Here is a 113,242-nt window from a genome sequence, read left to right as displayed (position 1 = left end):
GCGACCACGTCAAGGAGATGTACGGCAACATCCTCACGACCACCGCGAAGATGGCGGCCGAGAAGCCCGAGGTGGTGACGAGGTTCCGGGACGCCCTGCTCAAGGGGCTGGAGTATGCCGTCGACAACCCCGACGAGTCAGGAAAAATCCTGAACAAGTATCACCCGACCCAGAACCCGGTCACCGCGGCCGCGGAACTGAAGGAGATGGCCGCCTTCGTACGGCCGTCGGAGGCCGGGGTACCCGTGGGTGCGCTGGACGAGAGCCGTGTGGCCGCCGTCATCACCATCCTCGAAGACGCGAAGGTGATCCAGTCCGGTTTCAAGCCCTCCGACATCGTCACCTTCGGTCTGGCCCCCGGATCCTGACATGATCGAAATATCGGATCTGTCCTGCGTGTTCCCCGGCAGGGCCGGACCGGTGACCGCGCTGGAGGGAATCGGCCTGCGGGTGCGCGAGCACGAGTTCGTGGCGGTGATCGGGCGCTCGGGCTGCGGGAAGTCGACGCTCCTGCGGCTGATCGCCGGTCTCATCCCGGCGACCGGCGGGGAGGTGCGGGTCGCGGGAGAGCCGGTGACCGGGCCCCGTCCCGATGTCAGCCTCATGTTCCAGCGGCCCGCCCTGCTCCCGTGGCGGACGGTCCTCGGCAACGTGCTGCTGCCCGTGGAGTTCCTCGGCAGGTCGAAGGCCGCCCATCTCGGCCGCGCGCGCGAGCTGCTGCGCGTGGCCGGGCTGGAGGGGTTCGAGAAGCGGCTCCCGCACGAGCTGTCGGGTGGCATGCAGCAGCGGGTGGCCCTGTGCCGGTCGCTGATCTGCGAGCCGAAGGTGATGCTCATGGACGAGCCGTTCTCCGCGCTGGACGCGCTCACCCGCGAGGAGCTCTCCGCCGAGCTCCAGCGGATCCGGGCGGAGAGCGCCGCCACGGTCGTCCTCGTCACCCACTCCATCGAGGAGGCGGTACTGCTCGCGGACCGGGTCGTGGTGCTCAGCCCGCGGCCCGGCCGGGTCCGGGAGATCGTGGAGATCGACGTGCCCCGGCCGCGCTCCCTCGGCCGCGACGCCCACGCGGAGCGGCTGGCCGGGTACGGCGCGGAGCTGCGCTCGCTGCTCGCCGAACCGCTCGGCGAGCAAACCGGCGAACAAGACGGCGAGCGGACCGACATGCGGACCGGTGCGCGGGCCGGCGAACAAGACGGCGAGCGGACCGGCGAACAGAGCGGTGAACGGGCCGGTGAGCCGGCTCCGGGCTCGTCCGGGGAACCGACGGGGAGAACCGCCGGATGAGGGTCTGGGTGCTTCCCGCGGTCGGCGCGGCACTGACCGTGGCGGCCTGGTGGCTGGCCACGGTCGCCTTCGACATCGCGCCGTACGTCCTGCCCGCGCCTCCCGACGTGCTCGCCGTCTTCGGTGAGCACGGCGGCTACCTGATCGACCAGACCTGGGTGACGCTGGTGGAGACGCTGCAGGGGTACGCGCTCGCCGTGGTGGCGGGCGCGCTGATCGCGGTCCTGATCGCCACGTTCCGGATCGTCGAGGAGAGCGTCTACCCGCTGCTGATCGCCGTGAACGCGGTGCCCAAGGTGGCCGTCGCGCCGATCCTGGTCGTGTGGATGGGGTTCGGCCAGCTCCCCAAGGTGGTGATGGTCTTCCTCGTCTGCTTCTTCCCCATCGTGATCTCCACGGCCACCGGCCTGAGGTCCACCCCGGCGGAGTTCGTCGAGCTGAGCAGGTCGCTCCGGGCGAGCTGGTGGCGCCTGTTCCTCCAGGTGCGCTTCCCGCACGCCCTGCCGCAGATCTTCGTCGGGCTGAAGGTCGCGATCTCGCTGGCCGTCATCGGCGCGGTGATCGGTGAGTTCGTCGGCGCCCAGGCGGGGCTCGGCTACGTCATCGTCCAGTCCGGCGCGAGCGCGGACACCGCGCTCGCGTTCGCCGCGATGGTCCTGCTCGGCGCGATGAGCATCGCGCTGTTCTACGTCCTGGTCGCGATCGAGCACCTCCTGTTGCCGTGGGCGCGCGAGACCACCGCCTGAACCCGGCTCTCCCGGCAGGCACCCGCCACATCATCCGAGTCGACACGGAGGTATCCGATGAGTGATCCAGAAGCGGGCGAGACCGGGCTGGGCCCGGTGGGCCAGCACGTCGTCTTCGAGAACGAGCTGGTCAGGGTATGGCAGATCGAGCTGGAACCGGGCCAGACCCAGCCCCTGCACCGGCACGACCACCCGTACCTCGTCATCGCGGTCGAGGGGGCCCTCAACGTCATCGAGACCGCCGACGGGCAGCTGATCGACGCGCCGGAACCGCGCGGCTCGGTGATTTTCAGAGATCCGGGCGCGGTGCACAAGCTGACGAACGTGGGAGAGACGAGATACGTCTCGCGCCTGGTGGAGCTGAAGAATGGCTGACCGCCCGACCGCCGGCGAGCGGCCTGTCCCGGCCTCCGGCGAGCGGTCCCCGTCGGCCGGCGGTGAGCGGCCCGCTCCGATCGTCGTGGCCGGCGCGGGTCCCGTGGGGCTCGTCACCGCGCTCGGGCTCGCCCACCACGGCCTCCCGGTCGTGGTGCTCGAGGAGGACGAACGGCTGTCCCCGGACACCAAGGCCGGCTCGCTGCTCACCCGCAGCCTGGAGATCCTGCACCGGTACGGGGCGCTGCCCCCGGTGCTCCGCGCCGCGCTGCGCGTCGACGAGATCGGCGAGTTCGAGCGTGCCACGGGCCTGCCCAGGTTCCGGGTGCGTACGGACGCGCTGGCCGGGGACACCCGGTTCCCGTTCCTCGCCAACATCCCGCAGCACCACCTGGAGCCGGTGCTCCGCGACGAGCTGGAGCGCAGGGTGCCGGGCGCGCTGCGCATGGGACACCGCGTGACCGGTTTCCGGCAGGACCCGGACGGGGTGGAGGTGACCGCCGAGACGGCCTCGGGGCCGCGGGTGATCCGCGGGTCGTTCCTGCTGGGCTGCGACGGCGGGCGGTCGTCCATCCGGGGGGCGCTCGGGGTGACCGTCGAGGGCCGGACGCTGGAGGAGCGGTACGTGCTCGTCGACCTGGAGGTCGACCTCGACATCGACACCCCGCGCGACTATCCCTACCTGGGCTACTTCTCCGACCCGGAGGAGTGGGTGGTCGTGGTGCGCCTGCCGCACTGCTGGCGCTTCGTCTACCCGCTCAAACCGGGCACGCCGGAACCGGACGAGGCGGAGCTGCGGGACAGGGCGCTGCGCTTCCTCGGGGAGGTGGGCCCCTCGCGGCTGGTGGGCTGCAACGTCTACCGCGTCCATCACCGGATCGCGAGCCGCTGGCGTGACCACCGGGTCTTCCTGCTCGGGGACGCCGCCCACCTGATCACGCCGATGTGGGCCCTCGGCCTCAACACCGGGGCGCTGGACACCTCCAACCTGGCGTGGCGCCTGGCGTGGGTGCTGCGGGGGTGGGCGGACGACCGGCTGCTCGACGGGTACGAGAGCGAGCAGCTGCCGGTGGCCTCCCTGGGCTCGGGCAAGATGGCCGAGGCGGCCCGCGCCGTCATGGCCCATCGCGGTGCGGACGCCGCGGCCATGACGGAGGGCGGCTGGGGAACCGCCCAGACGCGCACGCTGCTGGGCGTGCGGCTCGACGTGGACGGCACCGGCGACTGGGGCATGGTCAAGACCGGTGACACCCCCGCGCCGGTGCGGCGCGGTGACCGCGCCCCGGACCTGCCGCTGTTCGGCCCCGCCGGGGAGGTCCACGTGCACGACCTGTGCGCGGACTCCTTCGTGGCGCTGTACTTCACCGACGCCCGGCGGGCTCCCCTGGTTCCGCCCCCCGACTCGCCCGCGCTACGGCAGTACGTGGTCAGCAGGTGGGACGTGCCACCGGGCTCGGAGCTGCGTGACCGGCTCCTGCTCGACCCCGGCGAGCGGGTCCGCCTGCGGTTCGGCGTCCCCGACGACACGCTGGTGCTGGTGCGGCCCGACGGGCACATCACCGCGATCAGGCCGTTCGCCCCCCGGGGAGGCGAGGGCCTGGCCGAGGACCTCTACACGGCCGTCACGGACAGGCCGCCGCCGGCCCCCTCCCCCGTCCGCTAGCCGCGTTCCCGGCCCGCACGGGGTCCCGCGTCGCGAGACCCCCGTGCGGATCGCCGTACCCGGGTGATCGGGGCCGAGGGGTGCTAGAAGACGCGCTCCCTGACGGCGTTGGCCATGCCCGGGTCGTCGGCGAAGACGCCGTCGACGCCGAGGGAGTAGAGCCTCTCCAGCCAGCCCATCACGTTGCCGGTGGCGCGCGGGTAGGCCGGGCTCGCCGGGTTGCCGAACCGGAAGTCCACCGGGAGCTGCGAGTTCTCGTTCCTGACGGTCCAGGTGTGGACCTTCAGACCGGCCCGGTGGGCGTCCCGGACGAGCGGGGTGGGCGGCAGGAGGCGTCCGTCGGGGCCGGCGGGCACGATCCGCCTGGTGTCGACGCCGACGCCGTCCGCGTAGCTCGCCACGTCGCGGAGCCCGGCGGGGGCGACCATGGTGTCGTAGGTGCGCGGGTCTCCGGCGGCGACCCAGTCGTACGGGGCGCCGGTGGCGGTGATGAGCTGGATCAGCGGCAGCTTGGTCCGCTTGCTCAGCTCGCGCAGGTTGGCGGTCTCGAAGGACTGGATGAAGACCGGGTCCCGGCTCCCGCGCCAGCCGTGCCGGCCGAGCACGTCGAGCAGCGGCTCCTCCAGGGAGAGGCCGATGGAGTCGAAGTAGGTCGGGTGCTTGGTCTCGGGGTAGACGCCGACCCCGCTGCGCTTGGCGAGCGCGACGACCTCGTCGAAGGTCGGGATCTCCGCGAGGCCGTTGAAGGCGGTGTTGTCCGGACGCAGGTCGGGAACGCGCTCCTCGGCCCTGAGCGTCTTCAGCTCCGCGAGCGTGAAGTCCTCGGTGAACCAGCCGGTGATCGGGGTGCCGTCGATGGTCTTGGTCGTCCGGCGCGCCGCGAACTCGGGGTGGTTCTCGACGTCCGTGGTGCCGCCGATCTCGTTCTCGTGCCTGGCCACCAGCACGTGGTCCTTCGTCGAGACCAGGTCGGGCTCGATGTAGTCGGCGCCGAGCGCGATCGCGGTCTCGTACGAGAGCAGGGTGTGCTCGGGCCGGTGCGCGCTGGCGCCCCGGTGGGCGATGACGAGGGGTTCGCGGCCGCGCGGCTCGGCGGTGGCGGGTTCGGGTTGTTGCAGCACAACGGCGACGGTACCGGTCGCGAGGACCGTCAGCGCCGCGGCCAGAAGCCTACGGATCATGTTCAGGAACGTAGGCCGCTTGGATGACCATTGGAACAACGACTCGCGAAGGGAACGGGACGTGCGGGCGGCCGATGGTCCGCGCCGCCCCGGAGGGCGGGTCCGGACCTCCCGGGCGCCTCCGGCCTCCGGCGGGCGGCGGGGCCACCACCACCGTCGCGGTGCGCGAGGAAGGCGCGCACCGGCCCGTCCAGGAAGCCGTGGTGTCCACGGTGTCCATGATGTCGGTGGGCTCCGTCCATCGCGCCGTCACCTCTCCCGGGAGGATGTCACTCGAACGACTCCAGGTGCAGAACCGCCCCGAGGCTCTCGTTGTCGCCGTAGTCGACCGGCACGTCGACGACGACGGGACCCGGCGTGTCGAGGGCCCGGCGGAGCACCGCGGGAAGCTCGTCCGCGCAGGTCGCCCGCATCCCGGCCGCGCCGAAGCTCTCGGCGAAACGCACCGTGTCGATCGGGCCGAAGTCGACCCCCGACGTCCGCCCGTACTTCAGCCGCTCCTGGAAGGCGACCATGTCGTAGGTGCCGTCGCGCCACACCAGATGCGTGAGGTCGGCGCCGACGCGCACGGCGGTCTCCAGTTCCATGGCGGAGAAGAGGAAGCCCCCGTCGCCGGAGACGGACACCACCTTGTGGCCCGGCCGCACCAGCGCCGTGGCGACGGCCCGGGGCAGTGCCACACCGAGCGTCTGCTGGCCGTCGGAGAACAGCAGGCCGCGTGGCCGGTAGGTCCGGAAGTGACGGGCCATCCAGATGTAGTGGGAACCGACGTCGCAGACCACGGTGGTGTCGTCGTCGACCGCCTCGCGCAGGGCGCGGACGATCCGCAGGGGATGGATTCGGCCAGGACGGGATTCGGCGGGCGCGGTGTCCAGCTCGGCGAGCCTGGCGCGCAGCCTCGCGACACGGGCCGCGGCGCCGGGTGCGAGGGCCAGCCCGTCCAGCCGGTCGGCCAGTGCCGTCACGGTGGCCGCCACGTCGCCGCGCAGCTCGACCGACGGTCGGTAGTGATTGTCGATCTCCGCCGGGCAGTCGTCCAGGTGGACGATCTCCGGTCCCACCCCGGGGCCCGGGTTCCACAGCCCGGGGTCGTACTCGACATGGTCGTACCCGACGGCGAGGACGAGGTCCGCCTGGCCCAGCGCCTCGTCTCCCGGCTGGTTGCGGAACAGGCCGACCCTGCCGAGGAAGCGTTCCTCCAGCTCCCCTCGCGGCACCACCCCGGCGGCCCGGAAGGTCTCCACCACCGGCAGCCCGGTGCGCGCCATCAGGCCGCGCACCGCCTCGGCCGTGACCCGGTCGCCGGTCCGGGCCCCGAGCAGCACGACCGGCGTCCGGGCCCGCCTGACGGCGTCCGCGGCCCGGTCGACCGCCTCCGGAGAGGCGGGCCCGAGCCGTGGCACGTCCGGAGTCCCGGCGGGGGACTCCGTGGTGGCGTCACCGAGGAGGTCCTGCGGGAGGATGACGGCCACGGCCCCGCGGGGCGAGGTGGAGGCCGCCCGGTAGGCGTTCGACACGACCTCGGGCAGGGCCGCCACGTCGTCCACCTCCCAGGTGGACTTGCAGACCGCCCGGAGCAGGCCGGCCGAGTCCATCGACCGGTGTGTCCGCTTCAGGCGGCCGGCGCGGGGCGCCGCCCCGGCGAACGCGACGACCGGGTCGCCCTCCGTGGTCGCCGTCGCCAGGCCCGTGGCCAGGTTGGAGGTGCCGGGCCCCGAGGTCACCAGCACCACGCCGGGCCGCCCGGTGAGCCGGCCGGCCGCCGCCGCCATGAAGGCGGCGTTCTGCTCGTGCCGGCACACCACCAGCCGTGGCCCGGCGTCGACCAGGGCGTCGAACACCGCGTCGATCTTGGCGCCCGGGATCCCGAAGACGTACTCGACCCCCGACCTCTCCAGGCAGTCGACCAGCAGATCCGCGCCGGTGGCGGGGACCCGCCTCACGAGCCGTCGCGCCGTCGCGACCATGTCCGCCTCCCCGTCCACATCGCGGGGAGCCCCGATGACACGGGGTTGTCGTCGCGAAGAGAGTCGCAAAGAGAATGGAATGACGGCCACCCCGGATCCGGGTGAACGCGATGCCGTACGGCGTGCCGCCGATCGCGGCTCCGCCCTTCGGTCATCCGGTGGCGGCCCCGTCCCACGCTACGCGCCCGCCCGGAAAGCCACAAGAGGCCGATTCACCCCGCTGACCAGGGCTTTCACGGCACACAGGTCAGGCCAGGGAGGGCGAGCCCTCGGCCGGACGAGGCTCTCCCGCCCCGGACGGCGCGACCGGGCGCCCGGCCAGGAACCCGGCCGCCAGCTGCAGGCCGCACGCGCCGAGCCCGGCCAGCAGCGGCAGCGTCCAGCCGCCCGAGAGCTGGTGGAGCGCGCCGATCAGGAGCGGTCCGAGCGCGGCCAGCGTGTAGCCGACGGACTGGGCGACGGCCGACAGGGCGGTGACCGAGACCGGGTCGGGCGCGCGGAGCGTGATGATGAGCAGGGCCAGCGCGATCGAGGCGCCCTGCCCCACCCCGAGGACGATCATCCAGAGCCACGGCAGGGCGGCGGGGGCGATCAGCACTCCGAGGTATCCGGCGATCGTGAGAACGGTCGCGGCGGTGACGTACGGCACCTGCGACCGGGCCCGGCCCGCGAGCACCGGGACGGTCAGCGTGGCCGCCACCTGGGCCAGGTTGGTGAGGCTGAGCATGTATCCGGCCTGGTCGGCGGGGAGTCCCGCGTCCTTGAAGATCGTCGGTATCCAGGCCAGCATGATGTAGAAGGTCAGCGACTGCAGGCCCATGTAGACGGTGACGTACCAGGTCACCCGGCTGCGGAGCAGCAGGGCGAACGGCCTGGGCGCGACCTCCGGGCGGGCGGGGCGGCGCAGCGCCTGGGGCAGCCAGAGCGCCGCCGCCGCCAGTGCCGGGATCGCGGTCATCGCCGTCACCTCGCGCCAGCCGAGCCCGGTGGCCCGCTCGATCGGGACCACCGAACCGGACGCCACCGCGGCGCCCAGCACCAGGCCGGAGACGTAGATCGCGGTGAACGGCCCGACCCGCGTGGGGAAGTGCTGCTTGACCACGCCGGGCATCGCGACGTTCATCACGGCGATGGCCGTACCGGCGACGGCCGCGCCCGCGTAGAGCGCGGGGACGCTTCCCGTGCCGCGCAGCGCCACTCCGGCCGCCAGGATCAGCAGCCCGGCCATGAGCGTGCGGTCCAGGCCGAAGCGGCGGGCGAGCAGGGGGGCGAGCGGGCCGAGGACGCCCAGGCAGACCACCATGACGGTGGTGATCGCCCCGCCCCCGGCGGCGCTCAGCCCGAGATCGTCCATGATCTCGTCCAGTACCGGGGAGATGCCCGCCAGCGCGGGCCGCAGGTTGAGCGCCGCGAGCACGAACCCCGCGACGAGCAACACCCGCGACATCCACGACACCCGCGACATACCGACTCCCCGCTCGAACATTGCCCAACTCTCCCATAAGCCTCACGGCGCACTATCAGGGGAGGTTATGCAGCCCGCCAGCAGGGAGTCAGAAGGGATACGTCGCGATATTTCCTTGCATCGTCACCCAGCGGGTCTCGGTGAAGGCCTCGATGTTGGCCCGTCCCCCGCCGAAGCGTGAGCCGGTACCCGACGCGCCGACCCCGCCGAACGGGGCCACCGCCTCGTCGTCCACCGTCTGGTCGTTGACGTGCACGATTCCGGTGGGAACGAGGTCGGCCAGCGCCAGGCCGCGCATCGCGTCGCGCGTCAGGATGCCCAGCGACAGGCCGTACTCGCTGTCGGAGGCCAGCGCGGCGGCCTCCTCGATCGTGGAGAACGGCACGACGGGCGCGACCGGGCCGAACACCTCCTGGACGTACGCGGGAGCGTGCGCGGGCAGGTCGGCCAGGACCGTGGGCCGGTAGAAGAGTCCCTCGTAGGTGCCGCCCGCGGCCAGCCGCGCCCCGGCGTCGACGCTCGCGGAGACCAGGCCGTGGACCTTGTCCCGCTGGCCGGCGTCGATCAGCGGGCCGAGCGCGACCTGCCCGCCCGCCGGATCGCCGACCGGCAGGTGGTCGGCCTTCTCCGCGAGCCGCGCCACGTACTCCTCCGCGATCGAGGAGTGCACCAGGTGGCGTCCGGTGGTCATGCAGATCTGCCCCTGGTGCAGGAAGGAGCCCCAGGCGCCCGCCGAGACGGCGAGGTCCAGGTCCGCGTCGTCCAGGACGATCAGCGCGCTGTTGCCGCCGAGCTCCAGGTGCACCCGCTTGAGCAGCCGTCCGCACGCCTCGCCGACCGCGCGCCCCGCCGCGGTCGAGCCGGTGAAGGAGATCACCCGTACCAGCGGATCGCCGACCAGCGCCTGACCGGCCGCCACCCCTCCCGGCAGCACGTGGAGCAGCCCGGGGGGCAGGCCCGCCTCCTCGAAGACGCGGGCGACGGCGACACCTCCGGAGACGGCGGTACGCGGGTCGGGCTTGAGGATCACCGCGTTCCCCAGGGCGAGCGCGGGGGCGACCGAGCGGATGGCGAGGACCAGCGGGAAGTTGAACGGGGCGATCACCCCGACCACCCCGGCGGGTACGCGGCGGGCCAGGCTGAGCCGCCGCTTGACGGTCGGCAGGATCTCCCCCAGCGGCTGGGACGCCAGCGCGGCGGCCTCGTGGCACTCCTGGGCGGCGACGTGCGTCTCCACGCCCGCCTTGGGGCGGATCGACCCGGCCTCACGGACCAGCCAGTCCTGGATCTCCTCGGCGTGCTCCTCGAACAGCCTCCCGGCCCGCCGCAGCACGGCCGCCCGCTCCTCGAACGAGGTCGCCGCCCACTCCCGCTGTGCCCGTACGGCGCGCACGGCCGCCGCCGCCACGTCCTCGGGCCCGGCCACGCCGACCCGGCCGAGCTCCGCGCCGGTGGCGGGCTCGACCACGGCCGCGTCGCCCGCGCGCGAGGTGCTCCAGCCGTCCCCGAAAACCTGCCCGGTCCACGTCTTGGCGTCCATCAGCGGCATGGCGTCTCCTTTGTCATGTTGAGTCATGGTGAGTCACGGCTGGTCATGGCCGGCCAGGGCGGCTGGGGAACGACGCACGGAACCTTCCGGAGGGAAGAGGTCGGGGATGGGTGTGCGTTATGCGAACAACCATTCCCTGAACGCACGATGCGTATCGCGGAAGCTACGCCCCGGCATCCGGCGTGTCAAGGAATGTCGGGCCGTGAAGTTGACCGTCCGAACGACACCTCAGTATGTTCATTCAGAGAACATTCGTACGCATGACGAACGTCCACCGATCCGGGTAACGAGGACGCGCGGGAAGGAACGATGGCCACGGTGGCCCCGCTCGCCGAGCCCCCGGCCGACAGGAGCCTCCGAACGTGAACGACGTCTACATCCTCGACGCGGTCCGCACGCCCATCGGCCGGTACGGCGGGGCGCTGTCGGGCGTCCGCCCCGACGACCTGGCCGCGCACGTCGTCCGCGCGCTGGCCGACCGCGCCCCCGCGCTCGACCCCGCCGCCATCGAGGACGTGTTCTTCGGCGCGGCCAACGGGGCGGGCGAGGACAACCGGGACGTCGCGCGGATGGCCGTGCTCCTGGCCGGGCTGCCGGTGACGGTGCCCGGCACGACCCTCAACCGGCTGTGCGGCTCCGGCCTGGAGGCGGCGATCGCCGCCTCCCGCGCGGTGGCCGTGGGCGACGCCTCCCTGGTGGTCGCCGGAGGTTCCGAGTCGATGAGCCGGGCGCCGTGGGTGATGCCCAAGCCCGCGCGGGGCTTCGACCGGGGAGAGCGGACCCTGCACGACACCGCCCTCGGCTGGCGCATGGTCAACCCCCGGATGCCCGCCGAGTGGACGGTCGCCCTGGGTGAGGGCGCCGAGATCCTCGCCGACCGCTACGACATCGGCCGCGAGGCCCAGGACCGGTTCGCGCTGCGCAGCCACCGGCGCGCGGCGGCGGCCTGGGAGCGCGGCGTCTTCGACCGCGAGGTGGTCCCGCTCGACGCCCTCGGCCACGACGAGTCCGTCAGGGCCGACTCGACCGAGGAGTCCCTGTCCGGCCTGAAACCGGTCTTCCGCCCCGGCGGCACCGTCACCGCGGGAAACGCCTCCCCGCTCAACGACGGCGCGGCCGCGCTGCTCGTCGGCGACGAGGCGGGGGCCGCCCGGTCCGGACGGGCCCCGCTGGCCAGGATCGTGTCCCGCGCGGTGATCGGCGTCGAGCCGCACCTGTTCGGCGTCGGACCGGTCGACGCGGCCCGTACGGCCCTCAAGCGGGCGGGCGTCGGCTGGTCCGACCTGAGCGTGGTCGAACTCAACGAGGCGTTCGCCGCCCAGTCGCTGGCGTGCCTCGCCGAGTGGCCCGACCTCGACCCCGAGATCGTCAACGTCAACGGCGGCGCCATCGCGCTCGGCCACCCCCTCGGCTCCTCGGGGGCGCGTATCCTCGGCACCCTCGCCCACGAGCTGCACCGCCGGGGCGGCGGGTACGGCCTGGCCGCCATCTGCATCGGCGTCGGCCAGGGACTCGCCGTCGTCCTCGAGGGAATCGGTTCCTGAGCGGCCATGACCGGCGTCCGAACCACCCGGAGGTGGACATGACCTCTCCCTCTCCCGCGAGCGGCGGCCCGGTCTCCGGCCTGTTCTCCGGGACGTTCGCCAGGGGCGAGGCCTCGGCGGAGGTGTCGGACGTCGCGTGGCTGGCCGCCATGCTGGACGTCGAGGCCGCGCTGGCCGGCGCGCAGGCCGGGATCGGCCTGGTCCCCGCCGAGGTGCCCGCCGCGCTGGCGCGGGCCTGCCGCCCCGAGCTCTACGACGTCGCCGAGCTGGGCGGCAGGGCCGCGCGGACCGGCAACCCCGTCATCCCCCTGGTCGCCGCCCTGCGGGAGCGGATCGAGCCCGGCCTGCGGGGGTTCGTCCACTACGGCGCCACCAGCCAGGACATCAACGACACCGCCGCCATGCTGGTCGCCCGCCGCGCGCTGACACCGATCCTGGCCGACCTGTCCGCCTGCGCGGACGCCTGCGCGCGACTGGCGTCCGGCCATCGCGGCACCGTCATGGCCGGCCGCACCGTCCTGCAGCACGCCGTGCCCGTCACGTTCGGGCTGAAGGCGGCGGGCTGGCTGAGCGCGCTGGACCGCTCGCGGTCCTGGCTGGCGGAGGTGCCGCTGCCGGTCCAGTACGGCGGGGCGGCCGGCACCCTGTCGGTCCTCGGCGAGCGGGGCCACGAGGTGCCGCCGCTCCTGGCGGCCGGGCTGGGACTGGCCGAGCCGCTCGTCCCCTGGCACACCGACCGGACCCCGGTGGCCCGGCTGGCCTGCGCGCTCGGCACCGCGGCGGGAACGCTCGGCAAGGTGGCGAACGACGTGAAGCTGCTGGCCCAGACCGAGGTGGCGGAGGTCGCCGAGCCCACCGGGCCCGGCCGGGGCACCTCGAGCGCGATGCCGCACAAGCGCAATCCGGTGGGCTCGATGTCCGTGCTCGCCTGCGTCCAGCGCGTCCCCGGGCTGGTCGCCTCGATCCTGGACGGCATGGTCCAGGAGCACGAGCGCGCCGCGGGCCCCTGGCAGGCCGAGTGGGAGACGCTGGGCGAGCTGCTCCGGCTCACCGGCAGCGCCGCCTCCTGGCTCCGCGAGGTGCTGGAGGGCCTGACCGTCGACCCCGCCCGGATGCGCGCCAACCTCGGGGCGACCCGCGGGCTGCTGATGGCCGAGCAGGTCGTCGTACGGCTCGGGGGCACCCCGCAGGCCCGGCGGCTGGTGGACGCCGCCTGCGCCCGCGCCGCCGAGGAGGGCGCGGAGCTGCGGGAGGTCCTGCTCGCCGATCCCGGCGTCTCCCTGACCGCCGGGGAGATCGACGCGGCCCTCGACCCGGCGGGCGCCCTCGGCTCCGCCACCGCCTTCGTCGACCGGGCACTCGCCGCCCACGAGAACCTCACGGGAGCCGGCGGATGAGCGAACGGGACACCGGCGAGAGACGAACGGCACGAACGGACGGGAGAGCGGGCGGATGAGCGGGGAGACCGCGGGAACGAGCGGTACGAACGGGCAGATCAGCGGGGAGACCGCGGAGACGAACGGCACGAACGGGTGGGCGGCCGGGGACGCGACACGCCGGGCCGTACTCGGCGACGAGCACGTGGACCGCGCCGTCGCGGGCACCACCCCGTTCACCGCGGACTTCCAGGAGTTCATCACCACGTACGCGTGGGGTGAGATCTGGACCCGTCCCGGCCTGGACCGGCGCACCCGCAGTTGCATCACGCTGGCCATGCTCGCCGCGCTCGGGCACGAGCACGAGCTGGCCATGCACGTACGGGCGGCGCTCCGCGTCGGCCTGACCGAGGAGGAGATCAAGGAAGTGCTGCTGCAGACCGCGATCTACGCGGGCGTGCCCGCCGCCAACCGGGCGTTCGCGGTGGCACGGACGGCACTAGAGTTCGACCGGAACGAGGAGGGCGGGGATGGTCGAACCGGTTGACCGTGGCTCGGACCACGTGCAGTCGCTGGCGCGCGGGCTCTCGGTGATCAAGGCGTTCAGCGCGACGAGCCCCGAGCTGACGCTCAGCGAGGTGGCCCGCGCGACCGGCCTGACCCGGGCCGCGGCCCGGCGGTTCCTGCTGACGCTCGTCGACCTCGGCTACGTCAGGACCGACGGGCGGCTGTTCGCGCTCTCCCCCCGCGTCCTGGACCTCGGGTACGCCTACCTGTCCAGCCTCTCGCTGCCCGAGGTGGCCGAGCCGCACCTCGAACGCCTCGTCGCCGAGGTGCACGAGTCGGCGTCGGTGGCGGTGCTCGACGGCGAGGACGTCGTCTACGTGGCCCGGGTGGCGACCAGCAGGATCATGCGGGTGACCATCAACATCGGCACCCGTTTTCCGGCGCACTGCACCTCGATGGGCCGGGTGCTGCTGGCCTGGCTGCCGCCCGACGACCTCGACGCCTACCTCGGACGGGTCGAGCTCCACAGTTTCACCCCCAAGACGATCACCTCTCCCGTCGCCCTCGGAGCCGAGCTCGACAGGGTGCGCGCCCAGGGCTGGGCCATGGTCGACCAGGAGCTGGAGGAGGGCCTGCGCTCGATCGCCGTCCCCGTCAGGGAACGCTCGGGACGGGTGACCGCCGCGATCAACATCTCCTCCCACGCGAGCCGTACGACCTCGGAGTCCGCCCGCCGCCACCTGCTCCCGCCGCTGCTCGCCACCGCCGCGCGGGTGGAGGCCGACCTGCACGCCTCGGGTGTCGGGGGCAGCGCCCTGTCCCCCCGCTGACCCCGGCCACCGCCCCCGGCACATCGCCTCAGCCTTGATCCGCCGGACAGAACCCAGCCGCCCGGCCTGATGACGGCGGCATTACCTGTCAGTCGGTTCGGATGACCACCTTTCCGAAGGGCCTGCCGTTGAGGCGGCAGGGGTGGCGCTCGTGCAGAATGAGCGCGTCGCGTCGGTCGAGCGAGACCGCGTGGACAAGGATGCCGGCCGGCGTCGGCACCGGTTCTTCACCTGGCACGATCCCGTCAAGGCGGCCAGGCCTCTCCAGACGGCAAGAACGCATGGCCGCCCCACGGTTGTTCGATTCGCCTACCGTCCACACGCTCATCCCTCGATGAACTGGTAGTCGGTCCGAATCCGGCCGTCCTCGCCGAGGACGAGAATCTCAAGACCGGCGCCTACCGGCTCACCACCGCCCGCGGGCACCATCTCCCAGTTGAACTTGACGACATCGGCGAGACGATCGGCGTTGTCCCGCCTCCTGAAGAAGAACTTTCCGGGCGCGATGAACTCCTCGTACGAGCGGGCCACCCTGACCTCGAGTGCCTCGTGTCCGCGAGCCTCGAGGACGGGGGTGAGGCCCAGTGCCGCGGCGGTCTCCCGGATCTCCTGAGGTGGCTGGAGTATCTGGACACCGTCCTCGGTCCACAGCTCGGCGACGGCCTTACGGCGCAGCTCGGCGTCCGGCTCGTTCCAGACCGCCACGTAACGGCCGACCAGATCCTCGATATCGATCACAGCTTTTCCTCCGTCGTGATGCGTTCGTGACGTTGCCGATCCTGACCGCGACGTCGTGGCCCGACAATTCCCTCGAAGGAATGGCTGTACGCCGTTCACTGCGTTAGACAAGGTCAGGTGACCGGCACTTCGGAACGCGGCGGGTTCGCCGGTGTCCTGCGCGCGTGGCGCGGACGCCGCGGCGTCAGCCAACTGGACCTCGCCCTGCGCGCTGGGACCACGCAGCGGCACGTCAGCTTCATCGAGAGCGGCCGATCGACCCCCGGCAGGTCCATGGTCGTACGGCTCTCCGAGTCGCTGGAGATACCGCTTCGGGAACGAAACGCGCTGTTGCTGGCTGCGGGCTACGCCCCCGCCTACCCGGAAACCCCGTTCGACGACCCCGAACTCGGACCGGTCCGCGTCGCGCTGGAAGGCGTCCTGCGAGGGCACCACCCGTACCCCGCGGTGATCGTCGATCGGCACGGCGATCTCGTCTCGGCCAACGACCCGTTCTGGGCGCTGACCGAGGGGGTGGCGTCCCATCTCCTCGCGTCGCCTGTCAATGTCCCCCGCTTGTTGCTGGATCCTCGAGGAATGGCGCCGCGGATCATCAATCTGGACGTATGGGCCTGGCACGTGATCGACCACATCCGGCTGGAAGCGGCTCGCAATCCCGACGACCGGCTTGAGGCGCTGGTCACCGAGCTCACGAAACTGGTACCCGATTGCCTCCGGAAACCGGGGCCGGATCATCTCGGCTTCGCGGTCCCGCTGCGACTTCGCTTCGGCGACGGCGAGCTTCGACTCCTGACCACTCTGACCCACTTCGGGACCGCGGTCGACGTCACCGTCGCCGAGCTGCGGATGGAGGCCTTCCTGCCGGCCGACGCGGCGACGGCCTCCGCCCTCGCCGAACTCGGACAGGCCCTGACCAGGTGAACACCTCAGCTTCCACCGCCGGTGGCCGTCCTGGAACCGTCGGCGATGGCGATGGCGATGACCGCGAGCGTCGTCCCGCTCACCGCGCTGCGCCCGACCGACCCGCACGAGTGGAGCGCGTCGTCACGAGTGTCCGACATCGTCCCACACCTCCCCCACGGCCTGATGGCCACGACCGCGTACGACCGCCCGACCCGGCCCACCGCGCGCACGGCCGTCGGCGCCACTCCGGGGAGGGCGCCCACCGATCGTTCGCCCGTGGCGGATCCGATCAGGGCGACGCGGCGGGGCGAGCAGCATGTGACGCATGACGATAAGACTCACTAAATTCGGACATGCGTGTGTGCGGCTGGAGAAGAACGGGCGGAGCCTCACCATCGATCCCGGCGCGATGACCCCGGAGGCCGATGCCGTCACCGGCGCCGAGGCCGTACTCGTCACGCATGAGCACTTCGACCACTTCGAACCCGAACGTCTGCGCGCGGCCGCCGCCGGGGACCCGCGTCTCGTCGTCTACACCTGCCCCGGCGTGGCCCGGCACCTGACCGGACTCGGCGACCGCGTACAGGTCGTGCGGGAGGGGGACGTGCTGTCGATCGCGGGTTTCGAGGTGACCGTCGTCGGGGAGAAGCACCACTTCAGCCACCCCGACGTGCCGCCGGTGGACAACGTGGGATTCGTCGTCGACGGGGAGGTCCTCCACCCGGGCGACGCGCTGACCGTCGTCGACGTGCCGACACTGCTGGTGCCCGGCCAGGCTCCCTGGATGACGGTTCCCGACATGATCGCCTACCTGCGGGCGATGACGCCCCGGCGCGCGTACGCGATCCACGACGGCTTGATCAACGAGTGGGGCGTCAAGGTGCTGGAGGACGTGCTCGCCGGCGAGGCCGAAAGACTCGGGGCCGACATCCGGCGGCTCAGGCCCGGCGAGAGCGTCGAGCTCTGACCCCCCGACCCGGCGGCCGAGACCTCGCCGGCGTGCCGCCTGGCGGCACCCATCACCGTTAAATCACGACATAACTCGAAAACAGGAAGGGCCTTGCCGCCCGCCCTGTTCTATACGTAGGCTTATACGTATACGGGATGAGGATGGAACGATGCCCAATAAAACGATCTACGTCTCGGACGACGACCTGCCCCTGTTCCAGCGGGCGCAGGAGCTCGCCGGGGGCAAACTGTCGACGGCGATCAGCGTGGCGCTGCGGCGCTACGTCGAGATGGAGGACGGCCGCCAGGAGGGCTACGACGAGATCATCGTGCAGGTCGGCCAGGGCGGCACGGGCCGCAAGCAGCGCTTCTCCGGGGTGCTGCTCGGCGAGTGGGGACGCACGACGGGCAGCCGGGTGGAGATGTTCCGGGTGTACCGCTCGCGTAAGGACAAATACGTCCTGCACGTCGACCGCTCGCCCGACTGGACGGACAGCCTGACGTCGGGAGCCGACAACTGGCTGGAGGGTCTCCTCTCGCGCGGCGCGTGGCGGAGCTATCTCGGCCTGGCCGACTCCAGCTGGGGCTTCGTCCAGGGCGAGTCCACGCTTGAGGTCGTGAACACCTTCCAGGAGCTGCGCGGCAGGATCCCGGACGAGTTCTACGACCTGATCGCCGACATGGCCGAGCGTCCCGCCGTGGAGGACCTCGACATCTAACTCCATCCGACGAACGCAACCGGACGGTCGACAGGCGACCGCCCGCTACCCCGTCACGCCCTCATCCCGCTCATCCCGCTCATTCCGCTGTCCCCCCGTGCCCTCATCCCGCCGCCCCCGACACGAACGAACGAAGGAGAAACCCGCATGCCCCCCGCGATAACGGCCGAAGGGCTGGTCAAGAAGTACGGCGACGTCGTCGCCCTGGACGGGATGGACCTGTCCGTCCCCGAGGGCACCGTGTTCGGCCTGCTCGGCCCCAACGGCGCAGGAAAGACCACGGCCGTACGGATCCTGACCACCCTGTTGAAACCGGACGCCGGCCGCGCCACGGTCGCCGGGTTCGACGTCGTCGCCGACGCGTACCGGCTGCGCGCCCACATCGGCGCCTCCGGCCAGTACGCCGCCGTCGACGCCCACCTCACCGGTGCCGAGAACCTGGAGATGGTCGGCCGCCTCTACCACCTGGGCGTCAAACGCAGCAGGCAGCGGGCCCGCGAGCTGCTGGAACGCTTCGACCTGAGCGAGGCGGCCGACCGCCCCGTGCAGGGTTACTCCGGCGGCATGCGACGCCGCCTCGACCTCGCCGGAGCGCTGGTCGCCGCCCCGCCGGTGCTGTTCCTCGACGAGCCCACCACCGGCCTCGACCCCCGGGCCCGCACGAGCCTGTGGGACGTCATCTCCGAACTCGTCGCCGACGGCACCACCGTGCTGCTCACCACGCAGTACCTGGAGGAGGCCGACCGGCTGGCCAGGACGATCGCGGTGGTCGACCACGGCCGGGTGATCGCGCTCGGCACCGCCGACGAGCTCAAGGACCAGGTCGGCGGTGACCGCGTCGAGCTGACCATGACCAGCACGGCCGACCTGCACACCGCGCGGCGCGTGCTCGCTCCCCTGGCCGTGGGGAACACGCGGACCGACGACGCCACGCTCCGGCTCACGATCCCGGTCGGCGACGGCACGGCCTCGCTCACCACGGCCCTGGGCCACCTGGCCGCCGAACGCGTCGCCGTACGCGACGCCGGACTGCGGCGGCCGACGCTCGACGAGGTGTTCCTCACCCTCACCGGACACCCGACCGCCGACCCCACCACGACGAAGACGAAGGAGCACACCCGATGAACGCCCTCCAGCTGGCGGTCTCCGACGGCATCACGATCACCAAACGCAACGTCCTCAAGATCAAGCGAGCGCCCGACCTGCTGGGCGGCGTGATCATCCTCCCGATCGTGTTCGTGCTGCTGTTCGCGTACGTCTTCGGCAGCATGATGAGCCTGCCGGGCATGTCGTACCAGGAGTACATGATTCCCGGGATCTTCGTCCAGACGATCGTGACGAGCGCGCAGATCACCGGCTACACGCTCACCCTGGACCTGCAGAAGGGCATCTTCGACCGGTTCCGCACGCTGCCCATGGCCCCGTCGGCGGTGCTGACCGGCCAGACCTCCAGCGACGTCCTCATGAACGCGAGCAGCGTCGTCGCGATGGCCCTCGTCGGGCTGGCCGTCGGCTGGCGCATCCACTCGGAGCCGCATCAGGCCGTGCTGGGCTTCCTGTTGCTCCTGCTGTTCTCGTACGCGTTCTCGTGGGTGACCGCGACGGTCGCGCTGGCCCTGCGCAAGCCCGAGGTCTTCAACAACATCGCCACCATCGTGTCGATGCCGCTGGTCTTCCTGTCCAACGCCTTCGTCGACAGCACCCGCCTGCCCGGGCCGCTGCGGGTCGTCGCCGAGTGGAACCCCGTCTCCGCGGTCGTCCAGGCCGCTCGCGAGCTCTTCGGCAACACCAACGCGGCCATGCCGGTGCCCGGCGCCTGGCCGCTCCAGCACGCGGTGCCGGCGACGCTACTGTGGTCGGTACTGCTCCTGGTCGTCTTCGTGCCCCTCTCCATCCGGCTGTACAAGAGGGCGGTCAGCCAGTGATCCGGCTCGACGAGACAGGGCAGGTGACGGAGCGGATGGAACCACGGATACGCGTCTCCGACGGAGAACGCGACAGGGTCGTGCGCCAGCTCCAGCAGGCGTTCGCCGACGGTCGCCTCGGCCCCGACGAGATGGAGGAACGGCTCGAACGCGCGCTCACGGCGAGGTCCCACGGCGACCTGCTGCCGTTGGTCGCCGACCTGCCGGACGCCCCGGACGGCCCGAACGCACCGGACGACGTACTCCGGCTGACGTCCACGGGCGGACGAATCAAGCGGTCGGGCGACTGGCAGGTCCCGCGCCTGCTGCGCGTCGAATCCGAGTACGGCGGGGTGCGGCTCGACCTGTCCCAGGCCCTCGTACGGTATCCGGAGATCGACATCGAGCTCCGGCTCCCCTACGGCTCCGCCACGATCGTCCTGCCGTCCGGCGCGACCGCGAACGTCGACGGGGTACGCACCGGGTGGGGCAGCGTGACCTGCGCGCTGCCCGGCCGCGCACGTCCGGGCGCGCTGCACGTCCGGATCACCGGAGAGCTCGAATACGGCCGCCTGCGCGTCCGCACCTCGCGCGAGTGGTCCGGCCCCCGCCGGTAAGACCGCAGGGCAGGGCGTCGAGAGCGCGAGCCGCCCGCGCCGGGTTCGCCGATCCGGCTTCCCCGGGGGTGCGGGCGGCTGTCACGCGGGCCGCCGCCCGCCGGCTCTCAGCGACCGGTGCAGGGCGAGCGAGGAGAGGACGGTCGCGGCTCCCACGAGGACGATCGCCGTGTGCGGGGCGGTCAGCTCGGCGGCGACACCGACCAGGGCGCCGCCCAGGGCCTGGCCGGTCATCATTCCCGCCGAGGCCAGGCCGAAGGCCTGCCCCCTGACCGCTTCGGGGACCGCGTCCACGAACCACCGCTGCAACCCCAGCTGGCAGACGGCCGACGCCGCCGTGGCGAGCAGCACGATCAGCGCGGCTCCCGCGAGTCCCGGCCGGGCGGCGAAGGCGAGCAGGGGAACGCCGGACACGATCGCGAAGGGAAACGCCAGCCGTTCCCGGCCGGCGGGCGAGACGAACCGGCCGACGACGAAGTTGCCGGCCGCCAGACCGACGGAGGCGGCGGCGAGCGCGAACCCGGCGGCGTTTCCCAGGTAGGGGACCATCATCGCCTCGGCACCCACCACGAGCGAGACCGGCAGCCACTGCGCGAGCAGCAGGCCGCGCACCCGGGGGTCCGCCAGCAGGGCCCGGTTGACCCGCAGCGTCTCCCGTACGGGGCCGTCCCCCTGCGGGTTCGCGGCGCTCGCGTTCCTGGCGGGGAAGTCGGGCAGGCCGTAGCGCAGCACCACGGCCGACAGGGCGGACAGCGCGGCGGTGGCGGCCAGCGCCCCCGCGGGTCCCGCGAGGGCGAGGACGGCGCCGCCCGCCGCCAGGCCGCCGATCTGGGCACCGGCGGACGTCACGTTCAGCACGGACCTGGCCAGGACGAACGCGTCACCCGGCAGCAGGTCGGGCAGGAGGGCGCTGCGCGCCGCCCCGAAGACGGGCGAGAACAGCCCGGTGGTCAGGACCAGGACGAGCATCGCCCAGACGGGCAGGCCCGTGAAGGCCAGGAGCAGGCAGGTCACCACCCGCACCAGCTCACCGGCGACCATCAGCGCACGCGGGCGGATCCGGTCGGCCAGCGAGAGCAGGAAGGTCCCGCCGACGATGTAGGGCAGGAACCCCACCATGTACGCCGCCGCCGACAGTCCCGGCGAGCCGGTCCGCGCGTAGACCAGCGCCGACAGGGCCAGCATCTTGACCTGGTCCCCGGCCACCAGGAGGGTGAAGCTGCCGAACAGGACACGGAACTCCCGGTTCGCGAAGACCTCCGTGTAGGTCGCGCCGCGCTCTTGTGTGGTCATGAACACGATGGTGGAAGATGTCCGGACGGCTGACTAAGCTTTCGGATATATCCGAAAGGTCACTCCGTGATCATCCGCATCGAGGTCACCCCGCAGGACATCATGGCCAGCAGGTTCGCCATCTCCCCCCTCATCGTGACCAAGCACGCGCTCTGGATCCTCTCCGGCAGGAGGGAGGCCGGGGAGTGGCGGTCGTGGGCCGGCAGGATGCGGGAGCCGTACGAGAGACTGCTGCTCGCGTACCCCGGGCTGAGGCCCATGGTGGCGCTGTTCCGCGAGCGGCACTACAACGCCGACTTCCCCGCGCCGCCGCCGACCGGGGTGAACACCCCGGTCGAGGCGGAACTCGCGGTGGTGCGCGCCACCCCGGTGGCGCGGGCGCACGCCGAGATCGCCAGGAACCTGGAGGGGATGCCGCGCCTGCCGGGGCCCGTCAGGGACGTGCTGTTCTCACCGGACGTCGTGCGGCTGTTCGCCGAGGCGCTGGGGGCGATCTGGGAGGAGATCGTGTCCCCCGCGTGGCCGCGCTTCCACGCGATCCTGGAGCGGGACGTGGTCCAGCGGGCGGGCCGCCTGGCGACCTACGGCTGGGCGGCGGCACTGGACGACCTCACCCCCCGGGTCCGCTGGCGTCCCGACGGTGTCATCGAGGTGCTCTCCAGGGACGCGGACGAGACCTGCCGGCTCGACGGGCGCGGGCTGCTCTTCGTGCCGACCGTGTTCCCCACCGGGATCGGCTTCTACCTGGAGACCGACTGGCCGTACGCCATCAGCTATCCGGCCCGGGGCACCGGCATCCCGCCCGAGGCGCCGGACGGCCTGGCCGGGCTGATCGGCAGGACCAGGAGCCGCCTCCTGCTGGAGCTGGCGACCCCGGCGACCACCACCCAGCTCGTGACCCTGCTGGAGCTGAGCCTGGGCACCGTGGGCGGCCACGTCTCCGCCCTGCGCAGGGCGGGCCTGGTCACCGGGAGCCGCACCGGCCGAGGCGTCCTGTACCACCGCACCGCGCTGGGCGACTCCCTGGTCAGCCCCTCGGGACTCCGGCCCTGAGGAACCACCCGGAAACGGACTTCCCGGCGACACGGAACACCGAGACCGGTTCAGGGGGCGCCGCGATATCCGGCGGCGCGCAACCGCGTGGCGATGCCGTCCAGGCCACAGGGATCGGCCCAGCGGGAGGCCGGATTGATCTCCTCCATGCCGCCGATCACCCGCAGGCCGCTGCCGAGGAGCGCTCCCTGCGGATGGGTCGTGTAGATCGGCGTCCCGGCCGGGAGAGCTGCCCGGTCCTTGACCACGGGCCACTCCTTCCGGGTGTCCGGGTAGACGAACAGCAGGACCCTGGTGCCCTCGGGCACCCCCCTGCGGAAGTCGGCCACCGAGTGGACCGGGGTCTGGTTCCGCCATATCCCGCCCTGGAAGAACCTCACATGGACCAGACCGGCGGACCGCCCCTTGAACCGCTCGCTCACCCGCACCGGCATCAGCACGTAGTGCGTACGGTCGCCGGGGATCCCCTCCTCGAGGATCGGTCCCGGTACGAAGCCCTCGACGGTTCCCCCGACGACCAGCGGCGTCTTCGCCGCGAGCTCCTCCGGGGAGTTGAGGGGGTCGTAGTCGAAGGCGATCTGCCGAAGCAGTTTGACGTCCAACCTCTTGGAGGAGGCTGGAGCACACGTGGATCCGGCTCCCGCCCCCGCCTCGGTCTCGGTCAACGCCGGAGCCGGAGCCGGGGCCGCCGGTGCGCCCGTGCTCCGATCCACGGTCGTGGGCGCGCCGCAGGCGGTCAACGCGACGAGAAGCGTGAGGACGGTCAATCGCATGATCATGAGACGTCCGCGGGCCTCGTCCGGTTCAACCTCCCGGAGGCCGACAGGTCGTGGAGCCGGACGAGAACCGGCCGAGGAGAGCGTGGACGGCCGTCGTGGGGACGGATGCGGGCGGGCCGGAGCACCGGGGCGCCGGCGGTTCCGCCCGCGACGACGCGTTCACGTCGCGTGCGACGGGAGCGGGACGCCGGTCAGCTTGGCACACGCGTCGAGGAGGCCGTCCTGCACCTCGGGCGACCGCGCGGCGGGGTGGGCGAAGCGCGTCTCCTGGTGGTGGAAGTAGCTACCGGTCACGGTGGCCTCGGGGTCCTGGCTCGTGGCCAGCCACACCTGCGTCACGGGGCCCAGGGAGAGGTCGTCGGGCGCACCCGGACCCCCCATCTTCGTGGCGACCCAGCCGGGTTCGAGCGCGTTGGACAGCACGTCCGGCCATCGGCGGGCGACCGCGAACGCCAGGACGACGTCCAGCAGCTTGCTGTCGGCGTACGCCCGCGAACCGTCCCAGTTGCGGGTGCTCCACTGGAGGTCGTCCAGTTTGGGGTCCCCGCCGCGATGCATGCCGGAGCTGAGATAGACCAGCCGGTCGGGTGGGGTGATGAGCGCCGTGAGCAGGTACGGGGCGAGCACGTTGACCGCGAACACGTGGGACAGGCCGTCGGCGGTCACGATCCTGCGCGGTTCCCGGTATCCGACGGCGGCGTTGTGGATGATCGCATCGTAGCGGCCCAGCTCGTTGGCCTGAGCCGCCACGGACCGCATCCCCTCGATGGTGATCAGGTCTCCGACGACGACGGCCTCCGCCTCCGGCAGCGCGTCGCGCGCGTCGTCGGCGCGGGTGTCGTTGCGGGCGTGCAGCGTGACGTCGTGACCGTCGTGAACCAGCAGCCGGGCGGCCATGAGCCCGAGGCCGTCAGTGGAGCCGGTGATCAGAATGCGCGCCATGAGAACGATCCCCTTTGCGAGAACATGCTGGTCGTTAACTACCCAGGGGAGGGGAGCACACGCCGTCGAACGCACATCAAGCCAGGTCAGGACCCGGTCAGCCGCCTCCTGATCGCCTCAGACGCGCTGGACGGCCCCGTCGGACAGCGCCACGACGGTGACGCCGAAGTCGTGGATGGTCGCCGACAGCTCGTCGGGCGAGAGGCCGGGGGCCACGACGACGAGGGAGCCGCGCATCAGCGCCAGCCCGATCAGGGTCGTCATGGCCAGGCTGCATCGCAGGGGCCAGGTCACCAGGAGGACGTCGGACTTCCCCAGCTCGGCGCCCTCGTCGAGGACGTTCATCCGTACGATCAGGTCGTGGTGGGTGAGCACGCCCCCGTCGTCGATCAGGAGGGCGGGCTGCACCGCCGGGTCGAGGAAGGGCAGCGGGACGGGCTCCAGGAGCAGCAGGTCGGCGAAGTCGACGGTGTCACGGGCCTGGCCGAACGCGATCACCTGCCGGACCCGCGAGTCCTCCACGGCCCGCAACGACGCGTCGGCCAGGCGCGGGGTGGTGATGAGCAGCCGCGCGTCCCACTCGGCGAGCAGGTCGGCCATCTCCTCGCACCCGGAGGTGATCGGCGCCGCCACCCCGCCCGCCGCGATGACCGTGTGCACCGCCAGCGTCTGGGCCACCGCGCTGTCGACGTGGATCCCGGCCACCTGGCGCCGCCGGGCACCCCGCCTCACCAGGCCGGAAGCTCCCCGCGTCACCTCCGCGGCCAGCCGGCGGTAGCCGTACACCACTCCGGCGCCGAGGTCGATCAGGGCGGGCCGGTCACCTCGACCGTGCGCGTAGCCGAACACCGCTTCGGTGAGGGTGCAGCTGGTGGACGGAGAGGTGGGTCTCATTCCGCCGACGGTAGGGCCGCTCGATCCACGCGGGCATCCGCAGATGTATGTAGATGACTGTGTATTCGGCCCCCGCCTCCGCCCGGTGCCCGGTCCCACCCCTTCGGACAGTGCCCGCTTCCCCTGGACGGCGCCCGGTTCCCGCTCGGGTAACGCCCGGTTTCCCCTCGGACGGAGCGCGCTCCGCGGGTCCCGACGCCGGGCGAAAAGGAGAAACCAGGAGAAGAGCCAGGAAAAGCTATGGGCGGGCCCGAGCCCTGCGCGACTCGAGCCCGCTGTCACGTGACCCATGGCCAGGGCCCCCACCCCTCCGAGGAGACCCCGGCCATCAACGGGGACACGCGACGTCCGTAGCGTGCTCGACCGAGACGCCCGGGATGGTGTGGACCTGCCGTCCCGGACCGGAACGGTGGCCGGCACGGTGCGGAAGGCTGGACGTCATCGGTCGAACACCAGGAAAACGTACGGTGTGCGGCGGGCACGACACATGCTCCGGACTGCGTATCCCGGGATGTATCTTCACTCCCGCGAAACCCTCGCGGATGTGTAGTCCGGAGTATGTAAAACTCACGGCCGCCGGGCGAGGCCTGTGAACGGGCGAGCCGGTCGCGCCGGTCAGGATCGGTTCTGCTCGATGACCCAGGTGGCGACCTGCGTCCGGGAGGAGAACCCGAGCTTGGCCAGGATGTTGGCGACGTGCCGGGCCGCGGTGGCGGGACTGATCACCAGTTCGTCGGCGATGGCCTTGTTGCTCATCCCCCTGGCGATCAGCTCGGCGATCTCCCATTCCCGGCAGGTGAGCGTGGTCATGGGGGCGACGACCGGATGCTTGCCGAGCAGCAGGGGCGTCTCGTAGGGCTCGTCGAACTGCAGCGCGTAGCGGACCGCCTGCTCCTGGGACATCTCCTGGCCGTGCGCCCACAGCTGCGCGACCAGCGCGTCACCGAGGCGCACCCGGGCGGGCTGGAGCAGCTCCTCCATCCGCGCCCCGAACCCGGGCGGCAGCACGGCGCCGCCCATCGCGCTCCTGATCGCGGCGGAGGCCCCGGCCAGGCGCACCGCCCGGCGGTCGTCCTCCTCGGCGAGCGCGAGCTGCGCGAGCGTCTCGATGCGGCGGGCCACGCCGAGCCGCTGGCCGGTGCCGATGCAGAGCCTCAGGCTCTCGATCAGCCTGCCCCGCGCGGTGGGGAGGTCTCCCTGGGCCAGCGCGATCCGGCCCAGCCCGGACAGGCAGGTGATGGCCTGCCAGTGGGCGGTGATGTCCTGGAGCATGTCGAGGGCGCGCTCGTAGTGGGCGCGGGCCTCCGCCAGGTCGCCGCGGAGCCAGGCGACCTGGGCCAGGCCGATGAGGGCGACCGGCGCGGCCCAGTGGTTGTCGAGCTCGTGGGCGATGGCGAGCGCGGCCTCGAAGGACCGCTGCGACTCCTTCGCCCTGCCCTCGGACAGCGCGAACGTGCCCTCCATGGACCGGATGACCGTCTCGTGCCAGGGGTCGTCGACCGTGCGTACGGCCTCCAGCGCGTCGTCCAGCAGGGACCTGGCCCTTTCGGGACGCCGCTGGTAGATGGCCACCCAGGCGAGGATGGCGAGCGCGCCGCTGAGCGGTCCGTACAGGCCGGCCTCGCGGCACAGGCCGACCGCGGCGGCGCAGGCGATCTGCGCGGTGTCGGGGTCGCCCTGCCCGAAGGCCACCTGCCCGCGCAGCGCGAGCGCGTCGCCGCGTACGGACGGCGTCAGATCCTCGGGGGCGGCGTCGAGCAGGCGGTCGAGCCACTTGTCGGCCGGGGTGAACCTCCCCCCGGCGATGATCGGCCAGCGCAGCAGGACGAGGAGGCGCAGCGCGCTCTCGGGGTCGCCCGCCGACTCCGCCGACCAGCGCACCGCCGCCCACACGTTGGTCTGGAGCTCGTCCAGCATGACGAGCATCGGGCAGATCTCGGTCCAGGCCGGGCGGGGGCGCCGGACGATCGTCCCGTGGATCCGGGCGGCGATCTCGATCATGTGGTCGCGGTGCAGCCGCCGGAACTCGGGCTCCTCGCCCGAGGCGTCGAGCTGCTCGGTGGCGTACTCGCGGATCGTCTCCAGCATGCGGTAGCGCGTCTCGCCCGCCACCTCTGCGTCGGCCAGGACCAGCGACTTGTCGACCAGGTCGCAGAGCACCCCCAGGACGTCCTCGGCCCACAGCGCGTTGCCCGCGCAGACCTGTTCGGCCATGTCGAGCGTCCACCCGCCGGTGAAGACCGCGAGCCGGCGCAGGAGGATCCGCTCGGGCTCGTTGAGCTGCTGGTAGCTCCAGTCGACGGTCGCCCTGAGCGTCTGCTGCCTGGCCGGGGCCGTCCTGTCGCCCGCCGACAGCAGCCGGAACCTGTCCCTGATCCTGGCGTTGATCTGCTCCACGGTCAGCACCCTGCACAGGGCGGCGGCGAGCTCGATGGCGAGCGGCATCCCGTCGAGCGCCTCGCAGAGCCCGGCGATGTCGGCCGCGTTCTGCTCGGTGACGGAGAAGGCCCGCGAGGCGGCGGTGGCGCGGTCGACGAAGAGGCGCACCGCCTCGCTGGTGCCGAGGTCGTGGCCGTCGCTCCTGGGCAGGGTGAGCGGCGGCACCCGCCACACGGTCTCCCCCGCCACCCGGAGCGGCTCGCGGCTGGTCGTGAGCACGCGTACGTCGGGACAGACGGTGAGCACGGCGCGGCAGAACCTCGCGGACTCCTCGATGAGCGACTCGCAGTTGTCCATGACCAGCAGCAGCCGCCGGTCGCCGAGCGCGTCGATCAGGGTGTCGGCCAGCGCGCGGGACGGCTCGGCCTTGACCCCGAGCACGGCGGCCACCCGGGGCTCGATCTGGTCGCCGCGCACCGCGTCGGCCAGCTCGACCAGCCAGACCCCGCCGGGGAACTCCCCCGCCACCTGGCCGGCGACCCGGACCGCCAGCCTGCTCTTGCCGATGCCGCCCGCCCCGCAGAGCGTCACCACCCTGGCGACGCCCAGCAGGTCGGTGAGCTCTTCCACGTCGGCTTCACGCCCCACGAAGCCGTTGGGTTCGAGGGGGAGGTTGCCTCCGGTGAAGGAGGAGTGTGCGGTGTCCTGGGTCATCGGCTCTTAGAGAGGTCGCGGATAGAACCGTCACAGAAAGTGTGACATCAATTACCGAACCATGCCCAGTCTTAGACCTTTTCCGACCTATGGATTATCCTGCCCCGCCGTGGCCGCCCACGGCCATCCAATGGCCATCGCCGGTGCGGCGACTCACACTGCTCCCATGACGAACTCCCCCGCCGACCCGGTCCCCGAGATCGGCGAGATCAGCGTCTCCGGCTGGTACGCCCACACCGACAAGATGACGAAGGTCGGCTTCCTGACCATCGCCCGCAGGCTTCCGGCGCTGGTGTCGCAGGCCGTCAGGCTGGCGTGGCTGGCCAGCCCCCGCGACACCGTCATCGCGATCGCCCTGAGCCTGCTGAGCGGGGTGTTCACCGCGTTCGGGCTGCTCGCCACGACCGGGGTGCTGTCGGCGCTGTTCGAGGCGGGGCCGACTCCCGACCGGGTGCGGGCCGCCCTGCCCAGCCTGATCCTGGTGGGGGTGGCCGCGACCCTGCGCACCCTCACGCAGGCGGGCGCGGGCTGGGCCCAGTCACGTCTGGAGCCCCAGGTAGGCCGGATCGCCGAGGAACGCCTGTACGGGCTGACCAGCCGGGTCGGCCTCGCGGCCTTCGACGACCCCGACTTCCACGACGCGCTCCAGCGGGCCAGGGCGCGCGGGGTCGGCGTCGCGGACGAGGTGGTGGGCACGGCCATCAACACGCTGACCGCGGTCATCGGCATCGTCGCCGCGGCGGGCGTGCTGGGGGTGCTCCACCCGGTCCTGCTGCCGCTGCTGGTGCTGGCGGTGCTGCCCGACGCGTGGGCGGCGGTCCGCTCGGCGCGCATGCGCTACACGACGATGTACGCCCTGATCCCGGCCAGGCGCCGTAAGTGGATCATCGCGGAGCTGCTCGCGGACCGCGATCCGGCCGCGGAGGTGCGCTCGTTCACCATGCGCGGCTTCCTGATGCGGATGTACGACGCGGTGGCGACGGCCGAGCAGGCGGTCATGCTCGGCCTGGCCCGGCGGCAGGTCCTCGCGCGGGTCGTCGGCGAGGCGCTGGGCGGCGTCGGCACGGCCGTCGTCTACGTCGCCCTGGGCGTGCTGCTGGCGGTGGGGGCGGTCCCCCTGGCGGTCGCGGGCACCGCCGTACTGGCGATCCGTTCGGGCCAGACCTATCTGGCCAACCTGATGTACGCCACGAACCGGCTCTACGAGGAGGGCCTGTACTTCACCGACTTCCTCGACTTCTGCGCCGAGGCCGAGGGCAGGCTGCCCGCCGGACGCCCGGCGAGGGCACCGGAGGGCTTCGAGCGGATCACCGCCGAGGACGTCGTCTTCACCTATCCGGGCTCCGCCGGACCGGCGCTCCAGGGGCTCACGGTGACCATCGGCAGGGGCGAGGTGATCGCCCTCGTCGGGGAGAACGGCTCGGGCAAGACCACGCTGGCCAAGATCCTGTCCGGGCTGTACGAACCGGACGGCGGCCGGGTCCGCTGGGACGACACGGACCTGGCGGACGTCGATCCCGACGAGCTGCGCGACCGCATCGCGGTCATCGCCCAGGACCACACGCGCTGGCCGCTGACCGCCCGCTACAACATCAGCATGGGCACCGACAAGGGGGAGCCCGCGCTCGTCGCGGCGGCCGAGGTCGCGGGCGCCGACCAGGTGGTGGCCGAGCTGCCGCACGGCTACAGCACCCTGCTCGACCGGCGTTTCAAGGACGGCCAGGAGTTGTCCGGCGGCCAGTGGCAGCGGATCGCGGTGGCCCGCGGCTTCCACCGGGACGCCCCGCTGCTGATCTGCGACGAGCCCACCGCGGCCCTGGACGCCCGCGCCGAGCACGCCCTGTTCGAACGCATCCGGCAGCACGCCGACGGGCGTACCGTGCTGCTGATCACCCACCGGCTGGCGAGCGTCCGCTACGCCGACCGGATCTACGTCCTCGACCACGGCAAGGTCGTCGAGCACGGCACCCACGACGAGCTCATGACTCTCGACGGCCTCTACGCCGACCTCTACAGCCTCCAGGCCAGGGCCTACTCGGCCTGACCTCCCGGGACGGCCTCGACGGCCTCCGTCACCTCAGGGCCGGGCCCTACTCGGTCTGGCCGCCCAGGAACGCCTCGATGACGGCCCTGGCGATGGGGGCCGCCACCCGCCCGCCCCGCCCGCCGCCCTCGACCAGGACCCCGACGGCGATCCGGGGAGAGACGGCCGGGGCGAAGCCGGTGAAGATCGCGTGGTCCTCACCCGAGACGGCGTTCTCCGCCGTGCCGGTCTTCCCCGCGACCTTCACACCCCGGACGGCCGCGGCGACGCCGGTCCCTCCCTTCCCGGTGACGGCGACCATCATCTCCGTGAGCCGTTCGGCCTCCTCGGCGCCGAGCGCGCGGCGGTACGCCGAGGGTTCGGTCACGTCGATCACCGTGCCGTCGGCGAGGCGGACCTCGTCCACCAGGTGGGGACGCATCAGCGAGCCGTCGTTGGCCACCGCCGCCGCGAGCATCGCGATCATGAGCGGGGTGGCCCGGACGTCGAACTGGCCCAGCGCCGACATCGCGGTCTGCGCGTCGTCCAGCGCGGAGGGATAGACGCTCCTGGCCACCGGCATGGGCACCCGCAGGTCGTCGGTGTCGAACCCGAAGGCCTCGGCCTGCTCGCGCAGCGCGTCCTGGCCGAGGTCGATCCCCATCTTCGCGAAGGGGGTGTTGCACGAGAGCCTGAACGCCTGGAACAGCGGAAGGGTGCCGCCGCCGCAGGCGGCGCCACCGGCGTTGCGCAGGTAGGTACCGGTGCCGGGGAGGCGGAAGGACTTCGGGGCGCTGACGCGGGTGCCGGGGTCGTAGCGCCCCGAGCCGAGCGCAGCCGCGCCGGTGATGATTTTGAAGGTGGATCCCGGCGGGTAGTTCCGATGGATCGCCCGGTTCAGCAGCGGGTCCTCGGGGTCGCCCTGCAGCCGCTTGTCCACCCGGTCGAGCTTGGCCGCGTCGAAGCTCGTGTAGAGGTTCGGGTCGTACGAGGGCAGGGAGACCATGGCCAGGATCGCGCCGGTGCGAGGATCGATCGCGACGACGGCGCCGGGCTTCCCGGTGGCGCGCAGCCCGTCGTAGGCGGCCCGCTGGGCGCCGCGGTCGACGGTGAGCCTGAGCGTGGCGCCGCCGCGGGTGCCGTCGACCAGCCCGCGCATCTTCACCCGGGGGTCGCTCCCGGACAGCAGGGCCTCCTCGGCCTGCTCTACGCCACCGGTGCCGTAGAGCGAGAAGTGCCCGGTGATCGCCGCGTAGAGCGGCCCACCGGGATAGACCCTGCGGTACCGGTACGTGGCGCTCCTGGCCTTGCGGCTGGTCGCGACGACCGTGCCGTCGCGGAGCAGGATCCTGCCCCGGGGACTCTCGAAGCGCGCGATCATCGTCCGCTTGTTGCGCGGGTCCTCGTTGAGCCGCTCGGAGTCCAGCGCCTGGAGGTAGGTCACGTTGGCGAGAAGGGCGAACAGCATCCCCCCGCACATCAGCGCGACGTGGCGCAGTGGAATGTTGATCCGGCGCGCGCGCGGTGCGACCATGGCCCCTCCCCGGACACCCGACCTCGATACCGGTTTAACAGCCGGACCGAAAAGGGCACCTCGACCAGGGGCAAAGCCGTCGTACGGCTTCTGAACGGCCATAAGCCCCAGGGCTTGTGGCCGGCACGAACCGCGCGGCCTCTAGTCGACCACCGAGTGGTAATACGAGATCTTGTTACGGATCGCCACCTGCTTCTCGCGCAGGTTCTCGACCTGCTCCTGCACCCGCCGGTCGTGGGCCTCGAGCAGCGCGATGCGGTCGCGGACCGTGTGGTCACCCGCCCTGGTCATCTCGGCGAAGCGGAGCATCTCCGCGATCGGCATGCCGGTGTCGCGCAGGCAGCGGATCATGCCGAGCCAGCCGACGTCCTCCTGGGTGAACCGGCGCTGCCCGGCCGCGTTGCGGCCGATCGGCTCGAGCAACCCGATCCGCTCGTAGTAACGAAGCGTGTCGAGGCTGAAGCCGGTCTCCTCCACCACTTGTCCTGGTGTGTACACACTCACATCGGGCAGCATTTCACCTGGAGCCCACTCAAGGTCAAGTTCCGAGGTTTCCCGGCGACCCACTTGCCCTGGAGTCCACTCCAGCATTCAGGGTGGCGTTCATGACACACATCCCCCTCGCCCTGGGCGCCATCCCCTTCGGCACCGTCCTCGACGACCGGGCCGGCTTCGCGATCCTCGACCGGTTCGCCGACGCCGGAGGCGCCCTGCTGGACACCGCGAACAACTACCCGTTCTGGAACGAGGGCGCCACCGGCGACGAGAGCGAGCTGGCCATCGGCCGCTGGCTGGCCGCCCGGGGCAACCGCGACCGGATGGTGCTGAGCACCAAGTGCGGCGCGCGCCCGACCGTCCCCGGTGACCGGACGCTGGACTCCGCCGAGGGCCTGTCCGCCGCGGCGATCGCCGCCGCCGCCGAGGGCAGCCTGCGGCGGCTGGGCACCGACCACGTCGACGTGTACTGGGCGCACATCGAGGACCGCTCCGTTCCCCTGGAGGAGACCCTGGGCGCCTTCGCCGAGCTGACCCAGGCGGGCAAGGTCCGCGAGATCGGCGCGAGCAACGTCCCGGCCTGGCGCCTGGAGCGCGCCCGCGCCACCTCGCGGGCGAACGGCTGGCCGCTCTACACCAACGTCCAGCTCCGCCACACCTACCTGCGGCCCCGGCCCGGGGTGCGGCTGCCGGAGGCGGGTCACGTCCTGGTGCAGGACGACATGCTCGACTACCTGCGCTCGGAGCCCGGCCTGACCCTGTGGGCGTACAACACGCTGATGTTCGGCGCCTACACGCGCGAGGACCGGCCGATCCAGGACATCTATCACCACCCGGGCACCGCGCGCGGGCTGGCCGTGCTGCGGGAGATCGCGGGCGAGCTGGGCGCGACCGTCAACCAGGTGGTGCTGGCCTGGCTGATCGGCGGTGACGTGACGACGGTCCCGATCGTCGGTGTGAGCTCCCTGGCGCAGCTGGAGGAGGCGCTGGGCGCGCTGGACCTCAAGCTCGACGGCGAGCACCGCGCCCGCCTGGACGCCGCCCGCTGACGGGACCCGCCGATGACGGCGTCCACCGACGGCGTCCACCGACCGCGTCCGCCGACGGTGGCGGGTACCGCCGGTCGGCCCCGCTGACGGCGGGCACCGGCGGCGGGCGCCGTCACTCCTGCGGCAGGTGCGCCGACAGGTAGCGGCGGACCAGGTGCTTGCATTCGGCGATCAGCTCGGGGTCCCCGTCCGGCAGGGAACGGAAGGCGAGTTTGAGCACCGCGTCGGCGGCCTCGACCGCGACGAAGAGGACCCGGTCCAGCTCGGGGCCGAGCGGGGCGCCGAGCAGCTCGACGGTGATCGTGCGGAGCCGGTCGGCCACGATGGCGTTGTTCTCCAGGGCCGTGTCGAGCATGCGACGGGTCCCCATGAGGATGGGACCGCCGGGCGAGGCGAGCACCCCCCCGAAGTCGACGACCGCGAACCCCGGGGTGGACCGTTTCATCGCGACGAACTCGTCGATCGCGAGGTCGACCATCTCCGTCCACTCGGACAGCTGCACCTCGGAGAGCCTGACCGTGACCCGGCCGAGGAACGCCTCCAGATTGCGCAGCGCCAGCGCGCGTACAAGCCCCTGCTTGTCGGGAAAGAACTGGTAGAAAGTGCCGATTGGTACCTCTGCGCGGCGCGCGACCTCCTTGGTGGTCAGTGCCTCGTAGCCGACCTCGTCCAGTAACCGCGCACACTCGTCCAGCATGCGCTCCACTCGTTCCAGGCTGCGGCGCTGAGCGGGTCGGCGGCGAAGCGTTCCCCCGGAGACGTTCGTCATCTCCCCATCATCCCCTACGACAAGCCCCAGGGGATTAACATGAGCCAGACTCACGCTAATTGGAGGCCGGGATGTTCCTCTGGGGTACGGCGACCGCGTCCTACCAGATCGAAGGCGCCGTCGCCGAAGACGGACGGGGCATCTCGATCTGGGACACCTTCACCCGCGAGCCCGGCCGCGTCCGCGGCGGTGACACCGGCGACGTGGCCTGCGACCACTACCACCGCTGGCCGGAGGACGTCGCGCTGATGTCCGGCCTCGGGGTGAACTCCTACCGCTTCTCCATCGCCTGGCCGCGCGTCCAGCCCGAGGGGAAGGGCGCGATCAACCGGGCGGGCCTCGACTTCTACGACCGGCTGGCCGACGCGCTCCGCGAGAAGGACATCGTCCCCGCCGCCACGCTCTTCCACTGGGACCTGCCCCAGCCCCTGGAGGACGAGGGCGGCTGGCTGAACCGCGACACCGCGTACCGTTTCGCCGAGTACGCCGCGGCCGTGGCCGACAGGCTCGCCGACCGGATCCCCCTGTGGATCACCCTGAACGAGCCCTTCATCCACATGGTCTTCGGCTACGCCCTGGGCACCCACGCCCCCGGCAGGACCCTGGTCCTGGACGCGCTCCCGGCCGCCCACCACCAGCTGCTCGGGCACGGCCTGGCCGTACGGGAGCTCAGGGCGCGCGGCGCGGAGAAGGTCCTGATCACCAACAACTGCACCCCGGTCCGGCCCGCCTCCTCCGACCCCGCCGACCTGGCCGCCGCCGACGCCTACGACGTCCTGCACAACCGCCTGTTCAACGACCCCGTGCTCCTCGGCGCCTACCCCGACCTGTCCGCGTACGGGGTGAGCCTCGACTGCGTCCGCGACGGCGACCTGGACCTGATCGGCACCCCCCTCGACGGCCTCGGCGTCAACTACTACAACCCCACCCGGATCGCCGCGCCCACCGGCGAGGGCCTCCCCTTCGAGGACACGGGCGTCACCGGCTACCCCACCACCGCCTTCGGCTGGCCCGTCGTCCCCGACGGCCTGCGCGAGCTGCTCTCCGGGCTCAGGGCCCGGTACGGCGACGCCCTCCCGCCGGTCTACGTCACCGAGAACGGCTGCTCCCAGCCCGACGAGCCCGGCCCCGGCGGCACGGTCGACGACCAGGACAGGATCGCCTTCCTCGACGGCCACATCGGGGCCGTCGAGCGGGCGCGGGCCGAGGGGGTGGACGTGCGCGGCTACTACGTCTGGTCCCTGCTGGACAACTTCGAGTGGGCCGAGGGCTTCAGCCAGCGCTTCGGGCTCGTGCACGTCGACTTCCCCACCGGGACGCGCACCCCGAAGGCCTCTTACCACTGGCTGCGCGATCGCATCTCGCGGGGCCTGCCCGGCACGCCCTCCCGGCCGTAGTCCGAAAGATGTACGGCGGCTTCGGTGTCACGCAGGAGGTCACCCGGGTTCCGGCATCGCATGATCGGAGGTGAGGAGAACCGGAACCCGACCGATCACCCCCCGTACCCGCTCCCACGGTCATGGCCGGAAGCACCCGCGGATACGCGGGGCCCGCGGGGCCACCGCGCCCCCGGCGTCACCGACGGAGAGCGAAGTTGACCATCGAACTGGTACTGACCCTGGGAGCCCTGGCGCTCGTCGACAGCACGAGCTTCGGGACCCTCGGCGTTCCCGCCTACCTGCTGCTCGCCTCGGACCGGTCACCGGCCGGCCGCCTGCTGGTCTACCTCGCCACGGTCGCCATCTTCTACTTCGGCGTCGGCGTCGCGCTGATGCTCGGGCTGGCCGCGGCCCTCGCCGCCTTCGAGGAGGCGCTGTACAGCCGCACCGCCTACTGGATCCAGCTGGTGATCGGCGTGGGGCTGTTCCTGCTCAGCTTCCGTTTCGACTCCAAGCGGCGCAAGGAGAAGGAGGGGCCGAGCCGCTGGGAGCCCCGCCTCGGCGGGCCGGGGGCGATGGTCCTCCTGGGGCTGACCGCCGCCCTGCTGGAGGTCGCGACGATGCTTCCCTATCTCGGCGCGATCGGTTTCATGACCGGCGCGAACCTGCCCGCCGCCCAGTGGGTACCGCTGCTCGCCGGCTACGTGCTCGTGATGATCCTGCCGCCGCTCGTGCTGCTCGGCGTCAAGACCGTCGCCGCGAGCCGGCTGGACCCGAAGCTGGAACGGCTGCGCGACTGGATGCGCAGGAACTCGGCCTCCGCGCTCGGCTGGACCCTGGGCATCGTCGGTTTCCTCGTCGCCCGCGACGCGGCGTCGCGCCTGTTCGGGGGCTGATCCCGGCACCTTCCGATCCGCCCCGGCCCCCCGGCCCCCCGGCCCCGGCCGGCCTCCCGGCCCCCGTCCGGCGCGACGGCCGGGGGCCGGACACGTCCTCTCCCCGGGCCGGCTCCCACCGGCCACCCCGCCCGATGGGAGCCGGCGGAAAACCCGTTGCGAGGCAACGAGACGGGCCGTACCGTCTAGAGCCATGTGCATGTACTTCGCCTGCCACATGGCCGGCTACGTGATCCGTCCCCGCGGCAGCCGGGCTCTGGCCCGCTAGGGACGCGTCACCCCTCCTCCGTTCCCCACGCGTCCCCGATGCGCGCCCAGGGCCTCCGAGACCTTTCCTCACCTCGGACCCGAAAGGGCGAAAGCTGTGACGCACTCCTTCGCGCACGGAAACCATTCACACACCCAGAGAAAGGTAAGGAACGGCGGTGGCCGCGGTGAACGCGACCGGACCAGGCGCGCCCTGTCGCAGAACTTCCTCGTCGACCCGCACGCCGTCCGGCAGATGGCCGGGGCGGCCGGATCGCACGAGCTGCTCCTGGAGCCGGGCGCGGGAGAGGGTGCTCTCACCCTCGCCCTCGCGGAAAGCTGCGCCAGGGTCGTGGCGTACGAGATCGACCCGCTGTACGCGGGCAGGCTCGCCGCCCGCACCCGCGACGACGACCGGATCGAGGTGGTCAGGGGTGACTTCCTGACCGCGTGGGTCCCGCGCGAGCCGTTCGCGGTCGCCGGGAACATCCCCTACTCGATCACTTCCAGGATCGTCGACTGGTGCCTGCGCGCGCCCGCGCTCACCTCGGCGACCCTGCTCACCCAGCTGGAGTACGCGCGCAAGCGTTCCGGCGACTTCGGCCGCTGGAGCAAGCTGACCGTGCTGACGTGGCCCGGCCATTCCTGGGAGCTGGCCGGACATGTCGGCCGCGGGAGCTTCCGGCCGGTGCCCGCCGTCGACTCGGCGATCCTGCGGATCGTGTCGCGCCCCGTCCCGCTGCTGGCCGGCGGCCGGGACGCGGCCTGGCGGGAGTTCGTCGAGTACGGCTTCACCGGGCTGGGCGGTTCGCTGCACGCCTCGCTGCGGATGCGGTACGCGGCCCGGCGGGTGGACGCCGCGTTCTCGGAGGCGCGGGTGGACCGTGACACCGTGGTGGCGTTCGTCCATCCCGGCCGGTGGCTGACGCTCTTCGAACTGCTCCACTGAGACACCCGCCCGATCGAACGCCCGGGTCCGGCCCGCCCCATCGGCCGGACCCGGGCTCCCACCTTCACGACGAACGGGAACCCCCGGAAACGACGGCTTCCGTCCGCTGATCCTCGTCCGTCCGCTCAGGGCTCACGGAGCCTCAGGCCCCCATGGCCGCCCGGCGGATTCTGGCCGCGCCGTACTCGCCGGGCGCGAGGCAGCAGGGACACGGACGTCTGCCGTGGGCTTTGGGCATGTATCTCCAGCCGGTCACCCGGTTCACGGCGCGGACGCGGTGGATCTCCTTCGCGGTGATCGCCCGGGGGATGAAGACCTCGTACCCCCGGGCGTCGTCGCACCCGGCGATCAGGGCGGCGGCCTCGGCGCTGGGGAGCCGCTCGTGCTCCCACCCGTAATGGCCCACGAACACCGGCTCGTCGTCGGGCACCCGGAAGTCGACGGCCGTCAGCGTACGGCGCCCACCGCGCTTCAGCTCGCGGACCCACTGGTGGGTGAGCTGGTAGGAGGGCAGGACCGGCAGGCAGAACAGCCCCGGCAGGCCGTCGCGACCGCGGCTTCGCGCGCCGATTCCGGCCCGCCGCACCGATCGGATGTTCTTCGCCGCCGTGAGATGGACGAACATTGTCATGCGGTCACCCCTCCGGGATATGACGTCCGGTCTTCCAGAAGCGCCCCACCTCCTCCGTCAAGGCCCATGAGATCCGTGAAGATCGGCCGGAGCGTGACGGCAGCCTAACCCGGCGTACGGCTGCGGCAAACGGCTTTTCCGGCGGGCCCTACCCCGCGACGGCGCGCGGGCGGTCGCGGCGGGCGTCGTGCAGGACCGAGCCCCACCAGAGAAGCTGGTCGAGCAGCGCCTTCGCGGCGCGCTCGGGGCCCTCGGGATCCTTGAGGGCGCCGTCGGGGCCGAACAGCTCGTAGTACCGGGGGAAGGTGACGTAGTCGCGGACCGTGTGGGCGTGCAACTCTCCGAAGACCTGGCGCAGCTGCTCCACCGCCAGGAGGCCGCCGCTCCCCCCGCTGTAGCCGACGAAGCCGATCGCCTTCGCCTCCCACTCGGTGTAGTGCCAGTCGATGGCGGCCTTCAGCGAGGCCGGGAAGCTTCGGTTGTACTCCGGCGTCACCACGACGATCGCGTCGGCCGCCCCGATCCGCCGGGTGAGGTCCGCCATCTCCGCCGGACGGGCCATGTCGGGTTGGAGCGCCGGCGGCAGGGGCGGCAGTTCGAGCGGCAGCGGCGTGTCCGCCAGGTCGATGAGATCCACCGTGAACCGGCCGTCGCGCTCGGCCCGCTCGGTGAACCAGTTCGCGACCACCGGGCCGAACCTGCCCTCCCTGACGCTGCCGATGATCACTGCGAGGTTGAGGGTCTCACTGGGCATGGTTGTGCTCCCTGTCGGGGATTCGAGGTCCGAGGTGACCGTGAAGGTCACGTTCCTCAACCTGCCGGGCGGCGCGGAGACCAGGAAGACCGGGCCAAGACTGGTAGTGGCAGGGCCACGACCCCGGCGGCCACGGCTGTTACGTTCGAAACGTGAGCGACAACGAGCTGGGCATGTTCCTGCGCATCCGCCGCGAAGCCGTCACCCCCGCCGAGGTGGGACTGCCCACCGGCCCCCGCCGCCGCACACCGGGCCTGCGCAGGGCAGAGCTGGCCACGCTCGCCGGAGTCAGCGTCGAGTACCTGACCCGGCTCGAACAGGGACGCGACCGCCACCCGTCCGCGCCCGTGCTCTCCGCGCTGGCCACCGCGCTACGGCTCACCACGAGCGAACGCGTCCACCTGCACCGGCTCGCCAAGTCGGCCGACGGCGGCTTCACCTGCATGGGCGCCACGACGCCGGCCCGCGCGGTCCGCCCCACCGTGCGGGCACTGCTCGACCGGCTGGAGCCCGCCCCCGCCCTGCTGCTCAACCGGCTGAGCGAGATCCTCGCCTGGACGGCGGGCTACGAACGGCTGGCGGGACCGATCGGCCTGCTGGACGGCAGCCCGCCGAACCTCGCCCGTTTCGTGTTCACCGACAGCCGGGCGCGGACCGCCTATCCCGACTGGGACCATGTCGCCGACGAGCAGGTCGCCGCTCTCAAGCAGGGGCCGTTCCGGGCGGACTGGCACGTCGCCACGTTGGCCGACGAGCTGGCCGTCACCGCCGGGGCGGCTTTCGCCGGGCGGGTGGACACCCTGCCCGGCCTCCCGAAGTCCAGCGGCGTCACGCGGCTGGTCCACCCCGACGCGGGTGAGCTGCGCCTGGCGTACGAAACCCTCGAACTGCCCGCCGACGACGACCAGCGCCTCGTCGTCCATCTCCCCGCCGACAGCGCCACCTCCACCGCGCTCGACCGCCTCACCGGCCGCCACCCGGGCGCCCTGCGCGCGGTCTCCGGCTGACACGGAGCACGCCGCCACCGGTACGGGCCGGGTGAGCACGCGAGGACGCCGCCGGACGGCCTCCTCCGGGGCGCGGCGGAACAGCCTCGACGGCCTCTCGTGTGAACGACGGCCCCGCGGGCCTTTCCGGCCACGCCGCCCGGGTCGGGGGCCCTACCAGCGTGGCTCCCTCCGTTGTGCGCCCCAACCGACATAATCGAGACGATCAGCCTGGTCAGGCCCCACATGTGACGTCCTCATCCGGGGCGTCCCCGGGCAGGCCCCCTCCACCGGCACCCATGTCACACCGCGTGACGACCGTACAGCGACCCGGGCGTCCGGCAGGAGGAACGCATGCGTCTCGCCATACGAATCGCAGTCGCGGCCGTTCTCACGGCGGGCCCGAGCAGCCCGGCCGGACCGGCCGCCCCGTCCCCTCCCCCGCCCGGTCCCGCCCCCGCGCGTGCACCCGCCGCCACGGTCCCCGGGCGTGCGCCCGCCGCCACGGGCGACGTCGACGTCGCCCCCACGCCTGCCGTCGCGCCCGGCGCCACCCCCACGCCCATGGCCACCCCGACCCCGGTGGCCAGTGCCAGTTCCAGTTCCGGTGCCACCGCGACCGCGACCCTCACCACCAGGACCGACCACAGCGTCTCGCTGCCCGGCCTGGGCGGCAGGAACACCATCCCCTCGTGGCTGAGGAGGGTCCCCTCGCTCCGCGTCCTGCCCCTGTGGCCCCGCCAGGCCAGCCACGTCCGGATATTCGTGCACTGCCCGCCGAAGTCGAACCACGCGCTCATCGGCTCCACCGCGTTCAACCTGAAGGGGTCGAGACGCCTATACCGGGAGGTGGGGCTTGGTCTCTCCGACCGGGGGCTGGGGCACCGCGCCGCGTCCATCTCCTACTTCGCCCTGCCGGGGTTCCACGAGGCGTGCCTGAAGTGCGTGAAGGTCACGATGAACCAGCAGACCCGCATCCGGCGGATCCGGGTGCTCGGCCGCGACTCCACCCCCCTCTACGTGCGAAGGTTCAGCATCTGGCAATTCTTCGACTAGCGCGCACTCCCTCCCCGCCCGTGGGGGCTCGCCGGGAACTGCCCACCGATTTCAGCCCGGGAGCCGCGCCGCTCGCCGAGACCTGGTGGGTCGAGCCGTACCCCGACGAGAGACCGGGCCCCGAGGCTCGCTACGTGGCGCGCGAGGGGATGGAACCTGGCCTTCGTCGCCGCGCTCCAGCACCTGTCGGCCCGCCAGCGGGCCGTCCTGGTCCTGCGTGAGATGCTCGGATTCTCGGCGCGCGAGGTCGCGGACCTGCTGGACACCACGGTCGCGTCGGTCAACAGCGCGCTGCAACGCGCCCGCAAGACCCTCGGTGCCCGGCGTCCCGGCACCGGCCCGCGCTCCCCGGGCGGCGAAGGGCTCCGGGAGCCGGCGGACCGGTACGCGACCGCGTGGGAGGCCGGGGACGTCGAGGCCGTCGTGGCGATGCCGACCGACGACGCCAGGTACGCGATGCCGCCAGCTGGCCGCCGAGCTCGGACCGTACGGGATCCGCGTCGTCACCCTGCGGACCGGTGGCCTGCCCGAGACGATCCCGGCGGACCTCGACCAGCGCGAGGTCATCGAGCGGGACATCGTCGGGCAGACCCTGACCGGGCGAGCCGCGTCACTGGAGGACGTCGGCAACGCGGCCGTCTTCGCCGCCTCCGACCTGGCCCGCGCCGTGACGAGCGCGGCGATCAACATCACCTGCGGCGCGGTCCCGGACTGACGGGCCGGGTCACGATCCGGCGGCCGGGCCGGTGTCCGGCCGCCAGATCCAGTTCCGCCGGTTGTACAGCGGCCGCAGCCCGGCCGCGAGCATGTTGTTCAGCGACGGATTGGCCGAGCCCTTCGCCGGCAGCCCGGCCTCGGCGACGAGCCGGCGGCAGCCCGCGTTCTCGGCCTCCTCGGCGCGGGCCGCCAGCAGGGCCGACTGCGCGCCGCGGTTGCGGTGGCTGGGCAGCGTCGAGGCGGCGTTCAGGGAGCCGATCTCCCCGTGGACGAAGAGATTGGCTCCGGCGACCATCTCGTCGCCGTCCCAGACCGCGAACGGCCGGAAGGCCGGGTGCTCGACGCTCGCCGCCAGCATCTCGGCGAGTCCCTCCTCGGGCATGCCGAACCCCCGCAGGACGACAGAAGCCCACTCCGCGGCGGCGGCGGGACCGACCGGCCCGACGCGCATCTCGGTCCGGCCCGGCCGGAAGGCGTCGATCGGGCACGCCAGCTTCACCCAGGACGAGCCCGGAATGATGCCGTGGCCGGCGCGAATGTCGTCCCAGTCCGGCGGCAGCGCGTCCGGAGCGATCTGGATGACCGCCCCCTTGCTGTCCTCCGCGCGGTAGAAGTCCACCACGCGGTCGACGAGGTCGCGAGTGATCGGCTCCTCGAAGCCGAACCCGAGCGCCTTGCTCCAGTAGCCCGTCACGTCGTGTCGCATCGACAGGGCGACACCACCGCCGATCCGCGCGGTGGTGATCCCGAGCAGGGACGCGGCGGGGGGCGGTGCGGACGATTCGTACTGGTACATGAACTCCGCCTCGACGCCTTCGGCGAGAGCGGTCAACCGGTCCTGCGACATACTGTTTCCCCTCGGATGCATCGGATGCATCGGATCCCTCGATATCCCCCATGGCCGCGTCTCGCGTTCGCGCGACTCGCGCCCCGGGGCCTCACGCCTGCAAGATGCACCGGCCACCCCGGAAGTTCGATCCGTCCGCGAATTCACGGGAACCGGCCACACACCGCCGTACCTCGCCGTGACGGATCAGCGCGACGCACCCGGGACACCGGCGTCGCGCGGGAGATGGAACAGCCGGAACCGCCGTACCCGGCCCGCCTCCAGGAACTGCACCCACACGGCCGCCGGCGGGCAGTGGAAAGGGTCGTCGGGCGGGTTTATCAGGTCGGTCTCCCAGATGACCACCTCACGACCGGCCACGACATTGGTCAGGCGCTGGTGCACGCCATCGTCGAGATCGCGGTCCATCGCCCGTACGAGGTAGTCGAAGCCCTTCGTGCGCCGGCCCCGGGACCAGGTGATGTCCACCTCCGGGGACCAGTGCGCCGCCAGGGCCTCGGCGAACGAGCCGCGGCGCGCGGCCCGCAGCGTCTCCTCGGCCTCCCTGCGGCGCGCCTCGGTCAGCACCGCCACGTCGTCGTGTGCCAGGCTCGCGGTCGCCAGCAGGGCCTCGGACAGTTTGGCGCGCGCCTGGTTGAGTCGGCTGCGCACCGTGCCGACCGGCACCGCGCACAGTTCCGCGATGTGCTCGTAGGCCGTCACGTCGGTGAAGTAGCGCAGCATCGTCACCAGCCGCAGGTTCGGGGACAGCTCCTCCATCGCGCTCCAGACCCAGTCCCGCGTGGCGTACCGGTCCAGGAGCTCCCCGGGATCGGGCTCACCACGCGGCAGCACCAGCGACTCGAGATCGTCGACCGGCACCGCCTTCCTGCTCCGAAGGTGCATCCGGCAGACATTGCGGACGATCGCCCGTAGCCACGGCGCCACCGCACGCGGATCCCGGACGTCCCCGATACGGCGCAACGCGACCAGGACGGCCTCCTGGACGGCGTCCTCGGCCTCGGGGACATGGCCCAGGACGCCCAGCGCCACCGCGCGCATGTCCGCCTGGTGTCGAGCCAGCAGCAGCCCGAGAGAGCCGACGTCACCGGCCTGCGCCTCGCGGACTAGATCAACCTCTGCCGGCGCCGCGTCTCCCATGCCCGCGAGGCTACCCAGGGCCTTCCCACCAGCGGTAAAGGGTGCCGTCGGCGCGCCCGGCGAGAGATCGAAACCGGCGTGGATCACCCCACGAGGCTTTTCGCACCTGCGGACACAGGATTTCACCTCGCCGAAACCTAACAGGACATCACGCTGGGTAGATTTCCGCCATCCTCGACAACGTTGACCCCTTCATCGGCGTAGCGGCCACCGACCTGCCTCGGGCACACGGTCTGGCCGCCACCTGGTGGTGGCCGAAACCCCAGGTGGGCAACACCCACCCGGGTGCCACCTCGCCGCTGGGCATGGTGTCGGCCTGCGCCTACTCCGGCGCGTACCCGACCGGCTACGGACGGTACACCAAGAACACCGAGGGCGTACCCGAGGAGATGTTCGGGCGACTGCAGGCGTCCGGGTTCAGTCATTTCCAGCAGTCCGGCACCGGCGCGATCCGCAAGTACTACAACTACGTCCGGGTCACCCCGATGGTGCAGCCGCTGGACGCGCTGGGGGAGGCCTGGCCGCTGCGCGACGAGGTGGCGGAGGCGGGCTACTACGCGGCCACCCTGGACACCGGGGTCCGCTGCGAGCTCACCGTGGGCACCAAGGTCGCCGTTCATCGATACACGTTTCCCGAGCACGGCAGCGCCCGCGTAGTGATCGACCTGTCCTGCGGTGGCCTGGCCATCGAGCACGGCCGTACCGTGCCGTTGCGGGCGCAGGTGGAGAGCATGGGCCACGGCCGGGCCCAGGGCACGGTGGTGATGGAGGGCGTCCCGCTGTCGGTGTACCTGGACGTCGACAGCCCGGGCTGGCGGCAGATGCTCTGGTACGACCGCCGGCTCATCGACGGCGGTACCCGCCTGGACTTCGACAGCATCCGGCACACCACGCTGCGGCCTTTCGGCATGCTCTTCATGGGCCCGGCCGAGGCGGGGCAGACGATCGAGGTGCGGCTCGGGTTCTCGCTGCGCGGATGCGACCAGGCGCGGCAGAACCTGGAGAGCGAGTGCGGGCACTCGCGGCCGGCGTTCGACGCGGTACGTTCCCGGACCAGGGCGCGCTGGGGCGACCACCTCGGCCGCGTCCAGGTCGAGGGTGGCACGCCGGCCCGGCGCACCGTGTTCGCGACGGCGCTCTACCATTCGCTGATCAAGCCGTGCTTCGCCGACGACGAGAGCCCGTTCTGGCCGACCCCCGGACCGTTCGCGTTCGACGTGTGCACCATGTGGGACATCTACAAGACGCAGTTGCCGCTGCTCGCGGCCATCGTCCCGGACCGGGCCGCGGACCTGCTGGAGTCGCTGATCCGGGTCTGCGAGGAGGAGGGCAACTTCCCCGTCGGCTACCGGATGGCCCGCGGCGCCGACCGGTTCTACCGCCAGGCCAGCGCGCTCGCGCACACCGCGCTGGCGGACGCCCACGCCCTCGGCCGGGCGGGCCTGGACTGGAACTGGGCGCTCGTGCACATGGTCGACGACCTTCGCCGCCTGTACGGCGAGGACTTCTTCGAGCACGGGGTGGTGCACCCGATCACCCACACCCTCGACCTCGCCTACGGCCACCACTGCACGGCACAGGTCGCCCGGGCGATGAACGACCGGCGCCTGGCCGACGACCTCGAAGACCGCGGCCGCCAGTGGTCCAACGCCTTCGACCCGGGCACGGGACTGCTGCGCGACTCGGAGTTCTACGAGGGCGGCAAGTGGAACTACTCGTTCCGGCTGCTGCACGACATGGCCGCGCGGATCGCCCTGGCCGGCGGCGACCGGGCCTTCGTCGGCATGCTGGACAGGTTCTTCGGCTTCGGTGCCGCACCGGTGACACAGCCCGGCCTGCGCCCCCAGGCCGCGGAGATGGCGGCCGGATACGCCCTGAACCGGTTCGAGGGGTTGAACAACGAGCCCGACATGGAAGCCCCCTGGGCCTACCACTACGCGGGGCGGCCCGACCGTACGGCCCGGGTGGTCCACGCGGCGCTGACCTGGCAGTTCGGCACCGGGCCCGGCGGGCTGCCCGGCAACGACGACTCCGGCGGCCTGAGCTCCTGGTACGTCTGGGCCTCGCTGGGGCTGTTCCCGATCGCCGGGCAGAACCTGTTCCTGGTCAACGCGCCCGCGTTCGCCAGGTCCGTGCTCCGGACCGGCGGCGGCGAGTTCGTCGTCGAGACCAGCGGGCACCGCGAGACGCCGATCGGTGTCGACGGCGTCGATCGCGACCTGCCGGCGCAGTACGTCCAGTCGGCGACCCTCGACGGCAGGCCTCTGCACGCGACGCACCTGAGCGCCGCCACCGTACACCGGGGCGGCGTGCTGCACCTGCGGCTGGGCCCGGAGCCGTCGGGGTGGGGGCGGGAGGCCCGCCCGCCGTCCCTTTCCGATCCTCCCGCCGAACCGAAGGAAGCACGATGACCAACCCTCGCCGCCGTCTCGTCATCGTTGTCAGAGCCGACCCGGTCATCTGCGGCCACTCCGGCGAGGCTCGTAACCTCGCCGAGGTGGCGCTGACCCGCGGTTTCGACGACGTACGGCTGTTGACCTGGACGATTCCGACGCTGCGGGCGGCCGGGCTGCCTCTCAAGCCGCTCGACCGGCTGCTGCCGTACAGCGCCGGGATCACCGTGGAGCGTCCGGAGGCGGTCGGGGACTACCGGGTGCCGGACGGGCGCCACCAGGCCGGCCTCACCGGCCGCCTCGTCGAGCTGCTCGCCGAACCGGTGCCCACGACCTGCCTGTCCATGTACACCGTCCCGCACGCCTCGGTGGTCGTGGACGCGGTCGCGGCCGCGCGCGCGGCCGGGTTCGCGCCCGACGTGCACACCGTCGCGAAGGCGGTCGGCTCCGACGTGACCAACGTGATCCGGTCGTGCCTGCGGGAAGGCCGGTTCGGCGCGGCGACCGTGCTGTTCACCACGTTCCTGGCCAACGACGAGGTCGTCGCGGTCTCCGAGTACACCCGGGAGGAGATCGTCGCCTCGGCCGAGCAGGTGGACGCCCACTGCGGCACCACGTTCGCCGAGCAGTGCCGGCGCCGCGTGACCGTCAGCTACCCGCCGATCGACTCCGCCGCCTTTCTCGACCTGGACCCGGCGCACGTGGACGCCGCCCTCGCGGAACGCGGGCTGGAGCGTGACGGGTACATCCTGTTCCTGTCCCGGGTGACCCCGGCCAAGGGCATCGACGACCTGCTGACCGCCTTCGGCCGGATGCGCTGCCGGTCACGCGTGAAACTGGTCGTCGCCGGCACCGGGCCCGCCCTGGAGGAGGTGCGGGCGATGGCCAAGGAGGACGACCGGGTGGTGATCCTCACCGATGTCGACGACCACGAGAAGCCGATGCTCATGCGCGGCTGCGCGGCCTACGTGCTGCCGACCAGGCCCGAGCCCGACTTCGTGGAGACGTTCGGCATCGCCCTGGCCGAGAAGATGCTCGCCGGCGGTGGACCGATCGTCACCACCATGACGGGCGGGACCCTGGAGGCGGTCGGCGACACCGCCGTCATCGTCGAGCCCAGGGACATCGGCGGCCTGGCCGCGGCCGTGGACCGGGTGGTCCTGGACATGCCCGCCGCCGAGCGGCGGGACCTGGAACTCCGCGCTCGCACCCGCGCGATGGCCTTCGACCGGACCGCGGTGTTCGACGACCTGTTCCCCCAGGAGGTGCTCGCCGCCGGGGCCCGCTGACCTCGACACGGCCCCGCCGGCCCGTGGTCCCCCGGCCGCGCCTCGGGCGCCCGTCTCGCCGGTTCGGTTCCGGCCGGGGTGCGATTCCGGTTGCGGTGCGGTTCCGGCCGGGCGGAGTGACGAGGTGGCCGTGAGCCCCCGCCATCGGCCCTCGCTACTCGTCAGGCAGAAGGTACCGCCAGGAGAGCACGAAGAGCGCCCCCGAACCGGTCTTGAAGAGTGACCGGCCGTGCTCCGGCCCGGCGGGCACCGCCTTGGTGATCGCGCTCACCGTCGCCCCCTCGACGTCCTTGCGCCAGACCGGGTCCACCGTGCCCGAAGGCTCCGGGACCCCCGCGGGCCACGGCGCCGGCGTGCCCTCCGCCGACGCGGCCCCCTCGGCGACCATCCGGACGCGGGTGGCGGCGTAGTCGGTGCCCGAGGCGGCGGCACGGGCCGCCAGGCCGTCCATCAGCTTCTTCGCGTCCGAGAGCTCCTTCGGGTAGAAGCCCGCGACCTGGTCCAGGGCCGGGACCCGGACCTCCAGCATCTTCCCGTCCTTCCCCCGTACCCCGAGGACGGTGGCCGGCACGTCCGTCACCATCGGCGCGCCCGGCCTGGGCGTCGCGGTCGGCGGCTGCCCGGTCAGGTACCTCTCCATCGACGCGACCGTCTCGTCCACCTCCGCACCGGTGAGTCTCAGCTGCCTGCGCGCGTCAACGATCACCAGGCCGTCGCCGTACAGCACCACCCTCGGCGGACGCAGCACGTTCGTGGTCGCGGTCACGAACCCGCCTTCGGAACCCCACAGGGCGACCGGCTTCGCCGGCCCGTCGTCGGCCGGGGTCGCCGACATATCCGCTTCCGCTCCTCCACAGGCCGCGGCCAGCGACAACAGTGCGACAAGTAGGGTCATTCGTAGTCTCATGCCCCATAAACGTACTTTTTCCCCAGGTGGTTCAGCCTGCGTCGTCCGAGGTCAGGCACTTCCACCGGCAGGCGGACGTCGCGCGCCGGCCTCGCCGCGACGGCCGGTCCCGTGCCCGCGGCCGGTCGAGCCCGGCGGGGGCGGAAAGGCAGGGGCGGCGGAACGGCGGGGGCGGCACAGCCCGGCGAACCGGCTCGCCCCCGCCTTCCCAGGACGTCCGATCCGAGATGTCAGCCCATGCTCTTGGCGCCGTCAAGGGATTCGCGGAGGATGTCGGCGTGGCCGGCGTGCTGGGCGGTCTCGGCGATGACGTGCATCAGCACCCTGCGGGCCGACCACCACGCGCCGGGCTCGAACCACGGGGCCTTCGGCAGCGGCTGGGCGGCGTCCAGCCCGGGCAGGGTGGCGACCAGCTCGTCGGTCCGGCGGGCCACCTCGGCGTAGTCGGCCAGCACACCGGCCAGCGTCTCGCCGGGCAACAGCCGGAACTCGTCGGCCCTTCGGGCCCAGTCGGCCTCGGTCATGGTGGCGAAGTCGCCCATCGCCGACGGGCCGTCCAGGATGAAGTCCACCCAGCTCCGTTCGACCGCCGCGACGTGCTTGATCAGTCCGCCCAGGCACAGCTCGCTGGCGGTGGTCCGCAGCCCGGCCTGCTCGTCGGTGAGGTCACGGGTGGTGAAGCGCAGGAAGTGCCGGTGCTTGGCCAGCATCGCCAGCAGGTCGGCGCGCTCACCGGTGACGACGGGCGCGGCCGTGATGTCGCGGGTGGTCAGCTCGTCAACGTTCGTGGTCTCGCTCACGGTCTTCGCCTTCCGTTGTTCCGTCGGTCAGGACCCACGTTAGGCCGGATAGAGGTCACTTTCTGACCTGAATGGCGGAAGAATCAAAACATGGCGAACATCGGCATCCGGATGCTGCGGCTGCTCTCCCCGGACGTGCGGAGTGTCGCGCGGGCGGAGCTACGGGCCGCGGGGCTCGACGTGATCGGACCGCCGGCCGTGACCGCGCCGGCCGACGGGCTCAGCGGGTGGTTGCGGTCCGCCGCCACGGTGCTCGACGGTGACGCCGTCCTCTCCACGATGACGCGGCCGGACTGGACGGTGCTGGCCGCCGAGCATCGGCGGGAGCCCTTCGGCCGCGTGCAGCGCCGTGCCCTGATCGCGCGGCCCGATTGCCCTGACGCGCTGACCGGCGCCCTGCTCACACCGTGGGACTCCCTAGTCGCCGGTCGGCTGGTGGCCCGGCGGCAACCCGTTCCGCGGTGGACGTGGCAGGCCGCCCTGACCCGCATCGGTGAGGTGCGCCCCTCGTTCCTGCGCCATGTGCTCTCGGATGGAACGGTGGAGGAAATGATCATCACCACGCCGCGTCTGGACCTGCTGGTCCGGGCCGTCGACGGCTATGACCACAACCACCACAAGGCGGCACGGACCTTCTGGGAGTGCGTGGGAGGGCTGCTGCGAGATCGACTCGGCACCGACCGGTCCGCCTGGCCGGCAGCCGCCGCGGCGTTGCCGGCCCACCCGGGAACGCTCTCGAACCTGCTCCGCCGGGTCGGGAAGACGCCGAGCCCGGTGCCGGCGGAGCAGGCGGATCTGCGGATCCTGGCTCATGCGCCCGACGCCGTGCTGGCCGATGTGATCGCAGGCCTCCCCGACCCGCTGCTGGCCCACATGGAAAGACGCGACCTCCACCCGCGGCGAACCGGGGGGCACCTCACCTCCATGGTCCTGGACCGGTTCGTCTCGGCCGGAATACCCCCTCGCGCGCTCTTCGCCCGCTGGGCCTGCAACACGCCGGCGTGCACGCCTGCGACACGGGCGTGGGCACACGGGCTGAATCCCCTGCTGGACCGGGCCAACAAGCGTTCAGCCGCGTACGACGTGACACTGCGCCGGCTGCTCGCGGTCGGCTCGTCGCCTCCGGTGGCGGCGTCAGACCTGGTCGGCGCGCTTCGGGCATGCGCCGACCCGATCGAGAGCGAAGCGTTGCTGACATCCGCGCTCGGTGAGAACGGTTCGCCCCCCTGGCGCGAACTCCTCGACGCTCACCGCGATTCGGCGTTGCCGCCGCATCTCCTGTGCGCCCTGGCCGCCCGCGAGGGCTTCCCGGAAACACTCGCCCAGGCGCTGCCCGCCGGCCTGCTCCCCATACTGGCCGGCCAGAGCCCGGCGGCTGCACGCACCGCCGTGACCGCACTGCACCACATCCACAACCCCTGGGGACTCCTCCACCGAATCCGCGCCGCGCGAGTCCTCACCGGCGAAGAGCTGCTGGCGAGGAGTCGCCCCGCCAGGCACATCCTCCAGTACGCCTCCACGTTGCCCACCCTCGCTCTCTCGTCCGAGGACAAGCACGGCGACGACCTCCTCGATCACTGCGCTCGGCTGTTCGACACGGCCGCGCGGTCGGCACCGGCGGGGTTCTGGCCGGCGCTGCTGGAACTGCTACCGGCGTTCGGGGGTACGCTCCCGGAACTGCTCGACGCCGCTGCCGCACACCCCCGCCCCTCCCGCGCGCGACGGCCGGGCGACGCCGGCAGCTGACGTACGCTGCGTGACTGGGTCGATGACGACGAACGAGCGGGCGCCGCCGCGTGCAGGGCCTACGCGTCCGCCCTCCGCGCCATCGACCACCTGCCCGCCGACGATCCGGCCACGGCGATCGCGGCCCGGCCGATCCTTCAGCCCCAATCGGCGGTTCCGCCCCGCGTCGGACGGGCCACCCGACGGCGTCTATCGCGATGACCCTCCACCGCCGCCGTTCGGCCCGTTCCGGCTCGACCGGGGGGTGTTCCTCCACGCGCCGGCACGACTGCCGAAGATTCGCCGGCCATGGCTGCCTGCGATTTACGACGACGTGGAAGCCCGCCGATCCAACCTTCCGTTCAGTTGGTAGGAAGACATCGCTGCCGGCACTGCCGGCAGCGCTCGAGACCCGCCGAGGTCGTTCCGGTCTGTAGGACCATGTCCTCATGTCAGTAACCGAGTTCGCCGGCGTGACGAAGGACGAGGATCGTGGCATCACATCTAAGGGAGGACTGTACGAGTTCTGGACCGAGGAGGGTGCTCACGTCTACCTTCACGACACCGACTTCAGTCGCCTGACCTATGAGCCCGGCAGGTCGCCGACGTTGGAGCTGGAGTTCGTCCACGACCTGCGGTGGACTCCACCTGAACTGTCGAAGACGCCCGTCGTGGTCTTCCGGTTCGAGGCCGTCCGCCTCGTCGAGTGGCACGAGGACCAAGAGGGTCAAGACCGCGTGAACGCTGATCCCGATGCTCCGCCGGGACAGGTCGGGCAGTTCGACTGGGACGGCACCGACATGTTCACACTGGACACCTTCACACTGCGCCTGGTCTTCCACGCGCCGCGAGCAGCGGTGACCGTACGCGCGAAGTAGAGCAGGGAACCCATCACGGCCTGCTTGTTCGGATCTCGAACCTCTTCGTTACGGGGTAGAACACGATCATCCATAGCTGTCTTCCGGACCCGGTGGGGCGGGTCCTCGGGATCCCTCAGTGCATGGTCGTCCAGGTCCTTCCAGCCCTGTTGCCAGCATCCCGATCTCTAGAACATCGAGATCTGATCCGTGATGATAACTGACCTGCGATGATCTCTTAGAAGGTGCTCTGAGCCGGGCTTTTGGCGTTCGCTGGTTCTCGTCGTTTCGTGCTGCTTCTCGTGCCCATGTGCCCTGGGTGTGCCCTGCGCCCTCCGGTCTGGAGGGCCGCCACCGTCGGATCCGGCTGTGCGAAAACCGCTCGATCATGAGACTGAGCGATGGCTACGCTGGCGAGTATCTCGCATCACCTGTCGCTGTCTTCGGTGCTCTTACGGAGCAGGGACGAAACAAGGCAGGAGACCGGTTCTGTGACGATCCCCAAGAAGGGCTCCAGGCTGATCAGCGTCGACGGCATCGCCTATCGCTGGCGAATTCGTCACAAGCCCACGTATTGCCAGGCAAACAGCTGGGGTCCACTGACCTACGCGGTGGAGCCGGCTGAGGGACGGGGGCGGGTTCTCCTGGTGGAGCTCCCCTGTTCTCGACCGGACGCCTGGTACGGGGAGCGAACGATGACCGTACGGCCGGCTCTCGTGGCGGCGACCATACGGAGAGCTCTTGACCGCGGCTGGGATCCATCGCAGGCGGGCAGCGCCTTCACCATCAACCTCACTGAGGGTGATCTGATCGACGCGATGAACGCTCATTCACCCTCCCCCGGGATCCTCTTTAGGCTCATATAGCCGATTCGAAAGACACCCCCTTCAGAAGAGCGATCGCCTCACGCCCCGCATGGCTATCGTGACCTGCCCAAACGATGCAGTTGCCGATCATCTTGTTCTTGATCGTTCCGTACATGCTCCGTGGCGGACGGAGTTATTCAGCGCGGTTCTCCTCATTGCAAGGACACGGCCCTTGTGGACGGCTCTTCGTCCTGATCGGACAACGGATGCAGTCCGACGGAGTGTGATCATGTAAGGCGGTGTCGCTGTACACCACTCCACTGGACATGACCCCGGCAACCTACGGACGGGGCCTTCGGAACGAGCCGGAAGCCCCGCCAGTGGTCACGAAATCGCGGCGATCATGTAATCCGATCAGTCAGCGCATTTGACGCTGTAGGGAACCGCTGGCGTTTCGTAGGTCTCATCGCCGTACTTCATCGCCAGTTTCCAGTGACCGGTCTCGGTCTGCGACGCGTGCCAAGTGTGATCTGCGGGACGTCGCTCAAATTGGGCACCGGTGAATCCGATCGCGGTCGGCGTACCCGACGGGACCCACTGACCGCCCGCCGGCCGCCTGAACCACTGGTATTCGATGTTCCCGGTGAAGCCGTGTCCTCCGATCGTGGCGCGGTTCCTGATCGGTTCACTGGCGCATTCGCCGGAGAAGTCCGACACCATCTCGATCATGGTGAAGTCATGATCGGCGTCGACACAGGCTGAGCTGTAGTTCACCGGCGGGGAGATGCTGTCGTCGTTGTGAATCTTGAGGGCCACGGAACCAAACGTTCCGTCGGTACCGTGTTGGAGCGAGAGCCTGATGACATCCCAACTCCACGGACCGGTGCTGCTGGAGCCCGCCGAGTCGGTGATGCCGACGGGGTTACCGTTGAGCACCCATTCGTAGGTGATGTCGGCAGGGCCGCGCGGGGCGCTGATGGTTCCCGACGCGAGGAGCGGCATCGGCTCGCGGCACGGCTGGTCTCGGTTCCCCGCGAAATGGAGGTCGGTCACCGTGCCGTAAGCTCCCGCGGGGTTGCCATCCCGGCAGTTCACCGTGAACCAGGTCGTGGCCGCGTCGACCGTAGGGCTCAGGATTCTGAGGGTGACCGAGCCGCTGCGCTCCACCTGGTGGTCGTAGGGGATGACGTTCCGCGAACCGGGCTTTCCGGTGAACGTCAGTGTTCCCGAGGGGCCTTTGCCTCCGCGATCATTGATCCACTCGTAGGTCACCGTGGCGGGAATCTTGTTGACTGTCACCTTCCCGACGAAGCGCAACGTCGTCGGGCATGTGCCGCTGTGGGTGATCGTGTCCGGGCTGACGCTCGGCGTCGCCACCAGTGGCCCGGTGTCACAGGTGACGGCATAAGTAGTCCGGCTTGAGACGGAGGCATCGGGGCCGAGGACACGGACGGCTTTCCACCCCCTGCCGCTCCCGGTGACGTTCAGCGTGGTCGAGAGGGTACGGCTGCGTGGCCCACCCGCACCAAAGTCCGCGTACTGGATCGTTCCTTCACCGGTGGCGCTGTCGATCCACCGATAGGCGACGCGCGCCGGTACCCGAGAGACCTGCAACGTCGTGGCGAAACCGACCACCGTCGGACACGGGCCCGAATAGCTGGAGGGTGTGGCACTCACCGAAACGGCAGCCCGGATCGACTCCGACGGTGGATTCATCGGAAGCAGACGCAGGCTGTTGTAGATGGGTTCACGGCCTGTGCATGTCACGGTGAACGGCGCTTTGCTGGAAACTCGCGGATGCGTACCAAGAAGCTGGACTGCCTGCCAACCCTTGGCGTTCCCGTCGAATACCTGCCGGTCTCGCACGGTGGCTGTTTTACCGCCCTGGACTTTGATCGTCTTGACAGCTCCCTTGGTACCGTCGGCACGTACCCAGCGGTAGCGCACCACGCCGGTCCCACGAACGCTGATGCGGGCTGAGAATCCTACGGTGGCGGGGCATTCGGCCTTCTGACGTGCAGGCGACGCCTTCACCCGGGTAACCGATGCCTTCACACCCGCCGATGCCTCCGCCGGCAGCGACACCAGCCCTGAGAACAAGACCAGAACCATGCTCAATAACCACCATGATGACCGCACGTCACATCCCTTTCTCAGGAAATTCTCACGATCATCTACTACATGGCTATACATGCGTCAGGAACAGACATCCAGTCGCACTCTTCGTTATCGGGCTGATGCGAAATTGTCTGGCCATGTTGATAGTTAACCTGGGTGATTTAGGAATCAGTTGGGTCGACCGTTTTCTTCCTCGAAGCTTCTGGGCAGCAGTAGATGCCACGCGGGGGCGGATGAGTCGACCTGTAGGCCGGGTTCTAATTCGGCCTGCCCGTGACCTGCACGCCAGCCAGCGTCCTGCCGTCTGACCTGCGGGAACACTGCTGTTCTTTGACATTGTTCTCCGCCTTCCAACGCCATGTGCCCTCGATGTGCTCTCGGAGCGTGCCGGTCAGGTGCGCGATCCGGCTCAGCCTGCTGCCACCTTCGCGTGAACCGACTGGTGCCACTCCAGAGCCTCGGGAGTATCCCGGTATTCCAGAAGGTGCTGGCCTGCGATCTTCTGCAGCAGGTCCCTGACGTCGGCGGGTGTGGCGTGGAAGAACTCCCGGCGGAGGTTGACCTTGTTGACGCGCCGGTCGCCCAACGCGGCGTGCAACCGCCCCTCAAGCCCGACCGCGTCATCACTGAAGATCAGCGCGTGGGTGTCGAACTTGAACGGCACCGAGGCATCGCCCAGCTCCCGAACGCGATCCTCGGGCTCCAGGCGGCGGGTCATGCCGATCTTGACGACGTCCTCGCCGAACGCGCCGATGTTGGAGATCACATACACGTAGCCGGCCCGGACGTTGGCCTCGCGCGCCTCGACGTCACTGACCGCCGCGCCGATCTCCTCCAGCTTCGCCCTGAGCTCTTCCGCTCCGGCCTCATCCCCCTTGGCCAGCAGCTTCGACAGCGCGGAGCGGTAGTGGGACTCTTCCTTGCGGAGCCTGGCCTTCTCCCGCTCGAACTCTCGCCGCGCGGCCTCCTCCTCGCGCTGCTGCTCCCGCTGGGCACGGGTGCGCTCCTTCTCCTCCTCCTGCTTGGCCAGGTAGTCGGCGGTCAGCTCCAATTCGTAGACCCGCAGCCGGTGGTAATCGCCGCTAACGTGGATGCTCATCGTCTTGCCGAGCTTGACGATCATCTCCACCGCCTTCTCCAGACGATCGACAGCCGACTGCAGTTTGTACGGGCGCATCGTGCGCACGCAGTTGTCGGCCTCGGCGTTGTAGGCACGCAGCATCAGCTTGGAGAAGTCACGCACCATCCGGCGCCCCTCGGCCGCCGACCCGTTGACCTGCCAGCTGGTGGAGCCCAGCACCGCCTTGCCGTCCTTGGACAACTCCTTGATACGCGCCTTGACCTGCGCTAACCGTTCCTTGTAGGCCACCGCGTCACTCAGCGGATGCCGGTACTCATAGACACCGGCCTCCTGCAACAACACGGTCTCCTCGGTCTGCACGATCAGCCGCTCGACCTCACGCAGACGTCGTGTGGCATCCGAGATGGCCGTCTGCAATCCCTGGTGCTCGGCGTGCAGTGCCTCGGTCATCGCGGAGATGCGTATGGCGTCCATGCCGCCCAGCCGCTCGACCCACGCACGCAACTCGGCGTTCTCCGCCTCCAGCTTCTTCTTGCCGCCGAACAGCCCTCCACTGCTGCGCTCCGGCATCGCGGGGATGGGAACGGGCTGCGGCTGCACTGGAGGCGCAGAAGGCGGAGGCGACGGCTGGACAGGAACCCAGAACTCCCAGCCGGGCGGCGCCGGAGGCCACGCCGGATTCGGCTGCCATGCCTCCGGAGGCCGCCAGCCCACAGGAGGAACCGGCCATCCAGGAGGCGAATTGAACCGGTACTCCATCGTCACGCCCTCCTCGACCACGTGCCCCGTCACGACACATGCCACAAGAAGACAGCCACCTTGGCTCATTGGTTTACAACAACTCAATAATTCGCAGAGATGCCCGCCAACGGCAGACACCAGACACAGGGGGCAAATAAGGATCTCTCCCACTCCTAACCGGTGGGTTGCAGAGAGTCATGAAGGTGCACAGGAAATAGGCTAATTTAGGACTTATAGTACGAATTCATCAAAGGGCGCAGTAAATTCTCATACATGGCACGATTCCCGCTCGACACGACAGAGTCGGATGGGATAAAACACCTCTGAACTTTTCCCGCGATTGGCCGGCACTCGCCGCGCTTTCCCTCCTGAACGGAGCCCGGTGAACCAGCACATGCCGGCAACCGTTGCTCTCCGACCGCTCACCGTTGAAGATCCGCCACAGATTGGTCCGTACCGCCTGGTGGGGCGTCTCGGAGCAGGCGGCATGGGAGTCGTCTTCGCGGGCATCGACACCCTCGGGGTTCGCGTAGCCGTCAAACTCATCCATGCCTCATACGCGAGCGACTCGGAGTTCCGCGCACGATTCGCTCGGGAGATCTCCGTCCTCGACCGCGTCAACGGCGCCTGCACCGCGCGAATCCTGGATTCTGACGGGAACGCGGCTCGGCCATGGCTGGCTGCCGAATACGTGCCCGGGCCAACGCTTGAGAGTCATGTCAGAACTCATGGGATGCTCCAGGGCGACGCGTTGTTTGGGCTCGCGGCCGGACTCGCCGAAGCATTGGTGGCCGTGCACGCGGCAGGCGTGGTTCATCGTGACATCAAGCCGTCGAACGTCATCCTCTCGCCGAGCGGCCCTAAGCTCGTCGACTTCGGCATCGCCCGCGCGCTTGACGCGAGTGTTATGACCCGCACCGGTACTCTCGTCGGATCGCCAGGATGGGTGAGCCCCGAAGAGTACGGCGACACATCAGCTGGGCCACCCGCCGATGTCTACGGCTGGGCGATGCTGGTCGTATACGCGGCCACGGGCGCTCCACCCTATGGGGCCGGGCGCCCAGAGGTCCTGGCACTCAAGGTGCTGAACGAAACCGTCGACACCTCTATGCTCCCCAACCTTCTACGTGGCCTGGTCGATAGAGCATTGGCCAAGCTTCCCGAGACACGCCCCTCATCGCGGGAACTGTTGGACATGGCCGCTGAAGCCTGGCAAGCACACCAAGGAAGCCAGGCGATCGACGGTTTCGAGGCGGCCGACAATGTCACGGCTCGGTTGGACCGAACATGGGTTCTTCCCGTCGAAGATCTGAGCTGGCCTGCCGTACCGGCTGCGACACGGAAAGCCCCAAAGAGTCGTCGAACAGGTGCGGTGATCGCGATCGCTGTTGGACTCGCGGCGGTCATCGCCCTGAAGGTGTTACCGGGCGATACAGATGAGCGGAAGCAGCAGCTCGACGTCGCCGCCGTTCCGACCAGCCATCCGAGTTCAACGAACGCAAACCTCACATCGACGCCCACCGCTACAGCAGCCGTGGAGACCGAGCCTTCGCCACCCCAACCAGCCCCGCCACCGAGCACGATTACAGAGTTGGCCGCCGCGATCGAGCTCGCCCTGGAGACCACCCCGGCGGGGACGTTCAGCTTCGAGGGGGGATTCACTCAGAGCAACGCCGGCGGAATAGCCACCGGGCGATTCATGAACCACCTGGCGTACGACGATCTTGACGTAAGCATCAAGTCTTACGAGGGTTTTAGCCGTCGTTATGTGGTCGTGAGCAAGACGGTCTATCCCAAGAACCAGGGTGCGGATGGATCACCCATTGAGAGCATAAATTCGGCGAACCCGGACTGGTATGGGCTTGTCGTTGCCGGTACAGCTGGGCCATCGATCATCCGGGAGGTCGTCTCCAACTCCGCCCGATTGAAACGCAAGGGGCGCAACTACTCCGGGACTCTCGCTATCGAGGACACCAACGGCTCACTTCGACAGTTGCTTAACTCATGGATGGGTAGTGACGTCACCAAGATGAATGCCGACTCGTACATCACCTTCAAACTCATCATCGACAATGAGGATCGACCGAAGAAGTTTGAAATCGCCTGGTGTGTACCAATAACCGATGTAGAGATCTACAAGTCCGTCTTCACGACAACCTACAAGAACTGGACAACTAGCCACAAGATCAAGCAATCGTAGCGGCGGCGGGTGCACTGATCATGGCCCAGACTGACGAGCAGAATGGTGCACATAAGGTGCTGCCGCCGACATGGTTGAGCCGGTGGCGAGAGGTCTTGCCGAGAGCACTTCGATCGAGTTGCCGCCGCACAGGGATCCTTCAGGTTCTGCGGCCATAATCGGCACCCACTTTAGGAGAGTGGGTCAATTTGCTTCGCCATACGCCCTGAACTGCAGAAACATAGTCATGATCTCGTGCAGCAAGATTGATCACCCCGCGTATGTCCCACGTCAGCCGCCGACTACGGCGATCACATCATCCAGTAGATGCCTGGTGATGTCGATAAGCCAGAAGTTCAGCCTGCGGCTGATTTCATGCGTGATAGCGAGCCCCATTTGTTGATCTTGGAGATCTTGATCGCGCACGCGTCTAGGTTCTGGATCAAAGATTATGGAGCGATGACACCTTTCACTGGGACTCGACACCCAGTTCGAAGGGAGTCGAGGCCTCGATCAACCTCAAGCCTGATTACCCGAGCGCGCGTGCTGGTTCGCCAATCAGACAGAAATTATTCTAGCCAGGTCGTATCATCTCGGCTTATCAAGGCGCGGCGGTCGAAGGAGGCCTATGACGCCATTTTTAGAGGAGGCGGACGAGCCAAGGAGCGGGCCCGTTGCGGCGGATGTGTCCGCCATCGGCTCCGACGGGCTTAGAGCGTGTTTGAGAGCGGGCGTTGCAACACCGTGATCTTGGTTGGTGAGACTGGTCGGTGTGCAAGAGCAGGACGGGTGGTGGGCGGCGTTGTCTCCACAGGTTCGTGGTCGGATCGACGAACAACTTCGTCGTCAGCGGCTGATTGAAGCCATCGTGCTGTTGCGGTCCGAAGGTGGGTTTGATCTTGCCCCTGACCTGTATGAGATGCAGAACATGCTGCGGGAGCGATCCGTCTGGTTGGCCGAGCAGGGCTTGGTTGACCTTGAAGAACCGCCCGTGCAGGTTCCACAGCTGATCGGGATGGTCAACGCGATCAGCGAGCCGGTGGTCGCGGTTGAGGTGCTGTGGGACGGAGATACTCAGGGCTGGTTCGTGGAGCTGGTCGCGATCGTGCAACGGCCGGGCCGGTACCATCACCGCTTCGACGAGCGGCCGCTGGCGCTGTTTCGGCGCGGGAGCGACCTGCGCTTGTTCAACGGCGAAGTTCCGCCTTGGCCGGAAGCCGTCGAAGCTGCCGAGAAAGGCCAGGCGGTAGCCCGCAGCCTCGGCGTGCCGTTCCACTTCGCCAGCCCGGACACACCCGATGACGAATCGCCACGCTGGTGGGACTCACAGGCTGCTTGACGAACGTGATCAAGGGCAGCGGAAGACACGTCGACGCTGGCGTTGAGCGGGTCGGCCGTGGGTGATACGTCGGGCCATGCCGGCGATGGCGGCCCAGCGCACGATGGCCTCGGAGACCCCAGAATGGCGTTCGTAGTCGCGGGCTAGTCGGCGGCAGGCGGTCAGCCAAGCCAGAGTCCGCTCCACCACCCAGCGGCGCGGGTGCACCGCGAAACCGCGCTGCTCGGCGGGTTTGCGCACGATCTCCACAGTCGTCTTGAGGATGTCGTGGGCCCAGTCCACCAGACGTCCGGTGAAGCCCTGGTCAGCGAAGACGTACCGGATCGGCGTGGCCAGATAAGTGCCGAGCAGCACGGTTTTGGCGCCGTCGCGGTCTTGTCGGCTCGCCGCCATCACCGCCACCGCGATCAGCAGCCCGCACATGTCGGTGACGATGAACCGTTTACGGCCGTTGACCTTCTTGCCGGCATCGTAACCACGGCTGTCACCGGCAACGGTATCGGCACCTCGTACGGACTGCGAGTCGATAATTCCGGCAGATGGCTCCGGATTGCGGCCCTGCTGGACACGGGCCTTGGTGCGCAGCGCCGCCAGCAGTTTCTCGGTCACGCCAGCGGCTTCCCATCGGGTGAAGTACCAGTACACGGTCTGCCACGGCGGCAGGTCAGCTGGCAGATAGCGCCACGGGCAACCCGAACGCACTACGTACAGAATCGCGTTGACGATCTCCCGACGCGGGTGTTTCTCCTGCCGGCCGTTGGTGTTGGGCTGCGGTAGAAGCGGCTCGATGAGCGCCCACTGGGCATCGGTCAGATCCGACGGGTAACCACGACGAGCAGACGACATCCAGCCCCTCTGCCCGCGCCAGTCATCGATGTCACACCTCTGCGACCCCTATCTCACACCCTCTCAAACACGCTCTCAGTGTGCACGAGTCCTCTTTTCCCGCACGCGTGGCGGCGTTCCTGAGGTTCAGCCCGGTGATCGAAGCCGTGCAAGCGGCTTACCGCCGGGACTGGCCGGAGGGAATCTACGACATCGTTACTCTGGCCTTGACCGCCATCGATCTGGTTGTTGCCCGACAAGGATTCGAGTTCGAAGCCACCCGGCAGGACGTAGTGGACGCACTATCGGTGCTGTCCGGGGTGGCTGCTCCGGAACGCCCGGTCGGCGAGCACACGGATGTCGCGATGTTCGTGGTGGACGCCTTGCTGAACCGGTCGAGCGGCCAGGCCCCTTTCCGATACATCACCAGCGATTACTCCGATCATGAAGCTGGTCACCGGCAGCGCGAGGTCCCCTTCTCCCTCCTAGTTGAGCACGATCATGCGTCGCGTGACGAGAATGTGCTCCGCGCCACGAAAGACGCCATCAACGCCTTGATCGGCGGCCTCGACTTCGATGTCGAAGACGAACAGGTCGCCACGGAGCTGGTGCTGGAACGGCAGCTGGCGCGCAACGCGTTCGACGCGGCGTTGAAGTCCGCAGAACGAGCCCGGCTGCTGTCGGTCAGCCTCGCGGAAGGGCTGGACCGGCTGCTGAAGCAAACGCGCCGTGATCTGCGGATCGTGGAGAAGGAATGGGCCGCGACAGTACCGGACAGCCTGGAGGCTGCTCGCAAGCACATCAGGGAGCGGCTGAATACCGAACGGCACTTGCTGGGGAAGGTCCGGGAGGCGTTGATGAACGGCGAGGCGAAGCTTCTTACGTCCGGGGTGCGGATCGCCCAGCTGCTGGAGGAATGCCAGCGCCGCCACGAGTCATTGCATCATCGAGTCATCGCGGCCCGAGGGATATTCTTGGAGGAGCAGGAACGCCAAGCCTTCCGTCCGCCCGCGTTGGTCAACTTGCCGGATCCGCAGCAGGAGATCCTTTTGCCGGTCCTGGAACTGGGCTGCGCCGAGGCCGGCACTCTGACCGAGCGGTTCCTAATCGACATGGCGGGCCCCCGTACCCCGCGACTGCCCCGCCTCTATCGGCTGATCAACGACCTGTGGACGCGCACCGGCAGCATCACCGCAGGCGAACGAGGTGATGATGAGACCGAACTCGCCGACCTGCCGAAACCACTCATCCGGACGGAGGTCGTCGATGTGGCGATCCGCGCCGTGCGGGGTGTCGGCCTGCCCGCCCGGCTATCCCGGCTGCTGCACGCCTGCCTGAACGATGCCCAAGCCCCATCCCCGCGTGTCCGCCAGCAGGGTGCCGAGGTCCTAAACCTGGCCGTGTTGTGGGCTTTCTCCCCCGAGGACGCCGACGATGAAGGCGGCCGGATGGCCGATGACCTGATGGCCCGCATCCTGGGAACGCGCACCGCCGTCGACACTGACGGCACACCGTTGCAACTGCCCGGGTGGGATGGCGACGACGTCATCGTCGCCCCCGACGCCGATGCCCTCGCCGATGCGAATCCGGTCCCGATCAGCAGGAAGTCAGCATGAGTCTCATCGCCACCGACCACACCGATATAGGCCTCCTGGTGTCGTTCGCAATCCGGCCGACTCAGCGGCCTGGTCGCAACCCCGATTACCAGCGGGTTCTCAGTCGCTACCGGACCGAGCTGGAGTTCAAGACCGCTGCGAACGCGATTTTGCACGGCTTAGGGGCGCGGGTTCTGTCTGAGGGCGACTTCGGGCTCATCCTGGGTATCGAGCCCGAGTCTCCGCTGGCCTTCCGCATCTCCGACCTGCCCTACACGGGAAAACCGGAGAACAAGTTGCTGGCTGGTCTGGTTCTTACTGGCCTGGTCGCGTTCGCCTACCCCAGTACGCAGGAGCTCGACGACGACCGCGTCCGGCGTATCTCAGCCAGGGACCTCGATGCATGGTTGCGGGAGCTGTGCGAGCGGTTGTGCTCTCACGACGCCGCCGGCGATGTTATTCCCAAGGAAGGTCTAGACGAGGCCTGGCGGACCTATCTGGCCTTGCCGTCGGTGCATTACGGGGAGGCTGGCCGCAGCTCCGGCAAGTTGACCAGCCGCTGCACCCGCTATTGGGTGCAGACGGTCCTGACCTGGCTGACAGGACAGGGTATGGCCCGCGTCGACAGTTCAGCCGAGGACACCTGGACACTGACCGAACGGTTTCGGGTGCACGCTAAGGAGGTCGCCCTCGAGCGTGCCTACGGTTTCATCGCCGAGCTACGCCGCAGAGAGGAATCCCGCGGATGACCCATCAGCTCGCCGCGTTGCGGTTTCGGACCGTGGGCGAACGTTCTGCCCGATTTACCGATCTTCCGCTTGATTTCACCGCGCCGGTCGACGGCGCCGCCGTACCTCAGGACTCGGTCGTCTGGCTGCGCAACGGCGGAGGCAAGTCGAGCATCCTGTCGCTGACGTACGCGCTCCTGTTGCCGCACGCTAACGACTTCATGGGCAGGACCGTGCAGCGCAGTCTTACCGACTACGTCGATACGGGCGACACCTCACACGTGATCGCGACATGGCAGCCTCATGACACCAGTCGGACCCTGCTGGGCGACCCGGAAGAGATCCTCGTCACCGGTGTGGTCCATGAATGGTCGGACTTGCGTAAACCTGTAAAGGCCGCCGACTCAAAGGACAAGCTGAGCAGTTACTTCTACGCTTTCCACGCCGTCTCCGGCGTTTTAGAGCCGGACACGTTGCCGTTCTGCGACGATTCCGGACGCCCCAGGCGGCTGACCGGCTTCCTGGAGGAGCTGCGCGAGCTGGCCAAACCACATGCCCGGCACGCGAACCTGGTGGTGACCGACAAGCAGCACGTCTGGACGAAAGCGCTTCTAGATCGGCACTTGGATCCGGAGATCTTCCGTACGCAGAAGCAGATGAACCACGTCGAGGGCGGCGTGGAAGACCTGTTCAAGTTCCCCTCTGCCAAGGACTTCATCAACTTCCTGCTGGATCTGGCCACCCAGCCGGCCGCCGCCATCAGCGTCGCGACCCGGCTCGCGAGCGTCACGGCCCTGCTGGCGGCCAAGCCACAGAAGATCGAAGAGCGCGACTTCTGCAGCGCCACTGCCGAAGATCTGAGCGACGTCGCCGCCAGCTATGAGCATGTGCAAGCCGCTGCCGGTGAATTGGCCGCTGTTACCACCGCCGCGGAGGTCCTGGCCGCCTCCTTCACCGCCGCAGTCACCGCCGCAGAGGAGCTCCAGGAGAGCCTGAAAACACGATTGACCGTGTTCGCAGAAGCCCGCACGGCGGCCAACAACGATCGGTCCACGGCCACTGACCTGGCCTACCTGTACCGGAAGGAAGGCGCCAGGCTGCGTCTGGCCGAGGCCGAAATCCAAGAGCAGGAAGCGGGCCAGAACGTCGACAAAGCGCGAGCTCTGGTGCAGGCCTGGGAGACCACCGTCCAACTTGCCGCGTTCGCCGAATTGGAGTCACGTCTGACCCAGGCCGAGCTGCTGGCCTCAGCCGAAGAAGCCGAGATCGCCCCACTCCGCGAAGAACACGCCCGACATGCAGCCCTGCTGCGACACCGTTTGAACGCGCTCGCCGAAGAAGCCGATTTCGCGGCCGACCTGGCTGACGAGCAGAAGGAGACCGCGGGGGAGGCCCTCACGAAACATGGAGAGCTGGAGGAGCGAGCGCGAACCGACAAGACACAGGCGACTACCGACGAATCCCAGGCCCAGACCCAGCTCGACATTCTTGATCAACGCCGCAGGGACGGCGTTGCCCGCGGTCACCTGCCCAGCCACACCATCCCACTCCAAAGCCACCTCGACATAGTGATCACCGATCGCGCCGAAGTCGATCGGCAGCTCAAGGAGCTGGCAGCACGGTGCGAGGGCCGCCGTGCCCGCCGTACCGAGATCACCAACCGGGACGCCGCCCTGGCGGGCGAGCACAGCACCGCCGACGCGACGCGCACCAAGACAGTCGAGCGGCACACCGATTTGGATGCCGAACGGGCCGAGCTGACTAGTTCTGAACGGCTGCGCGGGCTGGCTGAGACCGCCGGTGATGAGACCGTCGACCTGTGGGTCGAGGGTCCGATCTTGTTGCGCCGGTTGAGCGACGCGGTCATCGCGGCGGATGACGAGCGCATCCTGCGCAGAGCCGAACAACACGCCGACAGGAGGAGTATCGAGGCGCAGGAACGCAGCCAGGTCCTGCCGTCCAGCCTGGACGCCGAACGCATAGAACGCGAGCTCCTCGACGCCGGCGTACCCGCCCAGACCGGCTGGGCCCATCTGCGCTCGGTCATGCCCGCTTACCACCTGATGACTTCACTGAACCTGCCCGAGATCGCCCAGCTCGGTTGTGGAGTGGTGGTCCCGACCAGTCGGGTCGCCGATGCGACCCGGGTCTTGGACTCCCGTGCGGCTGTCACGACCTCGCTCATCGGGGTCTACTCCGCCGAAGCCGCGGACGTCCTGGTCCGAGGCGGGGTGGTGTCGGCGAACTCCCTAGTTGCCGCGGCTTGGACCCGGCTGCAACCGGGCTTGGTCGATCAGGCCGAGGCAGAGGCAGCGGTTCGGTTGCTCAAGGAACGCGCCCACGCCCACACTCTCAAAGATCAGGATCTGGCCCGGCAACGCGCGGCCGATGACGAACTACGCCGCCAGATCACCCAGTTCCTCGACGATTGTCCCGCCGGACACCTGGCCATCCTGAGCGACGAAATCGATCGGCTCGACCGCAAGCTGCAGGCCATCGACAACGAGCAGGAGGACAACAGAACAGAGCTTCAGGGCCTCGATGACGGCGACCGGCTGGACGATGCTCTTCGTGACATGCTCAACACTGATCTTCGCAAAGCCGATGCCACCATCAACTGGCTTGAGGAATTCGCCCTCCTCTTGGCCGATGCAGACGACTGGCGCGGGCAGCTGACAGCCGCGCAAGAGCGCGGCGCCGACGCGGACCGTCGCGCCCGCCAGCACAACACCGACGCCCAGCAAGCCCTCCTTGAGACCAAGCAGTGGGAGGTCACCGCTGAAACCGAGCGCCGCAGAGCGGCTGATTACCGGTCAGAATGCGATGGCCTCCCCGACACCGCGACCGATCCACTGGACGTGCATGGGGATCCGACCACACCTTTGGATGTTCTGCGCCGCTGTCAGCAAGACGCACTCAAGGCTTTGGAAATCCGTGCCGCCCAATCGGTGCTGGCCGACCGGGTGCAGGGCCTCGCCCGGCAAGTCGCCGACGCCAAGCGCGAAGTCATGCAACGGCCTGCCGCCGATCGCGCCACCGCCGGGCGATTGCTTGCCTCCCCCGAAGGCCAAGAGCCGCACCTTCGATCCGCCGCCCTCGCCCGCGCCCGGCAGGATTCGGAAGCGGCGACCGACGACCGCGGCGCGGCCAGGAATCAGGTGAAACAACGTGGTTCCGAATTGGAGGCGATCGAACGGGTCTATCGGCAGCCACCACGCCGCACCCTGCCCGTCGTCCCGACCAGTTCCCAGGAAGCCGATGGCCTCGCCTCCGAGCAGGAGCTCCGCAACCAGGGGGCTCAGGAACGGCTCACCCAGGCCGAAGGTCTCATCAATGACGTCGAGCAGCAGACTTCGCAAGCCGAGCACCGCAAGACGCTCCTCGGCACACTCTTGGAATCACTCCCGGATCCGGGCGAGCAGCTCGCGGAGCCGTTCACCGAAGACGAGGATACGGCGCGCACCCGATCCCGGCAGGCTAGGGATGCGGTGAGCGCCGCGGTCAAGACTTTCACTGGCACCGAGATCAGCCTCAACACGTCCGTGGACCGGCTCCGGCGCACGGCCGCTCGCTTCACGGGGATCTCCGGGCCGATGAAAGACCGGGTGGCGAACGATCCGCCCGCGATTCTCGGCCCGCACGCCGACGAGCTGAGCGGCAAACTGCGGCTGCGGGCGCAGACCCTGGTCGGCGAACTCAGTGCCATCGCCCAGGACCAGGCCATCCTCAGCGAGGCGCTCGCACACCTGGTGAAGGACAGCCTTGACATGCTTGGCAAAGCAGAACGCGCCTCCCATATGAAGACCGGCTCGGGGTCGTGGGCCGACAAGAAGGTCCTGCGGATCAGTTTTGACCGGCCCGGTGACGCCGACCTAGTCGTCTACGCCGAGAGAGTCATCGACAGGCTCGTGGAGAAGGGACTCAAGCCCGAAGGTATGCCGCTGCTGAAGGCCGCCGTTCACGAAGCCGCAGGACCTCGAGGTTTCACCGTCAAGGTCCTTAAACCCACCGACGACACCGCCGGGACCACCGAGGACATCAGCCGCCTCGCCAAGTGGAGCGGCGGCGAGAAGCTAACCGTATGCATCGCGCTTTATTGCACGCTCGCTGCGCTACGCGCCGCGCACACCGGCCGTAAGGGACGTTCCGGAGGGGTCTTGCTGCTCGACAATCCCATCGGCCGGGCTTCATCCGCCTCCTTGATACGGCTGCAGCGCAATGTCGCCGCTTCACACGGCGTCCAGCTCATCTACACCACCGGAGTGAAGGACCCGGCTGCCGTGATCCAGTTTCCCAACGTCATCCGGCTCGATAACCGGGAAGGACGCACCCACAACCGCCGCTACATCGTCCCCGAAGCCAGTTACGTCACCGGCATCCGCGTCGCGCACACCGACCACCCGTGGGACGGCGCCGAATGAACCAGCCGATGTCACCGCTCGCCACCGAGCTCGCCCGGCTTGTCATCCGGTTCCGCGGCAAACGGATCCCCGTGACCGATCTATTCGGTGAGGCCAGCAGGTTCGATCCTGGGTTGGTCGGCGATGCTGAAGGGCTGGCCAAATTCCGTAGCGCCCTCGGCGAACTCGAGAATGCTGAGAGGATCACGCTGCCGGCGCCGAGATCGGCTACCGGCTGGGATCGTCGAACTGTTCCCGCCATCCCGTTCTGGGTCATGCGCGTCGAACCGCTGACCGTCATGCGCCCGTCTCATTCTCCGCGTGTGTGGCCTCATCTGCTCGAAGCCGCCGGGGCCATCGCCACCAGAGCTGACGAACGGAAGATCCTCGATCGGGTCGCCACCTGGATCCGCGACGACCCATCCCCTGAGTTCGTCCCCGTCCAGGAACGCTCCCTGGAACTCTTCGACGACGAGAAGGCCATCGACGGCTACCTGAACAACCGACTCTTCACATCCGGCGCTCTCACCCTGGAGCTGCTGGCCTGCTTCCCGCCCGCCTTGCCGTTCGTATCCCAGCACGTACCGGGCGCCGGACCTACCGGACTGCTCGTCCTGGAGAACCGTGCTACCTACACGTCTTTTCTCACCGCCCTGCGCGACCTCGATCCAGCGGCGAGACCTGACCTGCACCTCGGCTGGGGTCATGGCAACGGCTTCGCACAAAGCGTCCTGAGCATCCCCTTGCTCGAACCGGCTCCCGACGTCGTGCATTACTTTGGAGATCTCGACCTCGCCGGGCTTCTCACCGCAGCCAACGCCGCCGCGCAAGCTGCCGCCGCAGGACTTCCGACGTTGCGTCCGGTTTCTTCCTGTTACCGGTTTCTCCTAGATGGGCCGTCACACTGGCGGAGCAACGATGCCAGCAACCAACGCACCAGCACTGACTACCGCGCGGTCTGCTCCTGGCTGCCTTCTGCGTTACGTCTGCGGGCGGTCGAGCTGCTCTCCACCCGCCTGCGTGTGCCGCAGGAACGGCTCGGCCTAAAAACGCTGCGTCGCCATCCACATTTCTGGAATGGCTTCGCTGTGGGCGAGCGGTGATAACTCAGAACATCGAGATGTGGACGTGGTCGATGTGGTTGGCGGTGTTGCCGCCTCGGTTGGACATCATCTTCCATCCGGCGCCGGTGCGGACGTCGTAGTACTTCTGCTGCCAGATGATGTACATGACCCCGAGGCGGTTGCCGTTGTCGATGGCCCACTGGGCGAGGCGGTTGCCGCGGTCCATGGCGTCCTCCGCGGGGACGCTGCCGCCGGAGCTCATCATGAAGTCGCAGGCCCGGCCGCTGCCGTGGTCGCCGGGGTCGCCGGGGCGCAGGCAGCCGTAGCCGTACGGCATGGGAAAGGTCTGCAGCACGAGGTTGCGCATGGTGATCGTGCGGGGGGTCAGGCCGCCGCTGCCCGAGGGGGTCTGGAAGCCGTACTTGGCCAGGAGCTTCTCGATCCTGACCCGCTGCCGCTTGAGGTCGGCGATGTCCTTCTTGAGTTTGACGATCTTCGTGTCGGCGGACTTCTCCGCGGCCTTGGCCCTCTTGATGAGGTCCTTGACCCGGTTGAGCTGGGTGGCGCGGCGGCTGGCCAGGTAGGACATGGTCGCGGCCTGGCCGAGGGCCAGGTTGGCGTCGCCCTGGAAGCTCAGCAGGTTGCCGTCGTCGAGGGCGCCGCCCATGTAGGCGGTCTGGGCGAAGCGCACGACGTCGGTCTCGGCGTTGGCCAGGGCGCGCCTGAGGCTCTTGGCGTTGGAGGTGGCCTTGCTGGCCTGGACCCGGGTCTCCTCCAGGCTCTGCACCTGGCCGCGGTAACTCTTGTTGATCGCGGCGGCCTCTTGGGTCAGCTTCTTGAGCTCGGCCTCGGGGCTGGGTTTGACGGCCCGCAGGGGAGCGGCTCCGGCGACGGCGGGCGACAGGAGTAGCACGGTGAGTACGGCAGCCAATGCGGCTGCGCGAGTCGGCCTCACGCTTCGCTCACCTCCGGAGCCCCCTCATGGACGGAGCGAAACTATAGAAGACGATCTTGAAGCTCGCCACCGGAACGAAGGAACTCGCGCACCATTGGTGAACTATCAACCTCTTTAGGGTGATTTAACCAACTACTGCGGAACATGTCACTCCTGTCACTCCGGAGAATCCTCGCACAGAACGCACCACTCCACTCGCGGGCCGAAGACGTCTCGGGCTCACGGCACGAGGGCGTCCCACCTCAACGCGTGAAGACATCTCAGCCCAAGGCGTGAAGACGTCTCAACCCGCGACACGGGGGTATCTCCGTCAAGGCGCGAAGACGTCTCGGATCGAGACACGAAGACGCCGGCCACCCTTGTCATCAGCGACAGAACATGATTCGGTCTCAAACAGCGGTGGGGCGCGTGGCGCCCTTCCCAGCGGATGAAACCGTCCGAGAATCGCGACTCTGGCCCGCCCACCAGGAGGCAACACATCATGCGCCAGCACGACACGCTCTTCATCGGAGGCGACTGGGTGGCCCCCGCCGGGACCGGCATCATCGACGTCGTCTCCCCCCATACCGAGGAGGTCGTCGGCCGGGTTCCCGACGGCACCCCCGCCGACATGGACCGGGCGGTGGCAGCCGCCCGCCAGGCGTTCGACCACGGCCCGTGGCCCCGGATGACGATGGCCGAGCGCGCGGCCGTCGTCGGCAGGCTCGCCGAGATCTACGCGGCCCGCCAGGGCGAGATGGCCGAGCTCATCACCCTGGAGATGGGCTCTCCGATCACCTTCTCCCAGCTGGCGCAGGCCCCGCAGCCGCTCGGCATGCTCCAGTACTACGCCGAGCTGGGCAAGACCTTCCCCGTCGAGGAGGAGCGCCCCGGCACCTTCGGCACCGTGACCGTCCGCCGCGAGCCGGTGGGCGTGGTCGCCGCCGTGGTCCCGTGGAACGTCCCGCAGTTCGTCATCATGATCAAGCTGGCCCCGGCCCTCGTCGCGGGGTGCACGATCGTGGTCAAGCCCGCGCCCGAGACCCCGCTCGACTCCTACCTGCTGGCCGAGATGGTCAAGGAGGCGGGCATCCCCGACGGCGTCGTCAACATCGTCGCCGCCGGGCGCGAGACGAGCGAGCACCTGATCTCCCACCCGGACGTGGACAAAGTCGCCTTCACCGGTTCCACCGCCGCCGGGCGGCGCATCGCGGCGATCTGCGGCGAGCAGCTCAAGCGGTGCACCCTGGAGCTGGGCGGCAAGTCCGCGGCGATCATCCTGGACGACTGCGACCTGCCCTCCGCGATGGGCTTCCTGTCGATCGCCTCGCTGATGAACAACGGCCAGGCCTGCGTCGCCCAGACCCGCATCCTGGCCTCGCGCAACCGCTACGACGAGGTCGTGGACGCGGTCTCGGCGATGGTGCGGAGCATGCAGGTCGGCGACCCGTCCGACCCGGCGACCGGCATCGGCCCGATGGTCGCCAAGCGGCAGCAGGAGCGGGTCGAGGGCTACATCAGGATCGGCATCGACGAGGGCGCCAAGCCGGTCGTCGGCGGCCTGGAGCGCCCCTACGACCGCGGCTGGTACGTGGCCCCGACCGTCTTCGCGGGAGCCACCAACGAGATGCGCATCGCCCGCGAGGAGATCTTCGGACCGGTCCTGGCGGTGATCCCGTACGAGGACGAGAAGGACGCGATCCGGATCGCCAACGACAGCGACTACGGCCTGGCCGGGACGGTGTGGACCGCCGACACCGAGCACGGCATGGACGTCGCCCGCCAGGTACGCGCCGGCACCTACGGCGTCAACCTCTTCATGATCGAGAACAGCTCGCCCTTCGGCGGTTTCAAGGGCAGCGGCCTCGGCCGCGAGCTGGGCCCGGAGGGACTGTCGTCCTACCTGGAGTACAAGTCGATCGCCCGCCTGGGCTGAGGCGCTCCGCGAGCGAGTCACGCTTCAGGTGTGCCCGTACGGCTCGTCACGAGCCGTACGGGCACATCGCCGGACGGACCGCCCAGCGCACCCCCGCGACGCTGGGCGACCATCCGACCACAAGAAGTATCTCCCACGACGGTCGCCGAGTGATGATTCGGGTCCGGTGGACTTCTCCCGGCGGATCTCATTCATCCGCTGTCGTGGTAGACGTCTTTTATCCGCGATTGGTTCGGGAAACGACGGAAAGAGTTTGCCGGGCGATCTCGAACTCCTCGTCCGTGGGGATCACCGCGACCCTCACGGCCCCGCCGTCGGCGGAGACGAGCGTGTCGCCCCGCGCGTTGCGTACCGGGTCCACGGCGATGCCGAGCGCCCCGAGACCGGCCAGCGTCCTCTCCCTGACCAGGGCGGAGTTCTCCCCGACGCCGCCGGTGAAGGCGATGACGTCGACCGTGCCGAGGACGGCGTAGTAGGCGCCGACGTACTTGCGGAGCCGGTGGCAGTAGACCGACATGGCCAGTTCGGCGTCCGGGTCGCCCTCGGCCAGCCGCCGCGTCACCGCGCGCATGTCGTTGTCGCCGCAGAGGCCGAGCATGCCGCTGCGGCGGTTGAGCAGCGCGTCGATCTCGTCGAGGGACATGCCTCCCGTACGCGCCAGGTAGAGGACCGCCGCCGGGTCCAGGTCGCCGCTGCGGGTCCCCATGACGAGGCCCTCCAGCGGGGTCATGCCCATGGACGTGTCCACGCACCGCCCGGCGGACACCGCCGAGGCGCTGGCCCCGTTGCCGAGGTGCAGGACGATCACGTTGGCCTCGGGCCCGCCCGCGAGGAGGGCGGCCTCGCGGGAGACGTACGCGTGTGAGGTGCCGTGGAAGCCGTAGCGCCGCACCCCCAGCCGCGCGGCCACCTCGCGGTCGATCGCGTACGTCGAGGCGGCCGGGGGGATCGTGGCGTGGAAGGCGGTGTCGAAGACGGCGACCTGCGGCAGGTCGGGGCGGAGCCTCCGGGCGACCTCGATGCCCGCCAGGTTGGCGGGGTTGTGCAGGGGCGCGAGCGGGACGAGCTCCTCGATCCCCCCGACCACCTCGTCGGTGATCAGCGTGGGCCGGGTGAAGGCCGTGCCCCCGTGCACCACCCGGTGCCCGATCGCGGTGAGCTCGGGAGAGTCGAGTCCCAGGCCGCCGGCGGCCAGCCGGGCCGCGACGGTCTCCAGTGCCGCCCGGTGGTCGGGTACCGGGGAGCCCGGCTCGCCGATGCGCTCCACCGTTCCCGAGGCCAGCCGCTCGGCGCCGGACAGGAGCCGGTACTTCAGCGAGGAGGACCCGGAGTTGAGGACCAGCACCCGTCCGGGAAGGCCCTCCCTGCCCGGCTCCCCGTCCCGGTTCGGGCCGCTCGAGCCGTTCGGATCGTCCGGGCCGTTCGAATCCTCCCGGCCCGAACCGGGACGGTGCCCCGGGGCGCCGCTCACGCTCTCGTCATCGCTCCGCCCGGAGGCCCCGGCCGTCCCGGCCGCCCGTGCGCCTCGCTCGCTCAAGGGGTGACCTCCTGCGCCTGTACGGCGGTGATGGCGACGGTGCTCACGATGTCGGTGACCAGGGCTCCGCGCGACAGGTCGTTGACCGGCCTGCGCAGCCCCTGCAGGACCGGCCCGACCGCGACGGCACCGGCCGAGCGCTGCACGGCCTTGTAGGTGTTGTTGCCGGTGTTCAGGTCGGGGAAGATCAGCACGGTCGCCCGGCCGGCGACCTGTGACCCGGGCAGCTTGGCGGCCGCGACCCTGGCGTCCACCGCCGCGTCGTACTGGATGGGTCCCTCGACCAGCAGGTCGGGCGCCCGCTCGGCGACCAGGGCGGTGGCGGCGCGGACCTTGTCGACGTCGGCGCCGGTGCCCGACTCGCCGGTGGAGTAGGACAGCATCGCGATCCTCGGTTCGACGCCGAACCGCTTCGCCGTGCGGGCCGAGGAGATCGCGATGTCGGCGAGCATCTCGGCGTCGGGGTCGGGGTTGATCGCGCAGTCGCCGTAGACGAGGACCCGGTCGGCCAGGCACATGAAGAACACCGAGGAGACGATCGAGGTGTCGGGAACCGTCTTGATGATCTGGAAGGCGGGCAGGATCGTGGCGGCCGTGGTGTGCGCGGCCCCGGAGACCATGCCGTGCACCAGACCCCGGTGCAGCATCATCGTGCCGAAGAAGTTGACGTCGGAGACCACGTCCAGGGCCGACTCGAAGGTCATGCCCTTGTGCGCCCTCAGCTTGGCGTACTCCTCGGCGAACGACTCCCGCAGCGGTGAGGTGAGCGGGTCGGCGACGGTCACGCCCGACAGGTCGAGGCCGAGGTCGCCGATCCGCCGCCGAACCACGTCCTCCCTGCCGAGGAGGGTGATGTCGACGATGCCGCGCCGCAGGAGGATGTCGGCCGCCCGCAGGATGCGGTCCTCCTCGCCCTCCGGCAGCACGATGTGCCGCCGGTCGGCCCGCGCCCGCTCCAGCAGGGTGTGCTCGAACATCATCGGTGTGACCCGCCCGGAGCGGGTCAGCTCGATCCTGTCGGCCAGACCGGCCGCGTCCACGTGCGCCTGGAAGTGGCCGAGAGCCGTCTCGATCTTGCGCGGGTTGTCGACGGTGAGCCTTCCCTCCAGCCCGGCCAGGGTGGTCGCCACGGTGAAGCTGTCCGCCTCGGCCGCGAGCACCGGCACGCCGGGCGCCAGACGGGCTGTGAGCTCCCGTACGGCCTCGCTGGGCCTCTCCCCCACCGTGAGGACGACCCCGGCCGGTCTCGCCGTACCGGCCGCCTCGACGGCCAGCGAGACCAGCAGCAGGTCCGCGCGGTCACCCGGTGTGATCACGAGCGCGCCGTCGACGAGGTGCTCCAGGAACACCGGGAGCGTGGCGCCGCCGAACACGAACCCGAGCACGTCGCGCAGCAGGCCGTCCTCGCCCTGGATCAGCTCGGCGTCCACCGCCCGCATGACCTGCCCGACGGTCGGCGCCGACAGCGACGGGTGCTCGGGCACGGCGTAACAGGGCACCGGCAGGTCGCACTCGATGACCGTGCCCTCGGGCACCCGGTTGGCGATCACCGCGAGCACCGTGCAGCCCAGGTCGGAGAAGACCTGGTGGCCGGTGCGCATCTCCGTCGCGATCTCCTCGGCGTCGTCGCCGTGCGCGCCCACCACCACGATCACCGGGGCGCCGAACTCGGCGGCCAGGCGGGCGTTGAAGGCCAGCTCGCGCGGCAGGTCGTCGGTGTCGAAGGAGCTGCCGAGCACCAGCAGGGCGTCGCACTCGCGCTCCAGCGTGTGGAAGCGGGCGACAAGGCGGCCGATGAGCTCCTCGGCGCCCCGCTCGGCGTAGATCTCCGCGGCGTCCTCGGCGGTCACCCCGGTCGCCGCGGCCGCGGGGCGGTATCTGGCCTTGATCAGCTCCAGGACCCGGTCCTCGCCGCCGCCGGTGATCGGCCGGAAGACCCCCGTACGATCGGCCCGCCCGGTCAGCAGCTCCATCAGGCCGAGTTCGACGATCTGCCTGCCGTCTCCCCGGCCAAGACCCGCAACGTAGATGCTCCGCATGTGTCCCTTTCCTCGCCGCTGCCCGTCGCCGTCACATCGGCATCGCCATCAGGTCAATCTTCACGAGGCATACGGTCAATCTTCCCGAGGATAGACACCCTCCGGGGGACCGGAACGGGCCGCGGCCCATCTCCCGATGCGACGGACCAGATCCGGGGTGGCCGCCGACTCCGCGTGGCCGAAGCCGGACTCGATCCACAGCTCCTTCGGCTCGTTCGCGGCCTCGTAGATCTGGTACGCGTGCTCGAGGGGGAAGAACCGGTCGGCGTCGCCGTGCACGACCAGGAGCGGCACCGGCGAGATCTTCGCGGCCGCCTCGTACGGCGCCAGCGGCAGCGGGTCCCACACGCCCTTCATGATCCGGGTGCGCTTGCCCAGCCGCGCGGCCAGCCGCCCCATCGGCCTCTCGATCGCCCAGTGCACCTGACGCATCGGCCTGGTCCCCCGGTAGTACCAGCGCGCGGGGGCGCTCACCGACACCACCGCGTCCGGGCCGCCCAGCACCCCCGCGTGCCGCACGGCCACCGCCCCGCCCATGGAGAACCCGACGGTCACGACCCTCCGGTAGCCGATGGTCCGCGCGTGCCGTACCGCCGCGTCCACGTCGAGGATCTCCAGGTCTCCCACGGTCGACCGGCCTCCCGAGCGGCCGTGTCCCCTGAAGTCGAACGCCACCACCCCGCCGAACCCGCTGAGCGCGTGGGCGATGCGGCGCGTGGCGCGTTCCCTGAGCGATCCGGTGAAACCGTGGGCCAGGACGATCCCGAGGTCGTCCGCGCCGCGCGAGGGGGTGTGGGCGGCGTCTATCCGCAGGTTGTCCCGAGTTTTCAGCATTACGGGAAACGACGGTGCGAGAGGCATGGATCCGAGCTTAGGGAGTGCCGGGGACCCGGCCGCACCCCGCCCGCCGCCCCTGCGCGGCCCGGTCCGCCGTACACGCCACGGGCCCCCGCAGGGGGGTCGCGAAGGTGTCCGGAGGGTGAATTGGCGCACTTCATCTGCCGGAGGCGTGAGAGCGATTGTCCGGATCAACTAAAATGGGAAGGCCGCACAGTCCGCGGCCAGCCTCCACGATCACAGAGTGAGACTCCATCATGCCTTTGAACAGCCGCGACGACCTGCGGAACATCGCGATCATCGCGCACGTCGACCACGGCAAGACCACTCTCGTGGATGCCATGCTCTGGCAGTCGGGCGCCTTCCGCGTCAACCAGGACGTGGACGACCGTGTCATGGACTCCAACGACCTCGAACGCGAGAAGGGGATCACCATTCTCGCGAAGAACACCGCCGTCAAGCACGGCGGCATGACGCTCAACATCATCGACACCCCCGGCCACGCCGACTTCGGCGGTGAGGTCGAGCGGGGCCTGTCCATGGTCGACGGTGTCGTGCTGCTGGTCGACGCCTCCGAGGGGCCGCTGCCGCAGACCCGGTTCGTGCTGCGCAAGGCGTTCGCCGCGAAGATGCCGGTCATCCTGTGCATCAACAAGGTCGACCGCCCCGACGCCCGGATCAAGGAGGTCGTGGACGAGGTCTACGAGCTCTTCATCGACCTGGACGCCACCGAGGAGCAGATCGACTTCCCGATCGTCTACGCCTCGGCCAAGGCCGGACGCGCCTCGCTCAACCGTCCCGAGGACGCCGGGATGCCGGACTCCGAGGACCTGGAGCCGCTGTTCGAGGTCATCAAGAACACGATCCCGGCCCCGGTGTACGACCCGACGGCCCCGCTGCAGGCGCACGTCACCAACCTGGACGCCTCGTCCTACCTGGGCCGGATCGCGCTCTGCCGCGTCCACCAGGGCACCATCAAGAAGGGCCAGCAGGTCGCCTGGTGCCGCACCGACGGCAGCATCCAGCGGGTGAAGATCACCGAGCTGCTGATGACCGACGCGCTGGAGCGCAAGCCCGCCGAGGAGGCGGGGCCCGGTGACATCATCGCGATCGCCGGCATCCCGGACATCATGATCGGTGAGACCCTCGCCGACCCCGAGGACCCGCGCCCGCTGCCCCTCATCACGGTCGACGAGCCCGCGATCTCCATGACCGTCGGCACCAACACCTCGCCGCTGGTCGGCAGGGTCAAGGGCTCCAAGGTCACCGCCCGCATGGTCAAGGACCGGCTCGACAAGGAGCTCGTCGGCAACGTGTCGCTGCGCGTCCTGCCGACCGACCGTCCCGACGCGTGGGAGGTGCAGGGCCGTGGCGAGCTGGCGCTGGCCATCCTGGTCGAGCAGATGCGCCGCGAGGGCTACGAGCTGACCGTCGGCAAGCCGCAGGTCGTCACCAAGGTCATCGACGGCAAGGTCCACGAGCCGGTCGAGCGGGTGACCATCGACTGCCCCGAGGAATACCTGGGGGCGATCACCCAGCTGCTCGCCGTCCGCAAGGGCCGCATGGAGCACATGACCAACCACGGCACCGGCTGGATCCGCATGGAGTTCGTGGTCCCGGCCCGCGGCCTGATCGGCTTCCGGACCGAGTTCCTGACCGAGACCCGCGGCACCGGCATCGTGAACCACGTGTTCGAGGACTACGAGCCGTGGTTCGGCGAGCTGCGCACCCGCAACAACGGCTCGCTGGTCGCCGACCGGCCGGGCCCGGTGACCCCGTTCGCCATGCTGAACCTGCAGGAGCGCGGCGTCCTGTTCGTCCAGCCGACCACCGAGGTCTACGAGGGCATGATCGTTGGTGAGAACTCGCGTTCCGACGACATGGACGTGAACATCACCAAGGAGAAGAAGCTCACCAACATGCGCTCCTCGACGAGCGACACGACGGAGACGCTGATCCCGCCGCGCCAGCTCTCGCTGGAGCAGGCGCTGGAGTTCATCCGCGAGGACGAGTGCGTGGAGATCACGCCGGAGAACGTGCGCATCCGCAAGGTCGTCCTCGACGCCTCGACCCGCGCCCGGACCACCGCCCGCGCCAAGCGGACCAACTGACACCCGCGGCACCGCTCCATCCCGTCCCGCCGGGCACACCCGGCGGGACGGTCTCGTTCCGTACGCCTTTTCGTCTGTCTCGTTCCGTACGACCTCCGCATCCGTCTGGTTCCGTACGGCCTCCGCGTCCGGCTCGTCCGGTCCGGCCTCGCGCGAGACGGCTTCTTCCGGCACGCCTTCGTACGGCGCGGTTTCGTCCGGTCCGGTTTCGTCCGGCCCGGTCTCTTCGCCCGGTCCGGCCTCGCGCCGGGCGGCCCCGCACGGCACGGTTTTGCCCGGTGAGGCGGCGTGGTGCCCCCGGTACCCGCCCCCACCTGGGGTAGGAACCCTGTACTGGCCGCTTCCCGTCACCGCGGGGAGCCCAGGACTCGTACGGGGGGATCTCTCATGCTTCACAGAACCTGCCTCGCCCTGGCCGTCTCGCTCGGGACGGTGACGGCCGGAGCCGGCACCGTCCCGGCCGCCCAGGCGATATCGCAGATGTCGCATATCTCGGGGATGTCGTCGCCGGCGCCCCAGGCGTCGGCCGAGGCCGTCATCAAGGACACGGCCGGAAGGAACATCGGTTCCCTGCGCATCGACCGGCAGCCGGACGACAAGTCCAGGCTCGCGGTCGCCGTCCGCGGCCTGCGCCCCGGCTACCACGGCTTCCACGTCCACATGAAGGGCGTCTGCGACCCCAGGGCGATCGACCCGGTCACCCGCAGCCCCTTCGCCAGCGCGGGCGCGCACTTCACCATCCCGCCGGTCAAGCACAGCGGGCACTCCGGCGACCTGCCCAACCTCCTCGTCGCCGCCGACGGCACCGGCGAGACGACCGTCGTGACCGACCGCTTCCAGGTGGGGCAGCTCTTCGACGCCGACGGCAGTTCCATCGTCGTCCACGCCCTGCCGGACAACCACTCCAACATCCCCGACCGCTACCGCCACCCCGGCGGCACCGGCCCGGACGCGGAGACCCTCAAGGCCGGAGACTCCGGCGGGCGCGTCGCCTGTGGTGTGATCACCAGGAAGTAGGGGCTTCGACCCCTCGGGGAGCGGCAGGGAGGCGGGACCCCCTCGTCCCGCCTCCGCCGCCCTCAGCCGCCTTGGCCCCCTCAGCCCCCCTCAACCTCCCTCAGCCGCCGAGTTCGCGCTTGCGCCGCAGCAGGGCGGCGCGGTCGGCACGTGCCCTGAGCAGGACGGCCACCGCGAGCACGGCCAGCGTCACGGCGACGACCACCCCCGCCGCACCCGCCCAGGTGCCCCTCGCGGCCGCGACCACGGCCGTCCCCGCCGTCAGCAGGCCCGTCGCCGCCACCGCCAGCCAGGCGGCGATCACCCGGTCCAGGGCGAACAGCGGCGTCCTTCGGGTCAGCGCCCAGACCCCGTAACCGGCCCAGGTCAGGCCGAGCGCGACCAGCGCGCCGAAGGCCAGGTGCGTACGGCCCGGCAGTACGGGCTCGGTGGCCCACAGCAGGCCGATGAACAGCGCCCCGCCCAGGCCGCCGAGCAGTGCCACGACGTTGCCGATCCGGCGGCGCAGCGACAGCGGGCCCGACAGCCTGTCGATCATGTCATCGGGGTTCATGCCTGGTATCCCCTCTCCGTGAGCTGGTCGCGCAGCATGCGCCGCGCGCGGGACAGGCGCGACTTGACCGTGCCGGCGGGGACGGCGCAGATCTGCGCGCAGTCCTCCAGGGAGAGGTCCTGCAGGTAGAACAGCACGAGGACCTCCCGCTCCCTGACCGGTAGCGCCGACAGGCCCGCGAGCAGGCCGGCGCGGTCCACGAGGGTGTCGGCGGGATCGGCGGACACCCGCTCCTCCTCGGCCGGGACCTCGGGCCTGGCGTACTCCTCGCGGAGCCGGTCGGCCACCGCGCGCCTGGCGATCGTGAACAGCCAGGGCGCGAACCTGCCCGGCTCCTTCAGGCGCGGCAGCCCGCGCACCACGGCCACCCAGACCTCCTGGGCCACGTCGTCGGCCCGTGAGGGCCCCAGCATGCGCCGTACGTAGTTCCACACCGGATCGTGCCAGGTCCTCACCAGTTCGGCGAACGCCTCGCGCTCACCGAGCCGGCACCGGACCACCAGCAGTTCGTCAGTCACCCTGACCTCCTCGCCCAGGACAGTCGGGAAACCGGCACGGCAGGTTCACGCCTCTTCCGCCGTTCCTCCCGCCCGTCCTCCGAGCGGGCCCTTCACCGGTCCTCCGGCCGGGCTTTCCGCCAGGTTCTCCGGCCAGGCGCGGGAGCGGGCCCGGCGCGTCCGTCAAGGGCTGCCGTAGTACTTCCTCCCCGGCGCGGGACGCCCACCGTACAGCTCGGAAAGCGTCACGAACCGGTAGCCCCTGGCGGCGAACTCGTCCAGCAGCAGGGGAACGGCCTGGACCGTGGAACGGTGAGTGTCGTGCATCAGCACGATGGAACCCGGCCCGGCCTCGGTCGCGCGCCGGGCGACGACCGAGGGGTCCTGGTCACGCCAGTCGAGCGTGTCGACGTCCCACAGGATCTGAGCGAGCCCCAGCTGGCGGCTCTCGGCGGCGACCCTGGAGTCGGTCAGCCCGTACGGCGGGCGCATGAGGATCATCGTGACCCCGGTCGCCCGCTTGACGAGCCACTGGGTACGGCCCAGTTCCTCCCTGATCGCGGCCTGTGACAGCAGGGGCAGCTGCGGGTGGTCCCAGGTGTGGTTGCCCAGCTCGTGCCCCTCGGCCACCATCCTGCGGAGGGTGCTCTCGCCGTCCCCGAACGCCATGCGCCCGACGACGAAGAAGGTCGCCCTGGCCCGGTACCCGGCGAGGATGTCGAGCAACGGCTCGGTGTAGGCCCCCGGCCCGTCGTCGAAGGTCAGCGCCACGCACCTGATCCGCTCGCAGTCGATCCGGCGCGCCCGGGGGGAGACGGGAAGGTCGTCCCGCGCCCAGTGCGACCGTATCGCGCCGGGTCCGAGCCCGGGGGCGGCGGCAGGGGCGGGGGCGGGCCCCGCGAGGACGGCGGGCGTCACGGTCGCCGGTTCCACCGATCCCACCAGGGCGATCGGGGAGGTGCAGCCCCAGATCGCGAACAGCGACGCCACCGGCACGGCCCACACCCGCCACACCCGCATGCTTCCCCCCGAAAGCGCCGCGGGGACGGCGAGCGGCCCGGCCGGGTCCCCCCGCAAGATCATGACCAGGTATTCCACCAGGATGGGACATCACCGGCCGATTGCCCGTACCGACGCGCCACTTCACGCCACATCCGGCGAGATGCGCGCCCTGGTGGCCATGTCTCATCCGATGCGGCCAGTTAAAGCCTTAAAGCTCCCAAGTCAGGCGGGCGATCAGTGGCGTCTCTCGGGAGCAGGGGGCCGGTGACGTCTCTCGAAGACAGGGGGACGGTCGCGGGTCACACGCCCACCCGGAGCGTCAGGAGCGGTCGGGCGTCTCCCGGGGTTCGGTCACGACCATCATGAACCGCAGCGGCGTGTCCCCCTCGTTGGCGTACCTGTGCGGCCGGTCGGCGCTGAACACGACCGCGTCGCCCGCCTCCGCGATGTGGCTCTTGCCGTACACCGAGAGGGTGAGACACCCCTCGAGGACGGTCAGCATCTCGCGCGTGCCCGGGGGGTGGGCGTCGCCGTCGTGGTGGTCGCCGGGGGCCAGCCGCCAGTCCCACAGCTCCAGGATGGCGGGCGCGTCGGTGCCGACCAGCAGCCGCGCGGTGCTGGACTTCCCGTGCGGGAAGGTGACGACGTCGGCACCGCTGACCACCCGCACCACGGGCGTGTCGGAGACCTCCACCATCCGCGCGACGGTCACCCCGAGCGCGTCGGCGATGCGGGTGAGCGTGCTGATGCTCGGGTTCGTCCTGCCCTGCTCGACCTGGACGAGCATGCCCCGGCTCACTCCCGAGCGCGCGGCGAGCTCGTCGAGGGTCATCTGCCGGTGCGCCCGCTGCGCCCGCACGTTGTTGGCGACCGCGGCGGTGATCGTCTCTGGATCCATGAGTTCAGTCTAGTGAACTTGTTTTGCACTCCATTGCACTTCATATATTGTCCTACCAGTGCAGTCTATTGAACCGAGGTGGAACGTGACGGCTGTGGTGCTGGCGACCGCCTGCGCGCTGGTGTACGGCACCGCGGACTTCCTCGGCGGTCTGGCCACCCGCCGGTCGCGGGTGCTCGCGGTGGTGGTCCTCTCCCAGGGCGCCGGGCTGGCCGTGATCGTCGCGCTGCTGCCGTTCCTGCCGGAGAGACCCACGCCCGCGGCCCTCGCCTGGGGCGCGGTCTCCGGGCTCTGCGGCACGGCGGGGATCGTGCTGTTCTACCGGGCGCTGGCCACCGGCGTGATGTCGGTGGTCGCGCCGATCACCGCGACCGTCTCGGCGGCACTGCCCGTGCTGTTCGGGCTGGCCGTCGGGGAGCGCCCCGAGCCGGTCGCGCTGGGCGGGGTCGTCCTCGCACTGCTGGCGGTCCTGCTGGTGAGCCGCGGTTCCTCGGACAGGAAGGCCAGCCGGGGGTACGGCCCGATCCTGACCTCGCTCGCCGCCGGCGCGGGTTTCGGCGGCTTCTTCGTCATCATCGCCCAGGCTCCGGTGGACGGCGGCATGTGGCCGCTGCTCGGAGCGCGCCTGACCTCGGTCGCCCTCATCGCCCTGCTGGCCCTGGCCACCGGCCGGGCCCTGCGCCCCGGGTCCGGCACGCTGCGCGTCATCTTCGCGGCCGGGGCGCTCGACATGGCCGCCAACGTGCTCTTCGTGCTCGCCCAGCAGCGCGGCATGCTCAGCCTCGTCGCCGTCCTGGTCTCGCTCTATCCGGCGAGCACCCTGCTGCTCGCCCGTCACTTCCTGGGAGAACGGCTCAACACGGTGCAGGTGGTGGGAATCGGCTTCACTCTCGCCGCGGTCGCGCTGATCGCGTCCGGTTGACACGATGTCGCGAACTGACTCTGTTGTGTTGGGGGCGGACGCTTGTTACGGTCATCCCCGTGCAGCCCGATCGGGCGTTCCTCGACTCCGGCGGGCCGTTCGCGCACACGGCTGTCGCGTACGGTTCCGATTCCGGCTTCCTGCGACTCGTCCAGCCCCTGATCGCCGGTGCCCTCCGCGAGGGCCGGCGGATCCTGGTCGTCGCGGGCGAGCGCGGGCTCGACCTGATCGGTGACGCCTTCGGCGCGGACGCCCGCCTCATCGACCGCCGCCTCGCCGGGACGTGGTACGCCCACCCGACGCGGACCCTCGCCGCCTTCCACGACTACATCCGGCAGCGGGAACGGCCGCTGGTCCTCGGGGAGCCGGTGTGGTCGGGCTGGACCGAGCGGCAGGCCCGCGAGTGGATCCGCTACGAGTCGGTGCTCAACGCCGCCTTCGCCGGGATCCCGGTCAGCCTGTGGTGCCTGTACGACGAGGCGCTGGCGCTCGACCACGTCCTGCACACCCACCCCACGGAGCTGAGCGGCGCCGGCCTGCGGCGGAGCGACCGCTACGTCTCCCCGGAGCGGTTCGCGCTGCCGGGAGACGACCTCCCCCTCCCCGACCCGCCCCCGTCCGCGGTGGTCACCGACTTCACCCTGGAGGAGCTGGGACGGCTGCGCGCGCTCGTCACCGACCACGCACACCGGGTGGGCATGAGGCGCGACCTGGTCGCCTCGCTCGTGCTGAGCGTCTCGGAGATGGCGGCCAACAGCGTGGAGCACGGGGCGGGACACGGCCGGGCGGCCATCTGGGCGGCCGGCGGCGAGATCGTGTGCGAGATCGCCGACTCCGGCGGTGGCGACCTGGACGTCCCGCTGCCCGGCTACCTCCCGCCCGAGCCCGGGTCGCCGCGCGGGTACGGGCTCTGGATCAGCCGCCAGCTCTGCGACCTGGTGCAGGTGCGCGGCGTGGACGGCGAGCTGAGGGTCAGGCTCCACATGACGCTGGAGTGACCGTCCCCCGCCGGACGGGAAGGCCGCCGCTCGCGCGTACGGCCGCGTGAAGCCGTCCCCGCCGGCGGGCGGACCCCGGGTGCGCGTACGGCCCGTACCCGAAGCGGGCACGGGCCGTACGCGAAGCCGGAAAGACGGGGGAAGGAGACGGAAGGCGGGAGAGGGAGAGGGGGTCAGGCGGCCTGGACCTCCTCGGACACACGGAGGCCGCCCTCCTCGCGGGCGTAGTCCTCGAGCATGGTGCGGAGCTGGCGCCGGCCCCGGTGGAGGCGGGACATGACCGTGCCGATGGGGGTGCCCATCCGCTCGGCGATCTCCTTGTAGGCGAAGCCCTCGACGTCCGCCAGGTAGACGGCGACCCGGAAGTCCTCGGGCAGGGCACGCAGGGCGTTCATGACCGCACTGTCGGGCAGCTGCTCCAGCGCCTCGGTCTCGGCGGACTTGAGACCGCTGGACATGTGGGACTCGGCGGCGGCGAGCTGCCAGTCCTCGATCTCCTCGGTGGCCGAGAGCTTGGGCGAGCGCTGCTTCTTGCGGTAGTCGTTGATGAAGTTGTTGGTCAGGATGCGGTGCAGCCACGCCTTGAGGTTGGTGCCCTCACGGAACTGGTGATACGAGGTGAAGGCCTTGGTGACGGTCTCCTGGACCAGGTCCTCGGCGTCGGCGGTGTTGCGGGTCAGACGCATCGCGGACGCGTAAAGCTGGCTGGTGACCGGCACGACGTCACGCTCGAACCAGTCCTGGCGCTGCTCTTCCGTCATCGTGATCATTGGACCCCCCTCGTGCTCTTCCCCCCACTACCGCCCGGCAAAGGTACGACGCACCCTTTCTGACGGCGTACTTGATGCTCGCAGGCACCTTGTAAGGGGGCCGTTAAAAGCTCTATGTGGTCAGGGGACTGATCTGTGGCTGTGCCAACGGCGGGTGCGACACGCTCTACAGCCGGACAAGTCTCAGTATCGTAACATCGTTCCCCGGATTCGGTAGAAGGTGTGTCCATCATCACATATGCCCAGGTAGGGGCACCTTTGGGGTTGGGAAAAACGTCGATCACCACCCCACCGAAACCCGCCGCCGAATGGCCGAAGCCAGCCGCCAGGTCGGGGCCCGCGCCCTGAGAAACTCCGACACCCATCTCCACGTCTCCCCGCTTCCCACATGTTGGGGACTTAATCTCCTTCCCAAGAGACGGGCCGGCACCCCCCTGTGGTTCACCCGGACGCCATCGCCCGGTCTCCTTCCCCCCACCGCCCGGTAGACGGCTCTCCACACCTTCTCCACGGCTTCTCCACGGCTTCCCCATGTCCGGCCGGACGGCTGGAGCGGCTCGCGATCGTCCGGCCTCTCGACGGCGCGGCCGCGACAAGCGACGCTTGCCGCGGCTCGCGGACCCACCGGCGATCACGCGCCGGGCAGAGGTACGGGCAGAGGGTGCCGGGCGGATCGGGCGGAGGTCAGGCGGCCTTCGCCGGGTCGACCTCGAAGAACTTCGCCAGGTCGTCGAGAATGGCGTGCGCTCCCTGGATGCCGACGGCGGTCATCCAGGTGGTGTCGTTGACGTCGTGCTTGACGCCCTTGAGCCTGCCCCACAGCGGGTTGGCCTCGAACTTCTCCTTGCCCGAGTCGACCGCCGGGTCCTCGTAGGCCGAGACGAAGATGTGCTCGGCGTCCAGCTGGGAGATGTTCTCCTGGCTGATCGGGACCATGACGGTGTCGGTCACGGTCGGCTGGTCCTCGGGGCGCGGGAAACCGACGTCCTTCAGCACCAGGCCCGAGTAGGAGTTCTCCACGTACAGGCGGACGGTCGGCTCGCCCGCGAAACGGGCGACGGAGACGGTGGGCAGCTCGCCGTCCTTGGCCTTGATGGACTCGCCGATCTTGGCGGCGCGGTCCTGGTACTCCTTGAGCTTCCGCTCGGCGAGGTCCTCCTTGCCCAGGGCCTCGCCCACGAGCTTGAGGTTGTCCTTCCAGATGGCCCCGGTGGTCTCGCTGAAGACCGTCGGCGCGATCTGCGACAGCTTGTCGTACAGCGCCTCGTGGCGGATCTTGGCGGAGACGATCAGGTCGGGCTTGAGCGCGACGATCCGCTCCAGGCTCGGCTGCTCCAGGGTCCCGACCGACGTGGCCTCCTTGGCGTGGCCGAGGACCGGGGTCAGATACTCGGGAAGCTCGTCCTTCAGCGTCCGGTAACTGGTGAAGCCCACGACGTCGGTCTCCAGGGTCAGCACCGCGTCGACGAAGCTCTGGTCGAGGGCCACGACCCGCTTGGGCTGGGCCGGGATCTCGGTCTCTCCCATGACGTGCTTCACCGTCCGGGGGAACGCCGCAGCGTCGCTCACCGCGGGAGCCGCGGACGCGCCCGCGGTGCCGGAGGTCTCCCCGGCGGTGCCGGAGGTGCTCGAACCGCAGGCGGCGAGGCCGCCGGACAGCACCACTCCCGCCACCCCGAGGGCCAGGGCGCGCAACGCTCTCATCTTCATGAATCCTTCCATCAAATTAAGGACAACCTTATTTAGCTTAGCTATACCTAAGCTGACATACTTACCCCGGGTCCGGCGAGAAAAGAGGAGGTCAGGTGATCAACGCGGTGGTCGTCTCGCGGCCCGCCCCCGGCGCGGGTCTCAGAAAGACCCACCGGCGCCGCCTTTTCGTCCTGGCCGGATTGCTCGCCGTCCTCGTGGCGGCGGTCGCGCTGAGCCTCGCGTTCGGCGCCAAACCGGTCCCTCCCGGCGACGTCTGGCACGCGCTCACCGGCCCCACCGGCACCGAGAACGACGTCGTCGTCCGATCGCTGCGGATCCCCAGGACCGCCATCGGCGTCATGGCCGGGATCGCCCTCGGCGTCGCGGGCGCCCTCATGCAGGGCCACACCCGCAACCCGCTGGCCGACCCGGGCCTGCTCGGCGTCACCCAGGGGGCGGCGTTCGCGATGGTCCTCAGCATCATCGTCCTGGGCGTCACCACCCCGTACGGCTACATCTGGTTCGGTCTCACCGGGGCCCTCCTCGCCAGCGCGGGGGTGTTCGCCCTCGGCATGGCCGGCGGCAGGGGCGGCCCCACCCCGGTGACCCTGGCCCTCGCGGGCACCGCGGTCAGCGCGTTCCTGTACGGGCTCACCTCGGCTCTGGTCCTCCTGGACGAGCAGGCCATGGACGTCTTCCGCTTCTGGCAGTCGGGCTCCATCGCGGCCAGGGGCGCGGACGTGGCCTGGCAGGTGCTCCCCTTCATCGCCGCCGGCCTGGTCCTGGCCCTGGTCAACGCGCCCGGCCTGAACGCGCTGTCCCTCGGCGAGGACGTCGCCCGCGCGCTCGGCCAGAACATCACCCTGACCCGCACCGTCGGCATCGCCGCCATCACCCTGCTCAGCGGCGCCTCCGTGGCGGCCTGCGGCGCGCTGGCCTTCATCGGCCTGGTCGTGCCGCACCTGACCCGGCCGCTCTCGGGCCCCGACCACCGCTGGCTGCTGCCGTACTCGGGCCTGGCGGGCGCCGCCGCCCTGCTCCTCGCCGACGTCATCGGCCGCGTGGTGGCCTTCCCGGGTGAGCTGGAGGTGGGCGTGGTCCTCGCCCTCGTCGGAGCGCCGTTCTTCATCATTCTGGTACGACGCAGGAAGCCGGTGCGGCTGTGACCATCTCCACCGCTCCCTCGTCAAGACCGTCCGCCGAAAGGCGGGCGCTGCGTGTCGGCCCCGCCTCCTGGCCGCTCCGGCCTCGCTCCACCGTCGCGGCGCTGGTCCTGCTGGCCACCACGGCGCTGTTCATGGCGCTCAACATGCGGCTCGGCGACATCCCGATGAGTGTCCTCGACGTCCTGCGCGCGGTCACCGGCGACGGGCCCGACCATTTCGTGATCATGGAGCTCCGGCTCCCCCGCGCGCTGACCGGCGCCCTCGTCGGCGCGGCGCTCGCCCTGGCCGGGGCGATCACCCAGGCCATCGCCCGCAACCCGCTGGCCAGCCCCGACATCCTGGGCGTCACCACCGGCGCCAGCGTGACCGTGGTCGCGGTCATCGTGGCGGCGGGAAACACCTGGGGCGGCACCAGCGGCGCCCTCGCCGAGGTGGGCGTCCCCCTGGTGGCCCTGCTGGGCGGCCTGGCCGGCGCGCTCGCCGTCTACCTGCTGGCCTGGCGCAACGGCCTGGACGGCTACCGGCTGGTCCTGGTCGGCATCGGCGTCTCGGCCGTCTGCACCAACCTCAAGTACTGGCTGCTGACCGTCGGCGACGTCAACGACAGCAGCCGGGCCCTGGTCTGGATCAGCGGCTCGCTGCACGGCCGGGGCTGGGAGCACGTGGTTCCGGTCGCGGTCGCGCTCGCCGTCCTCGTCCCGGCGACACTGCTCGGCACCCGCTCGCTGGGCGTGCTGCGCTTCGGCGACGACACCGTGACCGGCCTGGGCGTACGGATGAACCTCGCCAGGGGTGTGCTCATCCTCGCGGCCGTGCTGCTCGCGGCGACGGCGACCGCCTCGGCCGGGCCGATCACGTTCGTCGCCCTGGCCGCCCCGCAGATCGCGCTGCGCCTGGCGGGAGTGGCACAGCCGCCGCTGGTCGTCTCGGCCCTCGCGGGCGCGGCCCTCACCACCGGCGCCGACCTGGTCTCCCGGACCGCGTTCACCCCGATCGAGCTGCCGGTGGGCGTGGTCACCGCGGTCCTCGGCGCCCCGTACCTGATCTATCTCCTCATCCGCGTACGCAGAGAGGCCCGCCAGTGAGACTGCAAGCCGTCGACGTCAGCCTGGGGTACGGGGACCGCGTGGTCGTCGACGGTCTCGACCTCGGGATCGAGGCCGGGACGGTGACCACGATCATCGGGCCGAACGGGTGCGGCAAGTCCACTCTGCTGCGCGCCCTGGGACGGCTGCTCAAGCCGTCGGGCGGCGAGGTGCTGCTCGACGGCAAGCGCATCGACAGGATGCCCTCCAAGGAGGTCGCCAAGGTCCTGGGCGTGCTGCCGCAGGCGCCGTCGGCGCCCGAGGGCCTGACCGTCGCCGACCTGGTCGCCAGGGGACGGCACCCGCACCAGACCTGGTACCGCCAGTGGTCCTCCGACGACGAGTCCGCGGTCGGCGAGGCCCTGGCCATGACCGGCCTGCTCGACCTGGGCGACCGCCCGCTGGACGAGCTGTCCGGCGGGCAACGGCAGCGGGCGTGGATCTCCATGGCCCTCGCCCAGGGCACCGACCTGCTGCTCCTCGACGAGCCGACGACCTTCCTCGACCTGGCCCACCAGATCGAGGTGCTGGAGCTGGTGCGCAGGCTCCACGGGGAGCTGGACCGCACCGTGGTGATGGTCCTGCACGACCTCAACCTCGCCGCCCGCTACGCCGACCGTCTGGTGGCCATGCGGGACGGCAAGGTCGTCGCCGCGGGTCCTCCGGCCGAGGTGCTCACCGAGGCCCTGCTGGCGGAGGTCTTCGAACTGGACGCGAAGGTCATCGAGGATCCGGTGGCCGGTACCCCGCTGGTCATCCCCATCGGCACCCTGTCCCAGCAGCCCTCGCGCTGACCCGTCGCGCATCCGTCCGGGCGGCACCCGTCCGAGGGCGCCCGCCGGGGCGGGACCCACCCGTACCGCCCGCGCGTCCGCCCGCGACGCCCCGAGCCGATGGCGGGACGGGGCGGGCGACGCGGGGACTCAGTCTCCGAGGAGCGCGTCCACGAAGACCTCGGGGTCGAACGGCGCCAGGTCGTCGGGTCCCTCACCGAGACCCACCAGCTTGACCGGGACGCCCAGCTCGCGCTGGACGGAGATGATGATGCCGCCCTTGGCGGTGCCGTCGAGCTTGGTCAGGGCGATACCGGTGATGTTGACGACCTCGGCGAACACCTGGGCCTGGCGCATCCCGTTCTGGCCCGTGGTGGCGTCGAGGACGAGCAGGACCTCGTCGACCGTGGCCTTCTTCTCGATGACACGCTTGACCTTGCCGAGCTCGTCCATCAGACCGGTCTTGGTGTGCAGCCGCCCCGCGGTGTCGACGATCACCACGTCGGCCTTCTCCCTGATGCCCTCGGCCACGGCGTCGAAGGCCACCGAGGCGGGGTCGCCGCCCTCGGGGCCGCGTACGACCGCGGCCCCGACACGGTCTCCCCAGGTCTGCAGCTGGTCGGCGGCGGCGGCGCGGAAGGTGTCGGCGGCGCCCAGCACGACCTTGCCGCCGTCACCGATGAGGACACGTGCCAGCTTGCCGGTGGTGGTGGTCTTGCCGGTGCCGTTGACGCCGACCACGAGGACCACCGCGGGACGCTCGCCGTGCGGCGTGACGTGCAGCGTACGGTCCATGTCGGCGCCGATCTGGACGAGCAGCTGCTCCCTGAGCAGGGCGCGCGCCTCCTCGGGCGTCCGGCTGCCCAGCACCTTCACCCGGGTGCGCAGCTCCTCGACCATCGCCCTGGTCGGCGTCACGCCGACGTCGGCGGTGATCAGGGTCTCCTCGATCTCGTCCCAGGCGTCGTCGTCCAGACGGTCGCGGGAGAGCAGCTCCAGGAGCCCCTTGCCCAGCGTGCTCTGTGACCGGGCCAGGCGGGCGCGGAGCCGCACCATCCGTCCGGCGGACGGCGGCGGAACCTCGATCACCGGAGCGACGACGGTGACCTCCGGCTCCACCGGCTTGGCCGGCGGCGGCACGGTGGTCGTCGACGCGTCGTCGTCCACGACCGTGCCCCGGCCCGGGGCCTGCGCCTCCTTCGGGATCGACGGCGCCTGTGGCGGTTCGACCCGCGGCGGCGCGGTCTTGCCCCCCGACCTGAACAGCAGGAGCATGCCGCCCGCCGCCAACAGGGCGATGACAACGATGATCGCGATTATGCCGAGATAGGCTTCCACAAGAGCACAGTTTTCCAGACGCCCCGGGATGCTCCGACACCCCGGTGCTCCGGACCGGCTCGCGGTCTTTCACCAGCGGTCACCGTTCGGCCTCGCGAACCCGCGCTCCCCTTCGACCTCGCGACCTCACGAACCCGCGCTCCGCCGAAGAGCCCCTTTCCCTTTCGACCTCGCGAACCCGCGCTCCCCGGAGAACCGCTCCCCTCCGATCCCGCGAACTCCCGCTCCCCGACGATCCGCCTCCCCCCGAAAGCGGCGCGGATCCCGAACCCCCGGGGTCCCCGGCCCCCTCGACGGCTCAGACGGACTCGTGTTCCCTCAGGCGCTGGCTGATGACCTGGGTGACGCCGTCCCCGCGCATCGACACGCCGTACAGGGCGTCGGCGATCTCCATGGTGCGCTTCTGGTGGGTGATGATGATGATCTGCGAGGTCTGCCGGAGCTCCTCGAAGAGCGTGAGCAGGCGCTGGGTGTTGGTGTCGTCCAGCGCGGCCTCGACCTCGTCCATCACGTAGAACGGCGAGGGGCGCGCCTTGAAGATGGACACGAGGAACGCCACCGCGGTCAGCGACCGCTCGCCGCCCGACAGCAGCGACAGGCGCTTGACCTTCTTGCCCGGCGGCCGGGCCTCGACCTCGACGCCGGTGGTCAGCATGTTCTCCGGGTCGGTGAGCAGCAGCCTGCCCTCGCCGCCGGGGAACACCCGGGTGAAGATCGTCTCGAACTCGCGGGCCACGTCCGCGAAGGCGGCGCCGAAGACCTGCTCGACCCGGTCGTCGACCTCCTTGACCACCAGCAGCAGGTCACGGCGGGTCTTCTTGAGGTCCTCCAGCTGCGAGGTGAGGAACGAGTGCCGCTCCTCGAGCGCCGCGAACTCCTCGAGCGCGAGCGGGTTGACCTTGCCGAGCTGGGCCATCTGGCGGTCGGCCGCCCTGGCCCGCTTGAGCTGCTCGTCACGGTCGTAGGGGACGGGGTCTCCGTCGGCCGTCGGGATCGGCTCGCCGGGGCCGTACTCGGCGATGAGGGTGTCGGCCTCGACGCCGTACTCCTCCACCGCCCGGCCCTCCAGCTGCTCCAACCGGAGCCGCTGCTCGGTACGGGCCACCTCGCTGCCGTGCGCCCGGTTGACCAGCTTGTCCAGCTCGCCGGAGAGTTCCCGGACACGGATCCTGACGGCCTTGAGAGAGGCGTCGATCTGCCCGCGCGCCCGGTCGGCCTCGTCGCGCTCGCCGGCGGCGGCCCCCAGGGAGGTCTCCAGCGCGCGCAGCGCCAGCTCGGCGCCCTGGACGACCGCCTGGGCCGTCCGGGCCTGCCTGCGCCGCCACTCGCGGCGCTCGGCCGCCCTGGAACGCTCCTCGCGCTCGCGCTCGGCGGCGCGCGTCAACTCGTCGGCCCGGCCCTCGATGCCCCTGACCCGCTCCTCCGCCGTCCGCACGGCGAGGCGGACCTCCATCTCGTCCTGTCTGGCCGCCGCGCAGATCTCGGCGAGCTCGTCGCGAAGATCGGTGGTGGGCTCGGTCTCCAGCTCCTCGGAGCCGACGGCCGCGGCGAGCCGCTCCTCCAGCTCGGCGAGACCGGCCGCGTCGCGGTCGCGCGCCTCCTCGGCGGCCCGTACGCCCCTGGCCAGGCGCTCACACTCGTCGCGGGCCGCCTTGGCGGCGGCGCCCAGCCGGGCGAGCCGCTTGGCCACCGCGGCGACCTGCTGGTCGGCGTCACGCTGCCTCGCCCTGACCCGGTCCAGGGCGGCCTGTGCCGCGTTGACCCCGGCCTGCGCGTTCTGCACGCCCGTCTGGGCCTCGGCGACCCGCGCCTGGGCGGACTCGACCGCGAGCTGCGCCTCCGCCTCGGCCTCGGCGGTCTCCTCCAGCTCCGTTCCCGCCAGCTCGGCGGCGATCCTGGCCTCGGCCAGATCCGCGGCGGCCTCGTCGAGGGCGGCCCGCATCTGGAGCGCGGAGGTGCCGCCCGCCGAACCTCCCCCGGCGGTGTGGGTGCCCAGAAGGTCGCCGGACCGGGTGACGGCCCGCAGCGCGGGGCGCTGCTCGACCGCCTTCCTCGCGGTCGCGAGATCGTCCACGACCAGCACGTTCGCGAGCAGATGGGTGGCGGCGGCCCGCAGCTCGGCGGAGACCGTGACCAGGTCGATCGCCCACTCGGCTCCGGCCAGCGGCACCGGGCCCGGAGAGCCCGCCCCCGCCTCGGCCGAGGCGATGACGAGGGTGGCGTGGCCGCCGTCGTGGCCCCTGAGGAACTCGATCGCGTCGGCGGCGCTCTGCAGCGACTCCACGGCGACGGCCTCCGCGGCGGCCCCGAGCACGGCCGCGACGGCCACCTCGGCACCGGGCCGCACGGACAGCATGGTCGCCACCGGGCCGAGCACCCCGGCCAGGTCGGCGGCGAGCAGCGCGGCGGCGCCGGCGGCACCACCGGCCAGGCCCATCTCCAGCGCCTCGAACCTGGCCTCGAGGGCGGCCACCTGACGCTGCGCCTGCTGGTCGGTCTTGCGGGCGGCGGCGAGGGCGGCCCTGGCGGAGCCGAGCGCGGAGTTCGGGCCCGCGACGGCCGCCTTGGCCTCCTCGACCCCGGCCCTGGCCAGCTCGACGGACTCCCGGGCCTGCTCGACCGTCTCCAGGGCGATCTCCAGCTCCTCGGCGAGGGCGGGGTCGGCGGACGGCTCGGCACGCTCCTGGCCGTCGTGTTCGGCCTGGGCCTCCTCGGCGCGCTGCTCGGCCTCCTCCAGCGAACGCCGCAGCCTGCCGATCTCCTCCTCGGCGGCCCCCGCCCGGCTGCGCGCGGCGCCGACCTGGCCCCTCAGCCTGGCCAGGCCCTCGCGCCGGTCCGCGGCGGCCCTCGCCTCCGCGGCCAGCCTCCGCTCCTCGGCGGCGAGCGCGGCCTCGGTCTCGGCGCGCCGGGCCACCGCTCCGGCGAGCGACTCCCGCTCCCCCTCGAGCAGCTCGGCCAGGACCCGCTCCTGCTCTCGGACCTCCTCGGCCTCGCGCTCGAAGTCCTCGGGGTCGCGCCCGCGCCGCTCCACGGCGGTGTCGGTGGCGTTCCGGTGCCGCTCGGCGGCGAGCCCGGCCAGACCCCTGAGGCGCTCGCGGAGGGAGGAGAGGCGGAAGAACGCCTCCTGGGCGGCGGCCAGGCGCGGCTGGGCCTCGGCCTCGGCGGCCTCCAACTCGGACTCGGCGACCTGGCCCTGCTCCAGCTCGACCTCCACCGCGGCGCGGCGGGTGAGGACGGCGGCCTCGTCGGCCATCTCCCGTTCCAGGGTGGTCCGCAGGGTGAGCACGTCGTCGGCGAGCAGCCGGAGCCTGGCGTCGCGCAGGTCGGCCTGGATGACGGCGGCCTTGCGGGCGATCTCGGCCTGGCGGCCCAACGGCTTGAGCTGGCGGCGCAGCTCGGTGGTGAGGTCCTGGACCCGGGTCATGTTGGCCTGCATGGCGTCGAGCTTCCGCAGCGCCTTCTCCTTGCGCTTGCGGTGCTTCAGGACGCCCGCGGCCTCCTCGATGAACGCCCTGCGCTCCTCGGGCCCCGCGTGCAGCACCTGGTCGAGCTGGCCCTGCCCGACGATGACGTGCATCTCGCGGCCGATGCCGGAGTCGGACAGCAGCTCCTGGATGTCGAGCAGGCGGCAGATGTCACCGTTGATGGCGTACTCGCTCTGGCCCGCCCGGAACATCAGGCGGCTGATCGTCACCTCGGTGTAGTCGATCGGGAGCATGCCGTCGGTGTTGTCGATGGTCAGCGTGACCTCGGCGCGTCCCAGCGGGGCCCGCGAGGAGGTGCCGGCGAAGATGACGTCCTCCATCTTGCCGCCGCGCAGCGACTTGGCGCTGTGCTCGCCCATCACCCAGGCCAGGGCGTCGACCACGTTGGACTTGCCGGATCCGTTGGGGCCGACGACGGCGGTGATGCCCGGTTCGAACCGGAGCGTGGTGGCGGAGGCGAAGGATTTGAACCCGCGCAGGGTAAGGGTCTTGAGATACAACGAAACCCCCCATTCGCGGCGCGGCCGCGCCGGCCGGCGTGTCGCACGCCGTGTCCCGGGCGCCGGTGAACGCGTCTTGCCTTGTCAGCCCACGGTCAGCCCACGGCTTCGGTCACGCGGGAAGACTACCGTTCTTCACCCGCGCCCGCCCGCGCACCGCCTATGGTGCCCTGCATGGACGCGGAACGCGGTGGGGGCGAGGCTCCATCACACCCATCGGGCGGCAGGGGTCACCTCAGGCGGCGCGCCTTCCTCGTGGGCGGCGGGCTCGCCGCGCTCGGCCTCGGTGGCGCCGCCCTGGCGGCCGGGCCGGAGGGCTTCCGGGACGCGTACGCCCAGATCGTCTGCGGCGCGGTCCCCGAGCCTCCGGTGACCTCGCCTGGAACGCTCCAGCGGAGCCGGGTCGACCGGCGACGCGTGATCGTCGGGCTGCCGCCGGGGGCGGGGGACGGGCTCCCCGTGGTGATCATGCTTCACGGCGCCGCCGGTGACGCGCGCACGCCGTTCGACGTCTACGCGATCGACCGCTATCTGGCCGCGGGAGGCGGGCGCTTCGCCCTGGCCTCCATCGACGACTGGCCCTCCGCCGACATCCCGGGCACGCTGCTGCCGTACCTGAACACGAACGGGATGGACACCGCGAAGATCGGGCTGATGGGCTGGTCCGCCGGGGGCGCCGGGGCACTGAGGCTCGCCGCGGAGCTGGGCCCCGAGCAGGTGGGGGCGGTCGTCGCGGCGTCGCCCACGGTGAGCGCGGCCCAGGCGCCGCTGCGCGAGCTCGTGGACATCCCGGTCTGGCTGGGGTGCGGCGAGCGGGACGCGTGGGCCAGGCAGACCCAGACCATGCTGAAGGGGCTGAAGGCCCTGGGCGCCACGGCCGAAGGAGGGATTACCGAAGGGTGCCAGGACACGGCCTACCGCCGCAGGGTGTTACCCGAGCAGCTGGCCTTCCTGGCACGGCATATAGGACGCACGTGACGGTTGTGACGTGCGTAGCGATATGACAAGGGACGCCCCTACGAGGCGTCCCTGGACAGTGTGTTCCGCCCCGGCCCCGTTAGGTGAGGGCCGGCTCACGATCCTGCAGACGGTTGAACTCCTCGTCGCGGGTGCCGGCCGCGAGTTCGTCGTTCTGGGCCTGGAGCCGGGTGAGCTCTCCCTCGAGATCACGGATGCGCTGCTGGAGGCGACGCATTTCCGAGACCATACGAGGGTCGGGACCGCCGACGTGGCCGAGTAGAGCCTTCGCCATAGTAAAGGGTCCTCCACGCTGAGTGACCAGACTGGTTCGCGCACTTCTTTACCGCGGGAGGGGTGCGCGTGGTTCTTTATCAAGAGTCGCACCGGTGAGGGAGACGGTCAAGTTGAACGCTCCGGGTGGATGCACCAGCAGGCACTCTCGACGGTCAACTATACCTTATTTTGGGCGGTTTAGGGAAGCGGTCAGCGCTCGACAAAACCCTGGAGGCCGTCTTTGGTCTCGCTCCAGCGTTCGACGACCCCGTCGACCCGTCCGGGCGTGCTCCCGCCCCTGAGCAGGTCGAGCAGCATCGCGCACGACTTCTCGGGGCCCTGCGCGACCACCTCCACCCGGCCGTCGCCGGTGTTGCGCGCCCAGCCGGTCAGGCCGAGTTCGAGCGCCCTGGCCCGCGTCCACCAGCGGAAACCCACGCCCTGCACGTGTCCCCTGACCCAGGCCGTCAGCCGTACGTCCGTCATGCCACGTCCCTTCTCGGCCTGGGCTGGCAGCGGGGGCAGCTGTAGGAGGAACGGTTCATGAACGACTCGCGGACGATCGGGGTGCCGCACCGGGGGCAGGGCTCGTCGCGCCGGCCGTAAACCGCGAGGGAACGGTCGAAGTAACCGCTCTCGCCATTGACATTCACGTAAAGACTGTCGAAGGATGTGCCGCCCTCGGACAGGGCGGCGGACATCACCTCCCGGGCCGCGGCCAGCAGCTCGACCACCTTCGGCCGGGTCAGCGTCGCGGTGGGGCGGGCGCCGTGCAGCCCGGCCCGCCAGAGGGCCTCGTCGGCGTAGATGTTGCCGACACCGCTGATCAGCGACTGGTCCAGGAGCGCCCGCTTGACCTCGGTCTGGCGGGCGCGCAGCCGGTGGGCGAAGCCGTCGTCGTCGAAGTTCTTCTCGAACGGGTCGGCGGCGATGTGCGCGATCGGCTCGGGCACCGCGCGGCCACCGGCCTGTGTCATGCCGGTCACCAGCACGTGGCCGAAGGTCCGCTGGTCGACGAAGCGCAGCTCGGGACCGCCGTCGGTGAAGCCGATCCGGACCCGCAGGTGCCTCTCCGGCGCCGAGTCCGGCTCCACGACCAGCAGCTGGCCGCTCATCCCGAGGTGCGCCAGGATCGCGTCGGAGCCGCCCAGGGGCAGCCAGAGGTATTTGCCCCTGCGCTCGGCGGGACCGACCGTGCGGCCCTCCATGCGGGCGGAGAACTCCACGGCGCCGGGGACGTGCCGCCTGATCGCCCTCGGGTGGAGCACCTCGGCGCGGGCGACGACCCGGCCGGAGACCCACCGCTCCAGGCCGCGGCGTACCACCTCGACCTCCGGCAACTCGGGCATGCGTCCCTCCTCGGGCGACTCGGCCGGCCGGTCAGCTGGCCTCGCGCCTCTCGCGGTCCTCGCGGATGCGGTTCCAGGCGGCCTCGGCGGCCTGCTGCTCGGCCTCCTTCTTCGAGCGTCCGGACCCCGAGCCGTACGCCTCGCCGCCGACGCGGACGACCGCGGTGAAGGACTTGGCGTGGTCGGGGCCGCTCTCCTCGACATGGTATTCGGGCACGCCGAGCGACTCGGACGCGGTGAGCTCCTGCAGGGAGGTCTTCCAGTCGAGTCCGGCGCCGAGCGAGGCGGACCGGGTGATGAGCGGGTCGAAGAGCAGGTGGACGACGCGGAACGCCTCGTCCAGGCCCCTGTTGACGTAGACCGCGCCGATGAGCGCCTCGAGGGTGTCGGCGAGGATCGAGGACTTGTCGCGACCCCCCGTACCCTCCTCGCCCCGGCCGAGCCGCAGGAAGCGGCCCAGGCCCAGCGAGCGGGCCACGTCGGCGAGGGCGCGCATGTTGACCACCGCGGCCCTGAGCTTGGCCAGCTGCCCCTCGGGCAGGTCCGGGTGGTTGCGGTAGAGGGTGTCGGTGACGACCAGGCCGAGCACCGAGTCGCCGAGGAACTCCAGGCGCTCGTTGGTCGGCAGGCCGCCGTTCTCGTACGCGTAGGAGCGGTGCGTCAGCGCCCGCTCCAGGATGGCGACGTCAAGGCGCACCAGAAGGAGGCGCTCCAGCTCTTCCTTGACGAACTCGACGGCGACAGGCTTGACGCTCGTACCCACGGCTTCTCCTCGCACGTTCTCTCAGCGAATGCGCGATGGCGAAGGAAGGAACGAGAGATGCCCGAAGATGTGGTGGGCGCCGGGAGGGCACGCGTTCTACCGCGAACCCCGGCGTCCACCACAGCCGCGGGCGGACCGCCATCGCAGGGGGTGCAGACGGTGACGCCGACCGGGGCCCGTGGAGGACCCGGCCGGCATCCGTCGGTCAGAATGCGATCAGGCGGAGGGCTCGATCACCTGACGGCGGTTGTAAGTGCCGCAGGTCGGACACGCCACGTGCGGACGCTTCGGCGAGCGGCACTGGGGGCAGCTCACGAGCGAAACCGCGGCGGCCTTCCACTGCGACCTGCGGGAGCGAGTATTGCTCCGCGACATCTTGCGCTTGGGGACAGCCACGTCAGCTCTCCTGATCGTTGTTATGTTCCGGAATCAGACCTTGCAGCTTCGCCCAGCGGGCGTCGACAACCTCGTGGCCGTGGTCAGGCTCGGCATCGGCCAGCCTGACCCCGCACTCCACGCAGAGCCCGGTGCAGTCTTCGCTGCAGACCGGGCTCAACGGCAGTGTGAGCACCACCGCGTCGCGAAACACGGGTTCGAGGTCGAGAAGCTCACCGTCGAGAAGCGAGTCACTCTCGGCAGCATCCTCTGCCGAGTAGAAGAACAGCTCCTGGAAGTCCACCTCGGTTCGTGAGATGACCGGTTCCAGGCAGCGTGCGCACTCCCCCCGCAGCGGGGCTTGCGCAGTGCCCGTGACGAGCACACCCTCCATGACCGCCTCAAGCCGGATGTCCAGCTCGACGTCGGCGTCCTTGGGGACGCCGATCATGTCGACGCCGATGTCCGCCGGTGCCGGGAGAACGAGATTCATCCTGCGCATCGACCCTGGTCGCCGCCCCAGGTCATGGGTCGAGATCACCCATGGGGCTCGGGGGTCAAGGTGCTGAGTCATTCCGCTCTCATTAGGCATGGCGCATCATCGCCGTCGTGCAAGGCCGAAATAAGAGAATAGCAGGGCCTAGCCCCTGAGCCGTTCGACCAGGAGTTCCTGCACAAGATCAGGTACCAGCCCGGCCACGTTCCCGCCGTACTTGACGATCTCCTTGATCCGGCTGGACGACAGGAAGGAGACCTCGGGGCCGGTGGCCATGAACAGGGTCTCCACCCCGGACATCCGGTAGTTGAGCTGCGCCATCTGGAGCTCGTAGTCGAAGTCGCTGACCGCGCGCAGGCCCTTCACGATGGCGGGGATCTCCTGCTGCCTGCAGTAGTCGACCAGGAGGCCGTGGAACTTGTCCACGCGGACGTTCCCGTACTCCTTGGTGACCGTCTGGAGCGTCTGGATGCGCTCCTCCACCGTGAACAGGCTCTTCTTCTCGATATTGATCAGTACGGCCACGACGACCTCGTCGTACTGCCGGGAAGCCCGGCCGATGATGTCCAGATGACCGTTCGTGACGGGATCGAACGATCCCGGACAGACAACGCGACGCAAGGTGGACCCCCTGCTCTAAGGATTCCCGGAGGCGCGACCGTACCAAACGGACGCTTCGCCGTAACGACGGACCCTCTCCTCTTCGTACCCAGAGGGCCAGACCAGATCCTTCCCCCTGCTCTCCCGCTCCACGGCGACCAGCGCGTCCTCGGCCAGCCAGCCCCGGTCGCGCAGCAGCCCGAGCACCGTCTCCACCTCCTCGGCGCCCAGCGCGTACGGCGGGTCGGCGAGGACGAGGTCGTACGGCCTCCCCACGCTCCCTGCGCTCTCGACGCTCTCGGTGCCCTGGGCGTTTCCGGCGCCCCCGGGACCTCTGGCCAGCAGCCGCTCCACCCTGTCGGCGGCGACCTCCGCCCCCGGAAGGCCCAGCGAGGCGACGTTCTGCCTGATCGTCCGGATCGCCCTGGCGTCCGACTCCACGAGAAGCGCGTGGCCGGCACCCCGGGAGAGCGCCTCGAGCCCGAGCGCCCCGGAACCCGCGTAGAGGTCGAGCACCCGGCACCCTTCCAGCGGGCCGATCAGCGACCCCACGGTGGAGAAGATCCCCTCCCTGGCCCGGTCGCTGGTGGGGCGTGTCCCCCGTCCCGGCGGCACGGCCAGCCGCCGCCCTCCTGCGCTTCCCGCGATGACTCGGCTCACCCGGCCATCCTCTCAGTGCCGTTTCGGTGCCGGTCCCGCCGCCGTCCACGCTCCCGTCCCGAGGGCGCCGTGCGCAGCACCGGCGTGTCGCGACGCATCACATAACCGCAGGTCAAAAGGGTCCTGGTAGGTGATCTAGGTCAAGAGTGGGCAAGGAGTGGCGACGAAAGCGTAAGGGTCGTTCCGTCCGGTGCCGGTCCCTTGCATGATGATTCCTGCGGCCTCCAAGTGACCCAGGGGGAGGCCGACCGGCGTGATCGTGAGCCCTTCCGCACGCCGGTGCTCTCGGCACCTGACCCGGGAGTGGGCCCAAGCGGGGACGGCATTCGGGGGGAGGCCGTCCCCGCAGTTGGGCACCGGGATCGAGATCCCCGCCGAGCACCGCGGACAGGCGGTCCGGCCGGGCACTCCACGGCCTCGTTCCCTCAGGTCTTCTCCAGGTACTCGGCGCGCTCGTCCGCGAGAAGCCTGTCGATCTCCGCACGGAGCACGGGATGCCCCGCCAGCTCGGGGTCGGCCTCCAGCATGGCCTCGGCGTCCAGGCGCGCGGCGTGGATGACGTCCTCGTCGCGAAGGAGCCTGAGCATCTTCAGTGACGATCTGCGCCCCGACTGGGCCACACCGAGCACATCACCCTCCCTGCGCTGCTCCAGGTCGACACGGGACAGCTCGAAGCCGTCCAGGGTGGCCGCCACGGCGTCGAGCCGCGCCCTCGCCGGCGTGCCCCCCGGGGAGTCGGTCACCAGCAGGCACAGTCCGGGCAGCCCGCCGCGCCCGACCCGGCCACGGAGCTGGTGGAGCTGGGAGACGCCGAACCGGTCGGCGTCCATGATGACCATGACCGAGGAGTTGGGGACGTCGACGCCGACCTCGATGACCGTGGTCGCCACCAGCACGTCGATCTCTCCCCGGGTGAAGGCCTTCATCACCGCCTCCTTCTCCTCCGGCGGGAGCTTGCCGTGGAGCACCTCCGTACGGAGCCCGTGCAGCGGCCCCTTCGCGAGCGTCTCGGCCACGTCGAGCACCGCCAGCGGCGGCCTGCGCTCGTCGTCGGCCTTCGACATGTCGCCCTCGTCGCCCTCCAGGTCACCGATGCGCGGGCACACCACGTAGGCCTGGCGGCCCAGCTCGATCTCCTCGCGCAGCCGCGTCCAGGCCCGGTCGAGGAAGTGCGGCTTCTCCGCGGCGGGGACCACGTGCGTGGTGATCGGGGCACGGCCCGAGGGCAGCTGGGAGAGCGTGGAGACCGTGAGGTCGCCGAAGACCGTCATGGCGACGGTGCGGGGGATGGGCGTGGCGGTCATGACGAGCACGTGCGGACGACCGCCCCCGGCCTTCTCGCGGAGCGCGTCGCGCTGCTCGACGCCGAACCGGTGCTGCTCGTCGACCACGACCAGGCCGAGGTCGGCGAACTGGACGCGTTCCTGCAGGACAGCGTGGGTGCCGACGACGATGCCCGCCGCGCCCGAGGCCGCGTCGAGCATGGCCGAGCGGCGGGCCGCGGCGCCCAGCGAGCCGGTCAGCAGGGCGACCGCGGTGCCGCCGAACATGCCGCCGGCGGCCAGGTCCCCGAGCATGGCCGAGATCGACCGGTGGTGCTGCTGGGCGAGCACCTCGGTGGGTGCCAGCAGCACGGCCTGCCCCCCGGCGTCGACCACCTGGAGCATCGCCCGCAGCGCGACGACGGTCTTGCCCGCGCCGACCTCGCCTTGGAGCAGCCGGTGCATGGGGTGGGGCAGCGCCAGGTCCGCCGCGATCTCCTCGCCCACGTCGCGCTGGCCCTCGGTGAGCTCGAACGGCAGCCGCCCGTCGAAGTCGGCGAGCAGCCCGCCGGAGATCGCGGGCCGGGGCGTGGCGGGCCAGGAGGCCGCGGCCATCCGGCGCTGCAGCAGCACCGCCTGGAGCAGGAACGCCTCATCGAACCTGAGCCGCTTGCGCGCCCTGGCCACGTCGGCGTGGTCGCGCGGGCGGTGGATCGCCAGCAGCGCCTCCGACAGGCCGGGAAGCCGGTGGCGGGCGCGCAGCTCCGCGGGGAGGGAGTCGTCGAGCTCGCCCATCGTGTCGAGGACGACGCCCAGCGCCCTGCGGATCGCCCAGGGCGTCACGTCCTTGCCCGCCGGGTAGATCGGCACGAGCGCGGCGGCGAACTCCTCGGCGCCCGTCTCGCTCTCCTCGATCATCTCGAACTCGGGGTGGGAGAGCTGCCACTTGCGTTTCTCGCCCTGGCCGAAGGCGCCGACCTTCCCGGCGAACATGCCGCGCCTGCCCGGCTTCAGCCGCGTCTCCGCGATGTGGGACGTCTTCCCGAAGAACGACAGGTAGATCTTGCTGCCCCGGGCGTCGACGACCTCGACCTCCAGCCAGGTGCCGCCCTTGTTGCGCATCGGCCTGCGCATCGCCCTGGTGACCTCGCCCACCACGGTGACGTGGTCGTCGACCCGCAGGTCGTCGAGATCGGTCAGCTCGCCCCGCTCGGCGTAGCGCCGCGGGTAGTGCCGCAGCAGGTCGCCGACGGTGCGCAGGTCGAGAACGCTCTCCAGCAGCTTGGCCGTCTTGGGGTCAAGCGCCTTCGCCAGCGGCTCGTCGAAGCTCGTCACCCCCGTTTTCTACCGTGCCCAGGCGACAGAATTCACCCACCGCGGCTCACCCGGCCGTCCGGCACCGGCTCATTCCACCCCGATCAGCAGCGGATAGCCGCCCTGCCCGCCCTCGTACCGGACCACCTCGACGTCCGGCCTGGTCCCGGCCAGATGGTCCTGTACGGCGCGTGCGAGCCCCTCGGGGGCGTCGGCGCCCTCCAGGAGGGTCACCAGCTCGCTGCTGGAGGAGACCATGCGGCGTACGACCTCCAGCGCGGTCGCCTCCAGATCCGTGCCGATCAGCGCGGCGTCACCGTCGACCACCCCCAGGACGTCGCCGGGGGCGGTCAGGCCCGCGCTCGTCATGACCTCGCGGTCGGCCACCCACACGTGCCCGTGGCGGGTGTGCGCGGCGGCCTCGGTCATGGCGACCACGTCGTCGTCGAAGCGGCGCAGCGGGTCGTGGACGGCCAGCGCCGACAGGCCCTGCACCGAGGCCCTGGTCGGGAGGACGCCGACCACCAGGCCCTCCTCCCTCGCGATCTCCGCGGCGGCGGCCGCGACCTCGCGCGTGTCGCTGTCGTTGGGCAGGACCACGACCTCGGACCCGGCCTCGCGGACGGCGGCGAGCACCGCCGCCAGCGGAGGGCTGGAGCCGGGCTCGCGCCGGACGACCACGGCTCCCGCCTCCTCGAACACCGCCGCCAGCGCGGGCCCCGCGGCCACGGCCACCACGCCCCTCCCCCGCGCGACCGGATGGGTCCTGCCCGAGGCGACCAGATACGTCACCTTGATCCGGTGAGGGCGGCCCCGCCTCATCGCCGCCTCGATCGCCGCGCCCGCGTCGTCCACATGGACGTGGACGTTCCACAGGCCGTCCCCGCCCACGACCACCAGCGAGTCGCCGAGCGCGTCGAGCTCCTCCCGCAGTGCGGCGACCTCTTCCTCTCCGGCGTCCAGCAGGTACATGACCTCGTAGCCGGGCCCCTCTCCGCCCTCCCGGGCTTCCCGGGGGGTCTCCGGGACGATCCGGTGCGCCGGGGCGGGGATGTCCACCCTGCCGGTGTAGGAATCGGTGACGACGGCGGCGAGGCTCTCCAGGATGATCGTCAGGCCCGCCCCGCCCGCGTCGACCACCCCGCCGCGGGCCAGCACGTCGAGCTGCCCCGTGGTGCGGCGGAGCGCGGAGCGCGCCTCCCCCGCCGCCCTCCTCGCGACCGAGGCGAGATCCTCCCGCCCGTCGCGGACCGCCGCGGCCACGGCCGCCAGGACGCTCAGGATCGTGCCCTCGACCGGTCTGGACACCGCGGCGCGGGCCAGCTCGGCGGCTCTGACCAGGCCTCGTCCGAGGTCGGCGCCGTGCCCCTCGGCCTCCCTGAGCACCTCGGCGAGGCCGCGCAGCGCCTGGCTGACGATCACCCCCGAGTTGCCGCGGGCGCCGAGCAGCGCCCCCTGCGCGAACGCCCGCCAGGTGGCCTCGGCCCCGGCGTCGTCGGGCAGCCCGTCGAGCGCCTCGGCGGCGGAGAGCATGGTCAGGTGCAGGTTGGTGCCGGTGTCGCCGTCGGGCACGGGAAAGACGTTGAGCGCGTCGATCTCCTCGCGCGCCCTTCCGAGCGTCTCGGCGGCCAGCCGCGACCATCTGCGCACCGCGAGCGGGTCGAGAACCTGCAGCATTCCTGCCCTCCTGCTCCCCGGCTCCTGCTCGCGCCCGCCGGACGCCCTCACCGGGCTCCGGGCGTCTCCCGATCCGCTCTCGGCTCCACTGCCCCGCCCGGCTCTCCGGCGAGACCCGCCGTGGCGTGTCCCGGAATGCGCTACGGTTGCCTCCGGAGATTATCCCCGTTCGACCGTTCACGGCGGCTCGCGTTCGCGTGCAGGGCCGGACATCGGATATCCTCGTGTGGCCAGCCGGTCGTCCCGGCGTGCCCGATGACCGCCGCCAGTGCGGCGGATCGAGCCTCTCGACTGATATAAGGAGCGAACCGTGGCTTCCGTCTGCGACGTTTGCGCTAAGAAGCCGACCTTCGGCAACAACGTCTCCCACTCGCACCGCCGCACCCGCCGCCGCTGGAACCCGAACATCCAGCCCGTGCGCGCAGTGGTGAACGGCACGCCGAAGCGGCTGAACGTGTGCACCTCCTGCATCAAGGCCGGCAAGGTCACCCGCTAGCCAGACCTCCGCGAAGCCCGCCGTCCCACGCGATGGGGCGGCGGGCTTCGCCGTTTCCCGGCGGGTCTCCGTCCCGGTCCCGTTCAAGAAACCGTCCCGCTCAGGAGACGCGGCTCAGGAGAACGTCCCGCTCAGGAGACGCGCAGGCGCCAGGCGTGGTCGACGGGGCCGATGCCCGCCCCCAGGGGGAAGCCGTGTGCGATCGCGCCGGTGACGTACGCCTTCGCCTTCTCCACGGCGGGCGGGACGTCCTCGCCGAGGGCGAGGTGGGAGGCGATCGCGGAGGCCAGGGTGCAGCCCGTGCCGTGGGTGTGCCGGTTGTCGTGGCGCTCCGCGGTGAAACGGAACTCGCGCGTGCCGTCGGTCAGCAGGTCGACCGGCGCACCCGGCAGGTGACCCCCCTTGACGAGCGCCCACGCGGGCCCGAGCTCCAGGATCGCGTCGGCGGCCCGGCGCAGGTCGGGCTCGTCCTCGACCTTCACCCCGGTGAGCTGCAGGACCTCCCACAGATTGGGGGTGACCACCGTGGCGGTGGGCAGCAGGCGCGTCTTCACCGTCTCCACCGCCTCGGGCGCGAGGAGCGCGTCGCCGTGCTTGGAGACCCCGACGGGATCGACCACGACGGGCACGTCCAGCCCCGCCAGGACCTCGGCCACCGTCTCCACCAGTACCGGTGAGGCGAGCATGCCGGTCTTGACCGCCTGGGCCCCGATGTCACCGAGCACCGAGTCGAGCTGGGCCCGTACCGCCTCCGGGGGAAGCTCCCAGTAGCCCTGCACGCCGACCGAGTTCTGGGCGGTCACCGCGGCGATCACACTCATGCCGTGCACGCCGAGGGCGAGCATGGTCTTCAGGTCGGCCTGGATTCCCGCACCGCCTCCGGAGTCGGAGCCGGCGACGGTCAGCACGCGAGGGGGGGTCGAAACGGTCATGTTCCCCATCCAACCAGCCCCGCTCCGGCCCGCGAAGCGCCGGGGCGGGCGGCGCACCGGGTCAGGCGACGGCGCACTCTCCCTGGTCGCTCTGGCAGCTCTGCGGGATCTCCGCGTCACCGCTCGCGGTGAAGGTGACGACAAGCTCCTCGTCGGCCCCCAGACCCTCCGGTGACTCGATCAGCAGGCTGTCGCCGACCTGCTCCCAGTCGGCTCCGCTCACCGAGGTGACCTCCCCGCTGACCGGCACGCTCACCTTGAGCCGCTCGACGCTCTCGTTCGCGGCGACCACGAGCTCGACGGTGTAGGTGCGCGATCTCTCCCTCACGATGTCCGCGCCGACCGTGATCGCGGCACCCCCGGCGAGCGGGGCCGCACTGGAGGCCGTCTCGCTGGGCACGGGGTCGGGCCCGGCGCTGCTCGGGGACTGCTCGGGAGCCGGCGTACGGTCACCGGCGACGAGGGGCTGGGGGGCATCGGGGGTGGAACCGGGCTCGGGCTCGTCGGCGGACTCCTCGGAAGACGACGAGTCGTCGGTGTCCGCCGGCGCGCGGGTGGCCTTCCGCGTCGGTGTGGGCCGGGGGGTGGAGGTGCCCTCGCCTCCGCCACGGGTGGAGGTGCGGTCGGGGGCCGGGGTGGACCTCGTCCTCTCGTCACCCGGCCGCGGCGTCTCGTCGCCCGTCTCCGAGGGCTCGTCGTCCGGCGCCGGCTCCTCCAAGGGCTCCTCCACCGCGGGCTCGTCGGCGGTGTCGGTCTCCGGCACCGGCTGGTTCGACGCCGCCGCGACGCAACCGGCGGGCGGGCAGTCGGCGGGGCTCCCGGAGCCGGCCAGGGCCCGGACGCCGACCACGGTCCCGCCGAGCACCACGGCCACCGCGGCGACGATCAGCACCGTCTTCCTGATCCGCCCGCCGGGCCGCTCCTCGTCCTCGGGCCACGGATCGAACGGGGTGGACTCCTTGGACGAGCCGGACGGCTCGGACTCCGAGCTCCATCCCGACCCCAGGAAACCCGTCCGGGTCTCGGTGGTCACCGACTCCTCGGGACGGAGTCGGCGCCCGATCGGCTCGTCCCCCCGACCTGGTTCCGGAGCGAACTCCGGCTCGCGTTTACCCCGGTCCGGGGAAGCCTCTTCCCCGGTTCCACCGTGGCGGCCCATATGGCCCCTTTCTCGAAGGGAATCTCGACCGCCCATCTTCATACCAGTTAGGTAAACGTTTGTCGCAATTTTCACAGATGTCGCAGGAAGTGGTAAGGATCACACCCGGAAGTGGTCCCAGCCTCCCCGGTCGAGCGAAAGGCCCTTGACCTGCACGCCTTCCCCCTCAATGACGTGACCCGCCACGTTCCAGCCCTCCGGGAGCCGTACGTGGGCCGGGAAGGTCGCGGCGAGCGCGTGGTCGTCGCCGCCGGAGAACACCCACTCCAGCGGATCGACGCCGAGCAGCCGGGCGGCCTCTCGCATCGCCGGCGGGAGGGTGAACGCCTCCGGGTCGAGGACGAGCGCGACTCCGGCCGCCGCGGCCACATGACCGAGGTCCTGCAGCAGGCCGTCGCTCACGTCGAGCATGGCCGTCGCGCCGAGCCCGGCGGCCTCCGGGCCGCGCGCGTAGGGCGGGCACGGGCGGCGGTGGGCGTCGATCAGCTCCACCGGCCCGGACAGGCCCGCGCGGAGCAGCGCGAGCCCGGCGGCGGCGTGCCCGAGGCGACCCGCGACGGCGACCACGTCGCCCGGGCGGGCCCCCGACCGCGTGACGGGTGCCCGGCCACCCAGGTCGCCCAGGGCGGTGACGGCGATCACGACGAGGTCGCTGCGGGTGATGTCACCGCCCGCCACGCTGGCTCCGACGAGGTCGCACTCGTCGCGGAAGCCGTCGGTGAGATCGTCCAGCCAGCCGGTGGTGGTGTCGGCGGGTATCCCGAGGCCGACCACGAGGCCGGTGGGGTCGGCCCCCATCGCCACGACGTCGGAGAGGTTCTGCGCCGCGGCCTTGCGGCCGATGTCGTAGCCACTGGACCAATCGCGCCGGAAGTGCCTACCCTCAATCAACAGGTCAGTCGTCACGACGACCCGCCCGTCGGGAGCGCTCACCACCGCGGCGTCGTCCCCGGGGCCGAGCAATACGGTCCTACCTTGTGGCAAACGTCCGGCAATACGTGCAACAACCCCGAATTCGCCGAGATCTCCGACTGTGATGACACACCTCCTGTTCATCACAGGGTACGGTGGCCCTTCGGCACTGATCCAATCGCCCGGGAGGTCGTTATGGTGCAGGCCTATATCCTCATCCAGACCGAGGTCGGCAAGGCCGCGAACGTGGCTTCGGCGATCTCCGGCATCTCAGGTGTCACGCAGGCCGAGGACGTCACGGGACCCTACGACGTGATCGTGCGCGCCGAGGCCCGCAACGTCGACGAGCTGGGGAAGCTCGTGGTGGCGCAGATCCAGGGTGTGGAGGGGATCACGCGTACGCTGACGTGCCCCATCGTCCATATCTGAGCCCACATCTGAGTCCGCGTCCGAGCCCGCGCGTGAATTCGTGCCCGGACTCACACGCGGGTCCTCGAATCCGTATCCGATCGTCTGGAACGTGACATGTCACTGCGGTTCGCCCGCCGGGCGGGGTGCGCCTGTGCCCTGCTGATCCTGGTGGGATGCGGCGGCGCCGTCCGGGTCGAGCCGCCGGTCCCCGATGCGCCCGCCGCCGCCGCGTGCCGGGCGCTCGCCGAGAGGCTTCCGGGGAAACTCGACGGCGCGGACCGGACGGAGTCCACTCCCGCCTCCCCCTACGTCGCCGTGTGGGGGGAGGCTCGCATCGCCCTGCGCTGCGGGGTGCCGCGACCGGTGACGATGTCGCCGACCGACCAGGTGCCCGAGATCGACGGGGTGGCGTGGTACGCCGACCCGGCCAGGCCGACGCTGTTCACCGCGATCGGCAGGGAGGCCTACGTCGAGGTGACGATCGCGCGGGAGCACATCCCGCAGAACGTGCTGGTCGCTCTCGCGGCCCCCATCAAGAGCGCCCTACCGCAGACCGGGTGAGCGTCCGAGCGCGAGCTGGATCAGCCGGTCGACCAGCTCGGCGTAGGGCACCCCGGTGGCGGCCCACAGCTGCGGCGCCACCGACATCGCGGTGAAGCCCGGCATGGTGTTGATCTCGTTGACGATCAGCCGTCCGTCGGGGGTGTAGAAGAAGTCGACCCGTGACAGGCCCTCGCAGCCCAGTGCCTCGAAGGCGCGGACGGCCATCGCCCGCAGCTCCTCGGCCGTCTCCTGGGGGATGGCGGCGGGCACGGACAGGGACATGTCGCTTCCGATGTACTTGGCCTCGAAGTCGAAGAACTCGTGGTCGCCGTGGACCAGCACCTCGCCGGGCAGGCTGGCCCTGGGCGCCTCGTCGCCCGGCGACTCCAGCACCGCGCACTCGATCTCGCGGCCCGTGACGGCGGCCTCGACCAGCACCTTGGGGTCGTGCTCGCGGGCGAACTCGATGGCCCGCTCCAGCTCCTCCAGGGTGGCGGCCTTGGAGATGCCCTGGCTGGACCCGGCGCGCGCGGGCTTGACGAAGACCGGCCAGCCGAGCTCCTGGACCTCCTTGAGCACCCGGCCGCGGTCGGTCCGCCAGTCGCGGTCGCGGATCACGACGTACGGGCCGACGGGCAGGCCGGCGGCGGCGAGGACCAGCTTCATGTACGCCTTGTCCATGCCGACCGAGCTGGCCAGCACCCCGGAGCCGACGTAACGGACCCCGGCCATCTCCAGCAGTCCCTGGATCGTGCCGTCCTCGGCGAAGGGGCCGTGCATCACGGGGAAGACGACGTCGACCTGGCCGAGCTCGACGGGGATGCTGCCGGGGTCGTACGCCACCAGCGAGCCGTCACCGGAGGCCAGCGCCAGCGACGCGCCCGCCGCGTCGACGGCGGGCAGCTCACCGCTCTCGATCTCGTAGCGCTGCTCCCCGGAGGCGAGCACCCACCGGCCGTCCGTGGCGATCCCGATGGGGACCACCTCGTACTTGGATCTGTCGATGGCCCCCAGCACGCTTCCCGCCCCGAGAATGGAGACGGCGTGCTCGGAATTGCGACCGCCGAAGACGACGGCGACCCTCGGTAGGGGTTCGTGCTGCTCACTCATGATGACCGAATGTACCCCCTGTTAGAGGGCAATCCGGCTGTTAGACGCGCCTACCTACCCGATGCGGGTAGTGAGTCGAGGGCCTGGGTGACGTCCATGATGAGATCCTCGGCGTCCTCCAGCCCGATGGAGAACCTGACCGCCGCCGCGTCGGTCCCCGATTCGTCACCGGGCCGCCGGTGGGTGGCCGAGGCCACGTGCGCGGCCTTGGTACGGGTTCCTCCGGCGGAGGTGGCGATCGAGACGAGCTTGAGCGCGTCGGCCAGGGCCACTCCCGCGTCGTAGCCGCCGCGCGGGGTGATCGTCACGCAGGCGCCGTATCTCGTGCCCTCGGGACCGGAGTCGAACAGGTGCCTGGCGAGCTGGTGACCGGGATGTCCCGGCAGCCCCGGGTAGTCGACCCGGCGTACGGCGGGGTGCTTGGCCACGGCGGCGGCGAAGACCATCGCGGTGGAGCACATCCGGCGGACCCGCAGCGGCAGGGTCTCCAGCCCACGGCGGAGCAGGAACGCGTCGTCGGGGGAGAGGGTGCCCCCGGTGTCGATCCGGACCTCGCGCAGCTGGGCGATCAGGTCGGGGCGGCCGACCGCCACGCCCCCGGCGCAGTCGTCGTGACCGCCGAGATACTTGGTCGCGGAGTGGATCACCAGGTCGGCGCCGTGTTCGAGGGGGCGGCACACGATCGGGGTGGCGAAGGTCGAGTCGACCACCAGCAGCGCCCCCGCGGCGCGGGCGATCCGGTAGAGGCCCCGGATGTCGGAGACGGCCATGGTGGGGTTGGACAGCGTCTCCGCGTAGATGATCTTCGTGTTGGGTTTGATCGCCGCCTGCACCCTGGCCAGCTCGCCGTAGCCGACGAAGTCGGCGCCGACCCCGAACCTGGCCAGCACGTTCGTGATCAGCGAGTGGGTCCCGCCGTAAAGCGGGGTGGGGGCCACGATGTGCGCGCCCGCGCGCAGGAACGTCATCAGGACGGCGTTGACGGCGGCCATCCCCGAGGCGAACGCCTGCCCCGCCACGTCCTCGGGCGCCGCGGCGCCCTCCAGGGAGGCCACCGCCGCGGCGAAGGCGGCGGTGGTGGGGTTGTCGATCCGGCCGTAGGCGTAGCCGGAGCTCTTCTCGTCGAACACCTCGGCGTACTCGGCGGAGTCGCCGAAGCCCCACGCGGAACTGCGCCACACGGGAAGGCCGAGAGGGGGCTGCCGGGGCGTCTCGGGAGCGGGCAGGTGCACCGACCGGGTGTTCTCGCCCTTGCGCCTACGCATCCGTCTGTTCATCGACCACGCTGTCCGTTCACAGGCCGTACCGTTCCGGCTTGGGAGTCCGCGACATCAGGAGCACCCCGGCCTCGCTGGGGGGCATCGCGTCGTGGACGACGGCCACCACCACCTCGGTGATCGGCATCTCCACGTCGTGCTTTCTGGCCAGTTCGAGCACCGACTCGCAGGATTTGACCCCCTCGGCGGTCTGTTTCGTCGCGGCGATGACCTCGTCCAGCGTCATACCTCGCCCGAGATTCTCCCCGAAAGTACGGTTCCGCGACAATGGGGACACGCAGGTCGCCACGAGATCGCCCATGCCCGCGAGGCCCGCGAAGGTGTGCGGGTCGGCGCCGAGCACCGTACCCAGCCGGGAGATCTCCGCCAGCCCGCGCGTCATCAGCATCGCCCCGACGTTGTCGCCGAGCCCCATCCCCGCCGAGATGCCGACCGCCAGGGCGATCACGTTCTTGACGGCCCCGCCGAGCTCGACCCCGATGACGTCGGGGTTGGTGTACGGGCGGAACCAGGGCGGCAGGTAGCAGGCCGCCTGGAGGCGCTCCATCGCCCGCTCGTCCGTGCAGGCGACCACGGTGGCGGCCGGCTGGCCCCTGACGATCTCGCCGGCCAGGTTGGGGCCGGACACCACCGCGACCCGTTCCTGGGGCACCTCGGCGACCTCGCAGATCACCTCGCTCATCCGCTTGGTGGTGCCCAGCTCGATGCCCTTCATCAGGCTGACCAGCACCGCGTCGGGCGGCAGGTGCGGCTTCCAGCGGGTCAGGTTCTCCCTCAGGGTCTGGGAGGGCACCGCGAGCACCACGAAGTCGGCGCCTTCGAGGGCCTCGGCGGGGTCGGTGGTGGCGCGCAGCGTCTCGGGCAGCACCGCGCCCGGCAGGTAGTCGGGGTTCTCGTGCCGCCGGTCGATCGCCTCGACGATCTCCGGCTTGCGTCCCCACAGCGTCGTCCGGGTGCCCGCCCCGGCGAGGATCATGCCGAAGGTCGTCCCCCACGAGCCCGTGCCGAACACGGCCGCCTTGGTCATCGGTTCTCCTCGGGCGTGGGGACCCCCGCCTTCGAGCGGGGAAGGGGACGCGGCGCGGTGCCGCGTCCGGCTGCGGCGACGGCCGGGCCACCGCGGGTGTGTTCGGCGCCGTCCTCGCCGCCTGGCCGGCGGAGAGGCGAGACGCCTGTGGAGCTGGTGTGGAACCTCAAGGGATTTCTCCTGGCGGGCGACCGGCGGTGAATCGGGAACTCTCACGGGCGACCGTGGGAAGCCCCTCCTTCGGGGAGGGGAGGATGTCAACACCGTACGCCGAAGTCAGTTGTCGGACGGTCGCTTGAACGGCGTCTCGGGTGCCTTCTCCCCGCGGATCTCGGCCAGCTGGGCCGTGATGGCCGCCATGATGTCGGCGGTCGCCTCGCGCAGGACCTCGGCGGAGACCGGCTGTCCCTCGTGGCCCGCGTACTTCGACAGGTCGACCGGCGGTCCCGTCTGCACGCGGAAGGTCTTGCGCGGCAGCAGGCGGGGCCTCCTGGCGCCGTACGGCAGGATCTCCTGGGCTCCCCAGTGGGCGACGGGGATCACCGTCGCGCCGGTGGCCAGCGCGAGCCTGGCCGCGCCGGTCTTGCCCTCCATCGGCCAGAAGCCCGGGTCGCGGGTGCAGGTGCCCTCCGGGTAGAACATCACGCACGCCCCGGCGGCGAGCCGCCGCCGGGACTCCTCCAGCGAGCGCGCCGCGTCGGCGCTTCCCCGGTGGACCGGGATGGCCTGCAGCGCCCTCACCAGGGAACCGACCAGCGGTACCGAGAAGAGACCCGACTTGGCGAGGATCACCGGCCAGCGGCCGTGGTTGTAGAGGAAGTGCGCGACGAGGATGGGGTCCAGCCACGACAGGTGGTTGGTCACCATG

General features: G+C 70.6%; 100 protein-coding genes and 1 pseudogene (2 of these 101 running past the window's edge). 48 read left to right on the top strand and 53 right to left on the bottom strand.

What is annotated here, in order from left to right; all coding sequences use genetic code 11:
- The 5 genes in view from ACVCAG_RS04710 to ACVCAG_RS04690 are tightly spaced (at most 57 nt apart) and all read left to right on the top strand, a layout consistent with a single transcriptional unit that may run on beyond the window.
- Positions 1-368, top strand: partial view of an ABC transporter substrate-binding protein gene (locus ACVCAG_RS04710; RefSeq protein WP_440081704.1) — the 3' end only. Its footprint begins 673 nt before the window's first position; only the last 368 of its 1,041 coding nucleotides appear in the window; its start codon lies off the left edge, out of view; it ends in the stop codon at positions 366-368.
- A gap of 1 nt (position 369) precedes the next feature.
- The gene (locus tag ACVCAG_RS04705) at positions 370-1,284 is read left to right on the top strand and encodes an ABC transporter ATP-binding protein (RefSeq protein WP_447189495.1); all 915 of its coding nucleotides are present in this window, start codon (positions 370-372) and stop codon (positions 1,282-1,284) included.
- A complete protein-coding gene (locus tag ACVCAG_RS04700) occupies positions 1,281-2,030 on the top strand; it encodes an ABC transporter permease (RefSeq protein WP_447189494.1) in 750 nt (249 codons plus the stop codon). Before ACVCAG_RS04705 ends, ACVCAG_RS04700 begins: the two co-directional genes overlap by 4 nt.
- A 57-nt stretch (positions 2,031-2,087) precedes the next feature.
- Positions 2,088-2,405 carry a hypothetical protein gene (locus ACVCAG_RS04695; RefSeq protein ID WP_447189493.1) on the top strand — a complete coding sequence of 106 codons (318 nt, stop codon included), beginning with the start codon at positions 2,088-2,090 and terminating at the stop codon, positions 2,403-2,405.
- Positions 2,398-4,068 carry an FAD-dependent monooxygenase gene (locus tag ACVCAG_RS04690; protein ID WP_447189492.1) on the top strand — a complete coding sequence of 557 codons (1,671 nt, stop codon included), beginning with the start codon at positions 2,398-2,400 and terminating at the stop codon, positions 4,066-4,068. Before ACVCAG_RS04695 ends, ACVCAG_RS04690 begins: the two co-directional genes overlap by 8 nt.
- 83 nt (positions 4,069-4,151) lie before the next feature.
- Here ACVCAG_RS04690 and ACVCAG_RS04685 read toward each other — a convergent pair whose 3' ends face one another.
- The 4 genes from ACVCAG_RS04685 to ACVCAG_RS04670 all read right to left on the bottom strand — a co-directional run bounded on the left by ACVCAG_RS04685 (position 4,152) and on the right by ACVCAG_RS04670 (position 10,230).
- Positions 4,152-5,249, bottom strand: coding sequence for a glycerophosphodiester phosphodiesterase family protein (locus ACVCAG_RS04685; protein ID WP_440081709.1), 1,098 nt, complete (start codon positions 5,247-5,249; stop codon positions 4,152-4,154).
- A 269-nt stretch (positions 5,250-5,518) separates the two neighbouring features.
- Entirely contained in the window at positions 5,519-7,216 is a 1,698-nt protein-coding gene (gene alsS, locus ACVCAG_RS04680; RefSeq protein WP_440081710.1) for an acetolactate synthase AlsS, read from the bottom strand.
- A gap of 247 nt (positions 7,217-7,463) precedes the next feature.
- The gene (locus ACVCAG_RS04675) at positions 7,464-8,681 is read right to left on the bottom strand and encodes an MFS transporter (protein ID WP_440081711.1); all 1,218 of its coding nucleotides are present in this window, start codon (positions 8,679-8,681) and stop codon (positions 7,464-7,466) included.
- An 88-nt stretch (positions 8,682-8,769) separates the two neighbouring features.
- On the bottom strand, positions 8,770-10,230 hold the full coding sequence (locus ACVCAG_RS04670; RefSeq protein ID WP_447189491.1) for a benzaldehyde dehydrogenase: 1,461 nt from the start codon (positions 10,228-10,230) through the stop codon (positions 8,770-8,772).
- 362 nt (positions 10,231-10,592) lie between these two features.
- On the opposite strand from ACVCAG_RS04670, the gene ACVCAG_RS04665 reads away from it, so the two are divergent.
- Genes ACVCAG_RS04665 through ACVCAG_RS04650 form a run of 4 tightly spaced genes read left to right on the top strand, consistent with a single transcriptional unit; the run spans position 10,593 to position 14,487 of the window.
- Positions 10,593-11,774: a thiolase family protein gene (locus ACVCAG_RS04665; protein WP_447189490.1), complete on the top strand. Its 1,182-nt coding sequence runs from the start codon at positions 10,593-10,595 to the stop codon at positions 11,772-11,774.
- A 38-nt stretch (positions 11,775-11,812) separates the two neighbouring features.
- A complete protein-coding gene (gene pcaB / locus ACVCAG_RS04660; protein WP_440081714.1) occupies positions 11,813-13,171 on the top strand; it encodes a 3-carboxy-cis,cis-muconate cycloisomerase in 1,359 nt (452 codons plus the stop codon).
- 55 nt (positions 13,172-13,226) lie between these two features.
- The gene (gene pcaC, locus ACVCAG_RS04655; RefSeq protein ID WP_447189489.1) at positions 13,227-13,697 is read left to right on the top strand and encodes a 4-carboxymuconolactone decarboxylase; all 471 of its coding nucleotides are present in this window, start codon (positions 13,227-13,229) and stop codon (positions 13,695-13,697) included.
- Positions 13,681-14,487, top strand: a complete 807-nt coding sequence (locus tag ACVCAG_RS04650) for an IclR family transcriptional regulator (protein ID WP_447189488.1) — start codon at positions 13,681-13,683, stop codon at positions 14,485-14,487. The genes pcaC and ACVCAG_RS04650 overlap by 17 nt, the downstream gene beginning before the upstream one ends.
- Positions 14,488-14,811: 324 nt before the next feature.
- On the opposite strand, the gene ACVCAG_RS04645 is transcribed toward ACVCAG_RS04650, so the two are convergent.
- Complete coding sequence (locus ACVCAG_RS04645; protein ID WP_440081718.1) at positions 14,812-15,225, bottom strand: hypothetical protein; 414 nt, start codon at positions 15,223-15,225, stop codon at positions 14,812-14,814.
- A 117-nt stretch (positions 15,226-15,342) separates the two neighbouring features.
- On the opposite strand from ACVCAG_RS04645, the gene ACVCAG_RS04640 reads away from it, so the two are divergent.
- On the top strand, positions 15,343-16,146 hold the full coding sequence (locus ACVCAG_RS04640; RefSeq protein ID WP_440081720.1) for an MmyB family transcriptional regulator: 804 nt from the start codon (positions 15,343-15,345) through the stop codon (positions 16,144-16,146).
- 5 nt (positions 16,147-16,151) lie between these two features.
- Here the strand turns inward: ACVCAG_RS04640 and ACVCAG_RS04635 are convergent, their stop codons facing one another.
- Positions 16,152-16,286 (bottom strand): hypothetical protein, encoded by a 135-nt coding sequence (locus ACVCAG_RS04635; RefSeq protein ID WP_440081721.1) that lies wholly within the window; start codon positions 16,284-16,286, stop codon positions 16,152-16,154.
- 167 nt (positions 16,287-16,453) lie between these two features.
- Between ACVCAG_RS04635 and ACVCAG_RS04630 the strand changes: the two genes are divergently transcribed.
- The 5 genes from ACVCAG_RS04630 to ACVCAG_RS04610 all read left to right on the top strand — a co-directional run bounded on the left by ACVCAG_RS04630 (position 16,454) and on the right by ACVCAG_RS04610 (position 20,316).
- Positions 16,454-17,095, top strand: coding sequence for an MBL fold metallo-hydrolase (locus tag ACVCAG_RS04630; protein ID WP_440081722.1), 642 nt, complete (start codon positions 16,454-16,456; stop codon positions 17,093-17,095).
- Positions 17,096-17,246: 151 nt separating this feature from the next.
- Positions 17,247-17,795 carry an EXLDI protein gene (locus tag ACVCAG_RS04625; RefSeq protein ID WP_362693387.1) on the top strand — a complete coding sequence of 183 codons (549 nt, stop codon included), beginning with the start codon at positions 17,247-17,249 and terminating at the stop codon, positions 17,793-17,795.
- Between the two features lie 147 nt (positions 17,796-17,942).
- Positions 17,943-18,920 carry an ATP-binding cassette domain-containing protein gene (locus tag ACVCAG_RS04620; RefSeq protein ID WP_447189487.1) on the top strand — a complete coding sequence of 326 codons (978 nt, stop codon included), beginning with the start codon at positions 17,943-17,945 and terminating at the stop codon, positions 18,918-18,920.
- Positions 18,917-19,720 carry an ABC transporter permease gene (locus tag ACVCAG_RS04615; RefSeq protein ID WP_440081724.1) on the top strand — a complete coding sequence of 268 codons (804 nt, stop codon included), beginning with the start codon at positions 18,917-18,919 and terminating at the stop codon, positions 19,718-19,720. The genes ACVCAG_RS04620 and ACVCAG_RS04615 overlap by 4 nt, the downstream gene beginning before the upstream one ends.
- 35 nt (positions 19,721-19,755) lie before the next feature.
- On the top strand, positions 19,756-20,316 hold the full coding sequence (locus ACVCAG_RS04610) for a DUF1707 SHOCT-like domain-containing protein (RefSeq protein ID WP_447189486.1): 561 nt from the start codon (positions 19,756-19,758) through the stop codon (positions 20,314-20,316).
- A gap of 81 nt (positions 20,317-20,397) precedes the next feature.
- Here ACVCAG_RS04610 and ACVCAG_RS04605 read toward each other — a convergent pair whose 3' ends face one another.
- Positions 20,398-21,609, bottom strand: a complete 1,212-nt coding sequence (locus tag ACVCAG_RS04605; RefSeq protein ID WP_447189485.1) for an MFS transporter — start codon at positions 21,607-21,609, stop codon at positions 20,398-20,400.
- Positions 21,610-21,675: 66 nt separating this feature from the next.
- Between ACVCAG_RS04605 and ACVCAG_RS04600 the strand changes: the two genes are divergently transcribed.
- Entirely contained in the window at positions 21,676-22,662 is a 987-nt protein-coding gene (locus tag ACVCAG_RS04600; RefSeq protein WP_447189484.1) for an ArsR family transcriptional regulator, read from the top strand.
- A gap of 50 nt (positions 22,663-22,712) precedes the next feature.
- On the opposite strand, the gene ACVCAG_RS04595 is transcribed toward ACVCAG_RS04600, so the two are convergent.
- The 4 genes from ACVCAG_RS04595 to ACVCAG_RS04580 all read right to left on the bottom strand — a co-directional run bounded on the left by ACVCAG_RS04595 (position 22,713) and on the right by ACVCAG_RS04580 (position 28,370).
- Entirely contained in the window at positions 22,713-23,441 is a 729-nt protein-coding gene (locus ACVCAG_RS04595) for a hypothetical protein (protein ID WP_440081729.1), read from the bottom strand.
- 159 nt (positions 23,442-23,600) lie between these two features.
- Positions 23,601-24,383: an SDR family NAD(P)-dependent oxidoreductase gene (locus ACVCAG_RS04590; protein ID WP_440081730.1), complete on the bottom strand. Its 783-nt coding sequence runs from the start codon at positions 24,381-24,383 to the stop codon at positions 23,601-23,603.
- 117 nt (positions 24,384-24,500) lie between these two features.
- Positions 24,501-25,277, bottom strand: a complete 777-nt coding sequence (locus ACVCAG_RS04585; RefSeq protein WP_440081731.1) for an AMP-binding protein — start codon at positions 25,275-25,277, stop codon at positions 24,501-24,503.
- Between the two features lie 615 nt (positions 25,278-25,892).
- Positions 25,893-28,370, bottom strand: coding sequence for a tetratricopeptide repeat protein (locus ACVCAG_RS04580; RefSeq protein ID WP_440081732.1), 2,478 nt, complete (start codon positions 28,368-28,370; stop codon positions 25,893-25,895).
- Between the two features lie 166 nt (positions 28,371-28,536).
- Between ACVCAG_RS04580 and ACVCAG_RS04575 the strand changes: the two genes are divergently transcribed.
- Positions 28,537-30,414, top strand: coding sequence for an ATP-binding cassette domain-containing protein (locus ACVCAG_RS04575; RefSeq protein ID WP_440081733.1), 1,878 nt, complete (start codon positions 28,537-28,539; stop codon positions 30,412-30,414).
- Positions 30,415-30,460: 46 nt separating this feature from the next.
- Here ACVCAG_RS04575 and ACVCAG_RS04570 read toward each other — a convergent pair whose 3' ends face one another.
- A complete protein-coding gene (locus ACVCAG_RS04570; protein WP_440081734.1) occupies positions 30,461-31,927 on the bottom strand; it encodes a penicillin-binding transpeptidase domain-containing protein in 1,467 nt (488 codons plus the stop codon).
- Positions 31,928-32,068: 141 nt separating this feature from the next.
- The gene (locus ACVCAG_RS04565; protein ID WP_440081735.1) at positions 32,069-32,443 is read right to left on the bottom strand and encodes a MerR family transcriptional regulator; all 375 of its coding nucleotides are present in this window, start codon (positions 32,441-32,443) and stop codon (positions 32,069-32,071) included.
- A gap of 89 nt (positions 32,444-32,532) precedes the next feature.
- On the opposite strand from ACVCAG_RS04565, the gene ACVCAG_RS04560 reads away from it, so the two are divergent.
- Entirely contained in the window at positions 32,533-33,471 is a 939-nt protein-coding gene (locus ACVCAG_RS04560) for an aldo/keto reductase (protein ID WP_447189483.1), read from the top strand.
- Positions 33,472-33,583: 112 nt separating this feature from the next.
- Here ACVCAG_RS04560 and ACVCAG_RS04555 read toward each other — a convergent pair whose 3' ends face one another.
- The gene (locus ACVCAG_RS04555; protein WP_440081737.1) at positions 33,584-34,240 is read right to left on the bottom strand and encodes a TetR family transcriptional regulator; all 657 of its coding nucleotides are present in this window, start codon (positions 34,238-34,240) and stop codon (positions 33,584-33,586) included.
- A 71-nt stretch (positions 34,241-34,311) separates the two neighbouring features.
- Here ACVCAG_RS04555 and ACVCAG_RS04550 point away from each other — a divergent pair, with 71 nt between their 5' ends.
- The 3 genes from ACVCAG_RS04550 (at position 34,312) to erm (ending at position 37,710) form a co-directional block, all read left to right on the top strand.
- Positions 34,312-35,637: a GH1 family beta-glucosidase gene (locus ACVCAG_RS04550; protein ID WP_447189482.1), complete on the top strand. Its 1,326-nt coding sequence runs from the start codon at positions 34,312-34,314 to the stop codon at positions 35,635-35,637.
- 197 nt (positions 35,638-35,834) lie between these two features.
- The gene (locus ACVCAG_RS04545; protein ID WP_440081740.1) at positions 35,835-36,515 is read left to right on the top strand and encodes a GAP family protein; all 681 of its coding nucleotides are present in this window, start codon (positions 35,835-35,837) and stop codon (positions 36,513-36,515) included.
- A 364-nt stretch (positions 36,516-36,879) separates the two neighbouring features.
- Complete coding sequence (gene erm / locus ACVCAG_RS04540) at positions 36,880-37,710, top strand: ErmE/ErmH/ErmO/ErmR family 23S rRNA (adenine(2058)-N(6))-methyltransferase (RefSeq protein ID WP_447189481.1); 831 nt, start codon at positions 36,880-36,882, stop codon at positions 37,708-37,710.
- Positions 37,711-37,852: 142 nt separating this feature from the next.
- Here erm and ACVCAG_RS04535 read toward each other — a convergent pair whose 3' ends face one another.
- Both ACVCAG_RS04535 and ACVCAG_RS04530 read right to left on the bottom strand, forming a co-directional pair.
- A complete protein-coding gene (locus tag ACVCAG_RS04535) occupies positions 37,853-38,341 on the bottom strand; it encodes a hypothetical protein (protein ID WP_447189480.1) in 489 nt (162 codons plus the stop codon).
- 148 nt (positions 38,342-38,489) lie between these two features.
- Entirely contained in the window at positions 38,490-39,095 is a 606-nt protein-coding gene (locus ACVCAG_RS04530; RefSeq protein ID WP_440081743.1) for an NAD(P)H-dependent oxidoreductase, read from the bottom strand.
- A gap of 152 nt (positions 39,096-39,247) precedes the next feature.
- Between ACVCAG_RS04530 and ACVCAG_RS04525 the strand changes: the two genes are divergently transcribed.
- From ACVCAG_RS04525 to ACVCAG_RS04510, 4 genes and pseudogenes are all read left to right on the top strand, one after another.
- Positions 39,248-40,102 (top strand): MmyB family transcriptional regulator, encoded by an 855-nt coding sequence (locus tag ACVCAG_RS04525; RefSeq protein ID WP_440081744.1) that lies wholly within the window; start codon positions 39,248-39,250, stop codon positions 40,100-40,102.
- 333 nt (positions 40,103-40,435) lie between these two features.
- On the top strand, positions 40,436-41,137 hold the full coding sequence (locus tag ACVCAG_RS04520; protein WP_447189479.1) for a hypothetical protein: 702 nt from the start codon (positions 40,436-40,438) through the stop codon (positions 41,135-41,137).
- Between the two features lie 48 nt (positions 41,138-41,185).
- A pseudogene (locus tag ACVCAG_RS04515) lies at positions 41,186-41,440 on the top strand (sigma factor-like helix-turn-helix DNA-binding protein); the annotation flags it as partial.
- 13 nt (positions 41,441-41,453) lie between these two features.
- A complete protein-coding gene (locus ACVCAG_RS04510) occupies positions 41,454-41,852 on the top strand; it encodes an SDR family oxidoreductase (protein ID WP_447189478.1) in 399 nt (132 codons plus the stop codon).
- Between the two features lie 9 nt (positions 41,853-41,861).
- Here the strand turns inward: ACVCAG_RS04510 and ACVCAG_RS04505 are convergent, their stop codons facing one another.
- Both ACVCAG_RS04505 and ACVCAG_RS04500 read right to left on the bottom strand, forming a co-directional pair.
- Positions 41,862-42,701, bottom strand: a complete 840-nt coding sequence (locus tag ACVCAG_RS04505; protein ID WP_447189477.1) for a GNAT family N-acetyltransferase — start codon at positions 42,699-42,701, stop codon at positions 41,862-41,864.
- A gap of 186 nt (positions 42,702-42,887) precedes the next feature.
- On the bottom strand, positions 42,888-43,841 hold the full coding sequence (locus ACVCAG_RS04500) for a sigma-70 family RNA polymerase sigma factor (RefSeq protein WP_440081749.1): 954 nt from the start codon (positions 43,839-43,841) through the stop codon (positions 42,888-42,890).
- 161 nt (positions 43,842-44,002) lie between these two features.
- Between ACVCAG_RS04500 and ACVCAG_RS04495 the strand changes: the two genes are divergently transcribed.
- Both ACVCAG_RS04495 and ACVCAG_RS04490 read left to right on the top strand, forming a co-directional pair.
- A complete protein-coding gene (locus tag ACVCAG_RS04495) occupies positions 44,003-46,252 on the top strand; it encodes a GH92 family glycosyl hydrolase (protein ID WP_447189532.1) in 2,250 nt (749 codons plus the stop codon).
- Positions 46,249-47,523: a glycosyltransferase gene (locus ACVCAG_RS04490; protein WP_440081750.1), complete on the top strand. Its 1,275-nt coding sequence runs from the start codon at positions 46,249-46,251 to the stop codon at positions 47,521-47,523. Before ACVCAG_RS04495 ends, ACVCAG_RS04490 begins: the two co-directional genes overlap by 4 nt.
- A 154-nt stretch (positions 47,524-47,677) precedes the next feature.
- On the opposite strand, the gene ACVCAG_RS04485 is transcribed toward ACVCAG_RS04490, so the two are convergent.
- On the bottom strand, positions 47,678-48,358 hold the full coding sequence (locus ACVCAG_RS04485) for a hypothetical protein (RefSeq protein ID WP_440081751.1): 681 nt from the start codon (positions 48,356-48,358) through the stop codon (positions 47,678-47,680).
- A gap of 302 nt (positions 48,359-48,660) precedes the next feature.
- A complete protein-coding gene (locus tag ACVCAG_RS04480; RefSeq protein WP_447189531.1) occupies positions 48,661-49,140 on the bottom strand; it encodes a DinB family protein in 480 nt (159 codons plus the stop codon).
- Between the two features lie 180 nt (positions 49,141-49,320).
- Here ACVCAG_RS04480 and ACVCAG_RS04475 point away from each other — a divergent pair, with 180 nt between their 5' ends.
- The 3 genes from ACVCAG_RS04475 to ACVCAG_RS04465 all read left to right on the top strand — a co-directional run bounded on the left by ACVCAG_RS04475 (position 49,321) and on the right by ACVCAG_RS04465 (position 52,678).
- The gene (locus ACVCAG_RS04475; protein ID WP_447189476.1) at positions 49,321-50,976 is read left to right on the top strand and encodes a hypothetical protein; all 1,656 of its coding nucleotides are present in this window, start codon (positions 49,321-49,323) and stop codon (positions 50,974-50,976) included.
- A 428-nt stretch (positions 50,977-51,404) separates the two neighbouring features.
- A complete protein-coding gene (locus tag ACVCAG_RS04470) occupies positions 51,405-51,833 on the top strand; it encodes a hypothetical protein (RefSeq protein ID WP_440081754.1) in 429 nt (142 codons plus the stop codon).
- Between the two features lie 470 nt (positions 51,834-52,303).
- The gene (locus ACVCAG_RS04465; RefSeq protein WP_447189475.1) at positions 52,304-52,678 is read left to right on the top strand and encodes a hypothetical protein; all 375 of its coding nucleotides are present in this window, start codon (positions 52,304-52,306) and stop codon (positions 52,676-52,678) included.
- A 354-nt stretch (positions 52,679-53,032) separates the two neighbouring features.
- On the opposite strand, the gene ACVCAG_RS04460 is transcribed toward ACVCAG_RS04465, so the two are convergent.
- The gene (locus ACVCAG_RS04460) at positions 53,033-54,730 is read right to left on the bottom strand and encodes a hypothetical protein (protein ID WP_440081755.1); all 1,698 of its coding nucleotides are present in this window, start codon (positions 54,728-54,730) and stop codon (positions 53,033-53,035) included.
- A 415-nt stretch (positions 54,731-55,145) separates the two neighbouring features.
- Positions 55,146-56,387, bottom strand: a complete 1,242-nt coding sequence (locus tag ACVCAG_RS04455; protein WP_447189474.1) for a DUF4041 domain-containing protein — start codon at positions 56,385-56,387, stop codon at positions 55,146-55,148.
- Positions 56,388-56,940: 553 nt separating this feature from the next.
- Here ACVCAG_RS04455 and ACVCAG_RS04450 point away from each other — a divergent pair.
- On the top strand, positions 56,941-58,758 hold the full coding sequence (locus ACVCAG_RS04450) for a protein kinase domain-containing protein (RefSeq protein ID WP_440081757.1): 1,818 nt from the start codon (positions 56,941-56,943) through the stop codon (positions 58,756-58,758).
- A 270-nt stretch (positions 58,759-59,028) separates the two neighbouring features.
- Here ACVCAG_RS04450 and ACVCAG_RS04445 read toward each other — a convergent pair whose 3' ends face one another.
- Positions 59,029-59,163, bottom strand: a complete 135-nt coding sequence (locus ACVCAG_RS04445) for a hypothetical protein (RefSeq protein WP_440081758.1) — start codon at positions 59,161-59,163, stop codon at positions 59,029-59,031.
- A gap of 346 nt (positions 59,164-59,509) precedes the next feature.
- On the opposite strand from ACVCAG_RS04445, the gene ACVCAG_RS04440 reads away from it, so the two are divergent.
- A complete protein-coding gene (locus tag ACVCAG_RS04440) occupies positions 59,510-60,076 on the top strand; it encodes a hypothetical protein (RefSeq protein WP_440089920.1) in 567 nt (188 codons plus the stop codon).
- Between the two features lie 9 nt (positions 60,077-60,085).
- On the opposite strand, the gene ACVCAG_RS04435 is transcribed toward ACVCAG_RS04440, so the two are convergent.
- The gene (locus ACVCAG_RS04435; RefSeq protein ID WP_440089921.1) at positions 60,086-60,922 is read right to left on the bottom strand and encodes an IS5 family transposase; all 837 of its coding nucleotides are present in this window, start codon (positions 60,920-60,922) and stop codon (positions 60,086-60,088) included.
- 80 nt (positions 60,923-61,002) lie between these two features.
- On the opposite strand from ACVCAG_RS04435, the gene ACVCAG_RS04430 reads away from it, so the two are divergent.
- From ACVCAG_RS04430 to ACVCAG_RS04415, 4 genes are read left to right on the top strand one after another with little or no spacing between them, the layout of a single operon-like run.
- Positions 61,003-62,517 carry a hypothetical protein gene (locus ACVCAG_RS04430; protein ID WP_447189473.1) on the top strand — a complete coding sequence of 505 codons (1,515 nt, stop codon included), beginning with the start codon at positions 61,003-61,005 and terminating at the stop codon, positions 62,515-62,517.
- Positions 62,514-63,245 (top strand): hypothetical protein, encoded by a 732-nt coding sequence (locus ACVCAG_RS04425; protein WP_440084638.1) that lies wholly within the window; start codon positions 62,514-62,516, stop codon positions 63,243-63,245. Before ACVCAG_RS04430 ends, ACVCAG_RS04425 begins: the two co-directional genes overlap by 4 nt.
- Positions 63,242-67,645: a hypothetical protein gene (locus ACVCAG_RS04420; protein WP_440084637.1), complete on the top strand. Its 4,404-nt coding sequence runs from the start codon at positions 63,242-63,244 to the stop codon at positions 67,643-67,645. Before ACVCAG_RS04425 ends, ACVCAG_RS04420 begins: the two co-directional genes overlap by 4 nt.
- The gene (locus ACVCAG_RS04415) at positions 67,642-68,727 is read left to right on the top strand and encodes a hypothetical protein (RefSeq protein WP_440084636.1); all 1,086 of its coding nucleotides are present in this window, start codon (positions 67,642-67,644) and stop codon (positions 68,725-68,727) included. Before ACVCAG_RS04420 ends, ACVCAG_RS04415 begins: the two co-directional genes overlap by 4 nt.
- Before the next feature lie 4 nt (positions 68,728-68,731).
- Here the strand turns inward: ACVCAG_RS04415 and ACVCAG_RS04410 are convergent, their stop codons facing one another.
- Entirely contained in the window at positions 68,732-69,643 is a 912-nt protein-coding gene (locus tag ACVCAG_RS04410) for a coiled-coil domain-containing protein (RefSeq protein WP_447189472.1), read from the bottom strand.
- A 481-nt stretch (positions 69,644-70,124) separates the two neighbouring features.
- Between ACVCAG_RS04410 and ACVCAG_RS04405 the strand changes: the two genes are divergently transcribed.
- Positions 70,125-71,558 carry an aldehyde dehydrogenase gene (locus ACVCAG_RS04405; protein WP_440084634.1) on the top strand — a complete coding sequence of 478 codons (1,434 nt, stop codon included), beginning with the start codon at positions 70,125-70,127 and terminating at the stop codon, positions 71,556-71,558.
- 217 nt (positions 71,559-71,775) lie between these two features.
- Here ACVCAG_RS04405 and ACVCAG_RS04400 read toward each other — a convergent pair whose 3' ends face one another.
- From ACVCAG_RS04400 to ACVCAG_RS04390, 3 genes are all read right to left on the bottom strand, one after another.
- Positions 71,776-73,095, bottom strand: coding sequence for an acetate/propionate family kinase (locus tag ACVCAG_RS04400; protein ID WP_440084633.1), 1,320 nt, complete (start codon positions 73,093-73,095; stop codon positions 71,776-71,778).
- The gene (gene pta, locus ACVCAG_RS04395) at positions 73,092-75,134 is read right to left on the bottom strand and encodes a phosphate acetyltransferase (protein ID WP_440084632.1); all 2,043 of its coding nucleotides are present in this window, start codon (positions 75,132-75,134) and stop codon (positions 73,092-73,094) included. The genes ACVCAG_RS04400 and pta overlap by 4 nt, the downstream gene beginning before the upstream one ends.
- 75 nt (positions 75,135-75,209) lie before the next feature.
- The gene (locus ACVCAG_RS04390) at positions 75,210-75,968 is read right to left on the bottom strand and encodes an alpha/beta fold hydrolase (protein ID WP_440084631.1); all 759 of its coding nucleotides are present in this window, start codon (positions 75,966-75,968) and stop codon (positions 75,210-75,212) included.
- Positions 75,969-76,228: 260 nt separating this feature from the next.
- Between ACVCAG_RS04390 and typA the strand changes: the two genes are divergently transcribed.
- Both typA and ACVCAG_RS04380 read left to right on the top strand, forming a co-directional pair.
- The gene (gene typA / locus ACVCAG_RS04385) at positions 76,229-78,082 is read left to right on the top strand and encodes a translational GTPase TypA (RefSeq protein WP_362693557.1); all 1,854 of its coding nucleotides are present in this window, start codon (positions 76,229-76,231) and stop codon (positions 78,080-78,082) included.
- A 387-nt stretch (positions 78,083-78,469) separates the two neighbouring features.
- Positions 78,470-79,099 carry a superoxide dismutase family protein gene (locus ACVCAG_RS04380; RefSeq protein WP_440084630.1) on the top strand — a complete coding sequence of 210 codons (630 nt, stop codon included), beginning with the start codon at positions 78,470-78,472 and terminating at the stop codon, positions 79,097-79,099.
- A 100-nt stretch (positions 79,100-79,199) separates the two neighbouring features.
- Here ACVCAG_RS04380 and ACVCAG_RS04375 read toward each other — a convergent pair whose 3' ends face one another.
- From ACVCAG_RS04375 to ACVCAG_RS04360, 4 genes are all read right to left on the bottom strand, one after another.
- Entirely contained in the window at positions 79,200-79,652 is a 453-nt protein-coding gene (locus tag ACVCAG_RS04375) for a hypothetical protein (protein WP_440084629.1), read from the bottom strand.
- Positions 79,649-80,170 (bottom strand): sigma-70 family RNA polymerase sigma factor, encoded by a 522-nt coding sequence (locus ACVCAG_RS04370; RefSeq protein ID WP_440084628.1) that lies wholly within the window; start codon positions 80,168-80,170, stop codon positions 79,649-79,651. Before ACVCAG_RS04370 ends, ACVCAG_RS04375 begins: the two co-directional genes overlap by 4 nt.
- A gap of 162 nt (positions 80,171-80,332) precedes the next feature.
- Complete coding sequence (locus tag ACVCAG_RS04365) at positions 80,333-81,232, bottom strand: polysaccharide deacetylase family protein (protein WP_440084627.1); 900 nt, start codon at positions 81,230-81,232, stop codon at positions 80,333-80,335.
- 238 nt (positions 81,233-81,470) lie between these two features.
- Positions 81,471-82,049, bottom strand: a complete 579-nt coding sequence (locus ACVCAG_RS04360; RefSeq protein ID WP_440084626.1) for a cupin domain-containing protein — start codon at positions 82,047-82,049, stop codon at positions 81,471-81,473.
- An 85-nt stretch (positions 82,050-82,134) separates the two neighbouring features.
- Between ACVCAG_RS04360 and ACVCAG_RS04355 the strand changes: the two genes are divergently transcribed.
- Positions 82,135-82,971 carry an EamA family transporter gene (locus tag ACVCAG_RS04355; RefSeq protein WP_447189471.1) on the top strand — a complete coding sequence of 279 codons (837 nt, stop codon included), beginning with the start codon at positions 82,135-82,137 and terminating at the stop codon, positions 82,969-82,971.
- A gap of 59 nt (positions 82,972-83,030) precedes the next feature.
- Complete coding sequence (locus tag ACVCAG_RS04350; protein WP_440084624.1) at positions 83,031-83,969, top strand: anti-sigma factor RsbA family regulatory protein; 939 nt, start codon at positions 83,031-83,033, stop codon at positions 83,967-83,969.
- Positions 83,970-84,142: 173 nt separating this feature from the next.
- Here the strand turns inward: ACVCAG_RS04350 and ACVCAG_RS04345 are convergent, their stop codons facing one another.
- Both ACVCAG_RS04345 and ACVCAG_RS04340 read right to left on the bottom strand, forming a co-directional pair.
- Positions 84,143-84,739 (bottom strand): sigma-70 family RNA polymerase sigma factor, encoded by a 597-nt coding sequence (locus ACVCAG_RS04345; protein ID WP_362693591.1) that lies wholly within the window; start codon positions 84,737-84,739, stop codon positions 84,143-84,145.
- 684 nt (positions 84,740-85,423) lie between these two features.
- Positions 85,424-86,443 (bottom strand): ABC transporter substrate-binding protein, encoded by a 1,020-nt coding sequence (locus ACVCAG_RS04340; RefSeq protein ID WP_440084623.1) that lies wholly within the window; start codon positions 86,441-86,443, stop codon positions 85,424-85,426.
- A gap of 101 nt (positions 86,444-86,544) precedes the next feature.
- Between ACVCAG_RS04340 and ACVCAG_RS04335 the strand changes: the two genes are divergently transcribed.
- The 3 genes from ACVCAG_RS04335 to ACVCAG_RS04325 are packed head-to-tail and all read left to right on the top strand — an operon-like array spanning position 86,545 to position 89,476.
- Positions 86,545-87,597, top strand: coding sequence for an iron chelate uptake ABC transporter family permease subunit (locus ACVCAG_RS04335; protein ID WP_440084622.1), 1,053 nt, complete (start codon positions 86,545-86,547; stop codon positions 87,595-87,597).
- Positions 87,594-88,682, top strand: a complete 1,089-nt coding sequence (locus ACVCAG_RS04330; RefSeq protein ID WP_440084621.1) for an iron chelate uptake ABC transporter family permease subunit — start codon at positions 87,594-87,596, stop codon at positions 88,680-88,682. The genes ACVCAG_RS04335 and ACVCAG_RS04330 overlap by 4 nt, the downstream gene beginning before the upstream one ends.
- A complete protein-coding gene (locus ACVCAG_RS04325) occupies positions 88,679-89,476 on the top strand; it encodes an ATP-binding cassette domain-containing protein (RefSeq protein ID WP_440084620.1) in 798 nt (265 codons plus the stop codon). The genes ACVCAG_RS04330 and ACVCAG_RS04325 overlap by 4 nt, the downstream gene beginning before the upstream one ends.
- 129 nt (positions 89,477-89,605) lie before the next feature.
- Here the strand turns inward: ACVCAG_RS04325 and ftsY are convergent, their stop codons facing one another.
- The gene (gene ftsY / locus ACVCAG_RS04320) at positions 89,606-90,793 is read right to left on the bottom strand and encodes a signal recognition particle-docking protein FtsY (RefSeq protein ID WP_440084619.1); all 1,188 of its coding nucleotides are present in this window, start codon (positions 90,791-90,793) and stop codon (positions 89,606-89,608) included.
- A 298-nt stretch (positions 90,794-91,091) separates the two neighbouring features.
- Entirely contained in the window at positions 91,092-94,778 is a 3,687-nt protein-coding gene (gene smc, locus ACVCAG_RS04315) for a chromosome segregation protein SMC (protein ID WP_440084618.1), read from the bottom strand.
- Between the two features lie 174 nt (positions 94,779-94,952).
- Here smc and ACVCAG_RS04310 point away from each other — a divergent pair, with 174 nt between their 5' ends.
- Positions 94,953-95,756 carry an alpha/beta hydrolase-fold protein gene (locus ACVCAG_RS04310; protein WP_440084617.1) on the top strand — a complete coding sequence of 268 codons (804 nt, stop codon included), beginning with the start codon at positions 94,953-94,955 and terminating at the stop codon, positions 95,754-95,756.
- Between the two features lie 79 nt (positions 95,757-95,835).
- Here the strand turns inward: ACVCAG_RS04310 and ACVCAG_RS04305 are convergent, their stop codons facing one another.
- The 10 genes from ACVCAG_RS04305 to ACVCAG_RS04260 form a co-directional block, all read right to left on the bottom strand.
- A complete protein-coding gene (locus ACVCAG_RS04305; RefSeq protein ID WP_344748163.1) occupies positions 95,836-96,030 on the bottom strand; it encodes a hypothetical protein in 195 nt (64 codons plus the stop codon).
- Positions 96,031-96,221: 191 nt separating this feature from the next.
- A complete protein-coding gene (locus tag ACVCAG_RS04300; protein ID WP_440084616.1) occupies positions 96,222-96,497 on the bottom strand; it encodes an acylphosphatase in 276 nt (91 codons plus the stop codon).
- Positions 96,494-97,360, bottom strand: a complete 867-nt coding sequence (gene mutM, locus ACVCAG_RS04295) for a bifunctional DNA-formamidopyrimidine glycosylase/DNA-(apurinic or apyrimidinic site) lyase (protein ID WP_440084615.1) — start codon at positions 97,358-97,360, stop codon at positions 96,494-96,496. The genes ACVCAG_RS04300 and mutM overlap by 4 nt, the downstream gene beginning before the upstream one ends.
- Positions 97,361-97,391: 31 nt before the next feature.
- The gene (rnc, locus tag ACVCAG_RS04290; protein WP_329094214.1) at positions 97,392-98,075 is read right to left on the bottom strand and encodes a ribonuclease III; all 684 of its coding nucleotides are present in this window, start codon (positions 98,073-98,075) and stop codon (positions 97,392-97,394) included.
- Positions 98,076-98,339: 264 nt separating this feature from the next.
- A complete protein-coding gene (rpmF, locus tag ACVCAG_RS04285) occupies positions 98,340-98,519 on the bottom strand; it encodes a 50S ribosomal protein L32 (RefSeq protein ID WP_012894381.1) in 180 nt (59 codons plus the stop codon).
- A gap of 1 nt (position 98,520) precedes the next feature.
- The gene (locus ACVCAG_RS04280; protein WP_440084614.1) at positions 98,521-99,072 is read right to left on the bottom strand and encodes a YceD family protein; all 552 of its coding nucleotides are present in this window, start codon (positions 99,070-99,072) and stop codon (positions 98,521-98,523) included.
- Between the two features lie 66 nt (positions 99,073-99,138).
- On the bottom strand, positions 99,139-99,615 hold the full coding sequence (gene coaD, locus ACVCAG_RS04275) for a pantetheine-phosphate adenylyltransferase (protein ID WP_329085210.1): 477 nt from the start codon (positions 99,613-99,615) through the stop codon (positions 99,139-99,141).
- A 15-nt stretch (positions 99,616-99,630) separates the two neighbouring features.
- A complete protein-coding gene (gene rsmD, locus ACVCAG_RS04270; RefSeq protein WP_447189470.1) occupies positions 99,631-100,254 on the bottom strand; it encodes a 16S rRNA (guanine(966)-N(2))-methyltransferase RsmD in 624 nt (207 codons plus the stop codon).
- Positions 100,255-100,679: 425 nt separating this feature from the next.
- The gene (gene recG / locus ACVCAG_RS04265) at positions 100,680-102,851 is read right to left on the bottom strand and encodes an ATP-dependent DNA helicase RecG (protein ID WP_440084612.1); all 2,172 of its coding nucleotides are present in this window, start codon (positions 102,849-102,851) and stop codon (positions 100,680-100,682) included.
- A gap of 69 nt (positions 102,852-102,920) precedes the next feature.
- Entirely contained in the window at positions 102,921-104,507 is a 1,587-nt protein-coding gene (locus tag ACVCAG_RS04260; RefSeq protein WP_440084611.1) for a DAK2 domain-containing protein, read from the bottom strand.
- Positions 104,508-104,817: 310 nt separating this feature from the next.
- Here ACVCAG_RS04260 and rpmB point away from each other — a divergent pair, with 310 nt between their 5' ends.
- A complete protein-coding gene (rpmB, locus tag ACVCAG_RS04255) occupies positions 104,818-105,003 on the top strand; it encodes a 50S ribosomal protein L28 (protein WP_012894387.1) in 186 nt (61 codons plus the stop codon).
- A gap of 131 nt (positions 105,004-105,134) precedes the next feature.
- Here rpmB and thiD read toward each other — a convergent pair whose 3' ends face one another.
- The 3 genes from thiD to ACVCAG_RS04240 form a co-directional block, all read right to left on the bottom strand.
- On the bottom strand, positions 105,135-105,944 hold the full coding sequence (gene thiD / locus ACVCAG_RS04250) for a bifunctional hydroxymethylpyrimidine kinase/phosphomethylpyrimidine kinase (RefSeq protein WP_440084610.1): 810 nt from the start codon (positions 105,942-105,944) through the stop codon (positions 105,135-105,137).
- 52 nt (positions 105,945-105,996) lie between these two features.
- The gene (locus ACVCAG_RS04245; RefSeq protein ID WP_440084609.1) at positions 105,997-106,968 is read right to left on the bottom strand and encodes a hypothetical protein; all 972 of its coding nucleotides are present in this window, start codon (positions 106,966-106,968) and stop codon (positions 105,997-105,999) included.
- Positions 106,969-107,193: 225 nt separating this feature from the next.
- Positions 107,194-108,150 carry a thiamine-phosphate kinase gene (locus ACVCAG_RS04240; RefSeq protein WP_440084608.1) on the bottom strand — a complete coding sequence of 319 codons (957 nt, stop codon included), beginning with the start codon at positions 108,148-108,150 and terminating at the stop codon, positions 107,194-107,196.
- 51 nt (positions 108,151-108,201) lie between these two features.
- Between ACVCAG_RS04240 and ACVCAG_RS04235 the strand changes: the two genes are divergently transcribed.
- Both ACVCAG_RS04235 and ACVCAG_RS04230 read left to right on the top strand, forming a co-directional pair.
- Positions 108,202-108,435 (top strand): Lrp/AsnC family transcriptional regulator, encoded by a 234-nt coding sequence (locus tag ACVCAG_RS04235; protein ID WP_344749082.1) that lies wholly within the window; start codon positions 108,202-108,204, stop codon positions 108,433-108,435.
- Positions 108,436-108,531: 96 nt separating this feature from the next.
- The gene (locus tag ACVCAG_RS04230) at positions 108,532-108,978 is read left to right on the top strand and encodes a DUF3515 family protein (protein ID WP_440084607.1); all 447 of its coding nucleotides are present in this window, start codon (positions 108,532-108,534) and stop codon (positions 108,976-108,978) included.
- On the opposite strand, the gene ACVCAG_RS04225 is transcribed toward ACVCAG_RS04230, so the two are convergent.
- The 4 genes from ACVCAG_RS04225 to ACVCAG_RS04210 all read right to left on the bottom strand — a co-directional run.
- The gene (locus tag ACVCAG_RS04225) at positions 108,961-110,070 is read right to left on the bottom strand and encodes a D-alanine--D-alanine ligase (RefSeq protein WP_440084606.1); all 1,110 of its coding nucleotides are present in this window, start codon (positions 110,068-110,070) and stop codon (positions 108,961-108,963) included. The two genes, ACVCAG_RS04230 and ACVCAG_RS04225, sit on opposite strands and share 18 nt — an antisense overlap.
- Before the next feature lie 50 nt (positions 110,071-110,120).
- Positions 110,121-111,335 (bottom strand): aminotransferase class I/II-fold pyridoxal phosphate-dependent enzyme, encoded by a 1,215-nt coding sequence (locus ACVCAG_RS04220; protein WP_440084605.1) that lies wholly within the window; start codon positions 111,333-111,335, stop codon positions 110,121-110,123.
- Between the two features lie 28 nt (positions 111,336-111,363).
- Positions 111,364-112,374 carry an NAD(P)H-dependent glycerol-3-phosphate dehydrogenase gene (locus ACVCAG_RS04215; RefSeq protein ID WP_440084604.1) on the bottom strand — a complete coding sequence of 337 codons (1,011 nt, stop codon included), beginning with the start codon at positions 112,372-112,374 and terminating at the stop codon, positions 111,364-111,366.
- Positions 112,375-112,650: 276 nt separating this feature from the next.
- Positions 112,651-113,242, bottom strand: partial view of a 1-acyl-sn-glycerol-3-phosphate acyltransferase gene (locus tag ACVCAG_RS04210; protein ID WP_440084603.1) — the 3' portion only. Its footprint extends 131 nt past the window's final position; the window shows 592 of its 723 coding nt (coding positions 132-723); the start codon falls outside the window, past its right edge — the gene reads right to left on this strand; it ends in the stop codon at positions 112,651-112,653.

The organism is Streptosporangium sp. G12 (genome assembly GCF_052983175.1).
Note: the sequence above shows the minus strand (reverse complement) of the source record. Positions and strands in the feature narration are given on the sequence as shown.

What these genes read in the sequence shown, in the direction of transcription:
- ACVCAG_RS04705 (WP_447189495.1), top strand. Translation starts at nt 370, where the DNA reads ATGATCGAAATATCGGATCTGTCCTGCGTGTTCCCCGGCAGGGCCGGA.
- ACVCAG_RS04700 (WP_447189494.1), top strand. Translation starts at nt 1,281, where the DNA reads ATGAGGGTCTGGGTGCTTCCCGCGGTCGGCGCGGCACTGACCGTGGCG.
- ACVCAG_RS04695 (WP_447189493.1), top strand. Translation starts at nt 2,088, where the DNA reads ATGAGTGATCCAGAAGCGGGCGAGACCGGGCTGGGCCCGGTGGGCCAG.
- ACVCAG_RS04690 (WP_447189492.1), top strand. Translation starts at nt 2,398, where the DNA reads ATGGCTGACCGCCCGACCGCCGGCGAGCGGCCTGTCCCGGCCTCCGGC.
- ACVCAG_RS04685 (WP_440081709.1), bottom strand. Translation starts at nt 5,249, where the DNA reads ATGATCCGTAGGCTTCTGGCCGCGGCGCTGACGGTCCTCGCGACCGGT.
- alsS (WP_440081710.1), bottom strand. Translation starts at nt 7,216, where the DNA reads ATGGTCGCGACGGCGCGACGGCTCGTGAGGCGGGTCCCCGCCACCGGC.
- ACVCAG_RS04675 (WP_440081711.1), bottom strand. Translation starts at nt 8,681, where the DNA reads ATGTCGCGGGTGTCGTGGATGTCGCGGGTGTTGCTCGTCGCGGGGTTC.
- ACVCAG_RS04670 (WP_447189491.1), bottom strand. Translation starts at nt 10,230, where the DNA reads ATGCCGCTGATGGACGCCAAGACGTGGACCGGGCAGGTTTTCGGGGAC.
- pcaB (WP_440081714.1), top strand. Translation starts at nt 11,813, where the DNA reads ATGACCTCTCCCTCTCCCGCGAGCGGCGGCCCGGTCTCCGGCCTGTTC.
- pcaC (WP_447189489.1), top strand. Translation starts at nt 13,227, where the DNA reads ATGAGCGGGGAGACCGCGGGAACGAGCGGTACGAACGGGCAGATCAGC.
- ACVCAG_RS04650 (WP_447189488.1), top strand. Translation starts at nt 13,681, where the DNA reads ATGGTCGAACCGGTTGACCGTGGCTCGGACCACGTGCAGTCGCTGGCG.
- ACVCAG_RS04635 (WP_440081721.1), bottom strand. Translation starts at nt 16,286, where the DNA reads ATGTCGGACACTCGTGACGACGCGCTCCACTCGTGCGGGTCGGTCGGG.
- ACVCAG_RS04630 (WP_440081722.1), top strand. Translation starts at nt 16,454, where the DNA reads ATGACGATAAGACTCACTAAATTCGGACATGCGTGTGTGCGGCTGGAG.
- ACVCAG_RS04625 (WP_362693387.1), top strand. Translation starts at nt 17,247, where the DNA reads ATGCCCAATAAAACGATCTACGTCTCGGACGACGACCTGCCCCTGTTC.
- ACVCAG_RS04620 (WP_447189487.1), top strand. Translation starts at nt 17,943, where the DNA reads ATGCCCCCCGCGATAACGGCCGAAGGGCTGGTCAAGAAGTACGGCGAC.
- ACVCAG_RS04615 (WP_440081724.1), top strand. Translation starts at nt 18,917, where the DNA reads ATGAACGCCCTCCAGCTGGCGGTCTCCGACGGCATCACGATCACCAAA.
- ACVCAG_RS04610 (WP_447189486.1), top strand. Translation starts at nt 19,756, where the DNA reads ATGGAACCACGGATACGCGTCTCCGACGGAGAACGCGACAGGGTCGTG.
- ACVCAG_RS04605 (WP_447189485.1), bottom strand. Translation starts at nt 21,609, where the DNA reads ATGACCACACAAGAGCGCGGCGCGACCTACACGGAGGTCTTCGCGAAC.
- ACVCAG_RS04595 (WP_440081729.1), bottom strand. Translation starts at nt 23,441, where the DNA reads ATGATCATGCGATTGACCGTCCTCACGCTTCTCGTCGCGTTGACCGCC.
- ACVCAG_RS04590 (WP_440081730.1), bottom strand. Translation starts at nt 24,383, where the DNA reads ATGGCGCGCATTCTGATCACCGGCTCCACTGACGGCCTCGGGCTCATG.
- ACVCAG_RS04585 (WP_440081731.1), bottom strand. Translation starts at nt 25,277, where the DNA reads ATGAGACCCACCTCTCCGTCCACCAGCTGCACCCTCACCGAAGCGGTG.
- ACVCAG_RS04580 (WP_440081732.1), bottom strand. Translation starts at nt 28,370, where the DNA reads ATGACCCAGGACACCGCACACTCCTCCTTCACCGGAGGCAACCTCCCC.
- ACVCAG_RS04575 (WP_440081733.1), top strand. Translation starts at nt 28,537, where the DNA reads ATGACGAACTCCCCCGCCGACCCGGTCCCCGAGATCGGCGAGATCAGC.
- ACVCAG_RS04570 (WP_440081734.1), bottom strand. Translation starts at nt 31,927, where the DNA reads ATGGTCGCACCGCGCGCGCGCCGGATCAACATTCCACTGCGCCACGTC.
- ACVCAG_RS04565 (WP_440081735.1), bottom strand. Translation starts at nt 32,443, where the DNA reads ATGCTGCCCGATGTGAGTGTGTACACACCAGGACAAGTGGTGGAGGAG.
- ACVCAG_RS04560 (WP_447189483.1), top strand. Translation starts at nt 32,533, where the DNA reads ATGACACACATCCCCCTCGCCCTGGGCGCCATCCCCTTCGGCACCGTC.
- ACVCAG_RS04555 (WP_440081737.1), bottom strand. Translation starts at nt 34,240, where the DNA reads ATGACGAACGTCTCCGGGGGAACGCTTCGCCGCCGACCCGCTCAGCGC.
- ACVCAG_RS04550 (WP_447189482.1), top strand. Translation starts at nt 34,312, where the DNA reads ATGTTCCTCTGGGGTACGGCGACCGCGTCCTACCAGATCGAAGGCGCC.
- ACVCAG_RS04535 (WP_447189480.1), bottom strand. Translation starts at nt 38,341, where the DNA reads ATGACAATGTTCGTCCATCTCACGGCGGCGAAGAACATCCGATCGGTG.
- ACVCAG_RS04530 (WP_440081743.1), bottom strand. Translation starts at nt 39,095, where the DNA reads ATGCCCAGTGAGACCCTCAACCTCGCAGTGATCATCGGCAGCGTCAGG.
- ACVCAG_RS04520 (WP_447189479.1), top strand. Translation starts at nt 40,436, where the DNA reads ATGCGTCTCGCCATACGAATCGCAGTCGCGGCCGTTCTCACGGCGGGC.
- ACVCAG_RS04505 (WP_447189477.1), bottom strand. Translation starts at nt 42,701, where the DNA reads ATGTCGCAGGACCGGTTGACCGCTCTCGCCGAAGGCGTCGAGGCGGAG.
- ACVCAG_RS04500 (WP_440081749.1), bottom strand. Translation starts at nt 43,841, where the DNA reads ATGGGAGACGCGGCGCCGGCAGAGGTTGATCTAGTCCGCGAGGCGCAG.
- ACVCAG_RS04490 (WP_440081750.1), top strand. Translation starts at nt 46,249, where the DNA reads ATGACCAACCCTCGCCGCCGTCTCGTCATCGTTGTCAGAGCCGACCCG.
- ACVCAG_RS04485 (WP_440081751.1), bottom strand. Translation starts at nt 48,358, where the DNA reads ATGTCGGCGACCCCGGCCGACGACGGGCCGGCGAAGCCGGTCGCCCTG.
- ACVCAG_RS04480 (WP_447189531.1), bottom strand. Translation starts at nt 49,140, where the DNA reads ATGCTGGCCAAGCACCGGCACTTCCTGCGCTTCACCACCCGTGACCTC.
- ACVCAG_RS04475 (WP_447189476.1), top strand. Translation starts at nt 49,321, where the DNA reads ATGGCGAACATCGGCATCCGGATGCTGCGGCTGCTCTCCCCGGACGTG.
- ACVCAG_RS04470 (WP_440081754.1), top strand. Translation starts at nt 51,405, where the DNA reads ATGTCAGTAACCGAGTTCGCCGGCGTGACGAAGGACGAGGATCGTGGC.
- ACVCAG_RS04460 (WP_440081755.1), bottom strand. Translation starts at nt 54,730, where the DNA reads ATGGTTCTGGTCTTGTTCTCAGGGCTGGTGTCGCTGCCGGCGGAGGCA.
- ACVCAG_RS04455 (WP_447189474.1), bottom strand. Translation starts at nt 56,387, where the DNA reads ATGCCGGAGCGCAGCAGTGGAGGGCTGTTCGGCGGCAAGAAGAAGCTG.
- ACVCAG_RS04435 (WP_440089921.1), bottom strand. Translation starts at nt 60,922, where the DNA reads ATGTCGTCTGCTCGTCGTGGTTACCCGTCGGATCTGACCGATGCCCAG.
- ACVCAG_RS04425 (WP_440084638.1), top strand. Translation starts at nt 62,514, where the DNA reads ATGAGTCTCATCGCCACCGACCACACCGATATAGGCCTCCTGGTGTCG.
- ACVCAG_RS04420 (WP_440084637.1), top strand. Translation starts at nt 63,242, where the DNA reads ATGACCCATCAGCTCGCCGCGTTGCGGTTTCGGACCGTGGGCGAACGT.
- ACVCAG_RS04415 (WP_440084636.1), top strand. Translation starts at nt 67,642, where the DNA reads ATGAACCAGCCGATGTCACCGCTCGCCACCGAGCTCGCCCGGCTTGTC.
- ACVCAG_RS04405 (WP_440084634.1), top strand. Translation starts at nt 70,125, where the DNA reads ATGCGCCAGCACGACACGCTCTTCATCGGAGGCGACTGGGTGGCCCCC.
- pta (WP_440084632.1), bottom strand. Translation starts at nt 75,134, where the DNA reads ATGCGGAGCATCTACGTTGCGGGTCTTGGCCGGGGAGACGGCAGGCAG.
- ACVCAG_RS04390 (WP_440084631.1), bottom strand. Translation starts at nt 75,968, where the DNA reads ATGCTGAAAACTCGGGACAACCTGCGGATAGACGCCGCCCACACCCCC.
- typA (WP_362693557.1), top strand. Translation starts at nt 76,229, where the DNA reads ATGCCTTTGAACAGCCGCGACGACCTGCGGAACATCGCGATCATCGCG.
- ACVCAG_RS04380 (WP_440084630.1), top strand. Translation starts at nt 78,470, where the DNA reads ATGCTTCACAGAACCTGCCTCGCCCTGGCCGTCTCGCTCGGGACGGTG.
- ACVCAG_RS04375 (WP_440084629.1), bottom strand. Translation starts at nt 79,652, where the DNA reads ATGAACCCCGATGACATGATCGACAGGCTGTCGGGCCCGCTGTCGCTG.
- ACVCAG_RS04365 (WP_440084627.1), bottom strand. Translation starts at nt 81,232, where the DNA reads ATGATCTTGCGGGGGGACCCGGCCGGGCCGCTCGCCGTCCCCGCGGCG.
- ACVCAG_RS04360 (WP_440084626.1), bottom strand. Translation starts at nt 82,049, where the DNA reads ATGGATCCAGAGACGATCACCGCCGCGGTCGCCAACAACGTGCGGGCG.
- ACVCAG_RS04345 (WP_362693591.1), bottom strand. Translation starts at nt 84,739, where the DNA reads ATGATCACGATGACGGAAGAGCAGCGCCAGGACTGGTTCGAGCGTGAC.
- ACVCAG_RS04340 (WP_440084623.1), bottom strand. Translation starts at nt 86,443, where the DNA reads ATGAGAGCGTTGCGCGCCCTGGCCCTCGGGGTGGCGGGAGTGGTGCTG.
- ACVCAG_RS04310 (WP_440084617.1), top strand. Translation starts at nt 94,953, where the DNA reads ATGGACGCGGAACGCGGTGGGGGCGAGGCTCCATCACACCCATCGGGC.
- ACVCAG_RS04305 (WP_344748163.1), bottom strand. Translation starts at nt 96,030, where the DNA reads ATGGCGAAGGCTCTACTCGGCCACGTCGGCGGTCCCGACCCTCGTATG.
- ACVCAG_RS04300 (WP_440084616.1), bottom strand. Translation starts at nt 96,497, where the DNA reads ATGACGGACGTACGGCTGACGGCCTGGGTCAGGGGACACGTGCAGGGC.
- mutM (WP_440084615.1), bottom strand. Translation starts at nt 97,360, where the DNA reads ATGCCCGAGTTGCCGGAGGTCGAGGTGGTACGCCGCGGCCTGGAGCGG.
- ACVCAG_RS04280 (WP_440084614.1), bottom strand. Translation starts at nt 99,072, where the DNA reads ATGACTCAGCACCTTGACCCCCGAGCCCCATGGGTGATCTCGACCCAT.
- ACVCAG_RS04260 (WP_440084611.1), bottom strand. Translation starts at nt 104,507, where the DNA reads ATGCTGCAGGTTCTCGACCCGCTCGCGGTGCGCAGATGGTCGCGGCTG.
- thiD (WP_440084610.1), bottom strand. Translation starts at nt 105,944, where the DNA reads ATGGGGAACATGACCGTTTCGACCCCCCCTCGCGTGCTGACCGTCGCC.
- ACVCAG_RS04240 (WP_440084608.1), bottom strand. Translation starts at nt 108,150, where the DNA reads ATGAACAGGAGGTGTGTCATCACAGTCGGAGATCTCGGCGAATTCGGG.
- ACVCAG_RS04235 (WP_344749082.1), top strand. Translation starts at nt 108,202, where the DNA reads ATGGTGCAGGCCTATATCCTCATCCAGACCGAGGTCGGCAAGGCCGCG.
- ACVCAG_RS04230 (WP_440084607.1), top strand. Translation starts at nt 108,532, where the DNA reads ATGTCACTGCGGTTCGCCCGCCGGGCGGGGTGCGCCTGTGCCCTGCTG.
- ACVCAG_RS04225 (WP_440084606.1), bottom strand. Translation starts at nt 110,070, where the DNA reads ATGAGTGAGCAGCACGAACCCCTACCGAGGGTCGCCGTCGTCTTCGGC.
- ACVCAG_RS04220 (WP_440084605.1), bottom strand. Translation starts at nt 111,335, where the DNA reads ATGCGTAGGCGCAAGGGCGAGAACACCCGGTCGGTGCACCTGCCCGCT.
- ACVCAG_RS04215 (WP_440084604.1), bottom strand. Translation starts at nt 112,374, where the DNA reads ATGACCAAGGCGGCCGTGTTCGGCACGGGCTCGTGGGGGACGACCTTC.